Genomic DNA, 114,975 nt, shown 5'->3' with positions numbered 1-114,975 from the left:
TCCTCGCCCTCATCGCCGTCCTCCCCGAGTACGCCGTCGACCTCTACTACGCGTACCGGTCGGGCTCGGACCCGCAGTACCTCCACTTCGCGGCCGCGAACATGACCGGGTCGAACCGCCTGCTCCTCGGCTTCGGCTGGCCGCTCGTCGTCATCATCGCCCTCCTCGTCGCCTACCGCGTCTCGAAGCGCACCGGCGGCCCGGTCAACCGCGCCCTGCAGCTGAGCGGCGAGAGCCGGATGGACATCGGCTTCCTCGTCATCCTCGCCCTCATCGCGTTCATCATCCCGCTCATCGGCAGCATCCCGCTGTGGTTCGGCATCGGCCTCATCGTCATCTTCGGGCTCTACCTGTGGCGGGCCGGCCAGGGCGCCGACACCAGCGACGAGGAGTTCGTCGGCGCCGCAGCCCTCATCGTCTCGATGCCGACGCGGGCCCGCCGGGTCACCGTCGTGGCGATGTTCATCGTCTCCGCGGCGATCATCCTCACCTCGGCTGAGCCCTTCGCCGAGGCGCTCGTGGCCTCCGGCTCGACGCTCGGCATCGACTCCTACTTCCTCGTCCAGTGGCTCGCCCCGCTCGCCTCGGAGTCACCGGAGTTCATCATCGCCGCGATGTTCGCCCTCCGCGGACTCGGCGGTGCGGCGATCGCCACGCTCATCGCCTCGAAGGTCAACCAGTGGAGCCTGCTCGTCGGCTCCCTGCCCGTCGCCCACTTCCTCGGCGGCGGCGACACGATGCTGCCCCTCGACGCCCGGCAGGTCGAGGAGTTCACGCTCACGGCCACGCAGACCATCCTCGGCGTCGCCATCATCCTGGCCCTGCGCTTCCACTGGATCCCCGCGGTCGGACTCGCCGCGCTCTTCGGCATCCAGTTCTTCGTCACCGACACGACCGGACGCTACGTGCTCTCGGCGATCCAGGTCGTCCTCGCGATCATCTTCCTCATCCTCCACCGCAGGGACATCATTCCGACCCTTGCCGCCCCGTTCCGCCGCACGACGCAGCTGACGGCGGCCGCGGCGGAGAGGACGGACCCCGCCGAGGCGGGGGCGACGACGGGACCGCGCGCGTAGGATCCCCATGCATAGAATGGTCAACGTGCCACGTCCCGCAGTCACCCGCATGGTCGAGGACTACGTCACCCTCATCTGGAAGGCCTACGAATGGCCCGGAGGCCGTCCCGCCACGACGGATCTCGCCGAACAGCTGGGCGTGACCGCCTCGACGGTTTCGGCGAACCTCAAGAAGCTCGCGAAGGACGGCTACCTCGACTACGAGCCCTATGGGGCGATCGCCCTCACCCCGGCCGGGCGGGAGATCGCCGTCGAGATCGTCCGTCGGCACCGGATCGTCGAGACCTACCTCGTCGAGAAGCTCGGACTGAGCTGGGATCAGGTCCACGATGAAGCCGACCGCCTCGAGCATGCGGTCTCCGACCTCGTGCTCGAGCGGATGGATGCCGTGCTCGGCGGCCCCACCCGGGATCCGCACGGGGACCCGATCCCCGATGCCGACGGTCGCACCGAAGCGGCACCGAACCTCTCACTCGCCGAGGTGACTCCCGGTCGCGATGTCACCGTCGTCCGCGTCTCCGATCGCTCCCCCGAACTGCTGCGCTACCTGAAGGCCCGCGGCATCGTGCTCGGCACGGTTCTCCAGGTGACAGCCGTCAACCCGGCCGCCTCGGCGATCGGGGTGAGCATCGACGGAGTGCCCGTCGAACTCGCCCTCAGCGCCGCCGAGGCGATCCGGGTGGCATGGTGAGCAGACCTCAGCCCGCGGTCGCCGGAGCCTCAGCGGTCTCTCGCGTCGACTCGTCCCGGGAGGCCGGACCGCCTCGGCGCAGCTCTCCCCCGCGGGAGAGTCCGGCGATGACGAAGACGACGAGGCCGGCCAGGGTGACGAGCGCGCCGGCCCAGAGCGGGGAGGCGTAGCCGAGGCCCGCGGCGATCGTCAGTCCGCCGACCCAGGCGCCGAAGGCGTTGCCGACGTTGAACGCGGCGATGTTCGCGCCCGACCCGAGGGTCTGCGCCGTCCCCGAATGGTTCATGATGCGCATCTGCAGCGCCGGCACGGTGGCGAAGCCGAAGCCGCCCATGAGGAAGAGCGCGATGATCGTCGCCGGCTGCGAGCCTGCGACCTGCGAGAACACGGCGAGGATGACGACGAGGCCGATGAGCAGGGTGAGCAGAGTGGCACCGAGGCTCCGATCGGCGGCGCGCCCGCCGAGGAAGTTGCCGATGAAGAGTCCGACGCCGAAGAGGACGAGGAGCCACGGCACGGTCGAGGCGGCGAAGCCGGAGACGCCGGTGAGGGTGAACGCCATGTAGGTGAAGGCGCCGAACATGCCGCCGTAGCCGAGGACGGTGAGCAGGATCGAGGCCCACACCTGCGGCGTGCGGAAGATCCGGAACTCGCCGAGGATACTGCCGGTCGCGGTCGCGCGTCCGGCGTCCCTGGGGATGAGGGTGACGATGCCGACGAGGGCGATGATGCCGATGATCGCGATCGCCCAGAAGGTCGAGCGCCAGCCGGCGGCCTGGCCGAGGAACGTGCCGAGGGGAACGCCGAGGACGTTGGCGCTGGTGAGGCCCGCGAACATCATCGAGATGGCGGCGGCCTGCCGATTCGGGGCGACGAGTCCGGCGGCGACGACCGAGCCGATGCCGAAGAACGCGCCGTGGCAGAGGGCGGCGACGATGCGCCCGATCATCATCATCTCGTAGGTCGGGGCGAGGGCGGAGAGCGCGTTGCCGATGATGAAGAGGACCATGAGGCCGACGAGCGCGGTCTTGCGGTTGACCCTGGTCAGGGCGACGGTGATGAGGATGGCGCCGAGCGCGACGGCGAGGGCGTAACCGGAGATGAGGTAGCCGGCGACGGTCTCCGTGACGGCGAAGTCGGCGGCGACCTCGGGCAGCAGGCCCATGATGACGAACTCCGTGAGTCCGATTCCGAACCCGCCGATGGCGAGTGCGAGGAGCGCGAGTGGCATGAGGTGTCCTTCCGGAACGGTGGTCTGTGAGGTGCTTGTGCAATATGCGGCGTGTGCAGTAGTTGCAGACGCATGGAAATAAATACTTGCACACGCGGTCTATCGGCGCAAGTGGTGTATCATAGGGAGATCGAGATTGCGAGGAGGAACACATGGGCATCAGGGACGACGCCGTGGAGATCCGCGCCCGCGGCTGGCGCACCCTGGCCGCGCTCCACGGCCTCATCGACACCCGGCTCGAGAAGAGCCTGCAACGCGAACACGAGCTCTCCGTCGTCGAGTTCACCGTGCTCGACGCCCTGAGCAGGCAGGACGGATGGCATATGCGGATGAGTCAGCTCGCCCGAGCGGCGGCGCTCTCGAGCAGCGCGACGACGCGGCTCGTCACGCGCCTCGAGGATCGGGGGCTGCTCACCCGCATCCTCTGCGCCGATGACCGGCGCGGCATCTACACCGAGCTCACACCGGCGGGGGAGAAGCTGCTCCTCGCCGCGCACCCGACCCATGACCGGGTGCTCGAGGAGACCCTCGCCGAAGCCCGCGAGATGCCCGAACTCGAACCGCTCGTCACCGCGCTCTACGCAGAGGCCCCGGCCGCTGCGAGGTAGGCGGCGGTGAGGCCGGCCGCTGCGCCGGCACCGTTGGCCGTGGAGCCGGCAGCAGCGGCGCCCTGGGCGGCGAGGTCCGTGGGGGTTCCCTTCGCGACGATCGACCCGCCGTCCGTGCCGGCCCCGGGTCCGAGGTCGACGATCCAGTCGACGACGCGCAGCGTGCGCAGATCGTGATCGGCGATGACGACTGTGTTCCCGGCATCGACGAGCCGCTGGAGCTGACCGATGAGCATGTCGATGTCGGCCGGGTGGAGACCCGTCGTCGGCTCGTCGAGGATGTAGAGGCTGCGCCCCCGCGATGACCGGTGGAGTTCGGAGACGAGCTTGATCCGCTGCGCCTCTCCGCCGGAGAGGGTCGGCGCGCTCTGCCCGAGGCTGACATAGCCGAGTCCGATGTTCTGCAGCAGGGTGAGGATCGTCGTCGCCACCGGCACCTCGGCGAGGAAGTCCGCGGCCTCATCGACGGTCATCGCGAGCACATCGGCGATCGTCCGGTCGCGGTAGGTGACCTCGAGGGTCTCGGGGTTGTAGCGCTTGCCGTGGCATTCCGGACACGGCGCCGTCTCCGTCGGCATGAAGAGGAGCTCGATGCTCACGACTCCGTCGCCGAGGCAGACCGGGCACCGTCCCTCCGGCTGATTGAACGAGAACCGCCCGACCCCGAACCCGCGCTCCTTCGCCCCGGGCTGGGCCGCGAAGAGCCTGCGGACGCCGTCGAAGAGGCCGGTGTAGGTGGCCGGTGTCGACCGGGAGGTCCGCCCGATCGGCTTCTGGTCGACGACGATGATGCGCTCGAGGGCCTCGAGGCCGGACGTCGATCCCGTCGTCAGCTCATCGCTGCCGAGGTCCCAGACGGGCACCCCGTGGACGAGTTCGTCCCCGATCTCGACTGCGGCCGGATTGCGCTCCTCATCAGCTGCGACCTCGGCCGAGTCGAGGCGGGCCCGGATGGCATCGGCCAGGGCCGTGAGCACGGAGGTCTTCCCGGAGCCCGAGACTCCCGTGATCGCCGAGAGCGCGTGGAGCGGCAGCCGGACGTCGATGCCGGTGAGGTTGTGTCCGGTGACGTCGCGGAGCTCGACCCAATCGGTGAGCTGCCGCGCCCCCGACCCGCCTGGCGGAAGCGGAGGCGCAGCGCCGAGGTAGCGGGCAGTGACCGAGTCGGCCACCTCGGCGAGACCGGCCGACGGTCCGTTGAAGAGCACCTCACCCCCGTACCGACCGGCTCCGGGACCGAGGTCGACGATCCAATCGGCGGCGCGGACGACCTGCGCGCTGTGCTCGACGACGAAGACGGTGTTGCCGTCGTCCTTGAGCCGTGTGAGGGCGGTCAGCAGGAGCTCGAGGTCGGCGGGATGGAGACCGGCCGAGGGTTCGTCGAGCACGTAGAGGACGCCGAAGAGGCCGCTGCGCAGCTGCGTGGCCAGGTGGAGGCGCTTGAGCTCACCGCTCGAGAGCGTCGAGGTGGGGCGGGCGACTTCGAGATAGCCGAGGCCGAGGTCGACCATCGTGCCCAGCTGGCTGATCAGGGCGTCGATGAGCGCCTGCGCGGCCTGGTGGCGTTCGACGGAGAGCTCGGTCGTCGCCGGATGGGTGCGGGCGGCTTCGAGGAAGGAGACGAGACCGGTGAGGGGAAGTCGGGCCGCCTCGGCGATGTCGATGCCGGCGATCGTCACGGCGAGGGCTTCGGGGTTGAGCCGTTTGCCGTGGCAGGTCGGGCAGAGCTTGTCGGTCATGAAGGACGCGGCCTTCGCCCGCATCCGCGCCGACGGCGAGTCGGCGAAGGTGTGCTCGACCCAGCGCTTGGGGCTCATGTACGTGCCCTTGTAGCCCTCCTCGACGACGATGGTGGGCCGGTCGCTGGTCGTGAGCACCCACTCCCGGGTGTCGGCGGGCAGGGAGTCGAACGGGACGGTGATGTCGATGCCGAGGTCGCGGAGGACGCGCCGGTTGTTCTTCCCGCCGAAGGCCCCCGGCCACGCGACGATCGCGCCGTCGTCGATGCTCAGGTGGGGATCGCCGACGAGGAGGTCCTCGTCGACCTGGAGGAGACGCCCCATGCCGGAGCAGGTGCGGCATGCGCCGACTGCGGTGTTCGGGGAGAAGCTGTCGGAGTCCAGCGGTGCGGCGTCCCGGGGGAACTTGCCGGCGAGATCGGCAGGACGGTAGCCCTCGGGGTAGGTGCCGGACCGTGAGTAGAGCATGCGGAGGACGTTGGAGACCCGGGAGACGGTGCCCACGGTCGAGCGGGTGCTGCCGGACTGCTGCTGTCGGAGGGCGACGGCCGGCGGCAGACCCGTGATGAGGCGGACCCGCGGGGGCGAACCCTGGTCGATGAGGCGCCGGGCGTAAGGGGCGACGGATTCGAGGTAGCGCTGCCGCGAGTGCGTGTAGATCGTGCCGAAGGCCAGCGAGGACTTGCCCGAACCGGAGATGCCGGTGAAGGCGACGACGGTGTCGCGGGGGATGTCGATGTCGATGTCGCGGAGGTTGTGCTCGTGGGCGCCGCGAACCGCGATGTGCCCGGGAACGACGTCGCGTTCGTCCATGTCAGCGTCCTTTCCGTCATATTCGCGCCGTCGCCGTCACGGCGGCGGTGTCGGCGGCTTTCCATCATGCCATCGGCACTCGATCATGCCATCGGCGGAGGTGACCCGGACATGCGACAGGCCGGTGGCGGGATCGCCACCGGCCTGAGGCGGTGCCGCAAAGGGCAGTGCCGTCAGGGGTCAGGAGTTCTCGTCGCGTTCCTTGTCCGCCTGGGACAGATCGCTTGCGGCGACGGAGCGAACCTCCTCGGAGTCACCTTCGCGGGTGAGGTCTCCGGCTTCGGAGGCGACCCACGCGCTCGTCTCACCGTCGCGGCCGCCGGACTGGCGCAGCACACTGGCGGCGACCGAACGCTGCTCCTCGGTGGAGTTGGGGTCGTCCATGATGCGGGCGGCTTCGGAAGCGGTGACGGAACCGGATTCGTTGGTGTTCTCGGACATGTGCAGACCTTTCTCGACAGTGGGGCGATACCCCGTGGCGCGATGGGTCGGGCCCCGTTGGATGGAAGTTCAGTCTGGCACCGCCCGGTACGACTGTCCACCCCGAATGGCGACAAACATCATTGTCAGCTGGCATTGCCGCCGATGACAGGCCCGCCCTGGACACCGCCGCCGATCACTGCGCGAGCGCCCACCGTCCGCATGACGGTGGGCGCTCAGGTGTCGGGACCCGCCGCAGACCAGTCAGCGCGGCACGGTCGGGCTCGCCGCGGGGTCAGGGGTGGACGCGGATGAGGTGCTCGTTGGTGAACGCGCGCAGCGCCCACTCGGCGTTCTCGCGCCCGTAGCCGGAGCGGTTGATGCCGCCGAACGGGTACTCCGGACCGGATTCCATGTGCGAGTTGACGAAGCTCATGCCGGCGTTGATCCGGGCGGCGAAGCGCTCGCCCTTCTCGAGGTCGTCCGTCCACACCGAGCTCATCAGCCCGTAGTCGGAGTGGTTGGCGATGCGCAGCGCGTCCTCCTCGTCCTTCGCCCGGTAGATCATCACCGCCGGTCCGAAGAGCTCGTTGCAGCCGAGATCGGAGTCCGGGTCGATGTCGGTGAGCAGGGCCGGCGACATGAACCAGCCGGGACGGTCGAGCTTCTGGCCTCCGGTGACCAGGGTCGAGCCGTCCTCGACGGACTTCTGGATCCGCTCGACGATCTCATCGCGGGCGCTCTCCGACGACAGCGGTCCCATGCCCACCTCGGGATCATCGAAGGTCGAGACCTTCGTCGCCTCGACGGCCTTCTTCGCCTCGGCGACGAACTCGTCGTAGAGCTCGTCGACGACGATGAAGCGCTTCGGTGAGGTGCACACCTGGCCCGCGTTCGTCAGGCGGATGCCGACGACCTTCTTCGCCAGCGCCGGGACGTCGGTCGAGTCGAGGACGACGAGGGGATCGTTGCCGCCGAGCTCGAGGACGGAGCGCTTGAGGTACTTCGCCGCGATTCCCGCGACGGAGGCGCCGGCGGCCTCGGAGCCGGTGAGCGAGAAGCCCTTGACCCGCGGATCCTTGAGCACCTCCTCGGCGTGGGAGCTGTCGAGGTAGATGTTCTGGTACACGCCGACCGGCAGGCCCGCCTCGACGAGGAGGTCGGCGAAGTACTGGGAGGACTTCGGACAGATCGACGCCTGCTTCATGATGATCGCGTTCCCGACGACGAGGTTGGGGATGACGAAGCGGGCGATCTGGTTGTACGGGAAGTTCCACGGCATGATGCCGAGCAGCACGCCGAGGGGGTCGTGGCGGACGTAGCTGCGGGCGGCTCCGGCAGACGGCAGCTCCGTGGGATTGAGGTGCATGTGGGCGTGATCGGCGAACCAGCGGGCGGTGCGGGCGACCTTGTCGACCTCGGCGAGGCCCTGCTGCTTCGGTTTGCCCATCTCCCGACCGATGATGTCGGTCATCTCGTCGGCATTGGCGTCGACGAGGTCGGCGAACCGACGGAGGATCGCCGAGCGTTCGATGAGCGGGGTGTCCTTCCACGCGGTGAAGGCGTCATGACCGCGGTCGATGTAACCGGGAATCTCCCCGACGGGAACCGAGGGGAATTCCTCCTCCAGCTCACCGGTGTTGGCGTTGGTGACAGCGAATCTGCTCATGGGGATGTCCTTTCGCATGTGGGAGTCGTGGTCAGTGTCGAGCGTAGACCTGTCAGCGGAACGCATCGTGTGCGGGTCCCATTCCTGAGATTCCCGAATGATGGGATGCGCGCCGAGGTGGGGGCCGGGTGCACGGGGAGTTCCGACGAGCGGTGGGGGTTCCCGTGGGTCGAGGCCGAACGTAAGGTGGCTGGCATGGAGAGAGTGACCGGAATCGGCGGATACTTCATGCGTGCCCGTGACCCCGAGGCGTTGTCCGCGTGGTATCAGGACATGCTCGGCATCGACATGACGGACGGGGTGTGGCGTCAGGCGGCGGGACCGACGGTGGTCGCGGCGTTCGAGGACGAGACCGACTACTTCGGGTCACGGCCCGATGGTGTCGATCGGCAGCAGACGATGCTCAACTTCCGAGTGGACGATCTCGATGCGATGCTCGAGCAGCTGCAGGCCGCCGAGGCGGACGTCGTCGATGAGATCCAGGAGATGGAGGGCATCGGACGCTTCGGGTGGGTGACCGATCCCGAAGGCAACCGGATCGAACTGTGGGAGCCTGCCCCGGGAGCGGAGTTCCCGCAGAGTTCGGAGAAGCTCTGATGACGGTGCGATACTCCTCCTGGCCGAGTGCCTGCACAGCCCACTGGGCTCCTGCACGGCCCACGGAGCTTCGGTCCCGGTCAGAACGGGGGCGGATCGCATGTCGGGTCGTGGTCCCAGATCCTCTCATCTGAGCCTCCACCGAAGGTCTGAGGGTATTCGAGTGGCTCGTCGGGGCCGATGACGCCGTCATCGGTGAACGTCTCATTGCCCGGGAAATGCTCGGCCACCGCCTCGGCGATCCTCGTGTCGAAGTAGGCGCACGGCGTCGACGATCGGGCTCGCCATCTCCGCTCCGCCTGCAGCTGTCCGGGATCGGGTTCGTCGCGACGGGGTCTGCGAACGGTGGGGCCTGGTGGCAGTGCCTTCATCGTGAGCAGATCGGATCCCGGCGGGAGGCTCTTCTGGTGGCCGATCTCGTTCCAGTCGATCTCATTCCAATGGAGCGCCTGCCAGAGCCGGCGTCTGCGCCGAGCGGCTTCGGAGCGGGCGATGGCGTCCTTCATCGCCGTCTGCCGAGCGGCCTCGTCCGCGACCCGACTGTTTTCGGCCTCCCACTCGGCGATCTGCGCCTCGGTGGGCATGACCTCGACGATCGCGGACTCGTCGGGCACCGCATGGTCCGGCACGGCTCGTCGCAGCGGCTTCTCCCGGAGGAGTTCGCAGAGTTCGATCGCCTGCGCCGCATTGATCGGCTGGTCGGGTGCTGTCACCGTGGTCATGAGGCCGTGCCCGAATTGGTAGTCGACGGCCGGGGTCGCCGACCCCCGGTCCGCCATGCGCACCGAGTATCGCCGGGCGGTCTTGAGCGCGTGGTCCTTCTTGCACAGGGGATGGAGGTTGCCGAATCGCGTCAGCCCGCCGTGGCTCGGGTCGTCGTGATTGAAGGGGTCGACATGGTCGATCTCAGACTTCTCCGCTGTTCTCCGACAGCCTGGCACGGTGCACATCATCCATTGGGAGATGAGCGTCCTTCTCACCTGCTGGGGAATCGCATACGTCTTCGCCTGGGCGTTGATCGGAGTGCCCGTGGCCGGGTCCGTGAGGATGCGCGTGAGCGTGGGTGAGCCGGCGGCGATGCGACGCGCCGTCTCCGCGGGGATCGGAGAGCCGTCGGGCAGGACGCCGGGAAGGTTCGAGTCTCCGAGGAGCGACATGAGCGGAAGCGTGACGACGAGTCCTGCCTGATTGCGGATCCAGTGCGGACCCGTCGGCATGGAGACGTCGATGAAATACTCCCGTGGCACGGGATGTGGCTGCGGACCGGGGAAGAAGGCCGAGCCCGGGCTGCCCGGACTCCAAGACACAGGTGTGCCGTCGCGCGACTCGCGGCTGGTGTCCGGGCTTGTGCTGGTGCGCGGATCGCCGGGCGCATACGTGTCGGCGGGCGGACTGTCGCCGCCGCGGGTGCGCGGATCCGCGACGGAGGGTCCATCGCTAGTGGCGGTCGGGTCAGCGGTCGTATTCCGATCTGGGGCCGCTGGGGGATCGAGAAGATCTGTGAGGCCGGAGATGCTCCGCGCGTCAGCGGAGAACAGCGGCTCTCCGGTGTCATCGAGCATCGAGGCCGACCGTTCGCTTTCGATCCCCGTCACCGGGTCGAGCTCTCTAACCCGGATGCGCAGCTTCGGCTGGGGGCGGAGCAGGATGTCGCACATGAGGGCGTTGATGTCGCGTTCATCGATGATCTCGATCCGCGATGGGAGCCCGAAGGTGTTCGTCTGACCGGCATGGATCGCCCTCGCCATCGCCTGGACGCGGGCGAAGCAGGCATGGATCTCGTCCGCGGGTCCGTTCACCATGAGGCAGGCCGAACCGTCGGAGAACGTCTCGACGCTGACGCGGCGGCGTTCGGCGGCCACCTCGGCGCGGTCGGCCGGGGTCTGCAGCAGATTGATCTTCTTGCGCAGCGATGCGCGCAGGGTGTCGGAGGTGATGTCGGCTCGACGGGTTGCGAGATGGTCGTCGAGCTCAGGCAGATGCCTGAAGGCCACGGTCTGGCAGAGGTCGGCGACGGCGACGACCTGAGCGTGGGTGAACTGGCCGTCGAGGGCGCGAGCGGTGAATCGCGGGAGTCCGAAGATCAGGGTCATCGACTGTGTGAAGTGCCGGTATGAGCGGGCGGTGGTCGTGCCGAGGATCGTCGATGTCTCAGCGACGTGTTCGCTGTGCACATGGTCGTGCACCCACGCCGCGAAGGTCGTGTCGAGCGAGAAATGGAGGAAGTCGGGCAGTGCGGGAGCCTCGCCTCCGTCTCCATCGGCGCCCTCCGGTTCGCCACCTGCGCCCGTGGTGGCACGCGAGACCGATTCCGAGAGTGACGCGAACCTGTATGGTTCGCCGTCGCCCGGCGCGGGAAGGTCGAGGTCGGCAGCGGCCTCGCCGAGGATGATTCCGGCGGTGAGCTCGAAGACCGTCATCTGAGCACGGTCGACGGCCGCCGATGCCTGAGCGAAATCCGTGATGCTCGACCCGACGCGCAGCGTGTAACGGGAGTTGCCCGACGACGGGGAGTCATTGCCCGAAGACAGGGAGCCGCTGCCCGACGACGGGGAGACGGGGGACTCAGTGAGAGAATTGGGCGATCCAGTGGCGCGCGCAGGTGAGTGTGCGTCGGTGTCGGGGACATCGACGGGGATCGGATCATCATGACTGCTCGGAGGAGCAGTGGTGCCGCGCATTGTGTTTCACCTGCCTCAGACAACAGTGTCGGGGAAGAGTGGTGCCACGAATCAATGGAACGAACTAGTACATCAATAGTAAAGAATTAGTAGAGTCAAAGTCAATACTCGATTCGAAATCCATTCGAAGTATTTTTCATCTCTCCCCCATAATGTTTCCTCTTTGTCCTCCAATGATGGCATTCGGCACTGACACGAGAGTGCGCCGATTCGAACTGCGGCAACGATCTGACTCGAGGTCCGTGGACGAACGAGGGCATCGATGCACCCTCTCGCCGCGGGCTCTCTCACGTACCCGGAGCGATCCCGGGCGGTCGCCGCGCAGGAAGTGGACCGACGCTGCGAACGCGACCGGCCGATGAAGAGGTGAGGACAGGGAGAGATGACCCGCGAGGCGGCTCACCGCTCCTCGTCGATGCCGCCCCTCGCGGCGCATGCAGCCTCAGCGGTCGATGGCGTGGGGGTGGTCACCTCGGCGAGGGACTGCCGCCCAACCGCACGCCAGCGGCGTTCGACGCGGATCGCGATGCCGGCGACGACGAGCGCGGTGAGGGCGAGGAGGATCGCGACGATGACCGGTGCCCGGAATCCCCAGCCGAGGGCGATGACCGCCGCCCCGGCAGCGGGGCCGAGCGCATTGCCGACATTGAACGCCGAGGTGTTGACGCTGGCCGCCAGGGTCGGCGCTTCGGTCGCGATCTGGAACACTCGGGCGTTGAGGGCACCGGCGATCGAGAAGCCGCTGGCCCCGACGAGGACCATCGCCACGATCGCCGCCCAGCCCACGTCGGCGACGAGCCACAGCGCGAACAGGCTGATCGCGAGCGCGGTGAGGCTGCCGACGACGGTGCGGTCGGCGAGGCGGCCGCCGATGACGACGCCGATGAACGCGCCGACGCCGAAGGTCGCGAGCACGCCGGGGACGAGGTCGTGCGAGAGTCCGGCGACCTGGGTGAGGAGCGGGGAGAAGTACGAGAAGGCGGCGAACACGGAGGCCTGGAAGAGGGCCGTCGTGCCGAGTGCGAGCCAGATCCGCGGGCCCCGGAACGCGACGAGCTCGGCGCGGATGAGCGTCGGGAGGTGGATGTCGGCGCGATGGTCCTCGACGGTCGCGGGGTCGTCGGCACCGGCTGCGGCAACGCCGGCGCCGTGTGCCGTGCGGCTGCCCGCGCCGTTCGCTGCCGCTCGCGGGCGGGTGGCGAAGGCGATGAGGATCGCGGCGAGCGCGGTGACGACGGCGACGGCCCAGAAGGTCGCGCGCCAGCCGAACTGCGTGCCGATCCACGTGCCCATCGGCACGCCGACGAGGTTCGCCACGGTGAGTCCGCCGACGAGGCTCGCGAGCGCCCGGCCGTGCACGGCGGGAGGCGAGATCCGCGTCGTGTGCACTGCCGCGACCGCCCAGAACCCACCGCACGCGATCGCGGAGAGGACGCGACTGACCATGAGAACGGTGTAGTCGGGGGCAAGAGCGCCGAGGATGTGGAGCGCTGAGAAGGCGACGATCGTGATGATCATCGTCGCCCGGCGCGGAAGTTTGAGGGTGAGCAGGGCCATCGCGGGCGCCCCGACGATCATGCCGACGGCGAATCCCGTGATGAGGAGGCCGGCCTGCGGGATCGAGATGGCGAGGTCGCCGCTGATCGGCTCGAGGATCCCCGCGATCATGAACTCCGAGGTGCCGAGGCAGAAGATCACCGCGGCGAGCAGGTAGACCTGGGCGGGAACGCGCGGTTTCGGTCCGGGGATGGAGGGCCCGGAGGCGTGTCCGGGGGCGGAGGCAGAGCCTGGGACGGCCTCAGCGGAGGCGCGGTCCGGAGTCGTCATGCTGTCCTGCTTTCGGTCGGCGGAGAGTCGTGCGGTGGGCGGAGTGTTCGGCAGTCAGTGGCGCGCTTTGCGGCCGGTGGAGTGTCCAGTGGTCGGTGGCGAGTCGTTCGGTCAGCAGCGCGTCCGGCAGTCAGTGGAGCGTCGTTCGGTTGGCAGCGGGGCGGGGCACATCACGCAGCACGGACATGCCTCACTTATCAGTGGGGTCAGGCCTTATCGGTGGGGTCAGGTGGACGAGGGCAGCGGCATCGGAGTCGTCGCGGCCAGGGTTGTCACGCCGTCCGGGGTGCAGAGGCTCTCGACGAAGGTCCTGGCCTGGGCCTGGACGTTGTCGGCGGGCATGACGCGGGCGGCGATGCGGAGGCCGGCGAGCACGCTGTGGATGAGCTCGGCAGTGACAGCGGCTTCGAGGTCCGGGCGGATGTGCCCCTCGGTCTGACCGCGGACGAGAAGCGCGCGATAGGTCGTCAGCCACGCGGCACGATCGGGATCGAGGATCGTGCACACGGCGTCGACCTCCCGGCCGAGTTCAGCGGCGGTGTTCGCGGAGAGGCACCCGGTGCGCTTCTCATCGGCGCACTGCTGCGCCAGAGCCCCGCCGAGGCGCTCGACCACGAGCACCGGAACCGGCAGCGCGCTCGTCCCAAGGTGCTCGCGCAGCGGAATGCCCGTGGCCGTGTAGTCGCTGAGCGCGCGGAGGAAGACGGCGTCGAGGCTCTCGAACGTGTTGTAGAAGCTCGACCGGCCGATCCCGGCGCGCTCGCACACGAGTCCGACGTCCGTTCCCGTGTACCCGTGTTCGCTGAACACGGCGATCGCGGCGTCGATCACCGCCTGTTCGTCGAACGTCTTCTTCCTGCCCATGGGTCGAGCGTAGATCATTATGGACAGTCGTGTCCAATAAAATTTCCCCAGCGCCGAGGCGGGTGTACCCTGACAGCGAATGTCGTCATTGTGGTCGCCGGCGTTGGTCGATCAGGCCTGTGACCTCGCAGGATGATCGGCAAGCGGTGAGAAGCGGCGGCGTGAAGCAGTCAGAAGGGCAGCACGAGTCGAGCGGGAGGAGAGACGCGATGAGTTCGCTGAGCGCAGGTGAGAAGCAGGCGATGCGAGAGGACGACGCGCACTGGAAGTTCGGTCTCCTCTATTTCTGTCCGCGGGATCCCGGCTTCCTCGTTCCGAAGAGATTCGGCGTCGGCTGGACGCTCAACTTCGGCAGCATCTGGACGCTCATCGTCCTCATCGTCATCGTTGCCGTCATCGTCTGGGGCGTCGCGTTCTGACCGGCCGCGCGCAGAGATCCACGCGCAGAGGTCGAGAAACCGGGCCGCCTCGGCGCTCTCTGCGTCAGCACCGTGAGCTACGGTGGCGGCATGAGAGGGGATGGGCTGCTCAAGGTCTGCGTCAACGGTTCGCGGACGCTTGCCGATCATCCACGGCTGTCGTCGGATGCCGGTGACATCGCTGCTGAGGCAGCCGCCGGAATCGCCGCCGGTGCCGCTGCGGTTCACGTCCATGCCAAGTCATCAGGCGGACGTGACAGTCTGCTCGGAACCGATGTCGGCCGAGTCCTCAGCGCCATCCGCGCGGCGTGCCCGGGAGTGCCCGTCGGCGTCACCACGGGAGCGTGGGCCGCGCCCGAAGCGTCCGATCGGATCGCCGCGATCACCTCGTGGAGGATCCTTCCCGACTTCGCGTCCGTGAACTGGCACGAAGACGGTGCCGACGAGGTGGCCGGAGCTCTCCTCGCGCATGGGATCGGGATCGAGGTTGGGATCTGGCATGAGCGGGGACTGACCGCCTGGGCCGCATCCCCTCACCGGTCGTCGTGCCTGAGAGCGCTCATCGAGATCCAGCCCGACGAGCTGCTGCCGGTCGACAGCGTCGCCGAGCGGCTCATCGGCGGCGTGGAATCTCGCGAACCCGAGCTCCCGATCCTCCTCCACGGAGAGGGCACGACCGCGTGGCCGGTGCTCGACCTCGCCGCTGCCTGGGGGTATGCCACGCGCATCGGGCTCGAGGACACGCTCGTGCTTCCCGATGGCCTGCCGGCCGAGAGCAACAGCGAGCTCGTCGCCGAGGCGGTGCGCCGACTCGCCTCGACGTGCGTTCCCGCGAGGGTGTGAACGCAGGCGGATCGAAGCCGGCACTGAGCACGGGCCCGGTCGAACGGGTCCGCCGCCTACGCCTCGTCGCCTGAGTGCTGGAGGACGTGGTCGAGGACGGCGGCCTCGCTGATCTCGGCGTGCTTCGAGGCGGTGAGGAGGGTGACGGGACCCTTCTCCGCATAGTCGCGCAGCGCCGCGAACGCCTCGGCGTGGTCATCATCGGCGAGCTCCGCGCGGTAACGGCGGGAGAACTCCGCGAACTTCGCGGGGTCATGGGAGTACCACTTCCGCAGGCCCGTCGAGGGGGCGACGTCCTTCAGCCACTCGGTGAGGTCTGCGCGCTCCTTGCTCACTCCGCGCGGCCAGAGGCGATCGACGAGGATGCGCGCCCCGTCAGCGGGGCTCGGATCGTCATAGATGCGGCGGACATGGACAGGGTGCCCCTTCGCCATCGTGCTCTCCACCTTCCATCGTTGCTGGGCCACCCAGTCTAGCTCTCCGCACCACCCGGCCGCTCCTCGTCATCGACCCTCCGACCTGGGAGAACACCGACCGTCGAGGGGCCTGGGCCGGGCCGGCGAGGAGGCGCGGATTCGTCGGCCCGAGTCCACCTCACGGCGGCTTTCGCCGCGTATACTGACCGACCAAGGACGATTGTCGTCCGACCTCGCACTGTCGGGGCTCGCGGAAGAGGAGACGATTCAGTGACAACGCAGTATGGAAACCCTCCGGACAGCACGAACCCGCAGCACGTCCTCGAGCCGCCGTCGCAGTCGGGCGTCTTCCTCGTCGTCACCGTCAAACCCGGTGCCGAGGACCACGTGCGCGATTTCTTCGGCGAGATCGGCGGCGTCATCCGCGCCGTCGGCTTCCGCGTCAAGGCGGCCGGCCTCAGCTGCGTGACCGGCATCGGCTCCGACCTCTGGGATCGTCTCTTCCCGCAGAAGCGCCCCGCGAAGCTCCACCCCTTCAAGGAGCTCAAGGGCGGCAAGCACGTCGCCCCGTCGACGCCCGGCGACCTCCTCTTCCACATCCGCGCGGACCGGACGGATATGAGCTTCGAACTCACCCGTCAGCTGATGAGCAAGCTCGAGGGCTACGTCGACGTCGTCGACGAGGTCCACGCGTTCCGCTACTTCGACCAGCGCGACATCCTCGGCTTCGTCGACGGCACCGCCAACCCCGAGGACCAGCTCGCCGTCGACACCGTCTTCGTCGGCGACGAGGACCCGGACTTCACCGGCAGCAGCTACGTCATCGTCCAGAAGTACATCCACGACCTGCCGAAGTGGAACTCGATCACCGTCGAGGAGCAGCAGGCGGCGTTCGGCCGCCACAAGCTCTCCGACATGGAGTTCCCCGACAAGGACAAGGCCCCCGATTCCCACATCGTGCTCAACACCATCACCGAACCCGATGGCACCGAGCGCAAGATCGTGCGCGACAACATGGTGTTCGGCTCCGTCGAGTCCGGCGAGTTCGGCACCTACTTCATCGGGTACGCCGCCGATCCGACGGTCACGGAGACGATGCTCGAACGGATGTTCTTGGGCGACGGCGACGCCACCCATGACCGGATCCTCGACTTCTCGACCGCGCTGACCGGCTGCCTCTTCTTCGTGCCCACCGCCGACTTCCTCGACAACCCCGCCTCGGTGCTCGGTTCGAGCACGGAGTCGAGCACTCAGGGTGCGAGCACTTCGGGCTCGAGCAGCGACCACAGCGGCGGGGCCGGCACAGCGCCGAACTGAACCGCACAGCTCCGAGCTGAACGGCAGGAGAACCCAGTGGTGAGCGAGACTCCGACGGTGCGCCGGATCCTCCCCGGAGAATCCGCGCAGCTGAGTCTGCCCGCGGCTTTCGCCTTCCCGCAGGACCACGCGGACCCGGCGGACCCTGGGCAGTCCTGGGTGCGGGCGGTGTTCGTCGCCTCCGTCGACGGCGCCGCGACCGTGTCCGGGCGGGCCGGGGGTCTCGGCAACGCCACGGACCGGGCGGTCTTCGCACTCAACCGCGCTCTCGCCGATGTCATCATCGTCGGCGCCGGAACCGCCCGCACCGAGGAGTACGGACCCGCCGAGGACGACCCGCAGTGGCGTGCTCTGCGGGCCGGCCGCCCCTCGACCGCGCCGCTCGCCGTCGTCTCCGAGAGCCTTGCTCTCGACTTCACGGCACCGCTGTTCACCGAGGCCCCGGCCGATGCCCGGACGATCATCCTCACGAGTGAGTCCTCCCCGCTCGCGGCGCGGGAGAGAGCCGCCGAGGTCGCCGAGGTGATCGTCGCCGGCGTCGACGCCGTCGACTTCGCGCTTGCCCTCGATCAGCTGCGTCAGCGGGGCTTCCACCGGATCGTCTGCGAGGGCGGTCCGAGCGTCTTCGCCGAACTCGTCCGCGCCGAGTGCGTCGACGAACTCTGCCTCACTCGCTCCCCTGAGATCGTCGGCGGGACAGCCACCCGCATCGTCCACGGACCGACCTTCGACCCTCCGGTTCCGCTCGACCTCGCCTCGGTGCTCGCCACCGACGACGGGTACCTCTACCTCCTCTACCGATTCCCCGCAGACAGCCGTTCTCTCAGGAGCCGACCATGACCCAGGCCCCACAGTCCCCCGAACCCCCGCACCGTCCCGAGGTCTCCGATCACCGTGATCCCCTGAATCCCCCCGCCGAGGCGGCCGCCGCGCCGCCACCGGCCGACGGGGCGGAGATCGGGTCGCTCATCGGCGGCGTCTTCGGCCTCGTCTTCCTCATCGTCAACAGCGCCGGGTTCTCGACCGTCGGCCGCATCGGCGTCATCGTTCTCGGCACCGCGGCCTTCGCAGGGATCCTGGTCCTCGCCTTCCGCAGCCTCGGACGCCGCAGGGGACATCCCCGACCTGCGGGCGCGAACCCGTTCTCCCGCAGCTATTGGATCATCGTCGCCGTCGAAGCGCTCGCCCTCTTCGGCGGAGCGAAGCTGCTCTCGGGACTCGGCTACCCGGAGCTCGGTGTCGCGTGGGTCGCCGTCGTCGTCGGCACGCACTTCTACGCACTCGGGCACGTCTTCAGGCTCGGCCGCTTCCACGTCCTCGCCACCGTCGTCACACTGCTCGGCGTAGCCGGATTCATCGCCTTCTTCGTCTCCGCCCCGGCGTTCATTCCCGTGCTCGCCGGCGTCATTCCCGGCTTCGTCCTGCTCGCCTTCGCACTCTGGGCGCTCGCCCCCGCCGCCTCGGCGCCGGCCGCACGCGACGCGCAGCCCGCCTGAGGCCGCAATTTCCGGACGCAGAGTGTCGATCCGACGCCGTGGAATCGACACTCTGCGTCCGGCAGTCGGTGAGCGACCTACGCGTCCCCGCCGGGTGCGGCCCCGGGTGCGGCTCCGCCGGGCGTGCGGGGGCTGCGCACGCGCGGAGCGGGGAGGTCGGGGGCGGTGACGGCTGGTGTCTCGTCGAGGGCGGCGAGCACCTCGGCGATGCCCCGATCGAGCTGCGGATCCTCGGCTGAGAACAGCTGCCCGGGATCGTGCTCGACCTCGATGTCCGGGTCGACACCGTAGTTCTCGACGTCCCAGCCCTTGCCCTCGAGCCAGAACGCGTAGCGCGGCTGCGTGATCCCGGTGCCGTCGACGAGGTCGTAGCGGCCGTCGATGCCGACGACCCCGCCCCACGTGCGCACGCCGATGACCGGGCCGATGCCCTTGGCCTGGACGCGGGCGTTGATGATGTCGCCGTCGGAGCCGGAGAACTCGTTGGCGAGGAAGACGACGGGACCGCGCCGGGTGTTCTCCGGATCCGGGGTCATCTCGTCGTAGCTGCGCACCGCGCCCCACGCGATGACGCGGTCGGCGAAGCGCTCGGCGACGAGCGCGCTCGTGTGCCCGCCCCGGTTGAACCGGACATCGGCGACGACGCCCTCGGCGGACATCGCCTGGCGGATGTCGCGGTGGAGCTGCGCCCAGCCGCCGGCCATCATGTCGGGGATGTGGACGTAGCCGACGCGGCCCCCTGACTTCTCCGCCACGTACTCCCGCCGTGAACGCACCCAGTCCTGGTAGCGCAGCTTCTCCTCGCTGCCGATCGGCACGACGGCGACCGTGCGCTCCTTGCGCCCGCGCCGCAGGGTGAGCTCGACGATCGTGTCCGCCGCCCCGACGAGCAGCGGCGCGGGCCCGAGCTGAGGATCGACGCTCTGACCGCCCACCGCGACGATGACATCTCCGGGTGCTGCCCCGACCCCGGCCTGGCGCAGCGGCGACCTCGCCGCCGGTTCGCTCGTCTCACCGGGGAGGATGCGTGCGATCTCCCAGCCCTTGTCCGTCCGTGTGAGATCCGCGCCGAGGAAGCCGAGCCTCTTCGCCTCATCGCCGAGCGGCGCCGGCGGGGTGACGTAGGCGTGGGACGTGTTGAGCTCCCCGACGGTCTCCCAGAGGATGTCGACGAGGTCGTCGTGCGTGAGCGCCTTCGCCGCGACCCCGCGCCACCGCAGGGTCACGCCCTCCCAGTCGACGCCGTTCATGTCCGAGCGCCAGTAGTGGTCGCGCATGATCCGGGCGTTCTCCTCGAACATCTGCAGCCATTCGGCCCGCCGGTCGAGCTCGAAGCGCAGCCGGCCGAGGTCGACGGTGACGTTCTCGTCGTCATCGGCCTCGACCTTCCGATTCGCCGGGCGCACCGTGACGTCATCGCCGGAGCGGACGATGATGAGCTTGCCGTTGCCGGACACGCTGTAGTCATCGGCCTTGTCGACGACGGTGGTGAGCTTGCGCTTGGCGAAGTCGAAGTACTGGATGACCTCGGCGGCCTTCTCCCCGGTGTCCCCGGAGTGCTTGTCCCCGATCTCCCCGTCCTCGGCATCGCCGACGCGCATCCACAGCACGCCGCCGTCGGCGGCTTCGAGGTCGCGGAAGACGCCCGAGGAGACGGGGAACGGCACGATCCGCTCCTCGGCGCCCTCGAGGTCGACGTCGACGGTCGTCACCGCCTGGTCCCGCTCGGTCTTCGCCTTCCTGTCATCGTCGGTGAGTTCGCTGATCGCCCAGCCGCTCGTGCTCGGACCGAAGGGCGCCGGGTCGGTCGCTGACAGCGGGAGCAGCCACGGCCGGGTCACCCCGTTGAAGGAGAGATCGAAGGAATGCTGGTTGTACGCGGGATCGAAGGTCCGGTCCGAGAGGAAGACGACGTACTTCCCGTCCCGGGTGAACGCCGGGGAGTGGTCGTTGTACTTCCCCGTCGTCAGGGGCGCGCCCTCCCGACCGGCCTTCACCTCGGCGATCATCAGGCGGTTGAGCTGCTCCTCGCCCTGCGTCGGCTGCGCCCACACGAGGTACTTCCCGTCGGGGGAGAAGCGCGGGGACGTCGCCTCCCCGGACCCGGAGTGCCCGACGACGTGCGTCCGGCCCCCGGAGACCTCGATGAGGCGCACGGTCCCGTCGTGGGAGATCGTCGCGAGCACCTTGCCCGCGGGATCGGCGGCCAGCGACAGCACCCGGCCGAGCGCTCCCGCCCCGATCCGCCGCGGCTCCTTCTCGCCCGCGAGATCGCGGATCTCGATCGCGTCCTCGCCCTCGGCGTCGGTGACGTATGCGGCCTGCCCGGTGGTGCCGAGGACGACGGGCAGGCGCACCCGCACCGAGGAGTCCGCCGCGAGCGCCCGCGCCGGACCTTCGCGATGAGCGAGGCGGAAGGCCTTGCCCCGCCATTCGACCACCGCGGCGTTGCCCCCGTGATCAGGGGCGATGGCGCCGATTCCGGTGCTCGGATCAAGCGTGAGCGGCTGCACCTGCGTCCCCGGCAGCACGACGTCGAGGGTGCGGACGTCCGAGTCGAGGCTGTCGAGGACCTTGATCTCGCCGCGTGAGTGCCACACGATCCGCGTTCCGTCGCTCGTGGCGTCCCGGACATAGCCGTCGGCCTCGGTCTGGTGGGTGAGCTGGCGCGGCTCGCCGAGGCTGCCGGGAGTCCGCGTCGCCAGTCCGTCCCAGATCCACAGGTTCGCCTGCTCGCCCGCGTTGTCGGGGAACGTCGCCGCCCGATCCGAGGTGACGACGAGGGAATCGCCGATCCACAGGGGATCGGTGAGCGAGGCCTCGTCGTCACGGAGCAGCCGCTCCCACTGCGCTCCGGCGCCCGTGTCGTCGGCGGTCCGATCGAGCCACAGCCTCGGCGCGGTGCCGCCGCGGTAGCGCTTCCAATGCGCAGGGGGCCGGCTGAACGGGGTCGACAGCGCGCTCACCCCGGTGTGGTGGCGGGCGAAGCCCGAGGCCCGGCCCCACGTCAGGCGCTCGACCTCCCCGCTCAGGCTGACGGACTTGATGACGTGGTTGCGGACCTCGGCCTCACCGGCGTTCGACCCGATGAGGATGTGCTCGTCGTCGGCCCAGCCGAGCATCGTCGTCACCGAGCCGCCCAACCAGGTGAGCCGGCGCAGGGCACCGGTGGCCACCTCGGCGAGCATGAGCTCAGGATGGCCGTCGCGGAACGACACGAACGCGACATGGGTCCCGTCCGGGGAGATCCGAGGACTGCGCACGGGAGCATGATCCGAGGTCAGGCGCCATGCGCGGCCTCCCTCGACGGGGACGAGCCAGACGTCGTCGTCGGCGGTGAAGGCGATGAGATCGCCACTGACATGGGGGTAGCGAAGATAAGTCACGTGATCCACATTACAGCCGTGGATCCAGTCCCTGACCTGAGGAAACCGCATTGGCGGGGCGCGAATAGAATGGGGGCATGCCGACGCTCACTTCACTTCTCAACGACCGGTTCGCCGCGGCCCTCACCGCCGCCTTCGGGGAGGACTTCTCCGATCGCGACCCCGTCATCAGGAGCTCGCAGTTCGCCGACTTCCAGGCCAACGTCGCGCTGCCGCTCGCGAAGGAGCTGAAGTCGAAGCCCCGCGACATCGCCGAGGCGATCGTCGAGAACCTCGATCTCGACGGCGTCTGCGCACCCCCGGAGATCTCCGGGCCCGGATTCATCAACCTCACGTTCCTGCCCGAGTTCCTCGCCACCGCGCTCGAGACCGGGGACGCCACCGCCGTCGACGCCCCGGCGACGCCGCAGACGGTCGTCATCGACTACTCGGCGCCGAACGTCGCGAAGGAGATGCACGTCGGCCACCTGCGCACGACCGTCGTCGGCGATGCGCTCGCCCGCACGCACGAATACCTCGGGGACACCGTCATCCGCCAGAACCACATCGGCGACTGGGGCACCCCGTTCGGCATGCTCATCGAACACCTCCTCGACGTCGGCATCGGCGAGACGACGGAAGCCGAGATCGCCTCCGACCCGAACTCCTTCTACCAGGCCGCGCGGGTGAAGTTCGACGGCGACGAGGACTTCGCGACCCGCGCCCGGGCCCGCGTCGTCGCCCTCCAGGGCGGGGACGCCGACACGCTGGCGCTGTGGGACACCCTCGTCGGGTACTCGAAGACCTACTTCAACAGCATCTACTCCCTCCTCGACGTCACGCTGCGCGATGCCGACCTCGCGGGGGAGAGCACGTACAACGATGACCTCGCCGACGTCTGCGACGAACTCGAGGCCAAGGGTCTCGCGTGGATCAGCGACGGTGCCCTCTGCGTCTTCCCGGACGGCTACAAGGGCCGCGACGGCGAACCCCTGCCGCTCATCATCCGCAAGTCCGACGGCGGCTACGGCTATGCCACGACCGACCTCGCCGCGGTCCGCCGCCGCGCCCGTGACCTCCACGCCGACCGGGTCCTCTACGTCGTCGGCGCCCCGCAGGCCCTCCATTTCGAGATGGTCTTCGCGACCGCCCGCGCCGCCGGCTGGATTCCCGAGGGCACATCCCTGGACCACGTGAAGATCGGCAACGTCCTCGGATCCGACGGGAAGATCCTGCGCACCCGCTCCGGCGCCCCGCTGCGCCTGGCCGCCCTCCTCGAGGAGGCCGTGGCCCGGGCCAAGGTCACGCTCGAGGACTCGAGCGCCGACTTCGCCCTCGGTGAGGAGGACGAGGTCGCCGCCATCGTCGGCATCGGCGCGGTCAAGTACGCCGACCTCTCCGTCGCCCACGACACCTCGTACACCTTCGACCTCGACCGCATGCTCGCCCCCATCGGCAACACCGCCCCCTACCTCCAGTACGCCGGGGCGCGGATCCGCTCGATCCTCCGCCGGGCTGACGCCGAGGACGGGACCCGCGCGTTCGCGACCGCGCCGATCGTCCTCGGTGAACCGGCCGAACGGGCTCTCGCGCTCGCGATCCTCGGGTTCCCCGATGTCGTCGCCGAGGTGGCCGCCGGGTCCGTGCCCCACCGGATGGCCGCGTACCTCTTCGACCTCGCCCAGTCGTTCACCGCGTTCTACGAGCAGTGCCCCGTCCTCGTCGCCGACACGCCTGAGCTGCGGAACTCGCGTCTGCGCCTGAGCGCGACGGTGCTTGAGGTCCTCGAGGCCGGACTCGGCGTGCTCGGCATCCGCGTGCCCGAGAGGATGTGAGCACGCCGGGCCGCGTTGCGGTGTCGGGGATGGTGCCGTGGATCGTCGCGGGCATCGTCCTCCTCGCCCTCAACCTGCGCACCCCGATCATCGCGCCGACCGCGGTGCTCGGCGACATCCGCGCCGACACCGGTCTGAGCGCGGCCGGTGCCGGTCTCCTCACGGGTCTGCCCGTCCTCCTCTTCGCCCTCGCCACGCCGCTCGCGACGAAGACGATCCGCCGCCTCGGCGCCGAAGCCACCGTGCTCGCGTGTCTCACCGGGGTGCTCGCCGGCACGGTGCTGCGCTCGGTCGGGCCGACGTGGCTCGTGCTCACGGGCACGGCGATCATCGGGCTCGCGATCACCCTCGGCAACATCGTCGTGCCCGTCATCATCCGCCGCGAGGTCCCGTGGAACCAGGTCTCCATGGTCACCGGCCTCTATTCGGCGACGATGAATATCGGCTCGATGGTCACCCTCATCGGCACCGGACCGCTGGCCGCCCTCGTCGGCTGGCGCTGGGCGATCGGGCTGTGGGGGATCCTCGCCCTCGCGGGTCTCGGGTTCTGGCTGCTCGTCCTCCGCCGGCGCAGACGTGCCGAGGCGGAGTTCGCCGCTGAGTTCGACGCGGAGGTCGACGCGGAGCCGAAGCGCCCGCCCGAGCCGGGGAAGCGTCCGCCCGAGCCGGGGAAGCGGCCGTGGCGGGAGGCGCCGCCGCAGTTCCGGGCGATCGTCGCCCTCCTCGTCATCACCTTCAGCGGCCAGTCGATCTCCTACTACACGACGACGACGTGGCTGCCGTCGATGCTCGCCGACACCGAGGGACTCGCCGCCGGTGCGGCCGGCAGCACGGCCTCGCTCTTCCAGGTCGCTGCGATCCTCGGCGCCTTCGGGGTGCCGCTGCTCGCCGGGCGGGCCCGGCCGTGGGTGCCCGTGGCGATCGTCGCCGTCCTCTGGCTCTCCCTGCCCGTCGGCCTCCTCCTCGCCCCGGACCAGTACGTGCTCTGGGCGATCACCGGCGGCATCGCGCAGGGCGGCGGATTCACCGCGATCTTCTCGATCATCGCGCGCACCGCGGGCAGCGACGCCCAGACCGCGTCCGCCTCGGCGCGCGTGCAGGGCGGGGGCTATCTCGCGGCGACGCTCGCCCCGCCGTTCGCCGGCTGGCTGGCGACGACGACCGGCGGATGGGTCGGACCCCAGCTGCTCGTGCTCGCCGCGACGCTCGCGTTCACGGTCGCCGGCCTCCTCGCCGCCCGCCTTGCCGGACGCTTCACCCCCGGGGGACCCGCGGGCCGACGCGAGGTGCTCTGAGCAGCATCGTTCACGGGGGTCTGCCGACGGCGGTCTGCCCACCCGGTGCACAGGACGGCTTGCCGACCAAGTAGAGTGAGACCCACGACACATCCGAGCGGCGCATCGCGGCGCCGCATCGCTTGGACCCGAGGAGAACCATGACGGCCGATGTCCTCACTGCCCTGCGGGACGCGCTGCCCGCCGACGCCCTCATCACCGATCCGGACTCGATGGACGCCTATCGCTGGGATCGGGCGAATGACCCCGGTGCCGGGATGCCGCTGGCGATCGTCCGCGCGTCCTCGACCGCCGATGTCCAGGCCGCGGTGCGCGTCGCGGCCGCCGCGCGGATCCCCGTCGTGCCCCGCGGCGCCGGTTCGGGGCTCTCGGGCGGCAGCTCCGCCGTCGAGGGCGGGCTCATCGTCTGCCTCGACCGGATGCGCGACATCGCGGTCGACCCCGCGACCCGCATGGCCGTCGTCCAGCCCGGGGCCTTCAACGCCGAGGTCAAGGCCGCCGCTGCCGAACACGGTCTGTGGTACCCGCCGGATCCCTCGTCGTACGAGTTCTGCTCGATCGGCGGCAATGTCGCGACGAACGCCGGCGGCCTGTGCTGCGTGAAGTACGGAGTGACGACGGACTACGTCCTCGGCATGACCGTCGTCCTCGCCGACGGCCGGGCGATCGAGCTCGGCGGTCCGCGGATCAAGGACGTCGCGGGGCTCTCCCTGCTCAAGCTCTTCGTCGGCAGCGAGGGAACGCTCGGCATCATCACCGAGGTGACCCTGCGGCTCGTGCCCGCCCAGCTGCCCCCGACGACGCTGGTGGCGACCTTCCCGACGCTCGAGGGTGCGACCCAGACCGTCCTCGACATCTGCGCGCAGATGCGCCTGTCGATGCTCGAGTTCATGGACCGCGCATCGATCAACGCCGTCGAGGACGAGCTGAAGATGGGCCTCGACCGGGAGGCCGAGGGCATGCTCGTCATCCAGTCCGACGAGCCCGGCGAGTACGCCGCCGGTCAGATCGCCATCGTCGAGGAGCTGTGCGAGAAGAACGGGGCGACCGAATGCTATGCCACCGATGACGCCGAGGAGGGGGAGGCCTTCGTCACCGCGCGGCGGATGGCGATCCCCGCCGTGGAGAAGAAGGGCACCCTCCTGCTCGAGGATGTCGGGGTGCCGCTGCCCCGCCTCGGCGACCTCGTCACCGGGATCGAGCGGATCGCCGCCGAGCGCGACGTCCTCATCTCCGTCATCGCCCATGCCGGTGACGGGAACACGCACCCGCTGCTCGTCGTCGACCCGAACGATGCCGCCCAGCGGGAGCGGGCGGACATCGCCTACGGCGAGGTCATGGATCTCGCGACGTCGCTCGGCGGCACGATCACCGGCGAGCACGGTGTGGGTCGGCTGAAGAAGCCGTGGCTGCCGGAGTACCTCGGTGCGGACGTCATGGAGCTCAACCACACGATCAAGCGCGCGCTCGATCCCGACAACATCCTCAACCCCGGGGCGATCTACGCCGACGGGTTCAGCCGGGCGGATGCGGCCGAACGGCGAGTGGCCGAGCCCGAGGGCTGAGCGGCGGAGACGACTGAGGCGGACCACCGGAAAGGTGGTCCGCCTCAGTGTTGAGCAGCTCAGGGCTGCCCAGGCAGCTCAGTGCTTCGCGTTGGAGTCCGTGGTCGGGTCGACGGCCGGCTTCGGGGTCGGGGTCGCCGGGGTGGCGGGAGCCTTCGAGTCGGGCACCGGAGCCTGCGAGACGTTCGGGGTCGTGCCCTGGCGCGAGGCCGGGGTCGATCCGACGGGGCGGGCATCGGCCGGGCGGTTGTTCGGCAGCGGCGTCGACCAGGGGTCCTCGACCGGCTGGGCCTTCTTCCACACGTAGTAGCCGATGCCGGCGGCGGAGCCGATGACGAGCGTCCACACGAGGGCCTTCTTGCCGCCGCCGGACTTCTGCGCGGTCTCCTTCTGGATCCGCTTGCCGGCCTGGGCGAGGGCCTTGCGGGCCTTCTTCATCGCCTTCTTGTCACCGGTGAGGCGCACGGCGAGGTTGTCGATGAGCTGCGGGGTCTCCATCGCCGCGAGCGAGGTCGCAGCGGTCCCGGCGAACTTGCCGGCGCGCTCGGTGGCCTCGGGCCGGTAGGCCTCGATCCGGTCTGCCCAGTCGTGGACCTGCTGGTTCGCCTTCTCGGCGAGCGCCTCGACCTGGGGGCGGGCCTTCTCGGTGAATGCCTCGACGCGACCGTTGGCCTTGTCGGCTGCCTCACGCAGTTTGGGAGCGGCGGCATCCGAGGCGTCGGCCAGGAAGCGGAGCGACGTCTTCTTCGCGGAATCGAGCTTCGACGCGAGCGGTTCCCGAGCTGGCTTCTTCGACATGAACATTCCCAATCCTCTTAAGTCCGGGGGCAACTGATCACTCCCCAGTCTACGGCCTGGCCCGGGGGGAGGGGCTACCGGAGGGGGAGGAATTTGCCTGCGGATCTGCTGGAGGTTTGTGCAAACCCTCCTTGACGGATCAGCAGATTCGCGGCCGGCGTGGAAGAATGAGGGGCATGTCCACATCTGCAACGAACACAGCGGTCCTGCACACCAACCACGGCGACATCACCATCAACCTCTTCGGCAACCACGCCCCGAAGACGGTCGCGAACTTCGTCGAACTCGCCACGGGTGAGCGCGAATACACCGACCCCCAGACCGGCCAGCCCACGAAGGGCCCCTTCTACGACGGCACCGGCTTCCACCGGATCATCTCGGACTTCATGATCCAGGGCGGCGACCCGCTCGGCACCGGCACCGGCGGTCCCGGCTACGTCTTCGACGACGAGATCCATCCGGAGCTCCAGTTCGACCGCAAGTACCTGCTCGCGATGGCCAACGCCGGCAAGCAGATGGGCCGCGGCACCAACGGCTCGCAGTTCTTCATCACGACTGCTGAGACCCCGTGGCTCAACGGCAAGCACACGATCTTCGGCGAGGTCGCCGACGACGCCTCCCAGAAGGTCGTCGACGAGATCGAGGGCGTGCGCACCGGGGCGATGGACAAGCCGGTCGAGCCGGTCGTCATCGAATCCGTCGAGATCAAGGACGCCTGAGCACCGCCTCACACGATCTGACCTACGATGGGTGCATGAGCACACCAGAGCAGGGCCCGGCCCGGGAAACCGGCCGGGCCCTCTCTGTGCACTTTCCCCCGGTGACGGCCGGGATCATGATCGTCACCGGCCTCTCGTTCCTCCTCCAGCTGCTGCCCGGACTCGATCTCCTCCACCGGTTGAGCTACGTGCCGGCGCTCACCGTCGAGCAGCCGTGGCGTCTGCTCACCGTGGCCCTCGTCCACGAACAGCCCTCGCCGGTCCATCTGCTCGCCAACATGCTCGGCCTCTTCTTCTTCGGCTCGTTCGTCGAGCGCGCCCTCGGGCACTGGAGGTTCCTCGCCGTCTACGTCCTCGGCGCGGTCGGCGGCTCCGTCATGGTCCTCCTCCTCGCCGAACCGTGGAGTCGGGACTGGGTGACGAACAACATCGGCGCGTCCGGCGCGGTGTTCGCGATCATCGGCGTCCTCCTCGTGCCGACGAAGCGGCTCGACCGCAACATCACCGGCGTCGTGCTCTTCGTCGTCCTCAACTTCGGCTACGGATTCCTCGTGCCGGGAGTCTCGTGGCAGGCGCACTTCGGCGGTCTCGTCACCGGATTCGTCCTCGGCGCCGGTGCCCTGCTCGTGGGGCGGAAGCGCTCGGGACTCGTGTTCTGGCTCGTCGCGGCAGCCCTCGTCCTCGTCATGACGGTCGTGGTCATCGCGAAGACAGCCACCGCAGGCGCTGCGCCCTGAACTGCATTCGTCATTTGTCCACAGTGGTTATCCACACGGTGGATAACTCACATCGATGTATTTCTGCTGGTCACAGGCGTGTAAAAAGTTATGCACAGGACAGCGTGCGCGCTTGGGTATAACTCAGCCCCTCCCTCGGCCCGTGTGATGGGCCGAGGAAGGGGCGGTGATGCGCCCAGGAAGGGGCGACTGATCTAGCGCCAGCGCGTCGACATGATGAGGCCCGCGACGAAGAACGCGAAGCCGATGAGGATGTTCCAGTTGCCCCATGCCTCGACGGGGAACGCACCCTGCGTGATGTAGAACGTGACGAGCCAGATGAGGCCGATGAGCAGGAGGCCGATGAGCACCGGAAGGAACCAGCGCGGATTCGGCTTGATCGTCTGCTGGCCGGCCTCGGAGGTGTAGCTCGCGGTCTTGCGACCCTGCGAGCGCTTGGCCGGATTGCCCGAACGCGTCGTGCGCTTCGCGCCCGCCTTCTTTGCTGACTTCTCCTTGGCGGACGACTTCTCCTTGGAGGCCTCGGCAGCGGCCTTCGCGGTACCGGACTTCGCTGTGCTCTTGGTAGCCGTGCCCTTGGTCGCTGAGTCCTTCGTCGCCGTGCCCTTGGACGCGGAGTCGTCGTCCTCGGCCGCGTCCTCATCGGAGTCCGCCTCGGCGTCGTCCTTCGCATCCGCCTTCGCCGAGGCGGTCCCCGACTTCGCGGCTGCCGTCGGCTCCTCGTCGGAATTGTCCTTGTCGTCGGCGGCATCGTCCTCGACGACCTCGACCTCGACCTCGTCGACGATGACGACGTCGGTCTCGGTGCCGTCGGCATCGACCACCTCGGTGACCTCGATGTCGGTCTCGTCGACCACGGTGGCGTCATCAGCCGTCTTCTTGGCTTTCGCCGCATTGCGCGCGGTGCGCTGAGGGCGCGAGGTCCGTCCATTGGACTTGGCCACGAGTACTCCTTCGACAGCGACCCCAGGGGCGGGCCACCGATTCACTGGTCGGGGACAATCGCCCCTCAGTCTACTCGTGAGGCGGGGCTGAATGAAAAACCTGACCCCAGACTTCGAGTGAGCTGTGAACCCGCCACAGCACCGTGTTCATGCGATAAAGTGCATTAGGGTGTCCCCGCTTGTCCACAGGGCGAGCCCCGGATTCAAGGTCATAGGCACGGTGCAGAAGTGGTGAATAGCTCCTCCTCGGGTAACGAAGCGTCTTCGCGACCCACCATTCGATCCGCACAGCGGCGGATGCCCACTCCCCAGACACCGCCGACCCACCCCGCCGATGAGGCCACGAGCCAGGGGGACTACGGCCAGGGCCCCTACAGCCAGGGCGATGCGGGTCCGGCGACCGAGCCCTTCCGGATCGACGCCGCCTCAGCGAACACCGTCGACGCCGCCTCGGCGAACACCGGCGACGCCGACTCGGCGAACACCGGCGACGCCGACTCGAACTCCGCTGCCGATGCCACCGCCGGCACGAACTACGACGCCCCCCTGCCGAGCCGCCGCGAGCTGCGCCGTCGTGAAGCCGCTGCCGCCGCCGGTGGAGCCGGTGCCGGGACCGCCGGCACCGCTGCCGGTGCGGGAAGCGCCGACGCCCCGCCGCTGCGCTCCGAGGCCACCGAGGCGATGCCGACGCAGGCGATGCCCGCCTGGTCCCAGCAGCACGCACAGCAGCAGCCCCAGCCGTACCCGCCCACGGGTGCGCAGCCGACGATGGTCCAGCCCGCCTACACCGACACCACCGGCAATCCCGCCTACGCGGGCGCGGGCTACGCGGCAGCTGCCGCCCCCGCAGCAGCAGGCCCTGGCGGCCCGGGAGGACCCGGCGGGCCCGCCGGCCCGGGCGGTCCCGGCGACGGCAGCTCGGGCGGGGGCCGACGGAAGAAGCAGCCGGCCCAGCGCCAGCCGATCGGCCCGATCCGCGGGACGATCCGCACCTTCGGCGAACTCTGCATCACCGCGGGGCTCGTCCTCATCCTCTTCGTCGTCTGGCAGCTGTGGTGGACGGACCTCGAGGCCAACCGCGACAACGAGGTGCTCGCCGACCAGCTGACGAAGGACTGGGCGAACCAGGATCCCAATCAGCTGCCCGATGACCCGGACGAACCCGTCGTGGCCGACCCCGTCGAGAAGAACACCGCGTTCGGCATCTTCTACATCCCGCGCTTCGGCGACGACTACTACCGCACGCTCGCCGAGGGCGTCGACCTCGAACCCGTGCTCAACCGCATGGGCGTGGGCCGCTACCCGAACTCCGCGATGCCCGGCGAGGTCGGCAACTTCTCCGTCGCCGGCCACCGCGTCACCTACGGCAAGCCGTTCAACCAGATCGCGAAGCTCCAGCCCGGCGACGAGATCGTCGTGCAGACGAAGGACGGGTTCTACACGTACACGTTCCGCAACTTCGACATCATCCTCCCCGATGCCGTCGAGGTGCTCGCCCCGGTGCCCGACCAGCCCGATTACAAGGGCAAGGATCGGATCCTCACCCTGACCGCGTGCAACCCGATGTTCTCCGCGCGCGAGCGCTACATCGCCTACGCCGAGCTCACCGAATGGCGCCCGGCCGGCGAGGGCCCACCGGACGCGATCAAGGACTCGAAGGCGTACGACAAAGTCAGCAAGAGCGGAGGAGCGTGACATGTACGGACTGATCTGGCGGATTCTGCCCGGGCCGTGGTTCGTCAAGCTCGTCTTCGCCCTCATCCTCATCGCGGCCGTCGTCTACCTGCTCATGCAGTACGTCTTCCCCGCCGTCGCCCCCTACATGCCGTTCAACAACGCGACCGTCACCGACGAGGGCGGGCAGTGACCCGCATCCTCGTCGTCGACAACTACGACAGCTTCGTCTACACCCTCGTCGCGTATGTCCGTGAGCTCGGTGCGAGGGCCGACGTCATCCGCAATGACGACCTGTCCGCCGAGGCGGCCGTGGAGCTGGCACGCGGATACGACGGCATCCTGCTCTCCCCGGGACCGGGTGTGCCCGCGGAGTCCGGGGTGTGCCCCGACCTCATCCGCTGGGCCGCCGAGGCGGGCCGCCCGCTGTTCGGGGTGTGCCTGGGGCACCAGGCCCTCGGCGAGGTCTTCGGGGCGACGGTGACGCATTCGCCGGTCCTCATGCACGGCAAGACCTCGGTCATCACCCACGACGGGGAGGGCATCTTCGCCGGCTGCCCCTCGCCGCTGACGGTGACCCGGTACCACTCGCTCGCGATCGTCGACGAGACGATCGACCTCGAGACCTTCGCCGTCACCGCGCGCACTCCTGATGATGTCGTCATGGCCATCGAGCACCGCAGCGCACCCCTCTACGGCGTCCAGTTCCACCCGGAGTCCGTCCTCACGGAATCGGGCTACCTCATGCTCGGCAACTGGCTCGAGGTCTGCGGACTGTCCGGCGCGGCCGCACGGGCTGCGGCGATGTCGCCGCTCGCCTCGGCGATCTCCGCTCCCTGACTCTTCCGCCTCCCGGACCTCAGCGCTTAGGATCGACTCAGACGATCCAGTGAGAGGACATCCCATGGAAGAGCCGAGTTACTTCCCGACCGAGCCGTATCGCGAACTCACCGTCTTCGAGGCCCAGCCCGTGCCCACGGTCGTCGTCGAGGCCCAGAACCATCCGATGAGCGAGCTGCCGGCCCTCTTCGACTCCGTGTACTCCCGGCTCTTCCCGGCCCTCGCCGAGGCGGGAGTCGAGCCCGCAGGTCCGGCGTTCTCCCTCTACACGCGCCCGCCGTCGGACACCGTCGACATCCAGGTGGGCATCCCGGTGGCCGGGGTCCTGAGTCAGGCACTCGACCTCGGGGACGACCTCACCGCGATCCCCGCGGAACTGCCCGGGGGATCGGTCGGAGCGATCTCCCACCTCGGCGGCTTCGACGGCCTCGCCGAAGCGTGGAATGCGCACATGCAGGGTCTCGTCGCCGCCGGCCATCACCCGGACATGCCGTTCTTCGAGGTCTACGTCACCGAGCCGAGCCCGGACATGGACCCGGCGGACCTGCGCACGGATCTCTTCGTCACGCTCGGCTGAGGGCTCGCCTGCGGCTGAGAGCTCAGTCGCCGTTGCCTCTGGCGTCGGCCCAGTCGTCGAACCACGAGCTGCCGCCGCCGACGGCACCGTCGTTCGACGTCCCTCCGCCGTTGCCGTTGTCCCCGCCGTTGCCGTCGGGGCTGTCGGTCGGCGACGGCGCGGTCGGGATGCCGCCGGGGATCGACGGGATCGTCGGGGACGGCTCCGGCGGCTTCTTGGCCACGCGGATGGTGATCTCCGAACCCTGCGCGACATCGGTGCCGCCCGGGGTCGACTGCTCGAAGACCGTGCCCTCATCCTGATCGGCGGTCTCGACCTCTTCGACCTTGCACTGGAGCTTGTAGTCGTCGCCGGAGAGCGTGCTGCACGCGTCCTCCTGCGTCTGCCCGAGGACATCGGGCACCTTGACGAGTCCCGAGGACACGACGAGATCGACGTTCGAGTCGACATCGACCTTCTCGCCCTCACCGGGCTTCGTCTCGATGACGACGCCCTTCTTCACATCCGGTGAGTTCTGGGAGATGTGGGTGCCCGCCTGGAGCTTCGCGTCGTTGAGGATCTGCCGCGCCTCCTCCTCGGTCTTGCCCGCGACCTCGGGGACGGTGACGTTCTCAGGTCCTAAGGAGACGACGAGTTTGACGGTGCTGTTCTCCGGGATGCTCTGGCCGGCGGCCGGATCCGTCGAGATCGCACTGCCCTCATCGACGTCGGCGTTGTACGTCTCCTCCGTCGTGACGTCGAATCCCTGATTGCGCAGCTGCGCCTCGGCGGCATCGGCATCCATGCCTGCGACGTCGGCGACCTGGACCTGGACGATCGGTTCGGGCTTGTTGATCTCGTACACCCACAGGGCGACGGCCGCGAGGGCGAGGAGGACGAAGATGCTGCCGATCCAGATCCACGCCCGCGAGCGCTTCTTCACCGGCTGCTGCTCCTGCCGGGTCATGATCTGGGAGACCGGACCGGTCTCGGGAGCCGCCTCGGCGTCGAGCGGGTAGGCCTGCGTCGCCGGCGGCGGACCCATCATCCCGGCCCCGCCGGCCGCGGCGAACGCCTGCGTGCGATCGAGGTCGCCGTCGATGCTCAGCGGTCGACCGTCGCGCGCGGCGAGGACGTCCTCCCGGAACGTATAGGCGTCCTGGTAGCGCTCGTCGCGATCCTTCTTCAGGGCGTGGAGGACGAGTCGATCGACCTCGGGGGGCACATCGGGGTTGTAGAAGCTCGGCGGCTGCGGCGTCTCACCGACATGCTGATACGCCACGGCGAGCTGCGAGTCGCCGACGAACGGGGGTCGCCCGGCGAGCAGTTCGTAGAGGAGGCACGCGGTCGAGTAGAGGTCGGACCGGGCGTCGACGACCTCGCCGCGCGCCTGCTCGGGGGAGAGGTACTGGGCGGTGCCGACGACCGACTGCGTCTGGGTCAGGCCGCTGTTGTCCTTGAGCGCACGGGCGATGCCGAAGTCCATCACCTTGATGTCGCCCTCGGGAGTGAGCATGACGTTCGCCGGTTTGATGTCGCGGTGGACGATGCCGTTGCGGTGGGAGTACTCGAGCGGGGCGAGGACTCCGGCGATGACGTTGAGCGCCTCATCGACGGTGAGCGTGCCGTGTTCGTTGAGGACTTCGCGCAGGGTCTGACCCTCGACGTACTCCATGACGATGAAGGGCACGGAGACGCTCGAGCCGCCGGACTCGACGAACTCCTCCTCACCGGAGTCGTAGACGGCGACGATGCCGGGATGGTTGAGACCGGCAGCGGACTGCGCTTCGCGTTTGAGTCGCGTGTGGAAGGAGGGGTCGCGCGCAAGATCGGACCGCAGAAGCTTGATCGCGATGCGTCGACCCAGACGGGTGTCGACGCCCTCGTGCACCTCTGCCATGCCCCCACGGCCGAGGAGGGCACGGACTTCGTACCTCTCCGACAGCACCTTGGGCTCAGTCATGTACTTCCTCCGCGTATGTCACCCGGACGCGTTGAGCAGTCCGGGCAGTTCCTCAAGATTACTATTCTTCGCTCGTCCCATGTCCCAGTCGCCTCGGCGGCTAACCCTCGTCTCCGCTGGAGTCCCCGCCTGCGTTCGTGCCGTTTCCGTTGTTGCCGTTGGCGTTGGCTCCGCCGTTCGGGTTCGACCCGGGATTCGAGTTCGCGCCGTTGCCGGAATTCGAGGACCCTCCGCTCTCCGAGCCCGACTCCGAGGACGAGCCTGAGTTCGAGTCCGAGGAGGAGCCGCTGTCCGAATTCGACGACGAGCCGGTCTCGGAGTTCGACGAGGATCCGCTGTTCGAGTTCGACGACGACCCGGAGTCGGACGATGAGCCCGAGTTCGAACCGCTGCCCGACCCCGAATTCGAGCCGGAGTCGCTGCTCGGTTCGCTCGGCCGCGAGGTCCGCGTCGGTTCGGGTGCCGGCTCTTCGGCCGGCCCTGAGGAGATGTAGAGGGTGACGGTGTCGCCCTCTTCGAAGGTGTAGCCGCCGCCGTCGGCCTCGCCGACATCGGCGACGGTGCCCTGGGCGCGGTTCGAGTCGATCGTCTCCGTGTCGACGCGCAGGCCCTGCCGTTCGAGGTTCTGCGTCGCCGAGGACTCGGACTGCCCGATGTAGTCGTTTCTGTCGATCTCGATCTCCTGCGGCGCCTGCGAGGTCGTCGCACTCGTCGACGGGGCGGGAGCCGGCTCCTCGCCGTTCTGCCCGAGGAAGTACCAGAGGAGGGACCCGACGGCGATGAGCGCGAGGATCGCGAGGACCCAGATGAGGACCCTGCCCTTCTTCGACTGCTTCTTCTCCAGCTCATCATCGGTGCCGTTGGGATCGTTCGGGTCACCCGCGGCGACGGCCTGGTTGTAGCCCGTTCCCGTGGGCGGACCGTAGCCGGGCTGCTGGTCGGCGCTGTAGACGCGGGTCGCATCGTTGCTCGAGGTGGTCGGCAGGACCTGCGTCGAGGGCACCGGGTCGGGGTCGTTGAAGACCTGCGTGAGCGCCTCCGATGCGGCGTTGCCGTGGCGCATCTGCGGCAGCGCGGCCTCGGCGGCGGCGACGTTGCCCACGGCCAGCGCCTCGGCGGCCTTGGCCACGGCCATCGCATCGTCGGGCCGGCGTTCGGGCTTCTTCTCGAGCAGGGAGTCGACGAACCGGCGCATCGGCTCGGAGACCGTGTCCGGCAGCGGCGGGTGCTGCTGGTTGACCTGGGCGATCGCGATCGCGACCTGCGAGTCCCCGGTGAAGGGGCGCTGGCCGGCAAGCGCCTCGTAGGCGATGATGCCGAGCGCGTAGAGGTCGGATCCGGGACCCGAGCCCTTGCCGGTGGCCTGTTCGGGCGCGAGGTACTGGGCGGTGCCCATGACCTGACCGGTCTTCGTCAGCGGCGCCTGGTCGGTGACCCGGGCGATGCCGAAGTCGGTGATCTTCACCCGGAAGTCCGGGGTCATGAGGATGTTGCCGGGCTTGATGTCGCGGTGGACGACACCGACCTTGTGCGCGGCGCCGAGCGCCTGTGCGGCCTGCGAGACGATGCTCAGCGTGTCCTCTTCGGACAGCGGGGCGCTGCGTTCGATGATCGTCGACAGGGGTTCGCCGGGCACGTACTCCATGACGAGGTAGGGCGAGCCGTCCTCGTCGCCGTAGTCGTAGACGCCGGCGATGCCGGGATCGGAGACGCGGCCCATGTTCTGCGCCTCGGCGCGGAAGCGGGCGAGGAACGTCGAGTCCGAGAGGTATTCGTCCTTGAGGATCTTCGCGGCGACCTCGCGTCCGAGCACGGAGTCGACGCCCTTCCACACCTCGCCCATGCCGCCCACGGCGATCCGCGAGGTCAGGGTGTACCGGTTCCCCAGCTGAGTGCCTTCACTCGGCCTCATTTGTCGACCACCGCTTCCATCATGTCCTTGGCGATCGGTCCGGCGACCGTCGCTCCGTAAGCTTCATTGCCGGCGTTGCCGCCGTTCTCGACGACGACCGCGACCGCGATCTGCGGGTCGTCGGCAGGGGCGAAGGAGATGAACCACGCGTGCGGGGCCGCGCCCTGCGCGTGCTGGGCGGTGCCCGTCTTCGCCGCGACCTGGACGCCGGGGATCTGGGCCACCGAGGCGGTGCCGTCGGTGACGACGCCCTGCATCATCGTATTGAGCTCTTCGGCCGTCTGACCGGAGACGGGACGTGAGAGCTCCGTCGGCCTCGTCTCCGTGATCGGCTCGAGGGTGTTCGCGTTGAGCACGCGGTTGACGAGCTCCGGCTTCATCATTCTGCCGTCGTTGGCGATGCCGGCGGTCATCATCGCCATCTGCATCGGCGTCGAGCGCACCTCGAACTGGCCGAGCGAGGACTGCGCGAGCTGCGGGGGGTTGAGGTCGGAGGGGAACGTCGACGGGGTCACGGTGAGCGGGATCGAGAGGTCCTGGCCGAAGCCGAACTTCGCGGCCTGCTCGGCGATCGCGTCCTCACCGAGATCCATGCCGAGGGAGGCGAACGACGTGTTGCACGATTCGGCGAGCGACTCCGCGAGAGTGGGGCGACCACCGCTGCGGCAGGCCCCGGCGTGCGAGTTGCTGATCGTCGCCGTCGTCTGCGGCAGATCGAGGGTGGCCGGGCCGTTGAGCCGCGAGTCCGGCGTGTAGTCGCCCGATTCGAGGGCGGCGGCCGCGACGAGGACCTTGAAGGTCGAGCCGGGCGGGTAGAGGTTGCCGCCGATCGCGCGGTTGTAGGCCGGGTTCTCCGGGTCGTTGTTGAGCTGCTCGAACGCCGACCGCGCCTCATCCGGATTGTGGCTGGCGATCGGGTTGGGATCCCAGCCCGGCGTCGAGGCCATCGCGAGGATCTTCCCGGTCTTCGGGTCGAGCGCGACCGCCGCACCGGTCTGGTTGCCGAGGCCGTCCCAGGCCGCCTGCTGGACGTCGGGGTCGACGGTGAGCTCGACCGCGGCACCGCGCGGCTGCTCACCGGTGAAGAAGCTGCCGACCTTGTCGTAGAAGAGGGCGTCGGAGTCACCGGAGAGGTAGTCACCGGCGGCGCGCTCCATGCCCGAGGCGCCGGAGACGATCGAGTAGTACCCGGTCATCGACGCGTACGCGCGAGGGTCGAGGCCGTCGGAGCCGTACTGGCGCTGGAACCGGTAGCGGTCGTCGACGGGCTCGGAATAGGCGATCGGCGTGCCGTCGACGAGGATCGGTCCGCGGTCGCGGGAGAGCTGATCGAGGATCTGCCGGTTGTTGAGCGGGTTGGCGTTGAGGGAGTCGGCGGTGACGAACTGCACCCAGCTCGTCGAGCCGAAGAGCAGGGCGAACATGACGAAGCCGACGACTCCGATGTGCGTGAGCGACTTCTTCATCGGTCTCCTCCCTGGGAGGGCTCGTCGGTCGGGCGCTGGTCGGGGCCGCTGGGGCGGCGGGTGCTGAGGTTCGTCGTGACCGCCTCGTCGGCGGGAGTCGTCGCGTGGACCGTCGTCGGCGACTCATCGCTGCCGGTCCGGTCAGCAGGGTTGATCCGGTCGCCGGGGTTGTTCCAGTGATCAGCGTCGGGCTGGTCGCCGTCGTCGTCGGACTTCTTCCGGCGGCGCGCCGAGGCGGTCGTGGAGTCCGCGTCTTCGGTGATCTTGAGGACGCCGGTGTGGAATTCGTCGACCGGGCGGCGGGCATTGTCCGACATCCGCAGCAGGAGGGCGATGATCACCCAGTTCGCGACCAGGGACGAACCGCCTTGGGCGAGGAACGGCGTGGTCAGACCGGTGAGCGGGATGAGGCGGGTGACGCCGCCGACGACGACGAAGACCTGGAGGGCGATCGTGAAGGAGAGCCCCGCGGCGAGCAGGGTGCCGAAGCCGTCGCGAAGCTTCTGCGCGGTGCGGATGCCGCGTTCGAAGATGAGGAGGTAGCAGAGCAGGATGACGAAGAGACCGGCCATGCCGAGCTCCTCGCCGAAGCTCGCGTAGATGAAGTCGGATTCCGCGTAGGGGACCATGTTCGGTCGGCCCTCGCCGAGCCCGGTGCCGACGAGACCGCCGTTGGCCATCCCGAACAGGCCCTGGACGAGCTGGTAGGACCCGCCCGGCGTCTTGTTGTACTCCTCGGCCGTGAGCGCATTCAGCCAACCGTCGATGCGCTGCTGGACGTGGGAGAAGAGCAGGGTCGCGAGGACGGCGCCGGCGGCGAAGAACGACATGCCGATGATGATCCACGAGACCTTCGAGGTCGCGACGTAGAGCATGGCGACGAAGAGGCCGAAGAAGAGGAGGGAGGTGCCGAGGTCGCGTTCGAAGACGAGGACGCCGACGCTGGCGATCCACGCGATGACGATGGGACCGAAGTCGCGCAGCCGGGGGAAGCGGATGCCGAGGATCTTCGGGCCCGCGAGCACGAGCTGGTCGCGGTAGGCGACGAGGTAGCCGGCGAAGAAGATCGCGAGGAGGATCTTCGCGATCTCACCGGGCTGGAACGACAGCGGTCCGATGCCGATCCAGATGCGGGCGCCGTTGATCGTCCTGCCGAGGCCCGGGATGAGGGGCAGCAGGAGGAAGAAGAGGGCGAGGAAGCCCGAGACGTAGGTGTAGCGGCGCAGCCAGCGGTGGTCGCGGAGGACGATGAGCACGGCGATCGCGAGCCCCACGCCGAGCGTCATCCAGATGAGCTGCTGGGTGGCGCTGTCGAGGAACTCCACGCGACCGAGGTCGACGCGGTGGATCATCGCCAGGCCGAGTCCGTTGAGGAGGACGGCGATGGGCACGAGGACGGGGTCGGCGTACTTCGCCTTCCACCACACGACGATGTGGATGAGGAGGGCGAGAGCCGTCAGCCACGCCATGTAGCCGTAGATGTCGGTCGGCATGGCATCGTCGACGCCGAGCCCGACGAGCGCGTAGGCACTCGTCGAGGCGATGATCGCCAGGATGATGAGCCCGAGCTCGGCCAGGCGGTAGGGCCTGGGCCGGGCTGCCTGGGAGACGGAGTCTGACATCACTGCGACTCCTGAGTGATCGCGTCACTGGGTTCGGCGCTCTGCCCGTTCGGCGGGGAGGGGGCGGGATCGCTCGGCGCGGTCGCATCCTCGGCGTTGCCGGAGACGGTGCCGGCGCTCTCGGCCTCCCGGCGGAGATTGTCGATGATCCGGTCGGCCTCTTCGCGGGAGTCGGCCTGGATCGAGCTGCGAAGCCGGTCCTGGGAGAAGCTGTTGAGCGAGTCGACCTGGATGTCGGTGGTGTCCTCGAGGCGGCTGAGCTCGATGGGGCCGAGCGTCGTGTCGAGGCCGCGGTAGAGCGTGACCTGGCCGTTCTCGTTCGTCAGGTAGTAGTGGTTGTTGATGTAGTTGTAGGCGAAGAAGCCGGCCACGGCGAGGGCGATGATGACGATGGCGGCGATGATCCACCCGAGGTAGGAGCGCTTCTCGACGTCCTCAGGCTCGTCGTCCTCGTCGGACTCGGCCGCATCCTCGGTCTCGTCCTCGGTCAGTGTCCGCACGGACCCGGCGGGCACCTCGGCGGTGGGTTCCTGCCCGGAATCACCGGACCCGGCATCGGTCACGGTCTGCAGGGGCACGGTGTCGGTGGGGATATCGGTGTTCGCGAAGTCGTGCTGCGCGGTCGCGCCGTCGCCCTCGGGGCGGGTGCCGATCGTCGCGTACTGCGGGTTGAGGTGGACGGAGCCCACGGACTTGCCCTGGGCGGTCTCGACGGTGCCCTCGATGACGTCGCCGATGACGACGGTGACGTTGTCGGCGCCGCCGCCGGCCAGAGCGAGGTCGATGAGCTGGCGGCAGGCCTCGTCGGGGTCGGCCACCTCGGCGAGGACCCGGGTGATGTCGCCGATATCGGCGAACCCGGTGAGGCCGTCGGAGCAGAGCAGCCAGCGGTCGCCGACGTGGGCCTCCCGCAGGGAGAGGTCGAGGTCAGGGGACGTGCCGACGTCGCCGAGGACCTTCATGACGACGGAGCGCTGGGGGTGGGTGTCGGCTTCCTCGGCGGTGATGCGGCCCTCGTCGACGAGCATCTGGACGAAGGTGTGGTCGTGGGTGACGGCGTGGAGTTCGCCGTCGCGGTAGACGTATCCGCGGGAGTCGCCGATGTGGGCGAGGGCGAAGCGGTTGCCCGGCGCGCGCAGGAGGGCGGTGACGGTCGTGCCCATGCCGGCGAGTTCGGGCTGTTCGGCGACGCCGCGGCAGATGCGGTCGTTGGCGTCGAGGATCGAGGTGCGGAGGATCTCGAGGGCGTCCTCGCCCCCGGTCTCGCGGTCGAGTTCGGCGAGGCGGGCGACGGTGATCGCCGAGGCGACGTCACCGCCGGCGTGCCCGCCCATGCCGTCGGCGATGAGGAGGAAGTTGGGACCCGCATACCCGGAGTCCTGGTTGTTCTTGCGCACGAGCCCGGTGTGAGACCGGGCTGCGGAGCGAAGGGTGATCGTTCCGTCGGTCGTCACGATTGGGTCTCCAACGTCGTATGTCCGATGGTGATCTGAGTGCCGATGCCAAGGTCGAACGGGGCGGTGATGCGCGAGCCGTCGACGAACGTGCCGTTCGTCGAGCTGAGGTCCTCGAGCACCCAGGCGCCGTTCCGCGCGATGATGCGGGCATGGTGGCTCGAGGCGAAGTCGTCGTCGATGACGATCGTGTTGTCCGGCGCGCGCCCGAAGGTCACGGGTGCCCCGGAGAGGATGAGCGAGGTGCCGGCCATCGGACCGGCGGTCACCCGGATCGAGCCGGGATTCGCCCGCGGCACCGGACGCGAGGGCGCCGGCGGCTGCTGGGCCGGACGGTTCTGGGCCTGGTTCTGCGCCTGCTGATTGTGCGCCTGCTGGTTCTGGGCGGGGGCGGACTGGCGCGAGGAGCCCCGCGCGGCCTTGTTCTTCTTCGACTTGCGGGGTCCGCGCCGCGCGCCGAAGATGTCCCGCCTGAGCACGCCTGCCACCCCGAAGACGAAGAGCCAGAGGATGACGAAGAACGCGAACCGGAAGACGGTGACGGTGAATTCGCTCACAGAGTGTCCTGTTCGGTGTAGCGCACATCGGCGTCGCCTGCCGTGAGCACATCACCGTTGCTGAGGTTGGCGGAGGTCAGTTTGCGTCCGTGGAGCAGCGTGCCGTTCGTCGAGCCGAGGTCGTTGGCGACGGCATGGTCGCCCTCGACGACGATCTCGAAGTGGCGGCGCGAGACACCGGGGTCGTCGATGACGAAGTCCGAGCTGTTCGACGAGCGTCCGAAGACGTTGCTGCCCTGACGCAGAGGGTAGGTCTGTCCGTTGATGTCGACGCTCGCCTCGATCGTGCGCTGCCGGGCCGGGGCGGCCTGGCGGATCGGGGTCGCCGACCGCGCGGGCTCGCTCGAGCGCCGCGGCGCGGCCTGGCGCTGCGGCACGGGACGGGAGGTCGAGGCCGGGGCCGGTTCGACGATGTTGTGGGAGCGGGAGACCGGGTCGTAGCCGCCGCGGTTGGCCGGCTGGGCCGCCGGCGACCCGTCGGGGCGCTGGGTGCTCGAGACGACGCGGTACATGCCCGTGTCGAGGTCGTCGGCTTCGACGAAGTCGACGGACACCGGCCCGACGAAGCTGTACGCCTGCTCGATCGCGTGGTCGCCGATGACCTGGCGGAGATCGGCCCGCAGTTCGGTCTCGATGCCGGAGAGGCGCTCGAAGTCGGCGGGTGAGAGCTCGATCGTGTAGTGGTTCGCCGTCAGGGTGCGTCCGCGGGAGACGACGGCTGCCTTGTTGTCGGCTTCGCGGCGCAGGGCCCCGCCGAGTTCGACGGGTTCGACCTGGGAGCGGAAGGCCTTCGCGAAGGCGCCGTTGACGACGTTCTCCAGTCCCTTCTCGAAGCGATCGAGAATTCCCATGGCACCTCCTCCGGTTCGGCATCGTCTGTCTCGTGTTCGGGCGGTCGGCCAGAACGTGGGCACATGGTCTGCACTGCTCTTTCGCGTGGGCGTGACCGTATCCGGCGCGAGGCGCCGTTTCGGGTACACCAACACCCAATCCTAACGCGGAGGCGCTCTCATCTCACGTCCTGCGCGATCTCGGGGCGCACCTCGGCGGGGATTCACTGTGCGCGTTCAGCCTGGCAGGACGCGTTGAGCGGTCCGGCAGTGACGGGGGAGTCGAGGGCTGCGTTGGGGCGCGGCGGCGGGGTGCGGGGGCATCGCGGTGGCGGGGTGCGGCGGCATCGCGGTGGCGAAAGTGTGAAGGTCGCCACTTTTCGGAGGTTTCTGCGGGGATTTCGGTCGATTTCGCCTGATTTCGCGGGTTCACGGGCCCTCTGAGTTTCTTGAAATCCGCGCGGCGATGATAAAGTCTTCTCTTGTTCGCGCGAGTGGCGGAATTGGTAGACGCGCTGGCTTCAGGTGCCAGTGATCGCAAGGTCGTGGGGGTTCAAGTCCCCCCTCGCGCACCAGCGAACATGAGCCCCTCACCGGCCCGATCAGGGTCAGGTGAGGGGCTCTTCGCATGCCTGCTTCCTGTCCGCCCCGCACATCACCCGTCCCGCGAGCGTGTGCGCCAGTCGAAACTGAGATGGCCAGGTCCGGTACTGGCCATCTCAGTTTCAACTGGCCACAACTCGACTGGTCACAACCTGTCGCGCACTCATGAGAGCGGTTCGACATCGCGCTCCGCCGCTCCCTGCAACCTCTGTCGTCGCACCGCGCCCGGGGTCGACCCGACGATTCGGGTGAACGCGCGGTTGAACGCGGCCTCCGAGCGGTAGCCGAGGTCGCCCGCGAGCGTCGCCGCCGTGACCTCGGTGTCCCGCAGCCGCGACTGGGCGATGGCCATCCGCCACCGCGTGAGGTAGGCGATCGGGGCCTCGCCGACGAGGTCGGTGAACCGGGCGCTGAATGAGGATCGCGACATCCCCGCAACCCGTGCGAGGCGCTCGAGCGTCCACTCCTCACCGGGGCCGTCATGGATCGCCTCGATGACCCGGCCGATGCGCTCATCCCGCAGGGAGCGCAGCCACCCGGCGCCCGCCTCGGCGTCGGAGTTCATCCACGACCGGATCGCCTGGACGACGAGGACATCGGCCAACCGCGTCGCCACGGTCTCCGCTCCCGGCTGCGGATGCGCGAGCTCGGCGGCGATGAGCCGGAGGGTGTCGCGCACCGAGGAGGCGACGCCCGCCTCATCCCCGCTGACCCGCAGGATCGCCGGCAGGCTGCGGACGAGCTGCCGGGCGGCCGGATCATCGAAACCGACGATCCCGCAGATCAGCCGCGTCGTCGGGCCCGCGCCCCCGTACCGGAGGACGGAGTAGCTCTCGCCGAGGTACTCCTGCGGCAGGAGATCGACGCGCGGTCCGCGCGGGGCCGCGGGATCGCTGAGGAGATCGTGACCGCGCCCGTGCGGGACGAGCGCGAGGTCACCGGCGGCGAGCTCGACGGCGTCCTCCCCGGGCAGGCGCAGCCAGCACGACCCGGCGATGAGGACGTGGAAGCTCACGGAGTCGGCGATCGCGGGCATCTCGAGCGACCACGGGTCACCGAACTCGGAGTGGGAGCAGAACGTCGAGCGCATCCGCAGGGTGCCGAGCACCCGGGCGAGCCGATCCTCGCCGCCGGGCGCCTCAACAGCCCGACCGGCCGCCGATCGTCTCTGCGGTGCTCGCGTCCCCGGTGCCCCCGTCGCGGGTGCGGCGTTCTTCGGTGCGCTCATCATGTCGGCATCGTGTCACAGCCCGCCCGCGGCGACCAGGGCTCGGTTCGATCAACCGACTCGTTCGGACGATCGGGCAAGAAGTGCGGCCGTTCGGGCATGGAGTGTCCGAGATGACGTCCGTAGCGTCGGAGAGGCAGACAGATCAGCCACTCCAACAGATCAACCACCGTAGTAGAGAAGCAGTAGAGAAGGAGTCCACCATGTTCGTCATCGCAGGAGCCACCGGACGCGTCGGATCGGCCACCGCCCACACCCTCATTGACGCCGGCGCCGAGGTCCGCGTCCTCGTCCGCCGGGAGGCCGACGCCGCACCGTGGCGTAAGGCCGGAGCCGAGATCGCGACGGTCGACCTCACCGACCGCGCGGGGCTGACTGCCGCCCTGACCGGGGCCGCAGGGTTCTTCGCTCTGCTGCCGTTCGACCTCGGCGCCGCTGACCTCGACGCCCATGCCGAGCTGCTGAGCGACGCGATCGCCGGGGCCGTCGCCGAGGCGGGTGTTCCCCACGTCGTCATGCTCTCCTCGGGCGGCGCCGACCTCGCCGCGGGCACCGGCCCGATCACCGGACTCCACCGTCTCGAACGGGCACTGGGCGAGACCGGTACGACGCTGACGGCCCTCCGGTCCGGCCACTTCCAGGAGAAGGTCTCCGACGTCATCGACCTCGCCCGGGAGACCGGCACCTACCCCGTGTTCGCGCCCACCGCCGAGGCGCCCGTGCCGATGGTCGCGACCCGTGACCTCGGGGCGGTCGCCGCCCGCGCACTGCTCGCCCCGCCGCCGTCGAGCGAGGCCGTCGACATCATCGGGCCTTCCCGGTCCGAACGGGAGGTCGCCGAGGTGCTCGGTCGTGCCCTCGGTCGCGCGCTCACCGTCGAGATCGTCCCCGAGCCCGCGTGGGCGCCCGGGCTCACCGCGGCCGGGTTCGCGCCCCACGTCGCCGACAGTCTCGCCGAGCTCTACCGAGCCGATGCCGCGGGACTCCTCGCTCCGCGGGGCGACCGGCGCATCACGGTGACGACGACGGTCGAGGAGACGATCGCGGAACTCGTCGGCCACGCTTCCGACGCGGACGCTCCGTCATGATCACCGGTGTCCTCATGATCACCGAACTCCTCGCGGCGGCGACGCTGACGAACGGACTGCTCGCCGGGCTGTTCTTCGCGTTCGTCTGCGCGATCTCGCCCGCCTATCGGAGACTCGACGACGGAGAGTTCGTCCGCGGATTCCGTGCGATCAACTCAGTGATCCTCCGCCCGACATTCCTCGTCGTCTTCGTCGGCGCCCCTCTCACCGCGGTGGCCGCTGCCGTGACGGGCACGCTGAGGATCGGGGTCGAACCGGGAGAGCTCGGAATCGCCTCCGACCCGGCGGGAATGGCGCTGCTGTGGATCGGGGCGGCCGCCTCGGTGGTCTCCTTCCTCATCACCGCCACCGTCAGTGTCCCCCTCAACCAGGGTCTCGACCGGGCGCCGATCCTCACCCCGGCGGACCACACGGCGGCTCGGGTGACCTTCGAAACCCGGTGGAACCGCGCGAACCTCGCGCGCACGCTGACGTCGACGCTGTCGGTTCTCGCGCTCGCGTCCGCGCTCGCCCTCGGATGACTCGCCCCAGCCCCGGATGCAGGGCCCCAGCTCCCGACCCGGCTGTTGCCGAACCGGAACAGGATGAGCACCCCTCGGGCCGCGACCGCGCATAGATTCGCTTCCATGACCTCGATTCGTTCCGCCGCAATCGCGCTCGCCGCCGTGCTCGGTCTGACACTGACCGCCTGCACAGCCTCGACGCAAGACGATCCGGACCTGCCGCCCGAGGCGCAGGTGCAGCTGAGCCCGCAGGGTGACAAGGGCGCGTGGCTCACTGATGCGTACGCGGCCGGATTCGTCGCGCAGTACGCGACGGCGAACGAGGTCTGCGCGGTGACCGACGACATGGCGATCGAAGTCGAGCGCGGGATCGGCGGGGACTCGACAGTGATGGGCAGACAGCTGCGCGGCGGTCAGATCCTCTGGGAGATCGACGATGCGACCTGCGGGCAGGAAGCGCTGCTGCCCGGGGACCCGGACTCGTCGGTCCCTGCCGCGTCCGCGGCGACGGTCGTCGTCGGGAGCCGGTGGCAATCGGGGATGCGCGCCTGGAGCCTCGTCGATCCGGCCACGGGAACCGAGCGGCAGGCCCTGGGGTTGGGACCCGAGGTCGCGAGCGCTCAGCCGGTGGCCTGGGCCGGCACCCGCGTCGTCGTCCGGACGGGCGTCGAGGACCTCGTCGGACTCGACATGGGCACAGGCGAGAAGAAGGGGAGCGAGGTGTGGCGCAGTCCCGTCGCGGCCGGCTCCGAGGTGACCGTCCTCGCCGACGATCTCCTCGGGGTGACGAACCAGCGGGGCAAGCGGATCACCGTTCTCGACCTCGAATCCGGCGAGGAGAGGCTGTCGACCGCCGTCACCCGGCCCGACTGGATCACGTGGGCCAGCGACGGATATGTCGAGAAGATCCAGGAGACCGACCCCGAGTACGCCTTCGTCGACCTCGACGGCCGCGAGGTCGACCGCACGACGGGCGTCTCGCAGTACACCTTCGTCCCAGAGCCCCGTCAGGGCGTGACGTTCCCCCTGTCCGACCACCGGCAGGCCGGCACCGTCGTCGGCGTCGATGCGACGGGGACCCCCGCGCTCACCGAGGACGCCGCACGCCGCATCTTCACGCGCTCCGGTGAGATCGCCGAGCTGCCCGACAGCCTCATCATTCTCCAGGGTGTGAGCGCCGACGGCTCGCTGCTCCTCTTCCCCGGCACTCCCGACGGACTCGTCCTCATCGACGACGCCGGCGAACAGGTCGCCTCCTGGCCGCTGGGGTTCTCGGAGCTGCGGATCGAATCGGGGCTCATCGTCATCCGGGGAGAATCGGGGACCTCGGTGCTCCTCCCCGGCGAGGTCTAGTCAGCTCTCGCCGAGGCGGTGTGCGATCCCCGTGTCAGCGGCGCGCAGTAGGGTTGACCCATGCCGAGTGAGACCGCGCCGTCGATCGCGTGGTCCGTCATCGGTGCCGCGCGCCGCGACGAACAGGCGGGCCCGGGCGACGACGGCATGGTCACCGTCGTCGATCTCGACGCGTCCGGGGCGGAGATCGCCCGAACCGACCTCGCCGAGGCGGCCCTTCCCGACCTCGTCCGTGCCCGTGAGCGCAGTGCTCGATCGCCCGATGACCTCGGCGCGCGCCCTGCCCCTGCGCCGAGGTGGGTGCTCAGCGACACCCCCAAGTGGTCCCCGGCACTGCTTGCGGCCGGGGTGCGCATCGACCGCGCCCACGACCTCAGGCTCGCTCATGCGATCCTCGTCCGCTCCGAACTCGTCACCGAGCCCACGGCGCTGCGGGCCGCCGCGGAGTGGGATGCCGGACCCGTCACCGCCCCTGCCGTCGGGCAGGCGGAGACCCTCTTCGACGTCACCGGCGGGCGCGGGCGCCCGAAGGAGGTGCCCCATGACATCGACGCCGCCCTCGCCGAATTCGCCCGGCAGCAGGCGGCGCTGACGACCGCGACCGACCCGGGACGACTGCGCCTCCTGCTCGCCGCGGAATCGGCCGGCGGCCTCGTCGCCGCGGAGCTACACGCGGCCGGAGTGCCGTGGGACGTCACCGAGCATGAGCGGATCCTCACGGACCTCCTCGGCGAGAAGCCGGCTGCGGGCGCGAAGCCGGCGAAGATGCTCGCCGTCGCCGAGGAGGTCCGGGCCGCCCTCGACGATCCCCGCGCGAACCTCGATTCCCCGACCCGCCTGCTCGCCTCCCTGCGCAACGCCGGGATCAACGTGTCCTCGACGTCGAAGTGGGAGCTCGCCGAATCCGACCATCCGGCGATCGAACCGCTGCTGCGCTACAAGAGGATGGGCCGGCTGCTCTCGGCCAACGGCTGGCACTGGCTCGCCGAATGGGTGAGCGAGGGCCGGTATCGTCCCGTCTACGTGCCCGGCGGCGTCGTCACCGGTCGCTGGGCGGCCAGCGGCGGTGGGGCTCTGCAGATCCCCCGGCAGCTGCGCCCGGCACTGCGAGCCGACGACGGGTGGACCCTCATCTCCGCCGACGTCTCCCAGCTCGAGCCCCGGGCGCTCGCCGCGATGTCCGGCGACCGGGCGATGGCCGAGGCCGGGCGCGGGCGCGACCTCTACTCGGGACTCGTCGACGAGGGGATCGTCGCGACCCGGCAGGAGGCGAAGATCGCCGTCCTCGGGGCGATGTACGGATCGACGACGGGGGAGGCCGGCCGGCTCGTCCCCCGCCTGCGCACCTCGTTCCCTGCGGCGATGCGCCTCGTCGACACCGCCGCCGAGGCGGGACTGCGCGGCGGGATCGTCACCACCTGGCTGGGACGGTCGTCCCCGGCGCCGAGTGACGGCTGGCGGCAGGTGCAGGCGCAGGCGAATGCGTTCGATGCGACCCCGGCCGATGAGAACCGGGCGAGGCGGGCCGCAGGGGACTGGGGGCGCTTCACCCGCAACTTCGTCGTGCAGGGCACCGCCGCGGAATGGGCCCTCGCGTGGCTCGCCGATCTGCGTCTGCGCCTCGCGCGTCTCCCGGAGCTCGACGAGGGGCGGGCGGACGCCTCCGGACCGGTGTTCGCCGGGCGCGCCCACCTCGTCTTCTTCCTCCACGACGAGGTCATCGTCCACGCGCCGGCAGCGCAGGCCGACGCTGCGGCCGAGGCGATCAGGGAGGCGGCCGCCTCGGCGGGACGACTGCTCTTCGGCGACGCTCCCGTCGACTTCCCGCTCGAGATGACGATCGGAGAGCGCGCCGCCGCGAAGTGACAAGGCACCTGGTGTCCGACCGGCGGTCATCGTCACGTCAGGGGCACGATGTAGGGTGTCCCCAGATCAGCAACACGCCGCTGCACACACCGGAGGTCACCCATGGCAATCACCGTCAAGGCACTGCAGAAGACCGGGCCCGAGGAGCCCTTCCGCGTCGCGGAGATCGAGCGCCGCGACCCGCGTCCCGACGACGTCGTCATCGACATCCGAGCCGCCGGCATCTGCCACAGCGACATCCACACCGTCCGCAATGAATGGGGCGAGGTCGACTTCCCGCTCGTCGTCGGCCACGAGATCGCCGGAGTCGTCTCCGCCGTCGGCGCGGACGTCACCGACTGGAAGGTCGGCGACCGCGTAGGGGTCGGCTGCCTCGTCGACTCGTGCGGCGAATGCGTCGAATGCCTCGCCGACCAGGAGCAGAACTGCCTGCGCGGCAACGTCGGCACGTACAACTCGACCGACGTCGACGGCACCATCACCCAGGGTGGGTATGCGGAGAAGGTCGTCGTCAACGAGCGCTTCGTCCTCCGCATCCCCGACGGCCTCGACTTCGACGTGGCCGCCCCGCTGCTCTGCGCCGGCATCACGACCTACGCGCCGCTCAACCGCTGGGGCGCGGGCGAGAAGAAGGCCGGAGCGCCGAAGAAGGTCGCCGTCCTCGGGCTCGGCGGTCTCGGGCACATGGGCGTCCAGATCGCGGCGGCCATGGGCGCCGAGGTCACCGTGCTGTCCCGGAGCCGCAAGAAGGAGCAGCTCGCCATCGACCTCGGGGCGCAGCGGATGCTCGCGACGACCGACGAGGACTTCTTCTCCGAGCACCGCGGCGAGTTCGACCTCATCCTCAACACGATCAGCGCCGACATCCCCGTCGATCGGTACCTGCGTCTGCTCGCACCACGCGGTGTCATGGCCGTCGTCGGACTGCCGCCGACCAAGCAGGAGCTCTCCTTCGGATCGCTCATCGGCGGCGGCAAGGTGCTCGCCGGGTCGAACATCGGCGGCATCGCCGAGACCCAGGAGATGCTCGACTTCTGCGCCGAGCACGGCATCGCCGCCCAGATCGAGACGATCGACATCGCCGAGGCGGACTCGACCTACGACCGCGTCGTCGCCGGTGAGGTCTACTTCCGCGCCGTCATCGACATCGCCTCGCTCAGCGCCGCTGAAGCTGTGTCTTCCTGAGGCCGGCCGCGTCAGAGCATCGTCGCCGCGCTCGCCACGAGGGCGAAAGCGGCGACGATGACGGCGACGCGGACGACGTGGAGGCGGTCCCAGCGCCGCATCTGCGCGCGCCAGTCGTCCGGGTGGTCCTCGGCCGTCCACGCCTTCGTTCGGTTGTTGATCGGCACGAGGAGGGCGGTGGACATGACGACGCTGACGACGAGCAGCGCTGCCGCGACGCCGAACAGGGCGGCTTCCGGCCGTCCCCTCAGGAGCACTGAGAGCACGACAGTGACGACGAGCGAGCCGATGTAGAAGATCGGCATCGTCCGTCCGAGCAGGCGCGCCCCATCGGCACGGCCGGCGATCGCAGTTCCGGCCGGCAGGCGGAGGAGCACCGGATGGAGCGCGAAGGCGACGGCCGCCTCGATCCCGACGAGCAGGCCGATGACGATGATTGCGACGACGGCAGTGAACGGTTCCATGATGAGTCCTTCATCTAGCGGCGCTAGACAATCTAGCACTGCTAGAATAGGGCGGGTCGGGTGAGAGCGCAAGAAGGGAGTCGTGGTGGCGAAGTCGTCGAAGGCGGACCAGACGGAGACGCGGACGTCCGCGCGCCGCGCGGCGATTCTCGTCGCCGCCCGTGACCGCGCTGAGGCCGAGGGGTGGGCGGCGGTGACGACGCGTCGTCTCGCCGAGGCGATCGGCTATTCGCAGCCGGTGCTCTACGGACATTTCCCCGGCGGCAAGACGGAGATCATGCGCGCGGTCGCCCTCGAGGGATTCGTCGAACTGCGACTGCGGTGCGCAGCCGCGGTCGAGCAGGCAGCGGACGCCGCGGCCGTCGACGCGCTTGCCGGGGCCTACCTCGACTTCGCGGGGGACCACCCTGCCGTCTACGAGGCCATGTTCGCGCAGCCGATCGGTGCGCGCTTCGCCGAGGAGGACAACGAACCGGAGCTGCGCGGCGCCTTCACCGTGCTCGCCGAGGTGATCGGCGACGACACCGCCGCCGAGGTGTTCTGGAGTGCGCTCCACGGCATGAGCCTGCTCGAGGCGGCCGGGCGGATGAAGATCGAGGACCGCAGTCGGCGCATCGGGGAGCTGACCGCACGGTTCCCGTGAGGCTGGGCGTCGGCGAGACGGCTGGGAGTCCCGCCTCGGCGAGATCGCTATCGTTGACGGTGATGACGGATGACAGTGATGACAGTTGACAGCGATGACAGATGACGGGCGGCAGACGATGAGCGGATACCGGCAGCGGCTGCGCACGGTGCCGCTCGGCCTGCTCATCCTCTACACCGCGTTCATCGCGCTCGTCACGCTCACCCCGCAGCAGCTCGACACGAGCCCCGACTCGTTCGTCGCGCGTCTCCTCGCCGTCCTCGCCTCCCACGAGTCGACGGCGTGGATCGACTACGTGACGCTCGAGAAGCTCGCCAACGTCGGACTCTTCGTCCCGTTCGGCTTCCTCCTCGCCCTGCAGCTGGGCCCGCGGCGCTGGTGGATCGGCTGGGTCGCGGGTCTCGTCTTCACGTGCCTCATCGAAGGCACCCAGCTCACCCTGCTCTCACCCACGCGGTTCGGCACCGTCAGCGACCTCGTGACGAACACGCTCGGCGCCGGTCTCGGAGCCGCTCTCGCGCTGCTGGTCATGCTCATCTGGCCCCCGCGCACCGGGAAGGAGCCCGTCGACTACGTCGTGCGGTGAGGCGGCTTCTGTGAGGTGTCGGCCGGTCCCTCGAGGGCATCGATGCAGGTGTCGAGTGTCGCGCCGAGGCGCTTCCGCCCCGCCTGGTCGAGGCCGGCGACCATGCGCTCCTCGATCCCCTCGACCAGTCTCGACGCCTGAGCGAGCAGGGTCTGCCCGTCGGCAGTCAGCGTCGTCGGCCGGGCTCGTCCCGACTCGACGGTGTCGGGTCGGGTGACGAGGTCGCGATCCTGCAGGCCGCGCAGCAGCGTGTTCATCGCCTGCCGGGTGACGAACGCGCCGCGGGCGAGCTCCGAATTCGATGCGCCAGGGCTGCGCTTGAGCAGCTCGAGGCACGCGTACTGCGGCGTCGAGAGGCCGAGCGGTCGGAGGACTTCGTCCATCCGCGACTTCAGCAGAGACTGCAGGTGCTTGAGCTGATAACCGATCAGCGATTCGAGGCGAGGACTCTCTTGACTCATGTCAATATTCTGACATACGGTGGGAATGTCAGAAACCTGACATATGACAGTTCCGATGAGTTCGCGGTGACGAGAGCAGCGTCGGAGCGTGAGGGAAGGAAGCAGTCATGATCGTCAACGGAGTGGATTTCGTCGCCCTGCAGGTGCGCGATGTCGAGGACGCCGCCGACTTCTACGAGACGCGGCTCGGGCTCACCCGAGCGCCGGCCAGTCCTCCCGGCGCCGTCGTCTTCGCGACTGAGCCGATCCCCTTCGCCGTCCGCGAACCGCTGCCCGGTGTCGATCTCGACGCCGTCGAGCGGCCGGGAACCGGGGTGGCGCTGTGGCTGAGCTGTGTGGGCACCGCAGAGCTCCATGACGCACTCGCCGAGGCGGGGGTGGAGATCCTGCGACCGCCGTCCCAGAGTCCGTTCGGTCTGACGTTCACGTTCAGCGATCCGGACGGCTACGCGGTCACCGTGCACGAAGCGGGGGTGTGACCTGGCCGCCTCGGCGATCGGACCGCCTCGGCGATCAGGTTGCCTGGGCGATCAGGCCGCCTCGGCGAGGTCAGCGGGATCGGCGTCCGGGGACCCAGCAGGCCACCTCGGCGCTGTAGTCGTCGAAGTCGGCACCGAAGCGCTGCCGCAGATCCGCCTCCTCATGGGGGCGGATCATCCAATTCCACAGCAGGGACCCGGCGATCGCGTAGACGATGACGAGCCACGATTCGATGAACATGCCGATCGCCACGCCCTGGACGACCCCGGCGACGGCCATGGGATTGCGGACGAAGCGGTACGGGCCGTCGTCGACGAGGCGGTTGGGCATCGCCGACGGCAGCGGGGTGCCCCCGCCGTAGCGCGCCATCGTCACCGCTGACCAGATGCCGAGCGCGCTCGCGAGGACGAGGAGGGCGAAACCGGCGAGGACGACGAGGAAGGGGAACTTGACGTCGAGCTGCCACCGCTCCTCGAGGGACTTGATGATCCACGGGAGGATGACGAGGAAAACGCCCCAGAAGCACACGAGCTGGGCGAACGTGCGCATGAGAAGCGCGTTCTCACCGTCGGTCCGGGAGCTGCGGAAGGCGAACGGTCCGACGAGGAGGCGCTCGCTCGGCACGCGTCCGCAGACGACGAGGGACCCGGCGACGACGCCGGCGACGGCGGCTGCGATCATGGCGACCGCGCCGAGTCCGGCCTGCGTGGTCACGGTCGCGTAGACGGCCATGCCGAGGGCGACGAGGATCGTCCACGGCACGACGACCCACACCGCCAGGCGGACTCCGAAGGCGACGGCCGCCGAGGCGAGGACGAAGAGGGGGATGTCGAAGACGGCGACGACGATGGGGTCGAGCGGTCCGAGGGTCGCGGTGCGCACGCCGGGCATCGTGAAGACGCCTGCCCACCATGCGGCGCCGAGGAGGGCCTGGAGTCCGAACCAGACGCGACCGTGGACCGCGGTGACCGGCACATCGGTCGAGCGGAGTGCGTTCGTCATCGTCCTGCCCTCACGCGTTCGCGGTGCCGGTGAAGCACACTGTCGTCGGGCCGCCCACCCAAATGGTGTCGCCGTCCCGGGTGATCGAGATGACGCCGGCACGGCCGATCGCCGTGCCCTGTGTCGCGGTGTAGGCATCCGGAACGAGGCCCGAGCCCATCAGCCACTGGGCGACGGAGGCATTGAGGCTGCCGGTCACGGGATCCTCGGCCACCCCGACCCCGGGGACGAACGCGCGGACCTCGTACTCATGGTCGGACCCGTGCGGGTGAGCGCCGACGACGCCGAGCTTCGTGTCCGGGATCGCCGAGAAGTCGGGGGTGAGCGCGAGCACCTGCTCTGCGGAGGCGAGCCTGACCGCAGCCCAGCCCGGACCATTGTCGACCCACGCGTGGTCGAGGATCTCGCTGCGATCGATGCCGATGGCGGCGGCGATGTCGGACACGAACGATTCGTCGAGGGGGCCGGACCGGAGGAGATCCGGGGCGGCGAAAGCGAGCTGATCTGCGGGGGTGTCTGTGTCTGTGCTGTCTGCGGCGGTGCCTGAGCTGTCTGCGGCGATGCCACGGCGCAGCTCGACGAGACCGACCCCGCACTCCTGGACGAGACGGTCCGCGCGCCGGGGCTGTCCGCCCGCGTGCAGCCACGCCGCCGCGGAGCCGAGCGTCGGATGTCCCGCGAAGGGCAGCTCGCGGGTCCTCGTGAAGATGCGCAGGCGGTAGTCGGCGCGGTCGTCGGTGGGCGGGAGGACGAACGTCGTCTCCGAGAGGTTCGTCCAGTTCGCGATCTGCGCCATCTCGTCGTCGCTCAGGCCTTCGGCGTCGAGGACGACGGCGACGGGATTGCCGTGATAGGGAACGCTGGAGAAGACATCGACCTGGGCGAACGCGCGCTCGCGGGGCATGGAGACTCCTTACCGTGTGCTGGGCCTGTGACCATCGTAGTCACGGAAGCTCAGGGTTCCCGGACAGTGGGGGCCGCCTCGGCGAACTTCCCCTCCCTTCGATCTTAAGCGACAGGGAGGATTGTCGCGGACGGACTGCCGGGCCAGGGCGCCGGGCAGGGATCCCGGGAAGGCAGAGATGAACTCACGGGCAACACGTTCACCGCGGCGTCGACCTGCGTCCATGTGGCGGTGTCACCGCAGGTCAGCCGTGCCGCGCGAGGTCTGGTCCCGAGCCGTCTGCGGACGCTCCCGGCCCATTCACCGACCAGCATCTCAGCGTTCAAGCAGATCATGCCCGGGGTTCATTCAACCTCGCGACACTGGTCCGGTTGCCCGATGACCCCCGACCATGACGGAGGATGCCGATGAGCCTGACGCGGACGAGCTCGGCGCAGCGTGAACAGCGCACACGCGGACTCCGCGAATGGGCGATCTTCGCGGCATTCATCGGTCCGAACATCCTCCTCATCCTCGCGTTCATCTACTATCCGCTCGCCTCGAACGTCTACTACTCCCTGCTCGACTGGCGACTCGGATCGAACAGCGCCGATTTCATCGGATTCGGCAACTACGTCACCCTCTTCACCTCGCCGACCGGCCTCGACATGTGGCGGGTCACCCTGATCTTCACGGTCTCGACGGTGGTGATCTCGATGGCCCTCGGTCTCGCGCTCGCCCTCGTGCTCAACAAGCAGATCCCCGGCCGGACGGTCGCCCGGACGGCTGTGTTCTCCCCGTACGTGCTCTCCGGGGTCGGCGTCGGCATGGTCTGGAACTTCATCTTCGACCCGCAGCTCGGTCTCCTCTCCCACGTCTTCGCCTTCTTCGGCCGGAACTCCCCGGAGTGGTACCTCGACCCGGACCTCGCCCTGCTCATGGTCATCGTCGTCTACGTGTGGAAGAACCTCGGCTACTGCGCCGTCGTGTATCTGGCCGGGCTCCAGTCGCTGCCCAGGGACCTTCTCGAAGCAGCGGCGATCGACCATGCCGGTCCTCTCCGCAGGTTCGTCTCGATCAGCCTCCCCCTGCTGGGGCCGACGACGTTCTTCCTCGTCATCACCACGATCCTGTCGTCGATGCAGGCCTTCGACATCCTGCGCATCATGACACCCAACGGCAACGGCACGAACACGATCGTCTTCGAGCTCTTCCTGCAGGGATTCGGCGTCTACCAGCGCGCCGGGTACTCCGCCGCGATCTCCGTCGTCCTCTTCGCCGCCCTCTTCGTCATCACGGCGGTGCAGATGCGCTACGTCGAACGGAAGGTGCACTACTCATGAGGACGCAGAAGACCGTCGCCGAAGCGGGACCGGAGACGCCTGTCCGCGACGGTGGAGCGGCGGCGGGCAGCGGTTCCTCCGGAACCGGGGCGACCACCTCGGCGAGCCGACAGGATCCGTCCCCGCGGAAGCGGGACCGCGCGACGTGGAGTCAGGCCTTCGCCCCACGGAATCTGGCCGACACGATCCTCACCGGCTATCTGCCGCTGCTCATCGCCATCGCGCTCATCGTGGTGCCCCTGGCATGGATGGTCATCGCCTCGTTCAAGCCCCCGGGTGAGATCATCACGCTGACGCCGACGCTGCTGCCGCAGGAACCGACGCTCGGCAACTACGAGGCCGTCGCCGACCGGGTGCCGCTCGGGCGGATCCTCCTCAACAGCGTCATCGTCACCACGGTCGGGTCGGTGATCAAGGTGGTCCTGGCGATCACCTCAGCCTACGCTCTCGTCTTCATCAGGGTGCGGTTCAAGAACGTCATCTTCCTCGGCATCCTCGTCGCCCTCATGGTCCCGCCCGAGGTCGCACTGCTGCCGAACTACCTGACGATCTCCGCCCTCGGGGGACGGGACACGCTGTGGGGGATCCTGCTGCCGGGACTCGGCACGGCCTTCGGCACGTTCCTGCTGCGTCAGCAGTTCAAGACCCTGCCCGTCGACATGCTCGAGGCCGCCGAACTCGACGGTGCCGGGCACTGGAAGCGACTGTGGCGCATCGTCGTCCCGGTCTCCGCGCCGGCCATCGCGACGGTGGCGCTGGTGACGATCGTGACCGAATGGAACTCCTTCATGTGGCCGCTCGTCATCACCGACACCCCGGAGAACATGACGCTGCCCGTCGGCCTCAATCTCCTCCAGTCGGTCGAGGGGCAGACGGGCAGCTACGGATACCTCATGGCCGGCGCGGTCCTCGTCATCGTTCCCGTCCTCATCGTCTTCGCCGCGCTGCAGCGCCACATCGTCTCCGGCCTCACTCAGGGTGCCGTGAAGTAGACCGTCCGAACCCCGAATCCGACCTCCACCCGCCACCCACCCAGAGAAGAGACCAAGGAGAGCCAATGCCCCGCTTCAGCCCCCGCCTCACCCTGTCCACAGCCGTCCTCGGACTTGCCGCGCTCGGGATGAGCGCCTGCGGACCGAGCGTCGGATCCGACTCCGCCGCCGGTGCCGACGTCGACTTCTCGGGAGTCGAACCCGCCCAGTCGATCACGTTCTGGTCCAACCATCCCGGCGGCTCGATGGAGATCGAGGAGGAGATCATCGCCGGCTTCACCGAGGAGTCGGGCATCGAGGTCCAACTCGTCACCGCCGGCGCGAACTACGAAGAGGTGTCGCAGAGGTTCCAGACCGCGCAGACCTCCGATGACGTCGGCGACATGGTCGTCGTCTCCGACGCGACATGGTTCACGAACTTCGCGAACGACTCGCTGCTGCCGGTCGATCAGGCTCTCGAGGCAGCGGGTGCCGACACCTCGACGTACCAGGAGACCCTCTACGACGACTACCTCTACGACGACGCCCACTACGCGGTGCCCTACGCCCGGTCGACTCCGATCTTCTACTACAACAAGGATCAGTACGCGGAGGCCGGTCTCGAGGACAGGGCCCCGGCGACGTGGGACGAGGTCAAGGCGAACTCCGAGCAGCTGCAGGAGGCCGAAGTCGCGAACTCCGCGCTCGCCTACCCGAAGGAGGACTCCTACCCGGCCTGGATCCTCGGCAACCTGGTGTGGGGCTACGGCGGAGGCTGGAGCAGTGAGTGGGACATGTCGGCGATGACGAGTCCCGAGACGGTCGAAGCCGTGCAGTTCGCTCAGGATTCGACGCAGGACGGCTGGGCGACCGTCTCGAGCGGAACGCCGGAGGACGACTTCGCCGCCGGTGCCACGAGCCAGATCCTCGCATCGACCGGGTCGCTCAAGGGGATCCTCGACACCGCGGACTTCGAAGTCGGCGTCGGCTTCCTTCCGGGCGGACCTGCGGAGACGGAGGCCGTGGTGCCGACCGGCGGAGCCGGAGTCGCGATCTCGGCGAAGTCGTCGCCGGAGGAGCAGCTCGCCTCGGCGATGTTCCTCGACTACCTGACGAACAGCGCGAACACGGCGCTGTTCTCCGAGGGCACCGGGTACCTGCCGGTGCGCACCGACGCGGACATGGGCGCGGTGTACGAGACGACTCCGCAGTTCCAGGTCGCCGTCGAACAGCTCGCGAAGACCCGCACCCAGGATCCCGGTCGCGTGCTCCTGCCCGGCGGGGACCTGACCATCGCGAAGTCGCTGCAGACGATCCTCACCTCGGACGTCGACGTCACCGAGCAGCTGCAGTCCGCGCAGGACGAGATGCAGAGCCTCTACGACAACGACGTCCCGGAGAAGCTGAAGTGACCGCACCGCTCGTCAGGCACACCTCTTTTCAGGAATGAGAACACCATGGTCAATGTCGCGCTCACCGCTGTCAGTCTCCGCTATCCCGGAGCCGACGCGCCGGCGGTCTCCGGGTTCGACCTGGACATCGCCGACGGGGAGTTCCTCGTCCTCGTCGGACCGTCCGGCTGCGGGAAGTCGACGACGCTGCGGATGCTCGCGGGACTCGAGCACCCCACCGAGGGCCGGATCTCCTTCGGCGGCACCGATGTCACTCACATCGGGGCGAAGGACCGCGACGTTGCCATGGTGTTCCAGTCGTATGCGCTCTATCCGCATATGAGCGTGGCGGGCAACCTCGAGTTCTCGCTGAAGAACTCGGGGATGCCGAAGGCGCAGCGACGCGAGCAGATCGAGACGGCGGCCGCGATGCTCGAACTCGACGGGCTGCTCGACCGGAAGCCGCGCGAACTCTCCGGCGGGCAGCGGCAGCGGGTCGCGATGGGCCGAGCCCTGGTGCGACAGCCCCAGGTGTTCCTCATGGACGAGCCGTTGTCGAACCTCGACGCGAAGCTGCGGGTGCAGACCCGCGCACAGATCGCAGCCCTGCAGCGCAAACTCGCCGTCACCACCGTCTATGTCACCCACGATCAGACCGAGGCGATGACGATGGGCGACCGCGTCGTCGTCATGAACGCCGGACGCATCGAGCAGGTGGGCACCCCGCGCGAACTCTACGACCACCCCGCCTCGCTCTTCGTCGCGAGCTTCATCGGCTCACCGACGATGAATCTCCTCCCCGCTCGCCGCGGCGAGTCCGCGGTCAGCGTCGGCGGCGCGGCTGTGCCCATCGACAGGGGCCTTCCCGCGACGGGCGCCGAGGTGGTCCTCGGCATCCGCTCGGAGGACCTTCGTCCCGCCGCGGCGGGAGAGGGGGCGTTCGAACTCGAGGTCGACCTCGTCGAGGAGCTCGGTTCGGACACCTACGTCTACGGGGCACTGACCGGCACCGCGGGAACGGGATCGTCACCGTCCGAGGAGGCCACGTCGTCGGGGACGGCGGGCAGCCTCGGCGACAGGCCCTTCGTCGTTCGACTTCCCAAGGGAGCGGTGCCGCGGATCGGCGAGCGGATGTGGGTGGACGCGGATCCCGCGCGGGCCCGCCTCTTCGATCCCGAGTCCCAGCTGGCGATCGTCTGAGCGTGCCACTCAGGGTCACTTCCTAGACTTGAGCGCTCAGGCCGGACCGGGGACGGTGCGGGTGCGGGGCAGGCGCGCGCCACGACGGCGCGCGGACTGCGCAACGGACGAGTGAGGTGACGATGGACCTGCAGCAGGGCGTGTCGACGTGGTGGGAGGCGATCACCTCGGGATTCGGGCGCGGGGACGGCCTCGACCTCGGTCCGACGCAGCTGCTCATCGTCCTCGGCATCCCGCTCGTCATCACGATGACGCCGGCGATCTGGCGGTTCTTCGGACTCTTCGTCACGTTCGTCCACGAGCTCGGGCACGCGTTCGCCGCGCTGATGACCGGCCGAGTCGTGCGCGGGATCTCACTCAACTTCGACCACTCCGGGCAGATGAACTCCTTCGGTCGGGTCGGGTTCTCCGCCACCTGGTCCGGCTTCTGGGGATACCCGGCGCCCGCGGTCCTCGGACTCGTCCTCATCACCTCGGCGATCTACGGCTGGGCACCGCTGGCACTGTCGCTGGGCGCCCTCGTCCTCCTCATCGCCCTCATCTTCATCCGCAACGTCGCCGGTGTCGTCATCGCCGTGTGTACGGCGATCGCCGCGCAGCTGCTCGTCGTCTTCCTCCCGCTCGAGTGGATCGCGGTGTTCGTCGCGGGCCTCGGCGTCGCGCTCGCCCTCGGCTCGCTCAAGGACCTCGTCAAGGTCATCCGCGTCCACACCCGCCGTCGCAACGTCCAGCAGTCCGACGCTTACATCCTCAGCCGCGGCTCGTCGGTGCCCGCAGGGGGATGGCTGACGCTCTTCGGTCTCGTCATCGTCGGGTGCGCGCTCGGGTCCGGGCTGCTGCTCTACTCGGCGTTCGCAGAGTCCGGCGGGGTCGCCGGGCTGACCTGAACGGGGTCGCGCCACCGACGTGACGCTGCGGGTGCTCGGGACCACCGCGACGGTTCGGGGCGTCCGGGACCACCGCGACAGTGGGTGCTGTGGGACTCGGGTCGGCCGCCTCGGCGAGGACATCGATGCGACTTCGAAGCCAGGTGAGCGCGGGAGGCCAGGTGAGCGCGCGACAAATGACGGAATCGGCCTCGGCGGATGACAGAATCGACCCTATGGATCTGAGCCCGAAATTCGCTGCCGTGCTGTTCGACTGTGACGGCGTCCTCGTCGATTCCGAGAGCATCACGAACGGGGTGCTGCGCGGCATGCTCGCCGAGCTGGGCTGGAACCTGTCGAAGGAGGAGGCGGTCGCGCGGTTCGTTGGCAAGATGCTGCGCGATGAGACCGACGTCATCGAGGCGCACACGGGATTCCGCATCGACGACGCCTGGCTTGCCGATTTCCGGCGGCGGCGCAACGTCGAGCTCGAGGCCTCCCTGCAGGCCATCCCCGGAGTCGTCGAGGCCGTGCGGACGATCGTGCCGGCGTATCCGGGCAAGCTCGCGTGCGCGTCGAGCGCCGACCGCCCGAAGATCGAGCTGCAGCTGAAGAAGATCGGCCTCTACGACGTCTTCGAGGGCCGGATCTTCTCCGGGATGGAGCTCCCCAAGTCCAAACCGGCCCCCGACGTCTATCTCGCAGCCGCGGATGCGCTGGGCGTCGATCCCGCCGAGGCGGCCGTCATCGAGGACTCGCCCACCGGCGTCATCGCGGGGCGGGCTGCCGGATCGTTCGTCTTCGGCTTCTGCCCTCCCTCACCCGTCCATCAGCGGCCTGAAGCCCTGCTCGCCGTCGGCGCCGACGCCACGTTCGACTCGATGACCGAGCTGCCCGGCCTCCTGACCCGCGAGGTGTGAGGCGGCCGGAACCAAGCAGAGGAGTCTCGGGCGCTGAGTCCGAGACGGGATGTCTGAGACGCTGAGTAAGGGTCGGGGCTTCTGAGACGCTGAGCATGCGTCCCGACGTGCGGTCACGTGCGTCGACGGCGGATTGAGGTGCCCGTGGGTTGAGGGGCTGCGACGACGTTCGGAGTGCCGAGCGGGTACGCGGAGTGTCGTCCGGGTACGCGGAGTGTCGTCCGGGTACGCGGAGTGCCGTCCGGGTACTCACCGATTCTCTTGAAAAGCAGACCGCAGCGGCGACTCGCAGTCACGTGCCGAGGGCGGACCGGGCTGGGTTCTCGTAGTGACGCGGACTCGACCAGCGCCCCGTATTCGCGACGGACTGGATTCGCTCGGCGGGTTCGTACTACCTGATGCTCCCAGCGCTCCGAATCGCGGGAACCAGTCCGGTTCCACTCGCACGTCACGTCGCAGGACCCCGGTGTCCGTCGAGGCTGGACGGAAGAAGCGGAGGCGCCGTATGCCCGATCTGACTATCCGAGGTGCACTCGGATATTGCGTTTCCGCCCGGCGACCGCTCCCGACAATCGCTGAGCACTGCGAAGCGAATGAATTTCACGTTCGAACGAGTTTCGAAATAGGCATTGACATCGAATGTGACGTGAACTACACTAATGTCATTAGCCACGCTGATGTGGGAAGACAGGTGACTCCCGTGACTGACACAATCGAATCGGTTCCATCCGCAGATCAGCCTGGCTCGAATCCCCGCGGTGTCGAGGTCGACCCGACCTCTCCCTACGCCGACGTCTACGCGGTCTACACATCCTCGGACCGGGCGCAGATCGCCGCTCTCGAAGCGACGGCCCGCGCCTTCCTCGCCGATGTCATCGGTCATCTCGACCTCATCAATCCTGATCCCGGCAGCCCCTACCGGCATGCGACCTTCAGCGAGACTGCGTGGAGGTTCGCTCGCGCGCGCAACGGCAGCGGTGATGAGCCCGACGACCAGAGTGAGACCGGCGGCGACGGCGCTGTCTCTTCAGATACCGGGGGCTCTTCAGATGTTGGGGTCTCCCCAGTTGCCGGGGGCTCTTCAGATGTCGGGAGCTCTACGGATACCGAGGTCGATGACCTCGATGACATATCGGTCCCCGGCTCGATCGATGCGGAGCCCGGCAACACCGGTGCAGACGATTCCGAGCCTCACGTCGCGGCGCCCGCTGAGGGCGGCACAGAGTCACAGGATGCCGATTCGGCGTTTCTGCCGGGATTTCCCAAGTTCAGCGAGACCCAGACGATGGACGGATGGGTTCACCGGTGCTCCCACACCGAGGACGTCGCTGAGCTCTCAGCGATCCGCGGCTCGACGGTGTCCGGCACCTACGCGCACATCGTCGCCGCAATGACGCTCGTCCACGGACTGCCCAAGTTCCACGCGCGATGTGCGGCCGGAGAATTCACCATCGAGCACATCCTCGCCGCCGCGCAGGCGTGCCGCCATCTCAGGTTCACGAATCTGCACGCCGTCGACCGCTACCTCGACGAGCGCCGTGCGGACATCACCATCGAAACCTTCAAGAAGTCGCTCGCGATGAAGATCGCCGTTCTGCAGCCGAACGAGGAACGGACCGAGAGCGCCCGCGAACACCGTCGCGTCGATCTCACCACGTATCCCGACGGCACAGCGTGCCTGACCCTGACCGGATCGTCTGCAGACCTGCAGGCCCTCTATGTGCGGATCGAGGCCTTCGCAAAGCTCATCCGCAATGGCAGCACCGCAGCCATCGCCGACCAGCTTCCTCCGGGCGCCGTCATCGACGACGACCGCGGCATCGCCGCACTCATGTTCGACATCTTCACCCGCACGGTTCCTCAGGTCAGCATTCAGGTGCGCGCCCATGACACCGACACGGGGGAGACGACGACAACGGAGATTCCCCTCGACCTCGACGACGTCAGGAATGCCGAGGACATCGACGCCGCAGTCGCCGCCGCAGCCAATGCTGGAGGCTCCGGCGGCGACGCCTCAGAGTTCATCGCCGATTCCGAGGACGGTTCCCACGACCTCTCTTCGCCCACAGGCCCTGCCGTCCCGCACAGATTGCACCGACTTCCCGGCGTTGAGCTGGATGAGTTCGGTCGGGTGGCTTTCGCTCTGACGGTCTCGATGCCGACCGACGAGTTCTGGATGCGTGCCCAAGCGAAGATGATCACCACCGTGCCCTGCATGTCCCTGGCACAGCAGGCGGATCTGCCGGGTACCTTCTCCGACGGATCCCCAGTTCCCGCCGAGACGGCGCGATACATTGCCGCACACTCGAGGACATGGACCCGGATCCTCACCGACCCGGCGACCGGCACCCCGATCGACGCGAAGGCCCTCAGCTATCAGATTCCCGCCGCGATCCGGCAGACCCTCATCGTCCAGTGGCGCGGATGCACCGCTCCGGGCTGTCGACGACGGGCCGAGACCTCGGAGATCGACCACATCATCCCGTTCGATCACGACGATCCGGCCTCCGGCGGCAAGACCGTCTTCGGCAACCTCCATCCGCTCTGCAAACAGCACCACCAGGCGAAAACCGATGGAAAGTACTCGGTGCGGATGGTGGAACCCGGGGTGGTCGAGTACCGCTTCGCCCATGGCAGCACCGCGACCGTATCGCCACCTGATCACCCGGTGAACGCGGAGAACGCGAGACTCATGCGCGACATCGGTGACGCCGACCCGCCCGGCCCATCTGCTCCGCCCGATTCATCAGGGCCATCGGATTCGCCCGATACGCCGGGGCCATGGAGTTCGTCAGACTCACCGGATCTGCCGAACTCGCCAGGCACACCGGACTCGCCGACACCGTCGGACACACCGGGCCCGCCGGCTCGGCCCAACTCGGTGGTGCAGTCCCAGCCGCCAGGGTCATGGCGTCCTCCAGACTCGACGAACCCGCCGGACCAGCCCAGTCCATCGGATCGGTCCGTTCCGACCGATCCATCGACGTCGCGCGTTCCAAGCGACACGCCTGAACCACCGAGGTTGCCCGGTCCGAATGACGCACCTCAATCATTGGGGCCGCACGATCCTAACGGAGCACCTCGATCACCGAGGCTGTCCGACCTGAACGACGCCCCTCCCTCACCGAGGTTGCCCGACCTGAACGACGCCCCTCCCTCACCGAGGCTGTCCGATCCGAACGAGGCACCGTGCGAGCAGGGCGGCGAGGTCCACCGCGCGGGGGAGGTGCGGAGGTCCGCCGAATGTCCCGGACCAGAGGGAGGCAGCGGGCACCCCGGGTGGATGCCGAAGTTCGGATCGACCGAGTGGAAGGCCCCGAAAGGCAGGGAATGGGTGTGGGACAACGGAGAACCCCCGCCGTTCTGACAACACCGCCGTTCGACGCCACGATCACCGACTCTGTGCGACGCTCACGATCATCCCGCTGGGCGGCGATGACGATCACGCCCGCTGCGTGACGCCGACGGTCACCGGCGACAGCCTCGGCGGGTTACTTCTCCGATTCCTCGATGACCCGGCGGACGTCGTCCTTCGTCTTCACCTCACCGTTCTTCGTGGCTTCGACGATCTTCTCGTGCTGGTCATCGGTGACGACGGGGACCTCCTCGCCGTTGCAGTCGACGATCTTGCCGTCCTTGATCGTGTCGCCCTCGGCGAGGATCGCCTCGTGGTCGAGGAGACGCTGGAGGTCCTGCTGCCGGACCACGCGCCCCGTGCCCGCGACGAACACGGACCGATCCGAGCGGTCCTTCGTCTTCGCGCCGATGTGGTTGAAGATGAGGTTGAGCAGCACGGCCATGATCGTCGCCGACGAGATGCCCGAGTGGAGGATGATGCCGACCCACGACGGGAACGAGTTGTAGAAGTCCGGCTCGACGACGGGGATGATGCCGAAGGCCAGGGAGACCGCGACGATGATCATGTTGAGGTTGCCCTCGTACTCGACCTTCGACAGCGTCCGGATGCCCGAGGCCGCGACCGTGCCGAAGAGGACGATGCCGGCACCGCCGAGCACCGGCGACGGGATCGCTGCGACGACTCCGCCCATGACCGGCAGCAGACCGAGCACGACGAGGATGACACCACCGGCGGTGACGACGAAGCGCGACTTCACGCCGGTGATCGCCACGAGGCCGACGTTCTGCGCGAACGCCGACTGCGTGAACGAGTTGAACACGGGCGAGACGGCCGAGGAGAGCATATCGGCGCGCAGGCCGTTCGCGATGCGCTTCGAGTCGACCTTCGTCTTGACGATCTCGCCGACGGCGATGATATCGGCCGTCGTCTCGGCGAAGGTGACGATGATGACGATGAACATCGAGATGATCGCCGCAGCGGAGAAGGTCGGCATGCCGAACGCGAACGGCTCGGGGAACGCGAAGATGCCGCGATCGAGGACGTTCGAGAAGTCCGCCCAGCCGAAGATCAGGCAGACGACGGTGCCGACGACGATCGCCAAGAGGATCGACAGACGCGAGATCATCGCGACGGGAATGCGGCTGAGCAGCAGAACGACGGCGAGAGTGCCGACGGCGATGAGGATGTTGCGGGCGCTGCCGTAGTCAGGAGCCTCGGCGTTGCCGCCCATCGCCCACCCGGCCGCCACCGGCATGAGCGAGAGGCCGATCGTCGTGATGACGGTGCCCGTGACCACCGGTGGGAAGAACTTGACGATGAGGGCGAATCCCGGTGCGACGATGAGCCCGATCGCCGAGGCGACGAGCACTGCTCCGAAGACCTCGGGCAGACCGTCGCCGCCCGCGAGGATCGCCGTCATCGTCGCGACGCCGGCGAACGACACGCCCTGGACGAGGGGGAGCTGGGAGCCGAAGAACGGCACGCCCCACGACTGCAGGATCGTCGCCAGACCACCCATGAACAGGCACGATGCGATGAGCACGCTGATGCCGGCATCGTCGAGACCGGCGGCCTTGCCGATGATGAGGGGGACGGCGATGATGCCGCCGTACATCGTGAGGACGTGCTGCAGGCCGTACGCGAACGACGTGCCGACCGGCAGCCGCTCGTCCTCTGGCCGCTGCGTCTTGTGCTTGGACTGTTTGGACACCGACATTGTCTTCTCCATCGAATTCCTGTTCGCTCCCCGAATGGTCGGGCGCGAACCTGCTGGCCGGTCGCTGAAGGCGGTGCCGTCCGGGAGTGCGACAGTGCACCGCCCTGGAACGAAGGCTCACATCGTGAACCCGGCCTGCGCCTTGAGGGGATCGGATCGCTGTACTGCTTCCGTTGAGGTCGTCCGGAATGTTCCTCTGGCGATTATCACTTCCAAGATGCGAAAGTATTTTTCCTTATCGCAGAATGCTAAGCGAATGCTGTCGGGTTGGCAACTCGAAATCGTGATGCGGAGCACATGTTAGAGTTCAGTCTTGTCGGTGTCGGTTCCGCGCACAAATCAGCGCCGGATCCGCACAGAGCGGACGAGCCGCACACCGACCGGCGGAGCAGCAGACGCCGTGAAACCTGAGCTGGTGGCGATGGCCCCAGCGTCCTCGCCTCACCGGCGGCCGAGCACGCGCCCGACCGCGACAGCCCACCCATCGAGAGGCGATGACGATGACGAGAATCTGGCTGCGCAACCCCCTGGCCGTCCACCTCGGGCGCTCCACCCGAGCAGACAGCGCTGCCCGGGCCGACGGCACTGCCCCGGCGGAGAGCCCCACAACCCACGACACCCACGACGCGACTGCCGCACGCGGCGGCATCGTCGTCGACACCGAATCCGGCACGATCGTCGAACTCGTGCCCGCCGGGGGAGCCCCCGGCACCCCTGCCGACGAGGTCGTCGACGCGAGCGAACACGTCATCACACCTGGGCTCATCAACACCCACCACCACTTCTACCAGACGCTCACCCGCGCCTGGGCGCCCGTCGCCGACCTCCCGCTCTTCGGCTGGCTGACCAACCTCTACCCCGTCTGGGCGCGCCTGACCCCGCGCGCCCTCGAGCTCGCGACGACCGTCGCGATGGCCGAACTCCTCGAATCCGGATGCACGACCGCCGCCGACCACCACTACCTGTTCCCGACCGGCATGGACGATGCCATCGACATCCAGGTCGGCGTCGTCCGGAACCTCGGCATGCGCGCGATGCTCACCCGCGGCTCGATGTCGCTCGGTGAGGACGACGGGGGCCTGCCGCCGCAGCAGACCGTCCAGGACGCCGAGGTGATCCTCGCCGACTCGCGTCGACTCGTCGAGACCTATCACGAGCGCGGCGTCGGCGCGCAGGTCCAGATCGGCCTCGCCCCCTGCTCCCCGTTCTCCGTGACGACCGAACTCATGCGCGACAGCGCCGCACTCGCCGCCGACCTCGACGTCCGCCTCCACACCCACCTCGCAGAGACCCTCGACGAGGAGGACTTCTGCCGTGAGCGCTTCGGCCTGCGCACCGTCGACTACCTCGAATCCGTGGGCTGGCTGGGCGACCGCACGTGGCTCGCCCACGGCGTCCACTTCGACGACGAGGAGATCGTCCGCCTCGGCGCGGCCGGGGTCTCCGTCGCCCACTGCCCGACCTCGAACATGCGCCTGGCCTCGGGCATCGCCCGTGCCGTCGAACTCGAGGACGCCGGCGTCAGCGTCGGACTCGGGGTCGACGGCTCCGCCTCGAACGACGCCTCGAACCTCATCCGCGAAGTCCGCCAGGCACTCTACATCCAGCGTCTGCGCTACGGCGCCGAGGCGGTCACCTGCGACCGCGTCCTCGACTGGGCGACCCGGGGGTCCGCGGCGGCTCTCGGTCGCGACGACATCGGCGAGATCGCCGTCGGCAAGCAGGCCGACCTCGCACTGTTCCGCCTCGACGGGCTCGCCTTCTCCGGCGCGCACGATCCGATTCCCGCCCTCGTCCTCTGCGGGGCGGAGAAAGCCGACCGGGTCATGGTCGCCGGGGCCTGGCGCGTCCGCGACGGGCGGGCGATCGGCGCAGACGGCCAGACGCTCGACACCGAGGCCCTCATCGCCGCCCACCAGGAGGAGGCCCGCCGGCTCGTCGCCGGGTGATGTCCTCGCCGAGGCGGGGCCGCGCTCGGTCGATCGCGTTCGGTCGATTGCGCCAGGGCCGCGTCCGGTCACTTCCCGTCGAGGAATCCGCGGAGCAGCTGCTCGGTGCCCTCGGCGTGCTGCGCGGCCAGCGTCGCCGCCGCCTCGGCGTCCTGGTCGAAGATCGCCTCGACGATGCGCGCATGCTGCATGCACGAGTGCTCGACGTTCGTGTGGATGAACGGGATCTGATCGAGCAGCGCATTGATCCGGTCCCTCGTCGTCGCGGCCGCCTCGGCGAGCGAAGGGATTCCCGTGAGCTCGGCGATCGTCAGGTGGAACCGCGCGTCGAGGGCGCGGAACTGCTCGATGTCCTCAGCCGAGCTGCCCAAGGGCATCCAGCAGCCCTGCTCCGCGGCGATGAGCGTCTCCCGCTCCTCGGCGCTGAGCCCGCGTTCGGCGACGACCCGGGCGGCCGCAGTGTCGAGGATGAGCCGGAACCGCACCGCATCGTCGAGTTCGCCGAGGTCGATCCCGGCATCCCGATCCGCGACCGGCAGCCGCGTGACGAAGGTGCCGCCGTAGCGTCCCCGGCGGACGCTGACGACCCCGGCGGTCTGGAGTTCGCTGAGCGCCTGGCGCAGCGTCGCCCGGGAGACGTTGATCCGCGCGGCGAGCTCGCGCTCGGGCGGCAGCTTGTCGCCGACGAGGTACTTGCCGAGGCGGATCGCGCGGAGGAGCTCGGCGATCGTGTGCTCGAAGACGTTGCCGCCGCGCAGTCGGGCCGGACGCTGGGACTCCGCAGCCTCCTCAGCGGCACCTGGGCCGTCAGCGACATTCGGGGTGCCGCCGGGCTTGCCGCCCACGCCGCCGCCTCCGCCGTCTGCGTTCCGATCCACGTCCACTCCTCAAGATTAGCCTCGGTCGACCCTTGACACCGTGATCTGGGTCATACTACAGTCGACTCCAGCCAATGGTCTGAACATGATCCATTGAATCGCTGGGAGCGGATATGTCCAAGAACATCGAGTACGGCAACGTCGATGAGCACTACCTCGAGAAGCGACAGCTGAGGAAGGGCGCGGCCGGGTGGATCCTCCTCGCCGGCCTCGGCGTCGCCTACGTCATCTCGGGTGACTTCTCCGGCTGGAACCTCGGCCTCGCGGAAGGCGGGTGGGGTGGTCTCCTCATCGCCTTCCTCCTCATGGGACTCATGTACGTGTGCATGGTCTTCGGTCTCGCGGAGCTCTCCTCGACCCTGCCGACGGCGGGTGCGGGATACGGGTTCGCCAGACGCGCGCTCGGCCCCCTCGGCGGCTTCGCCACCGGCATGGCCGTCCTCATCGAATACACGATGGCCCCGGCGGCGATCTCGACCTTCATCGCCGGCTACGTCCAGGCGCTCGGCATCCTGCCGGAGTCCGTGCCCGCGTGGACGATCTACCTAGCCGCCTACGCGATCTTCATCGGCATCCACCTGTGGGGCGTCGGCGAGGCGCTGCGCCTGATGTTCGTCATCACCGCGGTCGCCGTCATCGCCCTCATCGTCTTCGTCATCGCCGCGATCCCGCACTTCGATGCGAGCAACCTCTTCGACATCGAACCGACGGCGGCGCTCGGCTCGAGCACGTTCCTTCCGATGGGCATCAGCGGGCTGCTCGGCTCTCTAGTCTTCGGCATCTGGTTCTTCCTCGCCATCGAGGGCGTGCCGCTGGCCGCCGAGGAGTCGGCCGACCCCAAGCGCGACATGCCGCGGGGCATCATCACCGCGATGGCCATCCTCGTCGTCTTCGGCGCCCTCATGCTTCTCCTCGTCCCGGGCATCGCCGGTGCGGCCGCCATGGGCGAGTCGGACAACCCGCTGCCCGAGGCGCTGCGTGCGGCCTACGGCGAAAACTCGTGGCTGGCGACCTTCGTCAACTGGGCCGGTCTCGCCGGACTCGTCGCGAGCTTCTTCTCCATCATCTTCGCCTACTCGCGGCAGCTCTTCGCCCTCTCCCGGGCCGGCTACCTGCCCAAGTGGCTCTCCCACACCGGCAAGCGCAAGACCCCTGTGCTCGCCCTCATCGTCCCCGGCACGATCGGCTTCCTCATCGCCGTCCTCTCCGGCGGCAACGGCGGTGTCCTCCTCAACGTCGCGGTCTTCGGGGCCACGGTCTCCTACGTGCTGCTCAACCTCTCGCACATCCGGCTGCGCTTCAAGGAGCCCGACCTCAAGCGCGGCTACCGCACCCCCGGCGGGGTCGTGACGACGGGCATCGCACTCGTCCTCGCCTCGGTGGCCGTCATCGCGACGTTCTTCGTCGACATCCTCGCCGCCGGCATCGCCGCAGCCGTCTTCCTCGTCGCGCTCGCCTACTTCTGGTTCTACTCGCGCCACCACCTCGTCGCGAGCGCCCCGGAGGAGGAGTTCGCACAGATCGAGGCCGCCGAGAGCGAACTCAAATAGTCCCCCCTCGTCGCCTCCCCACCCCGGCGCATCCCCATCCCCACCCACCGACGCACGATACTGACTCACGACACCGGCTCACGACACAGACTGACGACACCGACGCACGACAACTGAGAACAAGAGGAAACCCTGATGAACGACCTCACGACCTCACCGAAACCGACGATCACCTCGGCGCCCACGACCGCGCACTCGCCCCAACGGACGTCGCGCGGATCGGTGCAGGCCGAGCCCCTGACGCTCGACGAGCTGCGCCGCCGCACCGAGGACGGCTCGATCGACACCGTCGTCGTCGCCGTCACCGACGCCCAGGGCAGGCTCCAGGGCAAGCGGCTGGGAGCGCAGTTCTTCCTCGACGACGTCGCCGGGCACGGCTCGGAGGCCTGCAACTACCTGCTCGCCGTCGACGTCGACATGAACACCGTCGACGGCTACGAGATGTCCTCATGGGAGACCGGCTACGGCGACCTCGTCATGCAGCCGGACCTCAAGACCCTGCGGCTGCTGCCGTGGCAGCCGGGCACGGCGATGGTCAACTGCGACCTGTTCTGGACGACCGGCGAACCCGTGGCCGCCTCCCCGCGGCAGATCCTCCAGCGGCAGCTCGACCGGCTCGCCGAGGCGGGACTGAGCGCCCATGTCGGCACCGAACTCGAGTTCATCACGTTCGACACGAGCTACGAGGACGCCTTCAACTCCCGCTACACCGGCATGACCCCGGCGAACCAGTACAACGTCGACTACTCCCTGCTCGGGACCGCCCGGGTCGAGCCGCTGCTGCGCGACATCCGCAACTCGATGGCCGGTGCCGGCCTCTACGTCGAGGGCGCGAAGGGCGAGTGCAACTTCGGCCAGCACGAGATCACCTTCCGCTACCAGCAGGCGCTCAAGGCCTGCGACGACCATGCGGTCTACAAGAACGGGGCGAAGGAGATCGCCGCTCAGCACGGGAAGTCGATCACGTTCATGGCGAAGTACGACCAGAAGGAGGGGTCGTCGTGCCACATCCATCTGAGCTTCCGCTCCGCCGACGGTGACATGGTCATGGCCGGCGACGGCGAGCACGGCTTCTCCACCCTGATGAACCACTTCATCGCCGGGCAGCTGGCGTGCATCGAGGACTTCACGTACTTCTTCGCCCCGAACATCAACTCGTACAAGCGCTTCGTCGAAGGCTCCTTCGCCCCCACCGCGGTCGCGTGGGGCTTCGACAATCGCACGTGCGCGTTCCGGGTCGTCGGCTCGGGTCCGTCGCTGCGCGTCGAATGCCGCGTCGGCGGGGCCGACCTCAACCCGTACCTCGCCGCGGCCTCCCTCATCGCCGCCGGTCTCTACGGGATCGAGCACGAACTCCCGCTGCCGCCGATCACCGAGGGCAACGCGTACATGTCCGATGCGAAGCGCCTGCCGACGACGCTGACCGGCGCGCGGGATCTCCTCGAGAACTCCGACATCGCGAAGGAGGCATTCGGCGAGGACGTCGTGCGCCACTACGTCCATGCCGCCGACATCGAACTCGAGGCCTACAATGCGACCGTGACCGACTGGGAGAGGATCCGTGGCTTCGAACGACTCTGACATCGCCGAGGGATCCGCGGCAGCGCCTGCGGATCCGCCCGTCATCGGGATCAGCTGCTACCTGCAGCAGGCCCAGTGGGGAGTATGGGACACCGAGGCGGCCCTCGTCCCCGCCGACTATGTCCGCATGGTCGCGGCGGCCGGGGGCATCCCGGTCCTCCTGCCCCCGCACGGTCAGGCACCTGCAGTGCTCGACCGCCTCGACGGGCTCCTCATCGCCGGCGGCGCCGACGTCGACCCCGCGGCCTACGGGGCGGCGGCGCACGAGCGCACCGGCTCGCAGCCGTTCCGCGACGACAGCGAATTCCTCCTGCTCGCCGCCGCGCGGCAGCGGGGTCTGCCCGTCCTCGGCATCTGCCGCGGCCTCCAGGTCATCGCCGTCGCCCACGGCAGCACGCTCATCCAGCACCTGCCCGAGGTGACCGGCCACACCGACTACCAACCGCGGCCCGGCATCTACGGCGAGGTCGCGGTGACGACGGAGCCGGGCACCATCGCCCGCGCGGTCCTCGGGGAGACGGCGACGGCACCGTGCTACCACCACCAGGCCGTCGACCGCCTCGGCGCGGGACTCACCGTCACCGCCCGCAGCGCCGAGGGCCTCATCGAAGCGATCGAGATCGACCCCGCCCACCGGTCCGACGGGTGGCTCTTCGCGGTGCAGTGGCACCCCGAGCACAATCCGGACGACGCCCGCGTCGTCACCGCCCTCGTCGACGCCGCGAAGGACCGCCTCGGCGCCCCCATGAGCATGACCGCACCAGCGTGAAACCGCACCAGCGTGAAGGAGACACCGAATTGAGCACGTACACCGTCGTCAACCCGGCCACGGAGGAGTCGATCGCCGAGGTGGAGCTCGCGGACCTCGCGGCCACCGACCGGGCGATCGCGCGGGCCGCCGAGGCGTACGAGACGTGGCGCCACGTCGCCCCCGCCGACCGGGCCCGGCTGCTGCGGCGCTTCGCCGCCGCCGTCGACTCCGCGATCGATGAGCTCGCCGCGCTCGAGGTCGCCAACGCCGGGCACACAATCTCGAACGCGACGTGGGAGGCCGGCAACGTCCGCGACGTCATCGAGTACTACGCGGCGGTGCCCGAACGCCTCTTCGGCCGCCAGATTCCCGTCGCCGGCGGGGTCGACATCACGTTCCACGAACCGCTCGGCGTCGTCGGGGTCATCGTGCCGTGGAACTTCCCGATGCCGATCGCCGCGTGGGGGTTCGCCCCGGCGCTCGCCGCCGGCAACACCGTCGTCCTCAAGCCTGCGGAGATCACGCCGCTCACCGCGATCCGGATCGGGGAGCTCGCGCGGGAGGCCGGCATCCCCGAGGGCGTGCTGACGATCATCCCCGGCAAGGGATCGGTCGTCGGGGAGCGCTTCGTCACCCACCCGGCCGTGCGGAAGGTCGTCTTCACCGGGTCGACCGAGGTCGGCAAGCGGATCATGGCCGGGTGCGCCGACCAGGTGAAGAACCTCACCCTCGAACTCGGCGGCAAGAACGCGAACATCGTCTTCGACGACGCCGATGTCGCCGCCGCTGCCGCCGCGGCCCCCGGCGGGGTGTTCGACAACTCCGGGCAGGACTGCTGCTCCCGGTCGCGTCTGCTCGTCCAGCGCGGCATCTACGACGAGTTCATGGCCGCGCTCGAGGAGGCCGTCGGGGACTTCGCCGCCGCCGATCCGACCCTGCCCGAGACCGCGATGGGCCCGCTCGTCACCGCCGCCCACCGGGACAGCGTCGCCGGATATGTCGCTGCGGGCGATGTCGCGTTCACCGGGACCGCGCCGACCGGGCCCGGCTTCTGGTTCCCGCCGACCGTGCTCACCCCGCCCACGACCTCGTCGGTCGACTTCACCGAGGAGATCTTCGGCCCCGTCCTCTCGGTCGTGCCCTTCGACACCGAGGCCGAGGCCCTGCGGATCGCCAACGACACGGAGTACGGGCTCTCCGGGTCGATCTGGACGTCGAGCCTCGACCGCGCGATGCGCGTGTCCCGCGGCGTCGAGGCCGGGAACCTGTCGGTGAACTCGCACGCCTCGGTGCGCTATTCGACGCCGTTCGGCGGGTTCAAGCAGTCCGGTCTCGGCCGCGAGCTCGGACCCGACGCGGTCGCCTCGTTCACCGAGGTCAAGAACGTCTTCTTCGCGACCCAGCCGGCGGACTGAGCGACCGGCCGAGACCACCACACCACCACAGCCATACCAGAGCATCAAGGCCACACCAGAGCATCAAGGAGAGCAATGACCACTGCGGCAACCCGACTCAAGGACAAAGTCTGCGTCATCACCGGCGGTGCCTCGGGCATCGGGCTGGCCAGCGCGCGGCGCCTGGCCGAAGAGGGGGCGAAGGTCGTCATCGCCGATCTCGACGAGACGCGCGGGCCGGAGGTCGCCGAGGAGCTCGGCGGCCTGTTCGTCCGCGTCAACGTCGCCGAGGAGGAGGACGTGAGGAACCTCTTCGCCCGGACCGTCGAGCACTACGGACGCGTCGACGTCGCGTTCAACAACGCCGGCATCAACCCCACCGATGACAGTTCGATCCTCACGACCGACCTCGCCGCGTGGCAGAAGGTGCAGACGGTCAACCTCACCTCCGTCTTCCTCTGCTGCAAGTACGCGCTCGAGCAGATGGTCAAGCAGGGGTCGGGATCGATCATCAACACGGCCTCGTTCGTCGCGCTCATGGGGGCGGCGACCTCGCAGATCTCGTACTCCGCGTCGAAGGGCGGGGTGCTGTCGATGAGCCGCGAACTCGGCGTCGAATTCGCCAAGCAGGGCATCCGCGTCAACGCCCTGTGCCCGGGACCGGTCAACACGCCGCTGCTGTCCGAGCTCTTCGCCGCCGACCCGGTGCAGGCGCAGCGGCGCCTCGTCCACGTCCCGAGCGGACGCTTCGGCGAACCCGAGGAGATCGCGGCGGCCGTCGCGTTCCTCGCCAGCGACGATTCGACGTTCGTCAACGCCTCGACGTTCACCGTCGACGGAGGCATCACCTCGGCGTACGTCACCGCGGAGTAGTCAGTGGGGTCGGACAGTGTGAAGATCCTCGTCATCGAGCACGAGACGGGCACCGGGCCGGAGCGGTTCGGCCAGTGGCTGGAGGAGGCCGGCGCCGAGGTGGTCGTCGTCCGGCCCTACCTCGGCGACGCGATCCCGGTCGACGGCGACGGTGATGGGGGCGGCGGTCTCGGCGAGTTCGGTGCCCTCATCGTCCTCGGAGGCGCGTCCGGTCCCCTCGAGGACGCGGACAATCCCTGGTTCCCGCAGGTGAGGAGTCTGCTGCGCCGGTCAGCCGATGGTGAGTTCCCGAGCTTCAACATCTGCCTCGGCGGGGAGCTGCTCGCCGCGGCCACGGATGCGCCGATCACGCGGCGAGCGCGCCCGCAGATCGGCATCTACGATCTGCACACCACCTCGGCGGGGGAGGCGGACCCGGTGTTCGCCGCCCTGTCGGGGATGACCCTGCCCTCGGTGCTCTTCCACCAGGAGGAGATGGCGCTGCCCGACGGCGGAGAGCTCCTCGTCACCGGGTCCGACGCCCCGGTGCAGGGCTTCCGCGTCGGCGAATTCGCGTGGGGCACCCAGTTCCACCCGGAGACGGACGCCGAGCAGATCCGGCGGTGGCTGCGCTCGGACGCGGTCGCGCTGCCCGAGGGGAAGACGACGGACTCGATCGTCGCCGAGCTCGACGCCGCCGATGCCGAGCTCGTGCGCGTGGGACGCCTGCTCGCGCAGAGCTTCGTCGCCTACCTCCGGGACCGGGCGGGGGAGTCCGGCAAGGCCGCTGGCACCGGATCCTCTGTTGTGCGCGCGGCAGGAGAGTGACAGTGGCCGGTCTCCACCATGTCGAGCTGTGGCTCGACGAGCGGTCGTCGTCATGGGACTCGTGGGCGTGGCTCTTCGATGCGCTCGGGTTCGAATGCGTGCACGAGTGGTCGGGCGGTCAGACCTGGAAAGGCGACGATCGCGGCTATCTCACCCTGACGACGTCGCCGAACCTCCTGCCCGAACAGTTCGACCGTCGCCGAGGTGGGGTCAACCATCTCGCATTCGTCGCCGACACCCGGGCAGACGTCGATTCCATCATGACGGCAGCCGCCGCCCAGGGGTGGCAGCCGCTGTACCACGAGCGCTATCCGCACGCTGGGGGAGACGACCATTACGCGGGCTGGTTGGAGAATGCCGACGGATTCAAGGTCGAAATCGTCGCACCGTGAGTTCGGAGCAGCCTCGCCGTGGATGCGACGAGGCTGCTCCCACCTCAGGGGTCGACGATCTTCTGTTCGGTGTTGCTGTAGCTGATCGAATCGGCCATCGAGCCGACGAGGCCCATCGTCACGCGCAGCAGCCCGGGTTCGACATCGTCGAGGGGCGGTGGCGTGTCGGTGCCGATGGTCACCGAATCGCCGGTCTTCGTCGTCGCGGTGATCGATCCGAGGTAGACGCTGACGTGGCCTTTGAGCGTCATCTGATCGGCCTTCGTCACGAGCCCCGGCTCGTCGGGCGGCCGCACCGTGAGTGAGAACCCGTCGATCGTGATCGACTCTGCGGTGATCTTCAGGGCGCGGATGCTCCCGCCGTCGGCCGTCGGCACGGTGACGATCGAGATCCCGCTCAGCCCCGTGAACGACAGCTTCTCCGATCCCATCGACGCAGGCGTCTTCGCGAAGACCGGGGCCTTGTCGTCCTCCTTCGCGTCGACGGGTGCCGTCGGTGATGCCGTCGGGCTCGGCGACTCGGTCGGCGAGGGCGACTCTGTCGGGGCAGGACCGATCGGCGCAGGCCCGGTGGGTGCAGGCTGCTCGGATGGTGCGGGGTCTCCGGGGCCGAGGTCACCTGGTCCCGGTTCGGCTGGTCCGGGTTCCACCGGTCCGGGGGACACCGGTGTTCGGGGCACCTGGGGCGTCGGTCCCGCAGCCGGGCCGGGCAGAACCGGACGCTCGCACGGCGTCAGCTCAGAGCAGAGCCCACCCATCCGATCCACCGTCGCGGCTCCGGAGGCCTCGGGGGCTGTGGCCCCCACGGACGCCGGGACCGTGAGTGCGAGAGCAGCCAGGAGCAGCGCCGTCCGCGGCCCCCGCGCCCTCATCCAGTCCCCTCATCGCTCGACGTGCCAGTTCCCGACGCCTCAGTTCCCGATGCCGGGTTGCGCGGGCCCATCCAGGCGACGACGAGCACGGCGCCGATGCTCGCCAGCAGCATGCCGAGGACGAACCCGCCGAGGTTGACCCCGACGAGCGAATAGATCGCGACGATGAGCGCGAGGATCCCGTAGAACACATGATGCGTCGGCATCGTGATCGCGAGGACGCCGAGGAGCACGAGCGCGAGCGGGATGACCGTGGCCTGCAGGCCCTCGATGCCGAACTGGATCTGGATGTTCCCGGTGTCGAGCTGGCCGGAGAAGAAGAGCTCGATCCCGCCGAGGACGACGAGCACCCCGCCGATGAACGGCCGCTGCCGACGCCAGTGCCGGAAGCCCCGGCCGTTCTCGGTGCTGCGCGCCGCATCGCTGCGGCGGCGTCGCCGCGACGGTGAGACTGCCGCGCCCTGGGTATCGGTCGATGCCTCAGCCATCAGAAGCACGTCTTCGAGCCGTCGGTGAGCTCCAGCTTCATCCCCTTGAGGGTGAAGACGGACGCCTGGGTGCTCCAGGCCGTCTGCTCGAGGCCCGAGATCGAGATCGTATCGGCGTCCTGGGCGAAGTCGCCGGGCGAACCCTTGGCCTTGGTCTCGACGTCCGAGGCGTCGACGCCGATGCGGATGTTCTCGAACTCGGCGTCGCCCTTGAGCCCGGTCATGCCGATCTGCAGATCGCTGGCCGTCGCCGGTTCGCCGTCGCCTCCGGCCGTGATGAGGACGCCGACCTTGCCGAGCGGCGTGTCGGTGACCGCGGACTGGCAGAGATCGCCCAGCTCAGCGCTCTTGATGTTCGCGATCGCAACGGTGTGGTCGCCGCCCTCGGTGTCCTTCGCGACACCGCCGTACTGGGAGAATCCGGTGCCCTCGAGCTGAGAGGCGCTGATCTGGAACTGGCTGCCGGAGACCGAGAACGAGACCGGGACGGCCCCCTGGGCGACCCCGCCCATGAGGCCGGCGGAGACGATGCCCGCGGGAATCGCGACGAGGGCGATGCGCCCTGCATGAGTCGAGCCGAGGGCGCGCAGATGACGGAGCATGGGGAACTTCATTGATCCTCTTCCCGACGCCGACTGCAGCGTCGGCGCCTCGAATGTGACGTAAGTTACTACGGGGTGTTACTGCACGGTATAACGATCGTCGGCGGCAAATCAACACCCCGTTCTCGGACCGGCCGGAACGCGAGCGCCGTGGAAGGCTCCTTGTCCCCCGAGGCGGTCGGGGGCGTCGCTGAAGACGGGCGTCTCTGCCGATACCGTGACATCCGTAGTGCGGTAGTGCGGAATCCGTCGGATGTGCCGCGAAATCCGCACAACCTCGGTGAGGGCATCGTGACCGTCCGAGCAGTGATGATTCGCCCAGGTTTCGCCACTTGTTGCTCAGGTCACGTGTTGATAGCGTGAGAGGCAGGCATGCGCGATCCGTCGCCACAGACGGTGCAGTGGCATGCATTCGCGTCACCGGAGCCCACCCAGGGCACCGCGAGTCAAAGGAGTCCGATATGAGCAATTCAGTCAGTGCCGCCACCGGCTACCGGGTCGAGAACCCCGCCACCGGTGAGATCATCGAGCGGTTCGACACCGCGACGGACGAGCAGATCGGCCAGGTCATCGACGACGCTGCCGAGGCCTACCTCTCCTGGCGTGAGAAGACCATCGAGGAGCGCGCCGCGATCGTCAACAAGGTCGCCGACCTCTTCGGTGAGCGCAAGGAGGAGCTCGCGAAGATCATCGCCGAGGAGATGGGCAAGCCCATCCCCGAGGGCGTCGAGGAGGCCGAGTTCTCCGAGGCGATCTTCAACTACTACGCCGACAACGGACCCGAGTTCTCCAAGGACGAGGAGATCAAGTCGTTCTCCGGCGGCAAGGCGTTCATCCAGCGCCGCCCCGTCGGCGTGCTCCTCGGCATCATGCCGTGGAACTTCCCGTACTACCAGGTGGCGCGCTTCGCGGCCCCGAACCTCGTGCTCGGCAACACGATCATCCTCAAGCACGCGGAGATCTGCCCCCGCTCGGCCGCCGCAATCCAGCAGATCATGGACGACGCCGGTGTGCCCAAGGGCGTCTACAACACCGTCTACGCCTCGCACGACCAGATCGAGACGATCATCGCCGACCGGCGCACGCAGGGTGTGTCCCTGACCGGTTCGGAGCGGGCCGGTTCGATCGTCGGTGCGCTCGCCGGCAAGTACCTCAAGAAGGCCGTCCTCGAGCTCGGCGGTTCGGATCCCTACATCATCCTCGACACCGACAACCTCGACGAGGCCGTCGACACCGCGTGGGGCACCCGCCTCTACAACACCGGTCAGGTCTGCAATGCGAACAAGCGCATGATCGTCATGGACGACATCTACGACGACTTCGTCGCCGGCCTCACCGAGCGCGCGCAGAGCTCGCAGAAGTCGAACCCCTCCGATCCGATCGAAGGCGGATACTCGCCGCTGTCCTCGCGCGCCGCCGCGGAGAACCTGCGCAAGCAGCTCGATCGCGCCGTCGAGCAGGGCGCGACGCTCGTCGGCGGTGAACTCGCCGACGACGGTTCGGCCTACATCACCCCTGCCGTGCTCACCAACGTCACCGAGCAGATGGACGCGTACCGCGAGGAGCTCTTCGGTCCCGTCGCGACCGTCTACAAGGTCTCGAGCGACGACGACGCCCTCAACCTCGCCAACGACACGGACTTCGGCCTCGGCGGGGCCGTGTTCTCGAAGGACGAGGAGCGCGCCGCGAAGATCGCACAGCGCCTCGACGTCGGCATGTCGAACGTCAACACCCCGGCCGGTGAGGGTGCGGAGATCCCGTTCGGCGGCACCAAGCGCTCGGGCTTCGGCCGCGAGCTCGGCCCCTACGGCATGGACGAGTTCGTCAACAAGCGCATGTACTACGTCGCCGAGTGATCTGCTGGTGAACTCAGCCTGATCGGTCGCGCACCGATCACCGCACGGGCGTCGCGCCGGGTCCGGGAGTCCTCCCGAGGCTCGGGGCGGCGCCCTGAGTTTCCCGCTCATCTCCACCCTTTAGACTGCGCACTATGACGGAGCAGTGGACATCACGGTGGCACATCACCGGCAACGGCCAGGTCATCCGACAGTGGTCGAACGGCACGGACGCAGGCGAACAGGTGTTCCGGCGGATCCCCGCCGACCGCCGCCCCGAACTCTCCGAGATCGTCGCCCTCGACGAGGAGCTCAGCCGCTTCGACACCGTGTGGAGCCGCGTGACCATGGTCTTCGTCTGGCTCGGCGCACTCGCGATCCTCGGCGTGATCTTCGGGCTCTTCGGCCTCCCGATGTACGGCGTCGCCGACTCGATCTCCCTGACCGTCGGCGTCACCTCGGTGATCGTCATCGTCCTCATCCCCATCGCCGCGATCTTCATCATGCGCGCCCTGCGCTCCCGTGTCACCCGGCTCTACGCCGAGGCGGGACTGACCGACCCGCTCGGGATGATCGTTCCGACCCCCGACGCCGAGATCATGGTCGGCGCCCCGAAGACCGTCTCCACGGACCCGACCCCCGCCAAGGCCCCGGACATCAGCGCCCGCAGCCACGCGGCCTGAGGGTCCCCGTGCCCATCACCGCGAGCATCCTCGCCACCGCGGCGTCCCATCCCGACAGGCCCGCGATCGTCGGCGGGGACGACCGGCTCACCTATGCCGAGCTCGTCGCCGACTCCCGTGCCGTCTTCGCCGCCGTCGACGCCCTCCACCGCGCCCAACCCGCCCCGCCGACACCGGCCCCGGAGACCGCGGGCGTGCCGATCACGGCCGTCAGCCACACCTCGGCGTTCCTCACCGCCCGCATCGTCGCCGGGCTCGCCGGCTTCCGCGCGGTCTCCGCGACGATCGACCCCCGCTGGCCGCTGAGCCACCAGGTCGGGATCATCCAGGCCACCGGTATCGGCGTCGTCATCAGCGACTCACCCGCCCTCGCCGAGGCGCTCGCCGCCTCCGCGTGGACCGGCACCGTCATCTCCGCGGCCGCCTTCGAGTCCGCCGTCACCGCCCGCCGATCCGACCCCGGCCTTCCCGCCCCGAGCGTCCGCGCGCCCGCGGAGCCCTTCCTCATGCTCTTCTCCTCGGGCACGACGAGCAACCCGAAGGCGTTCATCAAGACCCGGGAGCAGTACCGCGCGAACGTCGCCGTCTCCGCCGCCCACCTCGAACCGCTGCCGGGCGTCGCGACGCTCGCACCCGGACCCGTGTCCTACAGCCTCACCCTCTACGCCGTCATCGAGAGCCTCGCGACCGGCGGCACCATCCACGTCGCCGACGAGTTCGACCCCGCAGCCATGGGCCGGCGCATCGCCGAGGAGAAGATCACCCGGATCGTCGCGGTGCCCGCGATCATCCGGGCGCTCGCCGAGGCGGCCGACCGTGACCCCGCACGCTTCGCCGGTCTCGACCTCGTCGTCACCGGGGGAGCGAACCTGCCCGCGGTCATCCGCGACCGCCTCGGCGAGGTCCTTCCCGACACCCGTCTCATCAGCTATTACGGGGCCGCGGAGATCGGATTCATCGGAGACTCCCGCGCCGGCGACGGCACGTGGATCACGATCTATCCGACGATCGGCGCACAGATCCGCGACGACTCCGGTTCCCCCGTGCCCGACGGTGAGCTCGGGACGCTGTGGATCCTCGCCGCCGCATGCTCCGAGGGCTACGTCACCGGCACGAGCACCGAGGTCCTCCGCGGCCCCGACGGCTGGGCCACCGTCCACGATCAGGGGCGAATGGACGGCGGTCTCCTCCAGCTCGCCGGACGGGCCGGGGACATCGCGATCACCGGAGGCCACAAGGTCTCCCTCCCCGAGGTCGAACGGGCGTACGGCACTGTGCCCCACCTCGGCGAGGTCGTCGCCATCGCCCTCCCCGACGCGAACCTCGGCACCGTCGTCGCCCTCGTCATCGAGGACCGCGGCGACCAGTCGACGTCGATGCCCACGTCGACACCGGAGTCGATGTCGGACGTCCCGGACAAGGCGGCCCTCCTCGCACACGGGCGGACCCAGCTCGCACCGCAGTTCGTGCCGCGGCGGTTCTACGTCCTCGATCGACTGCCGCGCACGGTCGGCGGGAAGATTCGACGCACGGAAACCGTTGACCTCATCGTGAACGGACAGGGACGCAGACTGTGAGGCGGCGACAGTGAGCGGTGACCGCCGCGCCGTCATCACCGGCATGGGCGCGATCACCCCGGGCGGACTCGACCCCGAGAGCCTCTGGGACGCGGTCCGCGCCGGGCGCAGCGCGATCGACGTCCTCGTCGGAGAGGAGTTCGCCGACCTCGCCGTGCGCATCGGCGGGCAGATCACGGACTTCGACGCCGAGGCGGTCCTCCCGCGAGCGCTCGCCCGTCGTCTCAGCCCGGTCCAGCACTGGGCGATCGCCGCCGGCGACCAGGCGCTGGCACAGGCCGGCATCCCCGACCCCGCCGCCGCGCTGCCGTGGGACCGCGAGCGCGTCGGCGTCATCGCCGCCACCGGATCCGGACCCGTCGACGCCATGCAGTCAGCCACCCGCGCTCTCGACGCGACGGGCCCGCGCGGCGTCCCCCTCACCCTCGCCATCCACGGCGCCCCCGATTCCGCGGCCGCCCTCCTCAGTCAGCGCTTCGAACTCCGCGGTCCCGCACAGGGCGTGTCGGCCACCTGCGCGTCCGGGGCGATCGGCCTCGGCGAGGCGATGCGGCGCATCCGCCACGGGTACGCCGACGCGGTCCTCGTCGTCGGGATGGAGGACTGCCTCGGACCGGTCAACCTCGCCTCGAACGCCAACCTCCGGGCACTCGCCGCCGGGTACGAGGACGATCCGCGGGCGGCGAGCCGACCCTTCGACGCCGCCCGGAAGGGCTTCGTCATGAGCCAGGGGGCTGCGGCGATCCTCCTCGAATCCGCCGACAGCGCGGCCGCCCGCGGCGCCGCGGTGCTCGCCGAGCTCGACGGGTTCGGTGCCGCGAGCGACGCCCACCATCCGACGAACCCGCACCCCGACGGCCGCGGTGCGGCAGCGGCGATGCGCGAGGCCCTGACCGATGCCGGGCTCGAACCGGCCGACATCGACCACATCAACGCCCACGCCACCGGCACCCCAGCCGGCGACCGGGCAGAACTCGCCGCCTTCGACGCCGCCCTCGGCGATACCGCCCGCACGATCCCGATCAGCGCGACGAAGTCGAGCACCGGCCACCTCCTCGGCGCCGCCGGAGTCGTCGAAGCGATCATCGCGATCGCCGCGCTGCGGGATCAGGTCCTGCCGCCGACGCTCAACCTCGGCGACCCCGACGCCGAGGGCTGGGACATCGTCGCAGGCCAGGCACGATCAGTGGGCGACGAGGCGCCGATCGACACCGTGCTGTCGACGTCCTTCGGCTTCGGCGGCCACAACGGCGCGATCATCCTGCGCCGGCCGCAACCGTGAGACCGCCGCAACCGCGAGATCAGCGCAACTGTGAGACCAGAGAACAAGGAGAGACGATGACCGATCGCGAAGCCCACATCACCGAACTCGGCGAGCGCTTCCTGCCCGCGGAGATGCTCGAGCGCTTCCGGGAGCGCGCAGCCGTCACCGACCGGGAGAACGGCTTCTTCGACGCGGACCTCGAGGAGCTTGCGGCCCGCGGCTACCTCACGCTCTTCGTCCCCACCGCGCACGGGGGACCGGGGCTGAGCCTCTTCGAGGTCGCCCGACTCCAGCAGCGCCTCGCCGCGGCGGCACCGGCGACCGCGCTCGCCGTCAACATGCACCTCATGACCACCGGCGTCGTCAAGGCCCTGGCCGATCGCGGCGACGATTCGCTGAACTGGGTGTTCGACGAGGCCATGGCCGGTGAGATCTTCGCGTTCGGGATCTCCGAACCGGGCAACGACTGGGTGCTCCAGGGTTCCAACACCGAGGCGGTCCCGACACCCGACGGCGGCTACGAACTCACCGGGGTGAAGATCTTCACCTCGCTGTCACCCGTGTGGACCCGGCTCATCGTCCACGGCGCGATCACCCCGGTCGACGACGGCATCGCCGGTCCCGACGGCGACGAACCGGCGGAGGGCGAACTCGTCTACGGGTTCATCGACCGCGACGCCCCGGGCATCAGCGTCTCCGATCGCTGGGACGTCCTCGGCATGCGGGGCTCCCAGTCGCGGGCGACGATCCTCGACCGCGTGCCGATGCGCCCCGACCGCGTCTCGCGCGTCATCCCCGCCGGTCGTCACCCCGACCTGCTCACATTCGCGATCACGAGCAACTTCCAGCTCCTCATCGCCGCCGTCTACGCCGGCATCGCCGCACGCGCCCTCGAGGTCGGGGCGGCAGCGCTGAAGACGCGGAGATCGGCGAAGTCCGGGACGACGTTCGCCGAGGTCCCCGAGGCCCGCACCCGACTCGCCGACGCCCACCTCGACTACCTCACGGTGCCCGCGATGATCGACGCGTACTCCCGCGACTTCGACGACCTCGTCGATCACGGCGCCGGCTGGCCCCTGCGTCTCGTCGGCGCGAGGATCAAGTCCGCCGAGGCGGCCCGCCGCACCGCGGAGGCCGCCCTGCTGAGCACCGGCGGCAGCGGCTTCGACAACAGCCACGAGGCCTCCCGCCTCTACCGCGACGCGACAGCCGGGCTATTCCACCCGCCGAGCCCCGACGCCGCCCGCCCGATGTACGCCGCAGCGCTCCTCGACGACTGAGAGTTCCCGCAAACATATTGACATATAAATATACGTGCATACGATTGGGGTATGGACGAGAAGCGGAACGAGTCGGCAGCTGTCACGGCGACGAACGACCGGTCGCGTGCGAAACCCGGCGATGATGGGCACGGTCACGGTCGCCTCGGCGGGCCCGCCTGGGAACTCGGGTTCGCGATCACCTCCGGTGTCACCTACATCGCCGGAGCGATCTTCGAGTACTTCGTCCCCGGCGCACCCCTGACCCAGATCGCCATCCCCCTCTTCCTCGCGACGTACTTCTTCGGCGGGTTCTTCACCTTCGCCACGGCGATCAACTCCGTGCGGCACGGCCGGTTCGAGGTCGACTTCCTCATGCTCGTCGCCGCGATCGGCGCGGCCAGCGTCGGGCGGTTCGCCGAAGGCGCTGTGCTCCTCTTCCTCTTCTCCCTCGGTCACGCCCTCGAAGAGTACGCGATGGGTCGGGCCAAGCGCTCGATCGAGGCGCTCGCGGAGCTCGCCCCGGCCACCGCGCTCGTGCGCGTCGGCGATGACGTCGTGGAGCGGCCCACCGAAGATCTCGAGATCGGCGATGTCGTCGTCGTGCGCCCTCATGCCCGCATCCCAGCCGACGGCTTCGTCGCCGTCGGCAACTCGGCCGTCGACCAGTCGGCGATCACCGGCGAGAGCATCCCCGCGGAGAAGTCCCCGGTCACCGACCGCACCGAGGCCGTCGACAACCCGGGGCGCATCGACCCGGCCTCCCGGGTCTTCGCCGGCACCGTCAACGGCTCCGGCTCCCTCGACGTCGTCGTCCTCGCCGTCTCCGCGGACTCGACGCTCTCCCGGGTCGTGACGATGGTCCGCGAAGCCGACGACACGAAGAGCGCGACCCAGCGCTTCATCGACCGATTCCAGCGCTGGTACGTTCCCGCCGTCATCGCGATGGTCCTCATCGTCCTCTTGGTCGGCTGGTTCGTCCTCGACGAGACGTTCGCCGACAGCTTCTACCGCGCGATGCTCGTCCTCGTCGCCGCGAGCCCGTGCGCGCTCGCCATCGCCACCCCCGCCGCCGTCCTCTCCGGTGTCGCCCGCGCGGCCCGGGCAGGGCTGCTCATCAAGGGCGGCGGACCCCTCGAGACGCTCGGGAAGGTGCGCTCGATCGCCTTCGACAAGACCGGCACGCTGACCTGGGGACTGCCGCGGCTCACCGACATCCGACCCGCCGCGGGCGTCGAGGCCGGCGAGCTCTCCCGCGTCGCTCTCGCCCTAGAATCCTCCGTCGACCATCCCCTCGCCACGGCGATCGTCACCGGCCTCGACCCGCAGGTGCCTGCCGCCGACCGACTCGAGGCCGTCGACGTCGAATCGGTCACCGGTCAGGGCGTGACGGCGACGATCGCCGGGCAGCGTGCCGAACTCGGCAGCCTGCGCATGTTCGCCGGCGACCTCACCCCGGAGATCGAGGGCCTCGTCACCCAGCTGCAGAACGCGGGCCGGACGATCATGGTCGTCCGCTGGGGCGGCCGGTTCCTCGGTGCCCTCGGCGTCATGGACGCCCCGCGCGCCGAGGCGAAGGCCGTCATCAGCTCCCTGCGCACCTCCGGCGTCGATGAGCTCGTGATGATCTCCGGGGACAATCAGCGCGTCGCCGACGCGATCGGCTCCGAGGTCGGCGTCGACACCGCCGCCGGCGACCTCATGCCCGAGGACAAGGTGTCGACGATCCGCCGACTCGCCTCGCAGGGCGACACCGCGATGGTCGGCGACGGCGTCAACGACGCCCCGGCCATGGCGAACGCCTCGGTGGGGGTGGCGATGGGGGCCGCGAGCTCGGCTGTCGCACTCGAGACCGCGGATGTCGCCCTGATGAGCGACGACATCGGCAAGGTCCCGTTCCTCATCCGGCTGAGCCGGGCCTCCTCGGCGATCATCCGGCAGAACCTCATCGCCTCCCTCGTCATCGTCGCCTTCCTCGTCCCCGCAAGCCTGCTCGGGCTGCAGATGGGACCGGTCGTGTTCATCCATGAGGGATCGACGTTCCTCGTCGTCCTCAACGCCCTGCGGCTGCTGCGGTTCGGCAACGGCGACGAGCACTCGGGCATCGCCCACGAGAACCGTCCCGAGCCCGCCCGGGCGTGAGCTGGTCTGCTGACCGGCGTGACCTGGACCGCTGTCCGGCGTGACCTGGACCGCTGACCGGCGTGAGCCGCTTGGTAGACTGGGTGCCATGATCGATTCGATGAAACTGTGGAACCGCCGCTGACGGCGGCGGGACCGGTCTTCTCAACCCTCTGATCTCTCGTTCGCCGTCCAGGCCGATCGCCGGGCGGCCCCATTGTGCTGTCCGGCTCCATGACGAGCTGAGAGACTGCAATGCCACTGACTTCACCACTTCGACACATCACCCTTCCCGCGGGCGCGGCCGCGCACATCCGCGCTGAGAACCTCACCGTCAACCGCGGCGGCCGCCCGGTCCTCGACGGCGTCGATGTCACGCTCTCCGCCGGCTCCCGGCTGGCCATCGTCGGGGAGAACGGGCGCGGGAAGACGACCCTGCTCCACGTTCTCGCCGGTGCGCTCGCTCCCGACGCGGGGACGGTCACCCGCACCGGAACCCTCGCCCTCGTCGAGCAGGAGCTCGACGTCGTGGGGGAGCGGACCGTCGGCGACCTCATCGCCGAGTCCATCAGCGACGAACTCGCGGCGCTGGCGGCGCTCGAGGAGACGACCGCGAGGCTGGCCGGCGGTGAGACCGGGGCCGAGGACGACTACGCCGCAGCCCTCGACCTCGCGACCGGCCTCGACGCGTGGGATGCCGAGCGGCGCATCGACATCGCCCTGGCCGGGCTGCACGCGACGACGGACCGAACCCGCACCCTGGCCAGCCTCTCGGTCGGGCAGCGCTACCGTGTGCGCCTGGCCATGGTGCTCGGGTCGACCACGGACCTGCTCCTCCTCGACGAACCGACGAACCACCTCGACGCCGCGGCCCTTGACTACCTGACGACCCGCCTTCGGGACCATGCCGGCGGGATCGCGATCGTCAGCCACGACCGGGCTCTGCTCCGCGACGTGGCCACGACGTTCCTCGACCTCGATCCCAGCCGGGACGGACGGCCCCGCATGTACGCCGGCGGCTACGCGGGGTGGGTCGACGGGGTGCGGCGCGACCGGGAGAGCTGGGAGCACGACTATGCCGCCGAGGTGGCCGAGCACTCCCGTCTCACGCAGGCCGCCGAGGATGCCCGGGGCCGCCTCTCCACCGGGTGGCGACCGCCGAAGGGCACCGGCAAGCACCAGCGCGCGACGCGGGCAGCCGGTGTCGTCCAGGCGTTCAATCGGCGAGTCGAGGAGCTCGAGTCCCACCGGGTGACGGTGCCGCAGCCCCCGCTGCGCCTTACCTGGCCGGCGTCGCGGACGCGCGCCGGGTCACCGATCCTCAGCGCCGAGGACATCACCGTCGAGCGACGCCTGCCTGCGCCAGTGTCGATCGCCGTCGACGGCGGCGACCGGCTCGTGCTCAGCGGTCCGAACGGGGCGGGCAAGTCGACGCTGCTCGGAGTGCTCGCCGGGCTGGTCACGCCGAGCACCGGGGTGGTGTCGCGGCATCCCGAGGCGCGGATCGCACTGCTGACCCAGGAGGCACCCGACTGGGACGCGACGACGCCGGCGTTCCGCATCTACGCCGAACACATCGACCGGAGTGCACGGGAGAATGGTCGGGCACGCGGGCGAAACGACGACGCGCCGTCGCTGGCGAGTCTCGGCCTGCTCGACTCGGCGGCAGCCAGGACGCCGGTCGGACGGCTGTCCCAGGGTCAGCAGCGACGCCTCCAGCTCGCGCTGTGCCTGGCGGAGCAGCCCGATCTGCTCCTCCTCGACGAGCCGACGAACCATCTCTCGGCCTTCCTCGTCGACGACCTCACCGAGGCTCTGGGCACGACCGCCTCGGCGATCGTCGTCGCCACCCATGACCGGCAGCTGCGCGCCGACCTCGCAACCTGGCCGCACCTCGCACTGCCGCCCTCAGGCACGGCATGAACGACGAAGTTCCGGACGCGGAGTGTCGATTCGGGTCACTGAGATCGACACTCCGCGTCCGGAACTTCCGTTACGCAGCGGCGCGTGGCGCGTGAGACTGCTGGGGCCTCAGACCTCCGGGAGGAGGGAGATCGGGTTCTCGATGCAGTCGGCGACGAAGGTGAGGAACTCGCTCGGCTCGGCGCCGTCGCACGCGCGATGGTCGAAGACGAAGCTGAGGTACATCACCTTGCGCACTGTGAGCTCGCCGTGTGAGACCCACGGCCGGTCCTTGATCCGACCGAGCCCGAGCATCGCGACCTCGGGCAGGTTGATGATCGGGGCCGACCCGTCGACGCCGAAGACACCGTAATTGTTGAGCGTGAACGTCCCGCCGGTCAGCTCCGAGGACGCGAACTTGCCCGTCGAGGCCTTGCCCACGGTCTCGCCGATCTCATCACGCAGCTGACGCAGACTCATCTCCCCGGCCCCGTGGACGACGGGAACCATGAGCCCGCGCGGCGTCTGCGCGGCGAGCCCGAGGTTGATGTCGCCGTGGGTGACGATCTCGTTCGCGGCCGTGTCGATCGAGGAGTTGAGGATCGGATACTTCTTCAGTCCGGCGATGACGAAGCGCGCGACGAGCGCGAGCAGAGAGTACTTCTCACCCGTGCGGGCTTCGAGCGCCTTCTTCGTCGCCAGCAGTTCGGTCGCGTCGACGTCGAGCCAGATCGTCGCCTCGGGGATCTCCCTCCGCGACTGGGAGAGCCGCTCGGACACGACCTTCCGCAGTCCCGTGATCGGGGTGCGGGTGTCGCGGTCGGTGCTCGGGATCGCGGTTCCGGTCGTGGCCGCGGTGTGCGGCTGTCCCGGCGCCGAGGCGGTCGTGCCTTGACCCTCAGGAGTGCCGTGGAGGCCGGTCGTGCCCTGACGATCGACGGCGGCGAGGACGTCTGCCCTGGTGACGACCCCACCGGGCCCGGTCCCCGGCAGGTGCTTCGCGCTGATGCCGTGGTCCTTCGCGAGTTTGCGCACGATCGGCGAGGACACGGGCGAGGTGGTGGCAGTGTCTGCCGGCTGCGCGGTGGGTTGCTCAATCGGCTCAACCGGATCGGTCGACTGAGCTGCCGGCGCCGGTGCGCTCGGTGTCTCCGCAGGCGAGCTGGCCGCCTTCGCGCCGAATGAACGCTTCTTCCCCGAGCGCGCCTTCGGTGCGGTCGTCCCGTAGCCGATGAGGTTCGCCCCTCCGCCTTCGATGCCGACGGGGTCGGCATCGTCGGTCGGCAGTTCGTCCGCGGCGCCGGCAGCGCTGGTGGAACCGGCATCGCCCGCGGGCGCAGTGTCAGCGGCCCCCGCCTCGGCGACGGAGAGCAGAGCCTGCCCGGCCTCGACGGTGTCACCGGCGTTCGCGTGGAGTGCCACGATCGTGCCGGCGAACGGGCAGGGGAGTTCGACGACGCTCTTCGCGGACTCGACCTCGACGACCATCTGGTCGACGTGGACGGTGTCGCCGACGGCGACCTTCCAGCCGATGAGCTCCGCCTCGGTGAGGCCCTCGCCGAGGTCGGGGAGGATGAAGTCGCGCGCTCCGGTGGTCGACACAGCACTCATCACAGCTCCCAGTCCCAGGATTCGAGGGCGTCGAGGACGCGTTCGGCGGTCGGCAAGTAGTACTCCTCGAGCTTCGGGGACGGGTAGGGCACGTCGAAGCCGGCGACCCGGAGGATCGGGGCGGCGAGGTGCGTGAAGTTGCGTTCGGTGACCCGGGCGGCCACCTCGGCGCCGTAACCGCCGAACTGGGCGGCCTCATGGATGACGACGGCCCGGCCGGTCCGGCGGACCGAGGCGGACACGGTCTCGTCGTCGAACGGCGAGAGCGAGCGCAGGTCGATGACCTCGATGGACAGTCCGTGCTCGGCTCCGGCCTCGGCAGCAGAGAGGGCCGTGCGGACGGTCGGCCCGTACGCGAGCAAAGTGACGTCGGTGCCGTCGCGGACCACCTCGGCGCGGTTCATGGGAGCCGTGGTCACCGGCAGGGTGAGCGTGTCCTTCATCCAGTACCGGGACTTCGGCTCCATGAAGATGACGGGATCGTCGGAGGCGATCGACTCGCGCAGGAGCGAGTACGCGTCGGCCGGATTCGACGGGGTGACGACGGTGAGCCCCGGCGTCGACGTCCAGTACGCCTCCGAGGAGTCCGAGTGGTGCTCGACGCCGCCGATGTCACCGGCGTACGGGATGCGGATCGTGATCGGCAGGGTGACGCGGCCCTTCGTCCGGTTCCGCATCTTCGCGATGTGGGAGACGATCTGCTCGAACGCGGGGTAGGCGTACGCGTCGAACTGCATCTCGATGACCGGGCGCATCCCCGCCATCGCCATGCCGACCGCGGTGCCGGCGATGCCCGACTCCGCGAGCGGGGAGTCCCACACGCGTTCGGGTCCGAATTCCTTCCGCAGGCCCTCCGTGACCCGGAAGACCCCGCCGAGGCGGCCGACGTCCTCGCCGTAGACGACGACGTTCTCGTCCTCGGCCAGGGCATCGCGCAGGGCCTGGTTGAGTGCCTTCGTCATCGTCACCGAGGCTGGGGCAGGGGTGGTCGCGGTCGTGGCGGTGTCTGTTGCTGTGTCCGCGGTCGTGGCGGTCGCCGGCTCGGGAGTGTGGGCCGGTGCCGTGTCGGTCGGGGAGTCGACGCTCATGCCTCAGCCCCTGCGAGTTCGGCCTCGAGCTGGGCGCGCTGCTCGCTCAGGCTCGCGCGCTCGGTCCCGTAGACGAAGGCGAAGAGCTCGGTCGGGTCGACCTCGGCCTCGGTGTTCATCGCGTCGCGCACCGAGGCGGCCAGCGCCTCGGCCTCGGCCGCGATCTCCTCGACGCGGGCGTCATCGAGCACGCCGCGGTCGCGGAGGAACGTCTCGAGGCGGTCGATCGGGTCGAACTGCTTCCAGTGCTCGACCTCCTCGGCGTCGCGGTACTTCGTCGGATCGTCGGAGTTCGTGTGCGACTCCATCCGGTACGTGAGGCATTCGATGAGGGTCGGGCCGTCGCCTTCGCGGCCGCGTTCGAGGGCCGCGGAGACGGCGGCGAACACCGCGGCGACGTCATTGCCGTCGACGCGGATGCCGGGCATCCCGTAACCGGCGGCGCGGTCGGCGAGCATCGTCGCGTTCGACTGCTCGCGCAGCGGGGTGGAGATCGCGTACTGGTTGTTCTGGAGGACGAAGACCGTCGGGGTCTGCCACACCGAGGCGAAGTTGAAGGCCTCGTGGGTGTCGCCCTCACTGCTCGCACCATCGCCGAGGAAGGTCAGCGTCGCCGCGTCACGGCCCTTGAGCTTGGAGGCCATCGCGAAGCCGGCGGCATGGAGGGTCTGCGTGGCCAGCGGTGTCGCCGCCGGTGAGGTATGGTACTCCTGCGGGTCGAACCCGCAGTGCCAGTCACCGCGGAAGGCTGAGAGGATCTCACCGACGGGCACGCCGCGGGTGAGCAGAGCCGCGGAGTCCCGGTACGTGGGGAACAGCCAGTCGTTCGGCGACAGTGCCGTCGTCGCACCGACCTCGCACGCCTCCTGTCCCGCCGCCGACGGGTACGTGGCAAGGCGTCCCTGCCTGGTCAGGTGGGTCACCTGCGCCTCGAACCGGCGGGCGAGGACCATCTGCCGGTAGAGGCCGGTCAGTGTCCGATCGCTCGGGATCGAAAGCCCCTCGGTCGGGGTGTCGGTCGGTCGGCCGTCGGGGCCGATGAAGCTGATGGGCTGCAGCTGGGGAAGAGCGCGGCCTGTGGTGGGAACGTCGATGGTCATGACTTCATGATGACGTGACCGCGATCACCGATCCAGGCTCTTCAGACGGTCACGGACGGGGGTGCCGATCGTGTCGCGAACGGTGGACGAACTGCGCGAACGAGGCGGGGTGGAGCGGACGAATGGCCGCGGTCGAACGGGGCTGCTGAGCGCGTGGGCCGCTCAGATCTCACCCCAGCGGTAGCCGCGGGCGGTGAAAGCCTCGGCGACCTTCTCCCGCTTGCCCTCGACGCCGCCTTTGAATGCCTGGTGGCCGCCGAACTGGGACACGCACGCCATGTCGGCAAGAAGTCGTCAGGCGGGCAACTTGTCGCCGGCGCATCGACTTCTCGCCGACATTGCTGGCGTGTCGGCGTCGAGGAGGGGGGTCGATTGACGATCGACCGCCTCGGCGGATTGCGGAGCGACGAGAATTCAGGTTAGGCTAACCTACGAGATCACGAACGGATCGCGCGTCACGGCAGTTGACACACCTGCTTGGAGTCGCGACCTGCGGGATCTCACTGTTTCATCCGACACGGAACCCTCGACAGCGGCGATTCGGTCGTCCGCGCAGATGCTGCCGATCATCGTGCGCGCACGACGCAGCGACGGCCGCGTCGAGGGTTTCCGTCGTTCGCTCCTCGAAAGGACGCCATGACACTGAAGACGATGACCGCGCTGACCGCCGGCTGCGCCGCGCTCGCCCTCCTCGCCGGCTGCGGGGGCGGCGGTTCCGGGAACGCCGAGGCGGCGGGCGGCGGCGAGACGCGCACCGTCACCGACGCCACTGGAGCCGACATCGTCATTCCCGCTCAGCCGCAGTCCGTGGCCACCCTGCACTACGCCGCGACGGAGACCCTCATGGATCTCGGGCTCACCCCCGTCGGGCAGGGGGAGTATCAGGAGGCCTCGGTGCCTCAGGGGTGGGTCGATCGCCTCGGCGAGGTGCCCGTCGTGGCGACCGATGAGCCGGACATCGAACGGCTCGCGACGACGGACCCCGACCTCATCCTCGCCCCGAACACCCTCGACTCCGGAGTCGTCGACCAGCTCGAGGACATCGCCCCCGTCTACCAGTTCACCCTGCGCGGCGGAGACCGCGCGAATTGGAAGCAGCGGGTCGGGGAGGTTGCCGACGCGGTCAACCGGAGCGCGGAGCTCACGGCCCTCGACGACGCCTTCATCGCCGAGCAGACGCGCATCAGCGAGGAGTACAGCGACGTCACCGATGGGACGACGATCGCGACGCTCTCCTCATTCACCGAGAACACCGCGTACCTGTGGGGGAGCGGGAACATGCTCGGAACGATCTACGACCCGCTCGGTCTCACGTGGTCGGCCGACGAGGACAGGGTCATCGCGGAGAACGCCGAGGCGGCGGAACCCGAAGCCGAGGTCTCGCTCGAACTCGTCGATAAGGCCGCCGGGGACGCCGACATCGTCTTCGTCACCTCGAACCTGCGCGGCGAGTACGACGAGCTGAGCACCGCGCTCATGGACTCACCGGTCTTCGCTCAGCTGCCCGCCGCGCAGGCCGGCAACGTCTATCCCAACGGCAAGTCGACGATCGCCGGATACTCCGACGCCAACTACAGCCTCGAGATGGTCGAACAGGCGCTGCAGGCGTACCGGCAGCGGTGAGCGCGGCTCAGTCCGGCCGACGGGCTCAGGCCGGCGCGCGGCTCAGCTCAGCGGGCTCTGTGCGCCGGGCCGGTGACCCTCCGCCTCGTCGAGGATGAGCAGCGACCGTGACGAGGTGACGCCGGGAACCTCGTGGATGCGGCGGAGGATGACCTGGGACAGCGCCGTGTTGTCGGGCGCATTGACGGTGACGAGGGCGTCGATGTCGCCGCTGACGGCCTGAACCTTCTCGACGAAGGGGAGCGCGGCGAGCTCGTCGCGGACCTCCGGCCACGGCCGCTCGCCGACCTTGACGACGACCACCGCGGTCACGGACATGCCGAGGGCGGCGCGATCCACCTCGGCGGTGAAGCCCTTGATCGCCCCCGACTCGAGGAGGGCGGTGAAGCGCTTGTGCGCGGCGGACCGGGAGATGTGCACGCGCTCGGCGAGCTGGCGCACGCTCAGCCGGGAGTCCTCGACGAGGGCAGCGATGATGCTGCGGTCGATGTCGTCGAGGTCGAATGACAAGGGCGTGCTCCTTCGGCGTCGCTGCTGGCTGCCGCCCGGCAGCCTCGGTGCGTCGTGCTCCTCTCCGGGGTCGCGCTCGTCGTGAACCAGCACCCGGTCGAGGTTCCACCATTCTAAGTGGGCACGGCCGGTGGTGGGGGCCGGGCCAGATCCCAACGGCCGGGATCCCGGCGGTTCCCACCGGTCACGGCGGTGTCGACGGCAGGTGCGGGTCACCTCGGCGGGCTGGTAGGCTTGAAATCGATCGTTCGTTCAGTGGCGTTGGGCTCGTCCCGCAACGACAGGCACCCTGGTGTCCGAAGTGTGGCCTCCACCACGTACCATGGAGGGCGGAGCACGCCGCCGCATGCGCACGCGGATGCGGCGGGCGAACGGCATGTTTCCCGCCTGTAGATTATGGGGGAGACGACACTCAGCAGGACTGACTGCTCGGCGGCGGACCTGCGTCATTCGAATAGGAGCCACGTTGAAGATCGCTGTGTTGGTCAAAGAGGTCCCGGACACGTACGGGGATCGCAAGCTCGATCTCGAAACCGGCCTGGCGGACCGTGCCGCCTCGGAAGCCGTGCTCGACGAGATCGGCGAACGCGCCCTCGAAGTCGCCCTCAACTACGCGGACAGCCACGACGGCACCGAGATCACCGTCATCTCGATGGCCCCGTCGGGTGCGACCGCGACGATCCGCAAGGGCCTGGCCATGGGCGCCGGCAATGCGGTCCACATCTCTGATGAGGAACTCCTCGGCGCCGACCTCGGGCTCACCGCCGAGGTGCTCGCCGCCGCCATCCGCCGCGGCGACTACGATCTCGTCGTCACCGGCAACATCTCGACCGACGGCAATGCCGGCATGCTCCCGGCGATGCTCGCCGAGCACCTCGACCTCCCGCACGTCACCGGTCTGAGCACCGTCGAACTCACCGACACCACCGTCTCCGGCACGCGCGCCGTCGACGGCGGTCAGCAGCAGGTGACCGCGGAGCTGCCCGCCGTCATCTCGATCACCGAGGCGCTGCCCGAGGCGCGCTTCCCCAACTTCAAGGGCATCATGGCGGCGAAGAAGAAGCCGTTCGAGGTCATCGGCCTCGCCGACCTCGACATCGACGCCGCCGACCAGTCGACCGCCCGGTCGATCATGGTCTCCGTCGCCGAGAAGCCCCCGCGCGAAGCCGGCGAGAAGATCGTCGACGACGGCAACGGCGGAGCCGAGCTCGCCGAATTCCTCATCAAGAACCGCCTGGCCTAAGGAGAGAAGACATGGCTGAATTCCCCCAGGACACCATCCTCGTCGCGCTCACGGTCGATCCCGAAGGCGCTCTCGAGAAGCCCGCTGCCGAACTCCTCGGCGGTGCCGCCGCGATCGGCAGCCCCGTCGCGCTCATCGTCGCCCCTGCCGGCACCGGTGACGCCGCGGCGGAGACGGCCGCCTCGCTCGGTGCCGTCCAGACCCTCATCGCCGAGGTGCCCGCGGGCACCTCCGCGCTCGGCACCTTCGCCGTCGACGCACTCGTCGGGGCCGCGGAGCTCACCGCGCCCGACGCCATCCTCGTCCCGAACTCGATCGACGGCCGCGACCTCGCCGGCCGCTTCGCCGTCCGCACGGGCTCGGCGCTCTCGGTCGACGCGATCGGCGTCGAACGCGATTCCGAGGGCATCGTCGCCGACCACTCCGTCTACGGCGGCGGCTACACCGCGCAGTCGGCCCCGACCTTCGGCGCGCCCGTCATCACCGTCCGCCTCGGTGCGATCGAGAACCGCGCTGAGGCCCAGCCCGCGAACGCGCAGGCCCTCGAGGTGACCGACTCCGGCAAGCGCAGCGCCGACGTCACCTCCTTCGAGGCTGTCGTCGAGACCTCCTCGCGACCCGAGCTGCGCGGGGCGCAGAAGGTCGTCTCCGGTGGTCGCGGTGTCGGCTCGGAGGAGTCGTTCGAGCTCGTCGGCGAATTCGCCGACGTCCTCGGTGCCGCTGTCGGCGCCTCGCGCGCCGCGGTCGACGCCGGCTACATCGCGCAGTCGCACCAGGTCGGCCAGACCGGTGTGTCCGTGTCCCCGCAGCTCTACGTCGCGCTCGGCATCTCCGGGGCGATCCAGCACAAGGCGGGCATGCAGACCTCGAAGACGATCGTCGCGGTCAACAAGGACGGCGAAGCGCCGATCTTCGACATCGCCGACTTCGGCGTCGTCGGCGACCTCTTCAAGGTCGTCCCCCAGGCCGTCGAGACCCTGAAAGCGAAACAGGGCTGATATGGCCACCTTCTCCAACACGCTGCGCTCGGGTCTGCCCCGGGTCTCCGGCGGCGATCCGTGGCCGCCGGAGGGCACGGTGGGTCAGGCTGTCGAGTGGGAATCCCGGGAATGGGTGAGCGCCGAGACGGCTGCTGCTGAGCCTGCGGGTGGCGCTGATGCTGGCGCTCCCGTCGATTCTGGCGCCGTCACCGAGGTGACCGCTGCCGAGACCTCGACCGTGGACTCGGTCGAACCGGATGGGACCGGCGTCGAACCCGGTCTTGACTCCGGTGTCGACTCCGGGGTCGACGACACCGTCGCCGTTGAGGCCGACGTCGAAGTGCCTGCTGGTGCCTCGAGCGACGCTGTTGGCTTGAGCGACGCAGGTGCCTCGAGCGACGCCGATGCACTGGCGCCCGGTGACCCTGTCGCTGCCGGCGCGGGTGCGGGTGCAGCTGTTGGAGCAGGCGCGGCCGCTGCTGCCGTCGCCGATGACGCGGCCGATTCGGCCCCCGCGGCCGAGGTTCCCCTGCGCCGTGGACTTCCCCGCGTGAGCGGTGGAGACGCCTGGCCACCGGAAGGGTTCGCCCCTGCTGGGGTCAAGGCGCCGAGGCAGGCCGGTGGTGCTGCTGCCGCTGGTGCCGCGCCGGCCGAGCCTGGTGCGCCGAACGAACCTGGTGCGTCGGAAACCGGTGGTGGAGAAGCCGTCGTCGAGCAGACCTCCAGCGTCAGCGAAACTTCTGCCGTTGATGGTGTCGATGCTGTGGAAACGACCGAGACAGTCTCCGGCGCGGAAGAGACTGACACTGCAGCGACCGGTCCTGCTGTTGTGGCAGGCGCGGGCGCTGCTGCCGGGGCAGGCGTTGCCGGAGCCGGCGTCGCCGCAAAAGACGCCGCATCGGTGCCGTTGCGCCGTGGGCTGCCTCGCCGGTCCGGTGGGGACGCATGGCCGCCGGAGGGCCTCGCCCCTGCTGGGGTCAAGGGATCCTCGGCGAGCACAACGCCTCCTGCCGCGACCGCTGAGTCCGGAGCACCCGTTGCCGGTGACCAGGCTGCTGACTCTGCCGCCGCGAGCGCTGTTCCTGCGGACACTGTGACCGCGGACGACACCACGTCCGTTTCCTCGGCGGGTGCTGAGGCTCCTGCAGGTGTTGACCCTGCTGCCTCGACAGCTGCTGCTGCGGCACCTGCTGCCGGTGGGGCGACAAGCGCGTCCGCCGCGGAGCTCAGCGATGTTCCGCTGCGCCGCGGTCTGCCGCGCACCGCCGGCGGCGACCCCTGGCCGCCCGAGGGCTTCGCCCCGGCAACGGCCACCGCTGGTCATGGCGCCAGTGGTCAAACCACCAGCGGTCAGGCCACCGCGCCCACCGATGCGCAGCCGACGGCCGCACCAGCGGCCGATGCCACCGGTGCAGCGGACACCGCCGACGCAGCAAGCACCGCGGACGTCCCTGCCGCAGCCGCCGGCGCTGGCGTTGCCGGTGCCGTGGCTGCCGGCGCTGCCGCCTCGGCGAGTGGAGACACCGCGGAGAAGGACAGCGCCGCAGAGAAGGCCGGCGCCGACACGGAGGCGGCGGCGGACGAACCCGCCAAGCCTGCGGGCCGCACAGGTCTGCCGAAGACCAGGACGGGCCTGCCGAAGTCCACCGGCCCCGACACCGGCAAGCCGGGCGACAAGCCCGCGGGACGGACCGGTCTGCCGAAGACCGGCGGACCGGCGACGAAACCGGCCGAGAAGCCGGCGGCGAAGTCCCCCGCCGCGGGAGCCGGCGCGAAACCGGCAGCCGCAGGGTCGACGGCGGCCGCAGCGACCGCCTCGGCGGGAACAGCGGCGAAGTCCACCGCGGGGTCGACGGCCGCGAAGTCGACCGCCTCGGCGAAGCCTGCCTCCGACAAGCCCGCCTCCGCCGCACCCGCCAAGCGCGACCCGATCATGATCGGGTCGAAGTCGCTGGGACAGTGGATCGGTCTCGGGTCGCTCGGACTCGGTGGGCTGATTGTCGCCGCAGGCATCCTCATCCTCGCCGCACGCGGAGTCACGACTCTGCCCGGTGTGCCGGGATTCCTCGAGCGCTACCCGGGCGAATACCACCTGCCCGACTTCGTCGAACCGGGTTTCCCGGCCTGGGCGCGGTGGACGCACTTCCTCAACTTCTTCTTCATGGTGCTCATCATCCGCACGGGTCTGCAGGTGCGTCACCAGCAGAAGCCTCCGGCGTTCTACACGCCGAAGAACGGCGGGAAGAAGATCAGCATCAACCTGTGGCTGCATACGAGCCTCGACGTTCTCTGGCTGCTCAACGGCGTCGTCTTCGTCGTCCTCCTCTTCGTGTCCGGCCACTGGGCGCGCATCGTGCCGACCAGCTGGGAGGTCTTCCCGAATGCCCTCTCGGCGATGCTGCAGTACATGACCCTGGAATGGCCGATGGAGGACGCGTGGGTCAACTACAACTCGCTCCAGCAGCTCATGTACTTCATCGTCGTCTTCATCGCCGCCCCGCTGGCCGCGATCACGGGTGTGCGGATGAGCGAGTGGTGGCCGAAGAACGCGACGACGCTGAATAAGATCTACCCGGCACCGCTGGCGCGGGCGATCCACTTCCCGACGATGATCTTCTTCGTGTTCTTCATCGCCGTCCACGTGTTCCTGGTCTTCACGACCGGGCTGCGGCAGAACCTCGGCTACATGTTCGCCGGGACGAACGTCCTGGGCTGGGCGGGCGTCATCTGGTTCCTCGTGGCGGTGGCCGTCGTCGTCGGCGCATGGTTCGCCGCCAGACCGCTCGTCCTCGCCCCAATCGCGAACCTCTTCGGCAGAGTGTCGAGCAGGTAGGGCACATGTCAGAGGGCCCCGGGTGACATCACGTCACTCGGGGTACTCGTGTTTCTGCGGGAGGTTCACGGCGTTTGTGCGCCAGGTCCATGGTGATCTCGGCGCGAATTTCGCCATGAACCTGGCGCAGAATCCCAGGGCGCTCTTGCTCAGGCGGGGATGCGCACGCGCTCGACGAACTCGACGACGGCCTCTTCGAGCTGCTGCAGTCCGGGCTCCTCGAGCGGGAAGTGGCCTGCGCGGTCGAGGATGACCTCGGAGAACAGCTCCGGATCGAGTCGGGACACGACCGGCGTCGACAGATCCCGCGGGGTCCACCGGTCCTCGCCGGGCTGGGTGAGGAGGACGGGGCACGCATCGAAGTCCGCGGGCTCGACGGCCGGGACGTACGTGGCGTAGTCGGCGAGGAAGCGCAGCCACATCGCGTTGCCCGCCGAGGTCGCATCGGCGAGGAAGACCTTCATCGCGCCCGGGTCGTTGGCCAGCGCCGACATCTTCGACGCCAGACGCATCGGGTAGCGGAGGCTCTTCAGTGGAGTCCTCGCCATGAGGCGCACCCAGGGCATGCCGACACGGGCGGTGATGAGGCTGCGCGCCGTCCGATCGACGACCTCCTGATGGCGCTGATCGAGGAAGGTCATGCCGACGATGCCCCTCAGCGCGCCCGGCGCGGCCTTCGCGGCGACATGGTAGGCGAGCATCCCGCCGGCCGACAGGCCGTAGAGCACCGTGGGCTTCGGGTCCCGTGCCTGCTCGGCGGCGAGGAAGTCGATGACCATGTCGACCCAGTCGGCATACGACGGCGTGTACCCGGACTCGACCCGCGTCATCCCGTAGCCGAGATTGTCGAGCGCGACGACGTCATAGCCCTGCCGGGCCAGCGGAGCACCGAGGATGAGCGACATCTGGCGGCCGTTCGTCCCGACGCCGTGGTGGAGGATGACACGGGCCTTCGCATCGGGTCGGCGATAGCGATCAAGATGGATCCAGTGCCCCCGCCACCCCCAGAACTCCTCATCGGGAGCGGAGGTCTCGTCGAGTCGCAATCGCTCGGGCAGGAACTCCTGGAGGTCCTGCCACGCCTGCTGATCCTGATAGAGCGCTGCGCTTGCCATGCGTGTCCTCACGTCGACGATGACAACACCTTACGACAGAAATGACACTGAGTGTCAATACTGGCCCGTGCGTACAATGCTGGCATGGACCTGCCCTCCCTGCGCGATCGCAAGCGCCTCCTCATCCAGGAGGACATCATGGCGGTCGCCCTCCGACTGTTCCGCGAGCGCGGTTACGAGGCGACGACCGTCGACGACCTCGCCGCCGCCTCGGGGATGTCGCGGCGCACGTTCTTCCGCTACTTCCCGTCGAAGGAGGACGTCCTCGCGGGGAAGTGGACGGCGATGGGCGAGGGGATCGTCGTCGCGCTCATGGAGCGTCCCGCCGACGAGGAGCCGTGGACCTCGCTGCGCGCGTCGCTGGCCGGCGTCGTCGACCACTACGCCGATCCTGCGCGGCGCGCCGACAGCTATGCCCTCGACGAGGTCGTCGATTCCACCCCGTCCCTTCGCGCGGCATTCGTGGCGAAGGTCGACATCCTCGCCGAGGCGCTCTCCGCCGTTCTCGTCTCCCGCGGAGTCGCCGAGGTGAGGGCGCAGTTGCTCGCCCGAGCATGCGGGGCAGCGCTGACGGTCGCGATGCGGCAGGCGCGCGCCACCGGCGCCGAGGGCATCGCCGACGACCTCGATCGGGCGATGGGAGTGCTCACCCCGGGGATGTGAGCGCCTCTATGCGAGGGCCTTGCGGACGGTGGCCTCGAACTCGCGGACGTGTTCGCCGGCCAGGGTGCTGACGGCGAGTTCATCGCCGGCGAGGATGCCCTCGAGCAGGGAGATGTGCTCGCGGATGTGGCCGAGCAGGTCGGGGATCTTCGGCAGGACGAGGCACCAGATCCGAGTGGCGAGGTCGTCGAGGCGCACGAGCGTCTCCTGGAGGTGGATGTTGTCGACGGCGCGGTAGATGAGGCGGTGGACCTCGAGGTCGCGTTCGATGAGGGTGCGTGCGTCGAGACCGGCCCTGAGCTCGCCGAGTTCGGCGATCGTCGCCGCGAACTCCTCACGCAGCTCCGGCGTGATGTTCCGGGCGGCACGCGTGGCGGCAATGGGCTCGAGCGCCTGGCGCATCTCCGTGATCGCCGCTAAGTCCGTGATGTCGACATTGGCCGCGAACGTCCCGCGCCGCGGGTAGGACACGACGAGGTGGGCGCCCTCGAGGCGTTTGAGGGCCTCGCGGATCGGGGTGCGCCCGACCTCGAGTTCGGCGCTCAGCGCCGCCTCGTTGATGACGTCACCGGGGGCGATGTCGAGCATGACGAGCCGATGGCGCAGCGCCTCGTACGCGCGGTCGGCCAGAGACGAGCTGCTCGCCGAGGTGTCCGCCGTCGTTGTCATCCCACTCCTCCATGCGTCGTCGAGCCGTCCCGGTCGGTGCGGCCCGGGCGGGTGGCCAGGTCTGGTGGCCAGGTCGGGGAAAAGTTCTCCCGCACCCATTGCCACGGCTGAAATTCTGCGCCTAGACTACAGGAACACAGCTGATATATTAGTTGACGATTAACGATCGAGGGAGATCGCATGACCGAGCAGCTCGCAGGAACCGCGGACGCGCAGTCCGGGACGCCTGGAACGCCTGGGACCGAGTCCGGGACGCCCCAGTCCCCGGGGGCCGGAACGACAGCGGCCCTGCCCACCGACTTCCCCAGTCGCGCCCCCGAGGAGCTGAGCACTCCGCTCGCGCAGCTCGACCCGGAGATCACCGGCTTCATCGACGCCGAACTCGGCCGTCAGCGCGAAGGCCTGGAGATGATCGCCTCGGAGAACCACACCGCCACCGCCGTCATGGAGGCGCAGGGCTCGGTGCTGACGAACAAGTACGCCGAAGGCTACCCGGGCCGCCGCTACTACGGCGGCTGCGAATTCGTCGACGAGGTCGAGCGTCTCGCGATCGCCCGGGTCAAGGACCTCTTCGGGGCGGCCTTCGCGAACGTCCAGCCGCACTCCGGCGCCCAGGCCAACGCCTCGGTGATGCACGCCCTCATCCGTCCCGGCGACACCGTCCTCGGCCTCGACCTCGCCCACGGCGGCCACCTCACCCACGGGATGAAGCTCAACTTCTCCGGCCGCCTCTACGACATCGTCGCCTACGGCGTCGACGACGACACCCACCGCGTCGACATGGCCGAGGTCGCCCGTCTGGCCCGCGAGCACCAGCCCAAGCTCATCGTCGCCGGGTGGTCGGCGTACTCGCGGCAGCTCGACTTCGCCGAATTCCGGCGCATCGCCGACGAGGTCGGCGCCTACCTCATGGTCGACATGGCCCACTTCGCCGGCCTCGTCGCCGCGGGCCTCCACCCCTCCCCGGTGCCGCACGCCCACGTCGTCACCTCGACGACGCACAAGACCCTCGGCGGTCCCCGCGGCGGCATCATCCTGACCGATGACGCCGAGGTGGCGAAGAAGGTGAATTCGGCCGTCTTCCCCGGTCAGCAGGGCGGACCGCTCGAACATGTCATCGCCGGCAAGGCCGTGGCCTTCGGTCTGGCCGCGACCGAGGAGTTCGCCGACAAGCAGCGCCGGACCCTCGCCGGCGCCGCCGAACTCGCCCGCCGCCTCGGCGAGGATGACGTGGCAGAGCGCGGCATCACCATCGTCACCGGCGGCACCGACGTCCACCTCGTCCTCGTCGACCTCCGCGACTCCGTCCTCGACGGGGCGCAGGCCGAGGATCTCCTCGCGCGGATCGGGATCACGGTCAACCGCAACGCCGTGCCGAACGATCCGCGTCCGCCCATGGTCACCTCGGGGCTGCGCATCGGCACGCCCGCGCTCGCCAGCCGCGGCTTCGGGTCGCAAGCCTTCGCCGAGGTGGCCGACATCATCGCCGAGGTCCTCACCGCCGGCACCGACGAAGACGGACCGAGCCAGGAGACGATCGACGACCTCGGCGCCCGGGTCTCCCGCCTCGCCGCCGACCACCCGCTCTACCCGCACCTCACCCCGATCGGAGCACGCTGATGGCCGACCACCTGCCCGAACACCCCGACTTCCTGTGGCGCAATCCCGAGCCCAAGGCCTCCTACGACGCCGTCATCGTCGGCGGCGGGGGACACGGACTCGCGACCGCGTACTACCTCGCGAAGAACCACGGGATGACGAACATCGCGATCCTCGAGCGCGGGTGGCTGGCCGGGGGCAACATGGCCCGGAACACGACGATCATCCGCTCGAACTACCTGTGGGACGAGTCCGCGGCGATCTACGAGCACTCGCTCCGCCTCTGGGAGCAGCTGCCCGAGGAGCTCGACTACGACTTCCTCTTCTCCCAGCGCGGCGTCCTCAACCTCGCCCACACCCTCGGCGACGTCCGGGAGTCGCAGCGCCGCGTCGGCGCCAACGTCCTCAACGGCATCGACGCGGAATGGCTCGACCCGAGCCAGGTCAAGGAGGTCTGCCCGATCATCAACATCGGCGACGACCTGCGCTACCCCGTCATGGGGGCGACGTACCAGCCGCGGGCGGGCATCGCCAAGCACGACCACGTCGCCTGGGCGTTCGCCCGCAAGGCCGACGCGATGGGCGTCGACATCATCCAGAACTGCGAGGTCACCGACGTCTACCGCGACGGCGACCAGGTCATCGGGGTCGAGACGAACCTCGGGCGGATCGCCACGGAGAAGGTCGCGATCGCCGTCGCCGGTCACACCTCGGTGGTCGCCGCCATGGCCGGCATCCGGGTGCCCATCCAATCCCACCCGCTGCAGGCGCTCGTCTCCGAGCTCTTCGAACCCGTCCACCCGACGGTCGTCATGTCCAACCACGTCCACGTCTACGTCTCCCAGGCCCACAAGGGCGAACTCGTCATGGGCGCCGGCGTCGACTCGTACAACGGCTACGGGCAGCGCGGCGGCTTCCACATCATCGAGGAGCAGCTCGCCGCCGCCGTCGAGCTCTTCCCGATCTTCGCCCGCGCGCATGTCCTGCGGACGTGGGGCGGCATCGTCGACGTCACCCTCGACGCGTCCCCGATCGTGTCGAAGACAGAGGTCGACGGCCTCTACGTCAACTGCGGATGGGGGACCGGCGGGTTCAAGGGCACCCCAGGAGCGGGCTTCACGTTCGCCCATACGATCGCCAACGACGAACCGCACGCGCTCAACGCTCCGTTCGCACTCGAGCGGTTCGAGACCGGCCATCTCATCGACGAACACGGCGCCGCCGCCGTGGCCCACTGAGGGAGAGGGACTGCCATGCTGCTCATCACCTGCCCGAACTGCGGGGCCCGCGACGAATCCGAATTCGCCTACGGAGGTCAGGCGCACGTGCCCTACCCGGAGGATCCGTACGCGCTCACCGACCGCGAATGGGCCGAATACCTCTTCTATCGCGACAACGACCGCGGACTCTTCGCCGAACGCTGGTGCCACAGCCTCGGCTGCAGGAAGTGGTTCAACGCGGTCCGCGACACCGTGACCTATGACTTCGCCGCCGTCTACCCGATGGGACAGCCGCGGCCCGCCGAATTCGAAGGAGGCCTGAAGCGATGACCTCGACGCACACCGACTCTCACGCGGACTCCCACACCGAGACCCGCACCGGCTCGGACCCCGCGACCACCGCGACCGCGCAGCGCGAGCGCCTGCCGCACGCGACCGGCATCGACCGCACCCGGCCGCTGACCTTCCGCGTCGACGGTCGGACCTATACCGGGTTCGCCGGGGACACGATCGCCAGTGCCCTCATCGCCGCCGGCCGCCTCGACTGCGGGAACTCGACGTACCTCGACCGGCCTCGGGGAATCCTGGGCGCCGGGGTCGAGGAGCCCAACGCCCTCGTCCGCGTCCACGCCCCCGACGACGCCGAGGTGGCCGAATCGATGCTCCCGGCGACCCGCGTCCTCATCCGCGAGGGCATGGAGGCCGACTACCTCTCCGGGCTCGGCATCCTCGACCCCGGCCGCGACGACGCCGTCTACGAGCACACGCACACCCACACCGACGTCCTTGTCGTCGGTGCCGGTCCCGCCGGGCTCGCCGCCGCCCGGGAGGCCGCGAAGTCAGGGGCCCGCGTCCTCCTCCTCGACGACGAACCCGTCCCCGGCGGGGCGCTCCTCGCCGCTCCCGCGGAGGTCATCGACGGGGTGCCGGCCCCGGAGTGGGTCACCTCGACCCTCGCCGAGGCGACCGCCGCCGAGGAGTTCACGTACGTTCCCCGCACGACCGTCTTCGGCAGCTACGACTCGAACTACTTCGTCGCTCTCGAGGACCGCACCGGCGCCGAGGCGGGACCCCGGCAGCGCGTGTGGCACATCCGGGCCGGTCAGGTCGTGCTCGCGACCGGAGCGCACGAACGTCCCATCGTCTTCGCCGACAACGATCGTCCCGGCATCATGTTCGCCTCCGCCGTGCGGACCTACCTCGGTCGTTACGGTGTCGTCGCCGGGCAGCGGGTGGCGATCGCGACGACGAACGACTCCGCCTACGACCTCGTCGGTGACCTCGCCGCCGTCGGAGTCGAGGTCGTCGCGGTCATCGACTCCCGCGCCACCGCCTCGGCGCGGGCCTCCCAGGTCGCCGTCGACACCGGTGTGCGCCTCATCCTCGGCGCCGCGGTCACCGGGACGGCGGGCGAGGGCCCGGCCGGACGGATCTCGGGGATCACCGTGTCCGCACTCGATGACGACGCGGTCGCCGCACCCGGCGGCGAGGACATCGCCGTCGACCTCCTCGCCGTCTCCGGCGGCCACTCGCCGGTCATCCACCTCCACGGTCAGCGGCGCGGACCGATCGCCTGGGATGCCGACATCGCCGCCTTCGTGCCCACCGCCCCCGTCCGCGACCAGGCCACGGTCGGGGCGATGACCGGGGACTATGCGCTCGCCTCGGCGCTGCGGCAGGGCGCGGAGGCAGGCCATGCCGCAGCGGCGGCCACCGGCTTCGACGCGGAGCTGACCATCCCGCGCCCCGACACGCCCGACACGACCCCCGGACCTCATCGACCCCTGTGGGCGGTGACTTCGGCCGAGGATGATCCCGGCGCGCTGACCACGCACTTCGTCGACTTCCAGCGCGATCAGAGCGTCGCCGACATCCTCCGGGCGATGCACGCGGGCATGCGCTCGGTCGAGCACATCAAGCGCTACACGTCGATCTCCACGGCCAACGACCAGGGCAAGACCTCGGCGGTCAACACGATCGGGACGATCGCCTCGGTGCTCGGGGAGGACAACCTCGGCGAGGTCGGCCACACGACGTTCCGCGCGCCCTTCACCCCGGTCGCGTTCGCGGCGCTGGCCGGGCGGCGCAAGGGGGAGCTCTTCGATCCCGCCCGGGTGACCTCGATCCATCCGTGGCACGTCGCCCACGGGGCGGAGTTCGAGGACGTCGGGCAGTGGAAGCGGCCGTGGTACTACCCGCAGCCGGGCGAGGACATGGACGCCGCGGTGCTGCGCGAATGCCGGGCGGTGCGGGAGTCCGTCGGGTTCCAGGACGCGTCGACGCTCGGCAAGATCGAGATCCGCGGCACCGATGCCGGGCGGTTCCTCGGGCGGATCTACACGAACGGGTTCGCCAAGCTCGGGGTCGGCAAGGCCCGCTACGGACTCATGTGCACCCCGGACGGGATGATCTTCGACGACGGCGTGACCCTGCGCGTGGCCGAGGACCGGTACTACATGACGACGACGACCGGCGGGGCCGCGAAGGTCCTCGACTGGCTCGAGGAATGGCACCAGACGGAATGGCCCGAGCTCGACGTCGTCTTCACCTCGGTGACGGAGGAATGGGCGACCGTCGCCGTCGCCGGGCCGAAGTCGCGGGAGGTCATCGCCCGGGTCGCCCTCGACCTCGACGTGTCCAATGAGGCGTTCGGCTTCATGGAGTTCCGGCACACGACGCTGGCGAACGGGATCCCGGCGCGGATCTGCCGGATCTCGTTCTCCGGTGAGCTCGCGTTCGAGATCAACGTCGAAGCCTTCTACGGGCTGGCAGTGTGGGAGATGGTCGCCGAGGCGGGAGCCGAGTTCGACATCACCCCGTACGGCACGGAGACGATGCACGTGCTGCGCGCGGAGAAGGGGTTCATCATCGTCGGGCAGGACACCGACGGGACGGTCACCCCGGCCGACGCCGGGATGGAGTGGATCGTCTCGAAGGTCAAGGACTTCATCGGCAAGCGCTCGTACACCCGCGTCGACACCGCGCGGGAGGACCGCAAGCACCTCGTCGGGGTGCTCCCCGTCGACGGGACGACACGGCTGATCGAGGGCGCGCAGCTCGTCGCCGCGGACACCCCGATCACCCCGGAGGAGGGACCGGTGCCGATGATCGGGCACGTCACCTCGTCATATCTGTCCCCGGCTCTGGACAGGCCGTTCGGGCTCGCGCTCGTGGAGAACGGTCGGAACCGCCTCGGCGAGATCGTCCGATCACCGCTCGGTGACACGGTCATCGACGTCGAGATCACCTCACCTGTGTTCTACGATCCGGAAGGAGACCGGCGCGATGGCTGAGACCACCGACACCGTCCTCGAAGACCTGCGGGTGTCCCCGGCCGCCCACCTCGCCGAGGCGATGGCTGAGGCGAGCACCGCCGAGGTGGGGTTGCGGGAACGTCCCTTCGCCGTCCAGATCGGCGTGCGCGCAGTGCCGGGGACCGCCTCGGCGCGGGCGATCGAATCCGCGCTGGGGATCACTCTGCCTGAGGCGGTCGGGGAGGTGACCGGGGACGCGGCCGGGCGGCACACGCTGTGGCTGAGCCCCGACGAATTCCTCACCGTCGACGTCGCGGCCACGCAGCGCCCGGGGGAGACCGACGCCGCCGAGGCCGCGCTCGAGGGACTGCCCGGGCAGGTCGTCGAGCTCTCGGCCAACCGGACGATCCTCGAGCTCACGGGGCCACGGGCCCGGACCGTGCTCGAGAAGAGCTGCCGCGCCGACCTCCACCCGCGGGCGTTTCCTGTCGGGACGGCGATCGTCACGCAGCTCGGGCCGGTGCCCGTCCTCCTCCACCGGTCGGGGGAGGAGGAGTTCCGCGTGCTGCCGCGCTCGAGCTTCGCCGACTTCATGGTGCGGTGGCTGCTCGACGGGATGGCCGAGTTCACCGGGGCTTCTAACCACGATCGGAAGGGCTGAGCATGCCGGAATACGTCCTCTCCCTCGAATGCGATGAGCGTCGGGGAATCGTCCACTCACTCACCGGGGCGCTGCTCGAACACGGCGGTGACATCAGGGAGCTCAAGCAGTTCGACGACGCGCTGAGCAGGCGGTTCTTCCTCCGCGTCGAGTTCGAGCTCGAGACTGAGGCGCTCGAGGATCTGCGCAGTGAGATCGAGGCGGTGGCCGGGGACCTCGATGCCTCGTGGAACCTCTGGCCGAAGGGGGAGAAGCGCCGAGTCCTCATCATGGTCTCGAAGTTCGAGCACTGCCTCAACGACCTCCTCTTCCGCGCCCGGATCGGGGAGCTGCCCGTCGAGATCGCCGCGGTCGTGTCGAACCATCCCGACCATCGGGAGCTCGTCGAATGGCATCACGTGCCGTTCTTCCGGATCCCCGTGACCGCGGAGACGAAACCGGAGGCCGAGGCCAAGCTGCTCGACCTCGTCGACCGGTTTGAGATCGACCTCGTCGTCCTCGCCCGGTACATGCAGGTCCTCTCCGACGATCTGGCCCGTGAGCTCACGGGGCGGGCGATCAACATCCACCACTCGTTCCTCCCCTCGTTCAAGGGGGCGAAGCCCTACCACCAGGCGTACGAGCGGGGAGTGAAGACCGTGGGCGCGACCGCCCACTTCGTCAACAGCGAGTTGGATGAGGGGCCGATCATCGCCCAAGCCGTCACCGAGGTCGACCACGCCTTCGGTCCGCAGGATCTCGTCGCAGCCGGCCGGGACACCGAATGCAAGGCACTCTCGAACGCTGTGCGCTGGCACTGCGAGGGCCGGGTGTTCCTCAACGGAAAGCGCACCGTCGTCCTCCGGTGAGGGGTGGGACGGGGTGGGTCGCGGTGCGTCGGGTCCGGCGGGCGGAATAGTCAGGCCGCGGCTGCGGTTCGCATGAATGCGCCGGTCGACTCCGGCGGGAGCGCCTCACACGAAAGGTCGAGCATGGCTGAGAACACGATCACGATGTACGGAGCGGAATGGTGCGGCGACTGCCGGCGCACGAAGAAGCAGCTGACCGAGCTCGGCATCGACTTCGATTACGTCGATCTCGTCGCGGAGCCCGAGCGGGCCGACGACGCGAAGGCGATCTCGGGTCGGACGAACATCCCGGTCGTCGTCTACCCCGACGGCTCCCACCAGGTCGAGCCGACCAACCCCGAGGTCGAAACCAAGCTCAAGGACCTCGCTCTGCTCTGAAGTCCGCACCGAGACCGCCACTTAGCGCCGAGACTGACACTTCTGACCGTCGGTCTCGGCGCTAACTGTCCGTCTCGGCGGACGAGGACGAGCTCCCCGGTTCCGCGTCGGCGGCGAGCGCCTCGGCGATGATCTTCGCCTCCCGGCGGAGCAGGGCGACGAGGTGCTCGACCCGCTGACCGGTGACGCGATCGGCGATCGAGGCGATCGACAGGGCGGCGCGCGGGCGCTCCCCGCGAACCTTGAGTGCGACTCCCACCGCCCACGACCCCTGCGCGAACAGTCCAGGGTTGTGGACGAAGCCGTCGATGCGGGCCTGGTCGATGATGTCGCGGAGCTGGTCGATGCGGACCTTCGGATAGCGCTGCGCGAGGATCTGCTCGTTCGCCGCGAACAGGGCGTCCACCTCGGCGCCGGGAAGCTCCGCCATGATCGCGAGACTGCCGGCTCCGATGCCCAGCGGATGCCGGTCGCCGACGGCGAGGGCGTTGTTGAAGATCTCCCCGAAGCCCTCCTCGCGCCGCGCGCAGATCGAATAGCTGCCGGTGCGCAGGGTGAGGAACGCGGTGTCCTGGGTGATCTCGGCGAGCCTGAGCAGACTCGACTCGGACTCGATGACGAGGGGATCGACGGACTTCTGCGCGAGCTGCCCGAGGATCTGCGACTGCACGCCGAGGCGGTACCCGCCCTCATCGAGGCGCTCGACATAGCCCATCGCGATGAGCGCCTGGAGCATCCGGTGGACGCTCGCCTTCGGCCGCCCGCTGATCGAGGCGATCTCCGACAGGCTCGCCCCGGTCTTCCCGTCGCTGGCCAGCAGACCGACGAGTCCCAGGAGCGAGAGCGCCCGCTGGATGCTCTGCGCGCCGGTGCCCGGCTCGAGGTCATCGACGGCATGGGCGACGTTGAACGAAGCGGACCGGCGCAGGATCTTCCCCCGCATCTTCATCCGCCCGATGTCCTCGGGATCCACGCCAGTGACCATGATCCGATTATCGCGCGCCGAGGTGGTCCCACCACGGAAAATCCATGATGTGGAACCTCGGCGACGGCAGAGCGGACAGTGCTCGTCGTGCTGCCCCGCACCCCTATCGCCGAGGCGGTTCGAGGGCTAGTCTCGAACCACTCGACAACCACATGCACCGCTGCATTGGGAGGACCACCATGACCGCCACCTACACGTTCGACGTGTTCAGCAGCCTCAACTCACGCGCCACCGTCTCCGAGGAATCCGACTGGGGCGGCTACTGGGGCAAGCAGGGTCCCGAACTCCTCGAGGAGCGCCTCGGCGAGTACTCCGGTGACCAGCGGCTCGTCCTCGGGGCGAACACGTACCGGGCGTTCGCCGCGATGATCGCCGCGGCCGGCGAGGACTCCGAGGTCTTCGACCCGTGGGTGACCGAGATGCGCAACCTCCCGACCACGGTCATCTCGAACACGCTGAGCGAACCGCTCGACTGGCCCGACGCAACCCTCGTGCGCGGCGATGCCGTCGAGGTCGTCACCCGGCTCAAGGAGAGCTCCGATGTGCCGCTGCGCTCACACGGCAGCCTCGCGATGAACCGCGCACTCATGGACGCCGGGCTCGTCGACCGCCTGCAGGTGACGATCTTCCCCGCCCTGACCGGCCGCACCGGAACCGAACCGATCTTCGACGGCGCCGAGGACTTCGACCTCGAACTCCTCTACTGCCGCACCCTCGACGGACGCACCCAGGAGCTCATCTACCGGCCCCACCTGCACTGAGCGTCTCACCTGCACTGACAGCGGGAGGGCGAGCCGCCTCGGCGCGGTCGTGACCGCTCGTGTCCACCGATCGGGGGACAGCGGTCGTCCACTGCTCGGGCGTTTCGGACGGATCGCGGTGCGCCGAGGATGGAACCATGGCTCACGCAATCACCGCCCGAGACCTCGTCCGGACCTACCGGCGACCCAAGCAGGACCCGTTCAACGCCGTCGACGGGATCGACCTCACGATCGGCGTCGGCGAGTGCTACTGCCTCCTCGGACCCAATGGGGCAGGGAAGTCGACGACGGTCAACATGCTCGACGGGGCCCTGAAGCCGACGTCCGGGGAGATCTCCGTCCTCGGATTCGTCCCCTACGGCGCTCCCGCCGCGTTCCGGTCCCGCATCGGCGTCGTCCTCCAGGAGGCCACCGACGGCTCCCACTTCACCGTGGCCCAGACGATGCGCCAGCTCGCGCACATCTACCCGCATCCGGCCGATGTCGACGAGCTCATCGCCGCCGTCGGCCTGACCGAGAAGGCGAACGACAAGGTCTCCCGTCTCTCCGGTGGGCAGCGCCGCCGCCTCGACGTCGCTCTGGGGCTCGTCGGTCGCCCGGAGATCCTCTTCCTCGATGAGCCGACGACCGGATTCGATCCGGTCTCGAGACGGCAGTTCTGGGACCTCATCCGCAGACTCCACGGCGACGGCACGACGATCGTGCTCACGACGCACTACCTCGACGAGGCGGAGGCGCTCGCCGACCGCATCGGGATCATCAACCACGGAGTGCTCATCGATGAGGGAGCTCCTGAGGACATCGGCGGACCGCTCGCGCGCATGCCCCGCGTGCACTGGGTCGACGAGACCGGCGCCGACCGCGTCGAGCGCACAGCGACCCCGACGGCCCTCGTCGCGTCGCTGACCTCGCCGAACACGGCGGAGATCCCCGGTCTGCGGGTGGTGCGGCCGAGCCTCGAAGACGTCTACGTCGAGCTCATCGGCGGCGCCGATGACGGCACTGCTGACGGTGTCGACAGCCCTGCGAGCGGCACTGCCGGCACCGCCTCGGCGGCACCGACCGATCGATCACCCGAGACGGCAGATTCCCCGACCACCGAGGCAAGGAGCCGACGATGAACCGACAGCACACCGCCGAGGTGGACCGACCGTCCGCGACCACGATCAGTCCCCAGTGGCGTCCGCCGGTGTTCGCGCTCGGCTGGCAGCGGACGAAGATCGAGATCGCCGTCCTCGCTCAGGACTATCTCTCCCTCTTCCTCGTCCTCTTCTTCCCCGCCCTGCTCATGCTCCTCTTCGGCGCGATCTTCGACGATATGCCGCCGCTGCCCGGCCCCGACGGACAGACTCTGTCCGTGGCCCAGACCTACCTGCCCGGACTCCTCGCCGTCGGCGCCGCGCTCAGCGGCTTCCAGAACCTCACGGGCTACGTCGCCGTCGACCGCTTCAACGGCACCATCCGCCGGCTCTCGGCCACCCCGCTGCCGGAGGTCAGCTACTTCCTCGGCAAGATCGGCATGACCCTCATCCTCGTCATCATCCAGAGCATCCTCCTCCTGCTCGTCGCCACGCTCGTCTTCGATGCGTCACTGCCGACGGACCCGCTGCGCTGGGCCGTCATCGTCGGCGTCATGCTGCTGTCGACGGCGGCCGGGGCCGTGCTCGGGATCGCTCTCGCCTCGGTCGCAAGAACCGAGCAGGCCGGTGCCACCCTCGCCGTCGTCCCGACGATGGTGCTCTCATTCATCTCCGGCGTCTACATGCTGCCGAGCCTCCTGCCGGACTGGCTGCTCGGCATCTCCGCGGTCTTCCCGCTGCGATGGACGGCCGTGGGACTCCAATACGCGTTCCTGCCCGAGTGGGCGTTCGACGCCCCGGAGATGAAGACCGCCGACCCGTGGCTGGGCGTCGGCATCATCGCCGCGTGGTTCGTGCTCGGACTGATCCTCGCGATGAAAACCTTCAAATGGAAGCAGAATGGCTCATAAGCTCAGTGGTATGGACAGCGCAGAGGATCTCCCGGCGCGGGCCGACCTGCACGCCGTGGGCGGTGCCTCGGTCGTCGAGACCTCTGCGCGCTGGTGGCACCTGGCGTTCTATCTCT

Annotated in this window: 99 protein-coding genes and 1 tRNA gene (2 of these 100 running past the window's edge); 65 read left to right on the top strand and 35 right to left on the bottom strand. The window is 69.1% G+C overall.

Annotation, left to right across the window (positions count from 1 at the left end):
• Window positions 1-1,076, top strand: partial view of a sodium:proton exchanger gene (locus J9315_RS17285; protein ID WP_249120964.1) — the 3' portion only. Its footprint begins 202 nt before the window's first position; only the last 1,076 of its 1,278 coding nucleotides appear in the window; the start codon falls outside the window, past its left edge; the stop codon is at window positions 1,074-1,076.
• Window positions 1,077-1,101: 25 nt separating this feature from the next.
• Window positions 1,102-1,767 carry a metal-dependent transcriptional regulator gene (locus tag J9315_RS17280; protein WP_211978511.1) on the top strand — a complete coding sequence of 222 codons (666 nt, stop codon included), beginning with the start codon at window positions 1,102-1,104 and terminating at the stop codon, window positions 1,765-1,767.
• A gap of 7 nt (window positions 1,768-1,774) precedes the next feature.
• Here the strand turns inward: J9315_RS17280 and J9315_RS17275 are convergent, their stop codons facing one another.
• The gene (locus J9315_RS17275; protein WP_211978510.1) at window positions 1,775-2,998 is read right to left on the bottom strand and encodes an MFS transporter; all 1,224 of its coding nucleotides are present in this window, start codon (window positions 2,996-2,998) and stop codon (window positions 1,775-1,777) included.
• A 152-nt stretch (window positions 2,999-3,150) separates the two neighbouring features.
• On the opposite strand from J9315_RS17275, the gene J9315_RS17270 reads away from it, so the two are divergent.
• Complete coding sequence (locus tag J9315_RS17270) at window positions 3,151-3,606, top strand: MarR family transcriptional regulator (RefSeq protein WP_137824615.1); 456 nt, start codon at window positions 3,151-3,153, stop codon at window positions 3,604-3,606.
• Here J9315_RS17270 and J9315_RS17265 read toward each other — a convergent pair.
• From J9315_RS17265 to J9315_RS17255, 3 genes are all read right to left on the bottom strand, one after another.
• A complete protein-coding gene (locus J9315_RS17265) occupies window positions 3,576-6,158 on the bottom strand; it encodes an excinuclease ABC subunit UvrA (RefSeq protein ID WP_211978509.1) in 2,583 nt (860 codons plus the stop codon). The genes J9315_RS17270 and J9315_RS17265 overlap by 31 nt on opposite strands.
• A gap of 180 nt (window positions 6,159-6,338) precedes the next feature.
• Complete coding sequence (locus J9315_RS17260; RefSeq protein WP_198500101.1) at window positions 6,339-6,599, bottom strand: hypothetical protein; 261 nt, start codon at window positions 6,597-6,599, stop codon at window positions 6,339-6,341.
• A gap of 274 nt (window positions 6,600-6,873) precedes the next feature.
• A complete protein-coding gene (locus tag J9315_RS17255) occupies window positions 6,874-8,247 on the bottom strand; it encodes an NAD-dependent succinate-semialdehyde dehydrogenase (RefSeq protein WP_211978508.1) in 1,374 nt (457 codons plus the stop codon).
• Between the two features lie 195 nt (window positions 8,248-8,442).
• Between J9315_RS17255 and J9315_RS17250 the strand changes: the two genes are divergently transcribed.
• Complete coding sequence (locus J9315_RS17250; protein WP_211978507.1) at window positions 8,443-8,844, top strand: VOC family protein; 402 nt, start codon at window positions 8,443-8,445, stop codon at window positions 8,842-8,844.
• A gap of 80 nt (window positions 8,845-8,924) precedes the next feature.
• On the opposite strand, the gene J9315_RS17245 is transcribed toward J9315_RS17250, so the two are convergent.
• From J9315_RS17245 to J9315_RS17235, 3 genes are all read right to left on the bottom strand, one after another.
• Window positions 8,925-11,525: an HNH endonuclease signature motif containing protein gene (locus tag J9315_RS17245; RefSeq protein ID WP_211978506.1), complete on the bottom strand. Its 2,601-nt coding sequence runs from the start codon at window positions 11,523-11,525 to the stop codon at window positions 8,925-8,927.
• A 399-nt stretch (window positions 11,526-11,924) separates the two neighbouring features.
• Window positions 11,925-13,352 carry an MFS transporter gene (locus J9315_RS17240; protein ID WP_211978505.1) on the bottom strand — a complete coding sequence of 476 codons (1,428 nt, stop codon included), beginning with the start codon at window positions 13,350-13,352 and terminating at the stop codon, window positions 11,925-11,927.
• Between the two features lie 225 nt (window positions 13,353-13,577).
• A complete protein-coding gene (locus tag J9315_RS17235) occupies window positions 13,578-14,216 on the bottom strand; it encodes a TetR/AcrR family transcriptional regulator (RefSeq protein WP_211978504.1) in 639 nt (212 codons plus the stop codon).
• Between the two features lie 209 nt (window positions 14,217-14,425).
• Here J9315_RS17235 and J9315_RS17230 point away from each other — a divergent pair, with 209 nt between their 5' ends.
• Window positions 14,426-14,635, top strand: coding sequence for a DUF5808 domain-containing protein (locus tag J9315_RS17230; RefSeq protein WP_211978503.1), 210 nt, complete (start codon window positions 14,426-14,428; stop codon window positions 14,633-14,635).
• 90 nt (window positions 14,636-14,725) lie between these two features.
• On the top strand, window positions 14,726-15,478 hold the full coding sequence (locus J9315_RS17225; RefSeq protein ID WP_211978502.1) for a 3-keto-5-aminohexanoate cleavage protein: 753 nt from the start codon (window positions 14,726-14,728) through the stop codon (window positions 15,476-15,478).
• A 56-nt stretch (window positions 15,479-15,534) separates the two neighbouring features.
• Here the strand turns inward: J9315_RS17225 and J9315_RS17220 are convergent, their stop codons facing one another.
• Window positions 15,535-15,912, bottom strand: coding sequence for a DUF488 family protein (locus tag J9315_RS17220; protein ID WP_211978501.1), 378 nt, complete (start codon window positions 15,910-15,912; stop codon window positions 15,535-15,537).
• Between the two features lie 252 nt (window positions 15,913-16,164).
• Between J9315_RS17220 and J9315_RS17215 the strand changes: the two genes are divergently transcribed.
• From J9315_RS17215 to J9315_RS17205, 3 genes are read left to right on the top strand one after another with little or no spacing between them, the layout of a single operon-like run.
• A complete protein-coding gene (locus J9315_RS17215) occupies window positions 16,165-17,211 on the top strand; it encodes a Dyp-type peroxidase (RefSeq protein ID WP_211978500.1) in 1,047 nt (348 codons plus the stop codon).
• A gap of 39 nt (window positions 17,212-17,250) precedes the next feature.
• Complete coding sequence (locus J9315_RS17210) at window positions 17,251-18,051, top strand: pyrimidine reductase family protein (RefSeq protein ID WP_211978499.1); 801 nt, start codon at window positions 17,251-17,253, stop codon at window positions 18,049-18,051.
• Window positions 18,048-18,707, top strand: coding sequence for a hypothetical protein (locus tag J9315_RS17205; protein WP_211978498.1), 660 nt, complete (start codon window positions 18,048-18,050; stop codon window positions 18,705-18,707). The genes J9315_RS17210 and J9315_RS17205 overlap by 4 nt, the downstream gene beginning before the upstream one ends.
• A gap of 77 nt (window positions 18,708-18,784) precedes the next feature.
• Here J9315_RS17205 and J9315_RS17200 read toward each other — a convergent pair whose 3' ends face one another.
• The gene (locus J9315_RS17200) at window positions 18,785-22,093 is read right to left on the bottom strand and encodes a S41 family peptidase (protein ID WP_249120963.1); all 3,309 of its coding nucleotides are present in this window, start codon (window positions 22,091-22,093) and stop codon (window positions 18,785-18,787) included.
• A 77-nt stretch (window positions 22,094-22,170) separates the two neighbouring features.
• Here J9315_RS17200 and argS point away from each other — a divergent pair, with 77 nt between their 5' ends.
• From argS to J9315_RS17185, 3 genes are all read left to right on the top strand, one after another.
• The gene (gene argS, locus J9315_RS17195) at window positions 22,171-23,907 is read left to right on the top strand and encodes an arginine--tRNA ligase (RefSeq protein WP_211978496.1); all 1,737 of its coding nucleotides are present in this window, start codon (window positions 22,171-22,173) and stop codon (window positions 23,905-23,907) included.
• On the top strand, window positions 23,904-25,202 hold the full coding sequence (locus tag J9315_RS17190) for an MFS transporter (protein ID WP_349251970.1): 1,299 nt from the start codon (window positions 23,904-23,906) through the stop codon (window positions 25,200-25,202). Before argS ends, J9315_RS17190 begins: the two co-directional genes overlap by 4 nt.
• A gap of 140 nt (window positions 25,203-25,342) precedes the next feature.
• Window positions 25,343-26,767 carry an FAD-linked oxidase C-terminal domain-containing protein gene (locus J9315_RS17185; RefSeq protein WP_211978495.1) on the top strand — a complete coding sequence of 475 codons (1,425 nt, stop codon included), beginning with the start codon at window positions 25,343-25,345 and terminating at the stop codon, window positions 26,765-26,767.
• A gap of 78 nt (window positions 26,768-26,845) precedes the next feature.
• On the opposite strand, the gene J9315_RS17180 is transcribed toward J9315_RS17185, so the two are convergent.
• On the bottom strand, window positions 26,846-27,565 hold the full coding sequence (locus J9315_RS17180; RefSeq protein WP_232623786.1) for a hypothetical protein: 720 nt from the start codon (window positions 27,563-27,565) through the stop codon (window positions 26,846-26,848).
• Window positions 27,566-27,741: 176 nt separating this feature from the next.
• Here J9315_RS17180 and J9315_RS17175 point away from each other — a divergent pair, with 176 nt between their 5' ends.
• Together J9315_RS17175 and J9315_RS17170 are read left to right on the top strand one after the other, a co-directional pair.
• The gene (locus tag J9315_RS17175) at window positions 27,742-28,284 is read left to right on the top strand and encodes a peptidylprolyl isomerase (RefSeq protein ID WP_269780030.1); all 543 of its coding nucleotides are present in this window, start codon (window positions 27,742-27,744) and stop codon (window positions 28,282-28,284) included.
• A 35-nt stretch (window positions 28,285-28,319) separates the two neighbouring features.
• Window positions 28,320-29,021 carry a rhomboid family intramembrane serine protease gene (locus tag J9315_RS17170; RefSeq protein ID WP_211978494.1) on the top strand — a complete coding sequence of 234 codons (702 nt, stop codon included), beginning with the start codon at window positions 28,320-28,322 and terminating at the stop codon, window positions 29,019-29,021.
• 194 nt (window positions 29,022-29,215) lie between these two features.
• Here J9315_RS17170 and J9315_RS17165 read toward each other — a convergent pair whose 3' ends face one another.
• Entirely contained in the window at window positions 29,216-29,965 is a 750-nt protein-coding gene (locus J9315_RS17165; protein WP_211978493.1) for a cell division protein CrgA, read from the bottom strand.
• A 297-nt stretch (window positions 29,966-30,262) separates the two neighbouring features.
• On the opposite strand from J9315_RS17165, the gene J9315_RS17160 reads away from it, so the two are divergent.
• The 4 genes from J9315_RS17160 to J9315_RS17145 all read left to right on the top strand — a co-directional run bounded on the left by J9315_RS17160 (window position 30,263) and on the right by J9315_RS17145 (window position 33,056).
• The gene (locus J9315_RS17160) at window positions 30,263-31,660 is read left to right on the top strand and encodes a class E sortase (protein ID WP_249120962.1); all 1,398 of its coding nucleotides are present in this window, start codon (window positions 30,263-30,265) and stop codon (window positions 31,658-31,660) included.
• 1 nt (window position 31,661) lies between these two features.
• Window positions 31,662-31,832: a hypothetical protein gene (locus J9315_RS17155; protein ID WP_198500121.1), complete on the top strand. Its 171-nt coding sequence runs from the start codon at window positions 31,662-31,664 to the stop codon at window positions 31,830-31,832.
• On the top strand, window positions 31,829-32,479 hold the full coding sequence (locus J9315_RS17150; protein WP_211978492.1) for a gamma-glutamyl-gamma-aminobutyrate hydrolase family protein: 651 nt from the start codon (window positions 31,829-31,831) through the stop codon (window positions 32,477-32,479). The genes J9315_RS17155 and J9315_RS17150 overlap by 4 nt, the downstream gene beginning before the upstream one ends.
• A gap of 64 nt (window positions 32,480-32,543) precedes the next feature.
• The gene (locus J9315_RS17145; RefSeq protein ID WP_211978491.1) at window positions 32,544-33,056 is read left to right on the top strand and encodes a GyrI-like domain-containing protein; all 513 of its coding nucleotides are present in this window, start codon (window positions 32,544-32,546) and stop codon (window positions 33,054-33,056) included.
• Window positions 33,057-33,078: 22 nt separating this feature from the next.
• Here J9315_RS17145 and pknB read toward each other — a convergent pair whose 3' ends face one another.
• The 7 genes from pknB to J9315_RS17110 form a co-directional block, all read right to left on the bottom strand.
• Complete coding sequence (gene pknB / locus J9315_RS17140) at window positions 33,079-34,998, bottom strand: Stk1 family PASTA domain-containing Ser/Thr kinase (protein ID WP_211978490.1); 1,920 nt, start codon at window positions 34,996-34,998, stop codon at window positions 33,079-33,081.
• A gap of 100 nt (window positions 34,999-35,098) precedes the next feature.
• Entirely contained in the window at window positions 35,099-36,910 is a 1,812-nt protein-coding gene (locus tag J9315_RS17135; protein WP_211978489.1) for a protein kinase, read from the bottom strand.
• A complete protein-coding gene (locus J9315_RS17130; RefSeq protein ID WP_211978488.1) occupies window positions 36,907-38,376 on the bottom strand; it encodes a penicillin-binding transpeptidase domain-containing protein in 1,470 nt (489 codons plus the stop codon). The genes J9315_RS17135 and J9315_RS17130 overlap by 4 nt, the downstream gene beginning before the upstream one ends.
• Window positions 38,373-39,998 (bottom strand): FtsW/RodA/SpoVE family cell cycle protein, encoded by a 1,626-nt coding sequence (locus J9315_RS17125; RefSeq protein ID WP_211978487.1) that lies wholly within the window; start codon window positions 39,996-39,998, stop codon window positions 38,373-38,375. The genes J9315_RS17130 and J9315_RS17125 overlap by 4 nt, the downstream gene beginning before the upstream one ends.
• A complete protein-coding gene (locus tag J9315_RS17120) occupies window positions 39,998-41,452 on the bottom strand; it encodes a PP2C family serine/threonine-protein phosphatase (RefSeq protein ID WP_211978486.1) in 1,455 nt (484 codons plus the stop codon). The genes J9315_RS17125 and J9315_RS17120 overlap by 1 nt, the downstream gene beginning before the upstream one ends.
• Complete coding sequence (locus J9315_RS17115) at window positions 41,449-42,009, bottom strand: FHA domain-containing protein (protein WP_211978485.1); 561 nt, start codon at window positions 42,007-42,009, stop codon at window positions 41,449-41,451. The genes J9315_RS17120 and J9315_RS17115 overlap by 4 nt, the downstream gene beginning before the upstream one ends.
• Window positions 42,006-42,860, bottom strand: a complete 855-nt coding sequence (locus J9315_RS17110; protein ID WP_211978484.1) for a DUF3662 and FHA domain-containing protein — start codon at window positions 42,858-42,860, stop codon at window positions 42,006-42,008. Before J9315_RS17110 ends, J9315_RS17115 begins: the two co-directional genes overlap by 4 nt.
• Window positions 42,861-43,327: 467 nt before the next feature.
• On the opposite strand from J9315_RS17110, the gene J9315_RS17105 reads away from it, so the two are divergent.
• A tRNA-Leu gene (locus tag J9315_RS17105) sits at window positions 43,328-43,414 on the top strand.
• A gap of 191 nt (window positions 43,415-43,605) precedes the next feature.
• Here the strand turns inward: J9315_RS17105 and J9315_RS17100 are convergent.
• Window positions 43,606-44,673: an AraC family transcriptional regulator gene (locus tag J9315_RS17100; protein ID WP_249120961.1), complete on the bottom strand. Its 1,068-nt coding sequence runs from the start codon at window positions 44,671-44,673 to the stop codon at window positions 43,606-43,608.
• 200 nt (window positions 44,674-44,873) lie between these two features.
• Between J9315_RS17100 and J9315_RS17095 the strand changes: the two genes are divergently transcribed.
• From J9315_RS17095 to J9315_RS17075, 5 genes are all read left to right on the top strand, one after another.
• Complete coding sequence (locus tag J9315_RS17095) at window positions 44,874-45,758, top strand: NmrA family NAD(P)-binding protein (protein ID WP_211978483.1); 885 nt, start codon at window positions 44,874-44,876, stop codon at window positions 45,756-45,758.
• Window positions 45,755-46,279 (top strand): anthrone oxygenase family protein, encoded by a 525-nt coding sequence (locus tag J9315_RS17090; protein WP_211978482.1) that lies wholly within the window; start codon window positions 45,755-45,757, stop codon window positions 46,277-46,279. The genes J9315_RS17095 and J9315_RS17090 overlap by 4 nt, the downstream gene beginning before the upstream one ends.
• 105 nt (window positions 46,280-46,384) lie before the next feature.
• Complete coding sequence (locus J9315_RS17085) at window positions 46,385-47,614, top strand: hypothetical protein (RefSeq protein ID WP_211978481.1); 1,230 nt, start codon at window positions 46,385-46,387, stop codon at window positions 47,612-47,614.
• Between the two features lie 60 nt (window positions 47,615-47,674).
• Entirely contained in the window at window positions 47,675-49,480 is a 1,806-nt protein-coding gene (locus tag J9315_RS17080) for a bifunctional 3'-5' exonuclease/DNA polymerase (protein WP_211978480.1), read from the top strand.
• Between the two features lie 102 nt (window positions 49,481-49,582).
• Window positions 49,583-50,665, top strand: a complete 1,083-nt coding sequence (locus J9315_RS17075) for an NAD(P)-dependent alcohol dehydrogenase (protein ID WP_211978479.1) — start codon at window positions 49,583-49,585, stop codon at window positions 50,663-50,665.
• Window positions 50,666-50,676: 11 nt separating this feature from the next.
• Here the strand turns inward: J9315_RS17075 and J9315_RS17070 are convergent, their stop codons facing one another.
• On the bottom strand, window positions 50,677-51,129 hold the full coding sequence (locus J9315_RS17070) for a DUF1772 domain-containing protein (RefSeq protein ID WP_211978478.1): 453 nt from the start codon (window positions 51,127-51,129) through the stop codon (window positions 50,677-50,679).
• 85 nt (window positions 51,130-51,214) lie between these two features.
• Here J9315_RS17070 and J9315_RS17065 point away from each other — a divergent pair, with 85 nt between their 5' ends.
• Together J9315_RS17065 and J9315_RS17060 are read left to right on the top strand one after the other, a co-directional pair.
• Window positions 51,215-51,772, top strand: coding sequence for a TetR/AcrR family transcriptional regulator (locus J9315_RS17065; protein WP_211978477.1), 558 nt, complete (start codon window positions 51,215-51,217; stop codon window positions 51,770-51,772).
• Between the two features lie 94 nt (window positions 51,773-51,866).
• On the top strand, window positions 51,867-52,358 hold the full coding sequence (locus J9315_RS17060) for a VanZ family protein (protein ID WP_249120960.1): 492 nt from the start codon (window positions 51,867-51,869) through the stop codon (window positions 52,356-52,358).
• Here J9315_RS17060 and J9315_RS17055 read toward each other — a convergent pair.
• Window positions 52,343-52,819, bottom strand: coding sequence for a MarR family transcriptional regulator (locus tag J9315_RS17055; RefSeq protein ID WP_211978476.1), 477 nt, complete (start codon window positions 52,817-52,819; stop codon window positions 52,343-52,345). The two genes, J9315_RS17060 and J9315_RS17055, sit on opposite strands and share 16 nt — an antisense overlap.
• Window positions 52,820-52,926: 107 nt before the next feature.
• Here J9315_RS17055 and J9315_RS17050 point away from each other — a divergent pair, with 107 nt between their 5' ends.
• A complete protein-coding gene (locus J9315_RS17050; protein WP_211978475.1) occupies window positions 52,927-53,298 on the top strand; it encodes a VOC family protein in 372 nt (123 codons plus the stop codon).
• Between the two features lie 70 nt (window positions 53,299-53,368).
• Here the strand turns inward: J9315_RS17050 and J9315_RS17045 are convergent, their stop codons facing one another.
• A complete protein-coding gene (locus J9315_RS17045; protein WP_211978474.1) occupies window positions 53,369-54,301 on the bottom strand; it encodes a methyltransferase in 933 nt (310 codons plus the stop codon).
• Window positions 54,302-54,311: 10 nt separating this feature from the next.
• Window positions 54,312-55,205 (bottom strand): PhzF family phenazine biosynthesis protein, encoded by an 894-nt coding sequence (locus J9315_RS17040; protein WP_211978473.1) that lies wholly within the window; start codon window positions 55,203-55,205, stop codon window positions 54,312-54,314.
• Between the two features lie 407 nt (window positions 55,206-55,612).
• On the opposite strand from J9315_RS17040, the gene J9315_RS17035 reads away from it, so the two are divergent.
• The 7 genes from J9315_RS17035 (at window position 55,613) to J9315_RS17005 (ending at window position 65,242) form a co-directional block, all read left to right on the top strand.
• On the top strand, window positions 55,613-56,527 hold the full coding sequence (locus J9315_RS17035; RefSeq protein ID WP_211978472.1) for a sugar ABC transporter permease: 915 nt from the start codon (window positions 55,613-55,615) through the stop codon (window positions 56,525-56,527).
• Window positions 56,524-57,519 carry a carbohydrate ABC transporter permease gene (locus tag J9315_RS17030; protein ID WP_211978471.1) on the top strand — a complete coding sequence of 332 codons (996 nt, stop codon included), beginning with the start codon at window positions 56,524-56,526 and terminating at the stop codon, window positions 57,517-57,519. Before J9315_RS17035 ends, J9315_RS17030 begins: the two co-directional genes overlap by 4 nt.
• Before the next feature lie 65 nt (window positions 57,520-57,584).
• Window positions 57,585-58,910: an ABC transporter substrate-binding protein gene (locus J9315_RS17025; RefSeq protein WP_211978470.1), complete on the top strand. Its 1,326-nt coding sequence runs from the start codon at window positions 57,585-57,587 to the stop codon at window positions 58,908-58,910.
• Between the two features lie 45 nt (window positions 58,911-58,955).
• The gene (gene ugpC / locus J9315_RS17020) at window positions 58,956-60,089 is read left to right on the top strand and encodes a sn-glycerol-3-phosphate ABC transporter ATP-binding protein UgpC (protein ID WP_211978469.1); all 1,134 of its coding nucleotides are present in this window, start codon (window positions 58,956-58,958) and stop codon (window positions 60,087-60,089) included.
• A 122-nt stretch (window positions 60,090-60,211) separates the two neighbouring features.
• Window positions 60,212-60,976, top strand: coding sequence for a M50 family metallopeptidase (locus J9315_RS17015; RefSeq protein WP_211978468.1), 765 nt, complete (start codon window positions 60,212-60,214; stop codon window positions 60,974-60,976).
• Between the two features lie 215 nt (window positions 60,977-61,191).
• Complete coding sequence (locus J9315_RS17010) at window positions 61,192-61,875, top strand: HAD family phosphatase (protein ID WP_211978467.1); 684 nt, start codon at window positions 61,192-61,194, stop codon at window positions 61,873-61,875.
• A gap of 700 nt (window positions 61,876-62,575) precedes the next feature.
• Window positions 62,576-65,242: an HNH endonuclease signature motif containing protein gene (locus J9315_RS17005; protein ID WP_249120959.1), complete on the top strand. Its 2,667-nt coding sequence runs from the start codon at window positions 62,576-62,578 to the stop codon at window positions 65,240-65,242.
• Between the two features lie 124 nt (window positions 65,243-65,366).
• Here J9315_RS17005 and J9315_RS17000 read toward each other — a convergent pair whose 3' ends face one another.
• The gene (locus J9315_RS17000) at window positions 65,367-66,962 is read right to left on the bottom strand and encodes a nucleobase:cation symporter-2 family protein (protein WP_198500146.1); all 1,596 of its coding nucleotides are present in this window, start codon (window positions 66,960-66,962) and stop codon (window positions 65,367-65,369) included.
• A 488-nt stretch (window positions 66,963-67,450) separates the two neighbouring features.
• Here J9315_RS17000 and J9315_RS16995 point away from each other — a divergent pair, with 488 nt between their 5' ends.
• A complete protein-coding gene (locus tag J9315_RS16995; RefSeq protein ID WP_211979361.1) occupies window positions 67,451-68,899 on the top strand; it encodes an 8-oxoguanine deaminase in 1,449 nt (482 codons plus the stop codon).
• A gap of 68 nt (window positions 68,900-68,967) precedes the next feature.
• Here J9315_RS16995 and J9315_RS16990 read toward each other — a convergent pair whose 3' ends face one another.
• Window positions 68,968-69,777, bottom strand: coding sequence for a GntR family transcriptional regulator (locus J9315_RS16990; protein ID WP_249120958.1), 810 nt, complete (start codon window positions 69,775-69,777; stop codon window positions 68,968-68,970).
• Window positions 69,778-69,890: 113 nt separating this feature from the next.
• Between J9315_RS16990 and eat the strand changes: the two genes are divergently transcribed.
• From eat to J9315_RS16955, 7 genes are all read left to right on the top strand, one after another.
• Entirely contained in the window at window positions 69,891-71,327 is a 1,437-nt protein-coding gene (gene eat, locus J9315_RS16985; RefSeq protein WP_211978466.1) for an ethanolamine permease, read from the top strand.
• A gap of 135 nt (window positions 71,328-71,462) precedes the next feature.
• Window positions 71,463-72,908, top strand: a complete 1,446-nt coding sequence (locus J9315_RS16980) for a glutamine synthetase family protein (RefSeq protein ID WP_232623793.1) — start codon at window positions 71,463-71,465, stop codon at window positions 72,906-72,908.
• Window positions 72,889-73,677: a gamma-glutamyl-gamma-aminobutyrate hydrolase family protein gene (locus tag J9315_RS16975; protein ID WP_211978465.1), complete on the top strand. Its 789-nt coding sequence runs from the start codon at window positions 72,889-72,891 to the stop codon at window positions 73,675-73,677. The genes J9315_RS16980 and J9315_RS16975 overlap by 20 nt, the downstream gene beginning before the upstream one ends.
• Window positions 73,678-73,706: 29 nt before the next feature.
• Entirely contained in the window at window positions 73,707-75,074 is a 1,368-nt protein-coding gene (locus J9315_RS16970; RefSeq protein WP_198500149.1) for an aldehyde dehydrogenase family protein, read from the top strand.
• Window positions 75,075-75,149: 75 nt separating this feature from the next.
• A complete protein-coding gene (locus J9315_RS16965) occupies window positions 75,150-75,926 on the top strand; it encodes a 3-oxoacyl-ACP reductase (protein WP_198500150.1) in 777 nt (258 codons plus the stop codon).
• A gap of 3 nt (window positions 75,927-75,929) precedes the next feature.
• Entirely contained in the window at window positions 75,930-76,733 is an 804-nt protein-coding gene (locus tag J9315_RS16960) for a type 1 glutamine amidotransferase (protein WP_249120957.1), read from the top strand.
• A 2-nt stretch (window positions 76,734-76,735) separates the two neighbouring features.
• Window positions 76,736-77,125: a glyoxalase gene (locus J9315_RS16955; protein WP_211978464.1), complete on the top strand. Its 390-nt coding sequence runs from the start codon at window positions 76,736-76,738 to the stop codon at window positions 77,123-77,125.
• Between the two features lie 44 nt (window positions 77,126-77,169).
• Here J9315_RS16955 and J9315_RS17595 read toward each other — a convergent pair whose 3' ends face one another.
• The 3 genes from J9315_RS17595 to J9315_RS16940 form a co-directional block, all read right to left on the bottom strand.
• On the bottom strand, window positions 77,170-77,775 hold the full coding sequence (locus J9315_RS17595) for a hypothetical protein (protein WP_211978463.1): 606 nt from the start codon (window positions 77,773-77,775) through the stop codon (window positions 77,170-77,172).
• A 218-nt stretch (window positions 77,776-77,993) separates the two neighbouring features.
• A complete protein-coding gene (locus J9315_RS16945; RefSeq protein ID WP_211978462.1) occupies window positions 77,994-78,485 on the bottom strand; it encodes a DUF6114 domain-containing protein in 492 nt (163 codons plus the stop codon).
• Window positions 78,485-79,099, bottom strand: a complete 615-nt coding sequence (locus J9315_RS16940) for a DUF6230 family protein (RefSeq protein ID WP_198500155.1) — start codon at window positions 79,097-79,099, stop codon at window positions 78,485-78,487. The genes J9315_RS16945 and J9315_RS16940 overlap by 1 nt, the downstream gene beginning before the upstream one ends.
• A gap of 449 nt (window positions 79,100-79,548) precedes the next feature.
• Between J9315_RS16940 and J9315_RS16935 the strand changes: the two genes are divergently transcribed.
• The 7 genes from J9315_RS16935 to J9315_RS16905 all read left to right on the top strand — a co-directional run bounded on the left by J9315_RS16935 (window position 79,549) and on the right by J9315_RS16905 (window position 89,749).
• The gene (locus J9315_RS16935) at window positions 79,549-80,943 is read left to right on the top strand and encodes an NAD-dependent succinate-semialdehyde dehydrogenase (protein WP_211978461.1); all 1,395 of its coding nucleotides are present in this window, start codon (window positions 79,549-79,551) and stop codon (window positions 80,941-80,943) included.
• A 134-nt stretch (window positions 80,944-81,077) separates the two neighbouring features.
• A complete protein-coding gene (locus J9315_RS16930; RefSeq protein WP_211978460.1) occupies window positions 81,078-81,605 on the top strand; it encodes a hypothetical protein in 528 nt (175 codons plus the stop codon).
• An 8-nt stretch (window positions 81,606-81,613) separates the two neighbouring features.
• A complete protein-coding gene (locus tag J9315_RS16925) occupies window positions 81,614-83,182 on the top strand; it encodes a class I adenylate-forming enzyme family protein (RefSeq protein ID WP_211978459.1) in 1,569 nt (522 codons plus the stop codon).
• Between the two features lie 10 nt (window positions 83,183-83,192).
• Entirely contained in the window at window positions 83,193-84,464 is a 1,272-nt protein-coding gene (locus tag J9315_RS16920; RefSeq protein ID WP_211978458.1) for a beta-ketoacyl-[acyl-carrier-protein] synthase family protein, read from the top strand.
• 56 nt (window positions 84,465-84,520) lie between these two features.
• Window positions 84,521-85,726 (top strand): acyl-CoA dehydrogenase family protein, encoded by a 1,206-nt coding sequence (locus J9315_RS16915; protein WP_211978457.1) that lies wholly within the window; start codon window positions 84,521-84,523, stop codon window positions 85,724-85,726.
• A gap of 51 nt (window positions 85,727-85,777) precedes the next feature.
• Window positions 85,778-87,847 carry a heavy metal translocating P-type ATPase gene (locus J9315_RS16910; RefSeq protein WP_211978456.1) on the top strand — a complete coding sequence of 690 codons (2,070 nt, stop codon included), beginning with the start codon at window positions 85,778-85,780 and terminating at the stop codon, window positions 87,845-87,847.
• Window positions 87,848-88,081: 234 nt separating this feature from the next.
• On the top strand, window positions 88,082-89,749 hold the full coding sequence (locus tag J9315_RS16905; RefSeq protein WP_211978455.1) for an ABC-F family ATP-binding cassette domain-containing protein: 1,668 nt from the start codon (window positions 88,082-88,084) through the stop codon (window positions 89,747-89,749).
• A gap of 108 nt (window positions 89,750-89,857) precedes the next feature.
• Here the strand turns inward: J9315_RS16905 and J9315_RS16900 are convergent, their stop codons facing one another.
• The 3 genes from J9315_RS16900 to pdhA form a co-directional block, all read right to left on the bottom strand.
• Window positions 89,858-91,339: a dihydrolipoamide acetyltransferase family protein gene (locus J9315_RS16900; RefSeq protein ID WP_211978454.1), complete on the bottom strand. Its 1,482-nt coding sequence runs from the start codon at window positions 91,337-91,339 to the stop codon at window positions 89,858-89,860.
• On the bottom strand, window positions 91,339-92,301 hold the full coding sequence (locus J9315_RS16895) for an alpha-ketoacid dehydrogenase subunit beta (protein ID WP_211979358.1): 963 nt from the start codon (window positions 92,299-92,301) through the stop codon (window positions 91,339-91,341). The genes J9315_RS16900 and J9315_RS16895 overlap by 1 nt, the downstream gene beginning before the upstream one ends.
• 122 nt (window positions 92,302-92,423) lie before the next feature.
• A complete protein-coding gene (gene pdhA / locus J9315_RS16890) occupies window positions 92,424-93,527 on the bottom strand; it encodes a pyruvate dehydrogenase (acetyl-transferring) E1 component subunit alpha (protein ID WP_211978453.1) in 1,104 nt (367 codons plus the stop codon).
• 636 nt (window positions 93,528-94,163) lie between these two features.
• Between pdhA and J9315_RS16885 the strand changes: the two genes are divergently transcribed.
• The gene (locus tag J9315_RS16885) at window positions 94,164-95,150 is read left to right on the top strand and encodes an ABC transporter substrate-binding protein (protein WP_211978452.1); all 987 of its coding nucleotides are present in this window, start codon (window positions 94,164-94,166) and stop codon (window positions 95,148-95,150) included.
• 42 nt (window positions 95,151-95,192) lie between these two features.
• On the opposite strand, the gene J9315_RS16880 is transcribed toward J9315_RS16885, so the two are convergent.
• Window positions 95,193-95,660, bottom strand: a complete 468-nt coding sequence (locus J9315_RS16880) for an Lrp/AsnC family transcriptional regulator (protein ID WP_211978451.1) — start codon at window positions 95,658-95,660, stop codon at window positions 95,193-95,195.
• 466 nt (window positions 95,661-96,126) lie between these two features.
• On the opposite strand from J9315_RS16880, the gene J9315_RS16875 reads away from it, so the two are divergent.
• From J9315_RS16875 to J9315_RS16865, 3 genes are read left to right on the top strand one after another with little or no spacing between them, the layout of a single operon-like run.
• Window positions 96,127-96,903, top strand: a complete 777-nt coding sequence (locus J9315_RS16875; RefSeq protein ID WP_211978450.1) for an electron transfer flavoprotein subunit beta/FixA family protein — start codon at window positions 96,127-96,129, stop codon at window positions 96,901-96,903.
• Between the two features lie 11 nt (window positions 96,904-96,914).
• Window positions 96,915-97,901, top strand: coding sequence for an electron transfer flavoprotein subunit alpha/FixB family protein (locus J9315_RS16870; protein WP_211978449.1), 987 nt, complete (start codon window positions 96,915-96,917; stop codon window positions 97,899-97,901).
• 1 nt (window position 97,902) lies between these two features.
• Window positions 97,903-100,716, top strand: coding sequence for a cytochrome b/b6 domain-containing protein (locus J9315_RS16865; RefSeq protein WP_211978448.1), 2,814 nt, complete (start codon window positions 97,903-97,905; stop codon window positions 100,714-100,716).
• 149 nt (window positions 100,717-100,865) lie between these two features.
• Here the strand turns inward: J9315_RS16865 and J9315_RS16860 are convergent, their stop codons facing one another.
• Window positions 100,866-101,831, bottom strand: a complete 966-nt coding sequence (locus J9315_RS16860) for an alpha/beta fold hydrolase (RefSeq protein WP_211978447.1) — start codon at window positions 101,829-101,831, stop codon at window positions 100,866-100,868.
• A gap of 84 nt (window positions 101,832-101,915) precedes the next feature.
• Here J9315_RS16860 and J9315_RS16855 point away from each other — a divergent pair, with 84 nt between their 5' ends.
• Window positions 101,916-102,494, top strand: coding sequence for a TetR family transcriptional regulator (locus J9315_RS16855; RefSeq protein ID WP_211978446.1), 579 nt, complete (start codon window positions 101,916-101,918; stop codon window positions 102,492-102,494).
• Between the two features lie 6 nt (window positions 102,495-102,500).
• Here J9315_RS16855 and J9315_RS16850 read toward each other — a convergent pair whose 3' ends face one another.
• Window positions 102,501-103,163, bottom strand: a complete 663-nt coding sequence (locus J9315_RS16850) for a GntR family transcriptional regulator (protein WP_211978445.1) — start codon at window positions 103,161-103,163, stop codon at window positions 102,501-102,503.
• Between the two features lie 180 nt (window positions 103,164-103,343).
• Between J9315_RS16850 and glyA the strand changes: the two genes are divergently transcribed.
• From glyA to J9315_RS16815, 7 genes are all read left to right on the top strand, one after another.
• Window positions 103,344-104,783, top strand: a complete 1,440-nt coding sequence (gene glyA, locus J9315_RS16845) for a serine hydroxymethyltransferase (RefSeq protein WP_211978444.1) — start codon at window positions 103,344-103,346, stop codon at window positions 104,781-104,783.
• Window positions 104,783-106,000 carry a sarcosine oxidase subunit beta family protein gene (locus J9315_RS16840; RefSeq protein WP_211978443.1) on the top strand — a complete coding sequence of 406 codons (1,218 nt, stop codon included), beginning with the start codon at window positions 104,783-104,785 and terminating at the stop codon, window positions 105,998-106,000. The genes glyA and J9315_RS16840 overlap by 1 nt, the downstream gene beginning before the upstream one ends.
• Before the next feature lie 15 nt (window positions 106,001-106,015).
• The gene (locus J9315_RS16835) at window positions 106,016-106,312 is read left to right on the top strand and encodes a sarcosine oxidase subunit delta (protein ID WP_211978442.1); all 297 of its coding nucleotides are present in this window, start codon (window positions 106,016-106,018) and stop codon (window positions 106,310-106,312) included.
• Window positions 106,309-109,275 (top strand): 2Fe-2S iron-sulfur cluster-binding protein, encoded by a 2,967-nt coding sequence (locus tag J9315_RS16830; RefSeq protein WP_211978441.1) that lies wholly within the window; start codon window positions 106,309-106,311, stop codon window positions 109,273-109,275. The genes J9315_RS16835 and J9315_RS16830 overlap by 4 nt, the downstream gene beginning before the upstream one ends.
• Complete coding sequence (locus J9315_RS16825) at window positions 109,268-109,897, top strand: sarcosine oxidase subunit gamma family protein (protein WP_211978440.1); 630 nt, start codon at window positions 109,268-109,270, stop codon at window positions 109,895-109,897. The genes J9315_RS16830 and J9315_RS16825 overlap by 8 nt, the downstream gene beginning before the upstream one ends.
• A gap of 2 nt (window positions 109,898-109,899) precedes the next feature.
• On the top strand, window positions 109,900-110,745 hold the full coding sequence (gene purU, locus J9315_RS16820; RefSeq protein ID WP_198500180.1) for a formyltetrahydrofolate deformylase: 846 nt from the start codon (window positions 109,900-109,902) through the stop codon (window positions 110,743-110,745).
• Window positions 110,746-110,868: 123 nt separating this feature from the next.
• Window positions 110,869-111,123, top strand: coding sequence for a glutaredoxin domain-containing protein (locus J9315_RS16815; RefSeq protein ID WP_211978439.1), 255 nt, complete (start codon window positions 110,869-110,871; stop codon window positions 111,121-111,123).
• Between the two features lie 61 nt (window positions 111,124-111,184).
• On the opposite strand, the gene J9315_RS16810 is transcribed toward J9315_RS16815, so the two are convergent.
• Window positions 111,185-112,108 (bottom strand): IclR family transcriptional regulator, encoded by a 924-nt coding sequence (locus J9315_RS16810; protein WP_211978438.1) that lies wholly within the window; start codon window positions 112,106-112,108, stop codon window positions 111,185-111,187.
• Between the two features lie 179 nt (window positions 112,109-112,287).
• Here J9315_RS16810 and J9315_RS16805 point away from each other — a divergent pair, with 179 nt between their 5' ends.
• From J9315_RS16805 to J9315_RS16790, 4 genes are all read left to right on the top strand, one after another.
• Window positions 112,288-112,869, top strand: a complete 582-nt coding sequence (locus J9315_RS16805) for a dihydrofolate reductase family protein (protein ID WP_198500183.1) — start codon at window positions 112,288-112,290, stop codon at window positions 112,867-112,869.
• 137 nt (window positions 112,870-113,006) lie between these two features.
• Window positions 113,007-113,990, top strand: a complete 984-nt coding sequence (locus J9315_RS16800; RefSeq protein ID WP_211978437.1) for an ABC transporter ATP-binding protein — start codon at window positions 113,007-113,009, stop codon at window positions 113,988-113,990.
• Window positions 113,987-114,859, top strand: coding sequence for an ABC transporter permease (locus tag J9315_RS16795; RefSeq protein ID WP_211978436.1), 873 nt, complete (start codon window positions 113,987-113,989; stop codon window positions 114,857-114,859). The genes J9315_RS16800 and J9315_RS16795 overlap by 4 nt, the downstream gene beginning before the upstream one ends.
• 10 nt (window positions 114,860-114,869) lie before the next feature.
• Window positions 114,870-114,975: the 5' portion of a sensor histidine kinase gene (locus J9315_RS16790; protein ID WP_198500186.1), read on the top strand. The gene runs 1,136 nt beyond the window's last position; 106 of the gene's 1,242 nt are visible here — the first part of the coding sequence; it begins with the start codon at window positions 114,870-114,872; the stop codon falls past the right edge of the window.

The organism is Brevibacterium sp. W7.2 (assembly GCF_018137945.1).
Classification (GTDB): Bacteria; Actinomycetota; Actinomycetes; order Actinomycetales; family Brevibacteriaceae; genus Brevibacterium; species Brevibacterium sanguinis.
This window is presented reverse-complemented; position numbering and strand designations above follow the sequence as displayed.

What these genes read in the sequence shown, in the direction of transcription:
- J9315_RS17275 (WP_211978510.1), bottom strand. Translation starts at nt 2,998, where the DNA reads ATGCCACTCGCGCTCCTCGCACTCGCCATCGGCGGGTTCGGAATCGGA.
- J9315_RS17270 (WP_137824615.1), top strand. Translation starts at nt 3,151, where the DNA reads ATGGGCATCAGGGACGACGCCGTGGAGATCCGCGCCCGCGGCTGGCGC.
- J9315_RS17265 (WP_211978509.1), bottom strand. Translation starts at nt 6,158, where the DNA reads ATGGACGAACGCGACGTCGTTCCCGGGCACATCGCGGTTCGCGGCGCC.
- J9315_RS17260 (WP_198500101.1), bottom strand. Translation starts at nt 6,599, where the DNA reads ATGTCCGAGAACACCAACGAATCCGGTTCCGTCACCGCTTCCGAAGCC.
- J9315_RS17255 (WP_211978508.1), bottom strand. Translation starts at nt 8,247, where the DNA reads ATGAGCAGATTCGCTGTCACCAACGCCAACACCGGTGAGCTGGAGGAG.
- J9315_RS17250 (WP_211978507.1), top strand. Translation starts at nt 8,443, where the DNA reads ATGGAGAGAGTGACCGGAATCGGCGGATACTTCATGCGTGCCCGTGAC.
- J9315_RS17245 (WP_211978506.1), bottom strand. Translation starts at nt 11,525, where the DNA reads ATGCGCGGCACCACTGCTCCTCCGAGCAGTCATGATGATCCGATCCCC.
- J9315_RS17240 (WP_211978505.1), bottom strand. Translation starts at nt 13,352, where the DNA reads ATGACGACTCCGGACCGCGCCTCCGCTGAGGCCGTCCCAGGCTCTGCC.
- J9315_RS17235 (WP_211978504.1), bottom strand. Translation starts at nt 14,216, where the DNA reads ATGGGCAGGAAGAAGACGTTCGACGAACAGGCGGTGATCGACGCCGCG.
- J9315_RS17230 (WP_211978503.1), top strand. Translation starts at nt 14,426, where the DNA reads ATGAGTTCGCTGAGCGCAGGTGAGAAGCAGGCGATGCGAGAGGACGAC.
- J9315_RS17225 (WP_211978502.1), top strand. Translation starts at nt 14,726, where the DNA reads ATGAGAGGGGATGGGCTGCTCAAGGTCTGCGTCAACGGTTCGCGGACG.
- J9315_RS17220 (WP_211978501.1), bottom strand. Translation starts at nt 15,912, where the DNA reads ATGGCGAAGGGGCACCCTGTCCATGTCCGCCGCATCTATGACGATCCG.
- J9315_RS17205 (WP_211978498.1), top strand. Translation starts at nt 18,048, where the DNA reads ATGACCCAGGCCCCACAGTCCCCCGAACCCCCGCACCGTCCCGAGGTC.
- argS (WP_211978496.1), top strand. Translation starts at nt 22,171, where the DNA reads ATGCCGACGCTCACTTCACTTCTCAACGACCGGTTCGCCGCGGCCCTC.
- J9315_RS17185 (WP_211978495.1), top strand. Translation starts at nt 25,343, where the DNA reads ATGACGGCCGATGTCCTCACTGCCCTGCGGGACGCGCTGCCCGCCGAC.
- J9315_RS17180 (WP_232623786.1), bottom strand. Translation starts at nt 27,565, where the DNA reads ATGTCGAAGAAGCCAGCTCGGGAACCGCTCGCGTCGAAGCTCGATTCC.
- J9315_RS17175 (WP_269780030.1), top strand. Translation starts at nt 27,742, where the DNA reads ATGTCCACATCTGCAACGAACACAGCGGTCCTGCACACCAACCACGGC.
- J9315_RS17170 (WP_211978494.1), top strand. Translation starts at nt 28,320, where the DNA reads ATGAGCACACCAGAGCAGGGCCCGGCCCGGGAAACCGGCCGGGCCCTC.
- J9315_RS17160 (WP_249120962.1), top strand. Translation starts at nt 30,263, where the DNA reads ATGCCCACTCCCCAGACACCGCCGACCCACCCCGCCGATGAGGCCACG.
- J9315_RS17155 (WP_198500121.1), top strand. Translation starts at nt 31,662, where the DNA reads ATGTACGGACTGATCTGGCGGATTCTGCCCGGGCCGTGGTTCGTCAAG.
- J9315_RS17145 (WP_211978491.1), top strand. Translation starts at nt 32,544, where the DNA reads ATGGAAGAGCCGAGTTACTTCCCGACCGAGCCGTATCGCGAACTCACC.
- pknB (WP_211978490.1), bottom strand. Translation starts at nt 34,998, where the DNA reads ATGACTGAGCCCAAGGTGCTGTCGGAGAGGTACGAAGTCCGTGCCCTC.
- J9315_RS17135 (WP_211978489.1), bottom strand. Translation starts at nt 36,910, where the DNA reads ATGAGGCCGAGTGAAGGCACTCAGCTGGGGAACCGGTACACCCTGACC.
- J9315_RS17130 (WP_211978488.1), bottom strand. Translation starts at nt 38,376, where the DNA reads ATGAAGAAGTCGCTCACGCACATCGGAGTCGTCGGCTTCGTCATGTTC.
- J9315_RS17125 (WP_211978487.1), bottom strand. Translation starts at nt 39,998, where the DNA reads ATGTCAGACTCCGTCTCCCAGGCAGCCCGGCCCAGGCCCTACCGCCTG.
- J9315_RS17110 (WP_211978484.1), bottom strand. Translation starts at nt 42,860, where the DNA reads ATGGGAATTCTCGATCGCTTCGAGAAGGGACTGGAGAACGTCGTCAAC.
- J9315_RS17100 (WP_249120961.1), bottom strand. Translation starts at nt 44,673, where the DNA reads ATGATGAGCGCACCGAAGAACGCCGCACCCGCGACGGGGGCACCGGGG.
- J9315_RS17095 (WP_211978483.1), top strand. Translation starts at nt 44,874, where the DNA reads ATGTTCGTCATCGCAGGAGCCACCGGACGCGTCGGATCGGCCACCGCC.
- J9315_RS17090 (WP_211978482.1), top strand. Translation starts at nt 45,755, where the DNA reads ATGATCACCGGTGTCCTCATGATCACCGAACTCCTCGCGGCGGCGACG.
- J9315_RS17085 (WP_211978481.1), top strand. Translation starts at nt 46,385, where the DNA reads ATGACCTCGATTCGTTCCGCCGCAATCGCGCTCGCCGCCGTGCTCGGT.
- J9315_RS17080 (WP_211978480.1), top strand. Translation starts at nt 47,675, where the DNA reads ATGCCGAGTGAGACCGCGCCGTCGATCGCGTGGTCCGTCATCGGTGCC.
- J9315_RS17075 (WP_211978479.1), top strand. Translation starts at nt 49,583, where the DNA reads ATGGCAATCACCGTCAAGGCACTGCAGAAGACCGGGCCCGAGGAGCCC.
- J9315_RS17070 (WP_211978478.1), bottom strand. Translation starts at nt 51,129, where the DNA reads ATGGAACCGTTCACTGCCGTCGTCGCAATCATCGTCATCGGCCTGCTC.
- J9315_RS17060 (WP_249120960.1), top strand. Translation starts at nt 51,867, where the DNA reads ATGACAGATGACGGGCGGCAGACGATGAGCGGATACCGGCAGCGGCTG.
- J9315_RS17055 (WP_211978476.1), bottom strand. Translation starts at nt 52,819, where the DNA reads ATGAGTCAAGAGAGTCCTCGCCTCGAATCGCTGATCGGTTATCAGCTC.
- J9315_RS17050 (WP_211978475.1), top strand. Translation starts at nt 52,927, where the DNA reads ATGATCGTCAACGGAGTGGATTTCGTCGCCCTGCAGGTGCGCGATGTC.
- J9315_RS17045 (WP_211978474.1), bottom strand. Translation starts at nt 54,301, where the DNA reads ATGACGAACGCACTCCGCTCGACCGATGTGCCGGTCACCGCGGTCCAC.
- J9315_RS17040 (WP_211978473.1), bottom strand. Translation starts at nt 55,205, where the DNA reads ATGCCCCGCGAGCGCGCGTTCGCCCAGGTCGATGTCTTCTCCAGCGTT.
- J9315_RS17035 (WP_211978472.1), top strand. Translation starts at nt 55,613, where the DNA reads ATGAGCCTGACGCGGACGAGCTCGGCGCAGCGTGAACAGCGCACACGC.
- J9315_RS17030 (WP_211978471.1), top strand. Translation starts at nt 56,524, where the DNA reads ATGAGGACGCAGAAGACCGTCGCCGAAGCGGGACCGGAGACGCCTGTC.
- J9315_RS17025 (WP_211978470.1), top strand. Translation starts at nt 57,585, where the DNA reads ATGCCCCGCTTCAGCCCCCGCCTCACCCTGTCCACAGCCGTCCTCGGA.
- ugpC (WP_211978469.1), top strand. Translation starts at nt 58,956, where the DNA reads ATGGTCAATGTCGCGCTCACCGCTGTCAGTCTCCGCTATCCCGGAGCC.
- J9315_RS17015 (WP_211978468.1), top strand. Translation starts at nt 60,212, where the DNA reads ATGGACCTGCAGCAGGGCGTGTCGACGTGGTGGGAGGCGATCACCTCG.
- J9315_RS17010 (WP_211978467.1), top strand. Translation starts at nt 61,192, where the DNA reads ATGGATCTGAGCCCGAAATTCGCTGCCGTGCTGTTCGACTGTGACGGC.
- J9315_RS17000 (WP_198500146.1), bottom strand. Translation starts at nt 66,962, where the DNA reads ATGGAGAAGACAATGTCGGTGTCCAAACAGTCCAAGCACAAGACGCAG.
- J9315_RS16995 (WP_211979361.1), top strand. Translation starts at nt 67,451, where the DNA reads ATGACGAGAATCTGGCTGCGCAACCCCCTGGCCGTCCACCTCGGGCGC.
- eat (WP_211978466.1), top strand. Translation starts at nt 69,891, where the DNA reads ATGTCCAAGAACATCGAGTACGGCAACGTCGATGAGCACTACCTCGAG.
- J9315_RS16980 (WP_232623793.1), top strand. Translation starts at nt 71,463, where the DNA reads ATGAACGACCTCACGACCTCACCGAAACCGACGATCACCTCGGCGCCC.
- J9315_RS16965 (WP_198500150.1), top strand. Translation starts at nt 75,150, where the DNA reads ATGACCACTGCGGCAACCCGACTCAAGGACAAAGTCTGCGTCATCACC.
- J9315_RS16945 (WP_211978462.1), bottom strand. Translation starts at nt 78,485, where the DNA reads ATGGCTGAGGCATCGACCGATACCCAGGGCGCGGCAGTCTCACCGTCG.
- J9315_RS16940 (WP_198500155.1), bottom strand. Translation starts at nt 79,099, where the DNA reads ATGAAGTTCCCCATGCTCCGTCATCTGCGCGCCCTCGGCTCGACTCAT.
- J9315_RS16935 (WP_211978461.1), top strand. Translation starts at nt 79,549, where the DNA reads ATGAGCAATTCAGTCAGTGCCGCCACCGGCTACCGGGTCGAGAACCCC.
- J9315_RS16930 (WP_211978460.1), top strand. Translation starts at nt 81,078, where the DNA reads ATGACGGAGCAGTGGACATCACGGTGGCACATCACCGGCAACGGCCAG.
- J9315_RS16915 (WP_211978457.1), top strand. Translation starts at nt 84,521, where the DNA reads ATGACCGATCGCGAAGCCCACATCACCGAACTCGGCGAGCGCTTCCTG.
- J9315_RS16910 (WP_211978456.1), top strand. Translation starts at nt 85,778, where the DNA reads ATGGACGAGAAGCGGAACGAGTCGGCAGCTGTCACGGCGACGAACGAC.
- J9315_RS16905 (WP_211978455.1), top strand. Translation starts at nt 88,082, where the DNA reads ATGCCACTGACTTCACCACTTCGACACATCACCCTTCCCGCGGGCGCG.
- J9315_RS16900 (WP_211978454.1), bottom strand. Translation starts at nt 91,339, where the DNA reads ATGAGTGCTGTGTCGACCACCGGAGCGCGCGACTTCATCCTCCCCGAC.
- J9315_RS16895 (WP_211979358.1), bottom strand. Translation starts at nt 92,301, where the DNA reads ATGACGAAGGCACTCAACCAGGCCCTGCGCGATGCCCTGGCCGAGGAC.
- pdhA (WP_211978453.1), bottom strand. Translation starts at nt 93,527, where the DNA reads ATGACCATCGACGTTCCCACCACAGGCCGCGCTCTTCCCCAGCTGCAG.
- J9315_RS16885 (WP_211978452.1), top strand. Translation starts at nt 94,164, where the DNA reads ATGACACTGAAGACGATGACCGCGCTGACCGCCGGCTGCGCCGCGCTC.
- J9315_RS16870 (WP_211978449.1), top strand. Translation starts at nt 96,915, where the DNA reads ATGGCTGAATTCCCCCAGGACACCATCCTCGTCGCGCTCACGGTCGAT.
- J9315_RS16865 (WP_211978448.1), top strand. Translation starts at nt 97,903, where the DNA reads ATGGCCACCTTCTCCAACACGCTGCGCTCGGGTCTGCCCCGGGTCTCC.
- J9315_RS16860 (WP_211978447.1), bottom strand. Translation starts at nt 101,831, where the DNA reads ATGGCAAGCGCAGCGCTCTATCAGGATCAGCAGGCGTGGCAGGACCTC.
- J9315_RS16855 (WP_211978446.1), top strand. Translation starts at nt 101,916, where the DNA reads ATGGACCTGCCCTCCCTGCGCGATCGCAAGCGCCTCCTCATCCAGGAG.
- J9315_RS16850 (WP_211978445.1), bottom strand. Translation starts at nt 103,163, where the DNA reads ATGACAACGACGGCGGACACCTCGGCGAGCAGCTCGTCTCTGGCCGAC.
- glyA (WP_211978444.1), top strand. Translation starts at nt 103,344, where the DNA reads ATGACCGAGCAGCTCGCAGGAACCGCGGACGCGCAGTCCGGGACGCCT.
- J9315_RS16840 (WP_211978443.1), top strand. Translation starts at nt 104,783, where the DNA reads ATGGCCGACCACCTGCCCGAACACCCCGACTTCCTGTGGCGCAATCCC.
- J9315_RS16835 (WP_211978442.1), top strand. Translation starts at nt 106,016, where the DNA reads ATGCTGCTCATCACCTGCCCGAACTGCGGGGCCCGCGACGAATCCGAA.
- J9315_RS16830 (WP_211978441.1), top strand. Translation starts at nt 106,309, where the DNA reads ATGACCTCGACGCACACCGACTCTCACGCGGACTCCCACACCGAGACC.
- J9315_RS16825 (WP_211978440.1), top strand. Translation starts at nt 109,268, where the DNA reads ATGGCTGAGACCACCGACACCGTCCTCGAAGACCTGCGGGTGTCCCCG.
- purU (WP_198500180.1), top strand. Translation starts at nt 109,900, where the DNA reads ATGCCGGAATACGTCCTCTCCCTCGAATGCGATGAGCGTCGGGGAATC.
- J9315_RS16815 (WP_211978439.1), top strand. Translation starts at nt 110,869, where the DNA reads ATGGCTGAGAACACGATCACGATGTACGGAGCGGAATGGTGCGGCGAC.
- J9315_RS16810 (WP_211978438.1), bottom strand. Translation starts at nt 112,108, where the DNA reads ATGGTCACTGGCGTGGATCCCGAGGACATCGGGCGGATGAAGATGCGG.
- J9315_RS16805 (WP_198500183.1), top strand. Translation starts at nt 112,288, where the DNA reads ATGACCGCCACCTACACGTTCGACGTGTTCAGCAGCCTCAACTCACGC.
- J9315_RS16800 (WP_211978437.1), top strand. Translation starts at nt 113,007, where the DNA reads ATGGCTCACGCAATCACCGCCCGAGACCTCGTCCGGACCTACCGGCGA.
- J9315_RS16795 (WP_211978436.1), top strand. Translation starts at nt 113,987, where the DNA reads ATGAACCGACAGCACACCGCCGAGGTGGACCGACCGTCCGCGACCACG.